The 115343-nt window shown below is 56.0% G+C and carries 94 protein-coding genes, 4 tRNA genes, 1 other RNA gene, 3 pseudogenes and 1 CRISPR repeat array (1 of these 103 running past the window's edge); of the genes and pseudogenes, 42 read left to right on the forward strand and 60 right to left on the reverse strand.

Translation table 11 applies throughout. From position 1 onward, the window contains the following. Positions 1–160 precede the first annotated feature (160 nt). On the reverse strand, positions 161–2761 hold the full coding sequence (gene clpB / locus AL01_RS06505) for an ATP-dependent chaperone ClpB (protein ID WP_077396678.1): 2601 nt from the start codon (positions 2759–2761) through the stop codon (positions 161–163). Between the two features lie 234 nt (positions 2762–2995). Next, positions 2996–3604, reverse strand: coding sequence for a YqgE/AlgH family protein (locus tag AL01_RS06510; RefSeq protein ID WP_077396679.1), 609 nt, complete (start codon positions 3602–3604; stop codon positions 2996–2998). An 83-nt stretch (positions 3605–3687) separates the two neighbouring features. Between AL01_RS06510 and AL01_RS06515 the strand changes: the two genes are divergently transcribed. Continuing rightward, positions 3688–4449: an SDR family NAD(P)-dependent oxidoreductase gene (locus tag AL01_RS06515; protein ID WP_077396680.1), complete on the forward strand. Its 762-nt coding sequence runs from the start codon at positions 3688–3690 to the stop codon at positions 4447–4449. A gap of 18 nt (positions 4450–4467) precedes the next feature. On the opposite strand, the gene AL01_RS06520 is transcribed toward AL01_RS06515, so the two are convergent. Together AL01_RS06520 and AL01_RS06525 are read right to left on the reverse strand one after the other, a co-directional pair. Then, positions 4468–6270, reverse strand: coding sequence for a DEAD/DEAH box helicase (locus AL01_RS06520; protein ID WP_077396681.1), 1803 nt, complete (start codon positions 6268–6270; stop codon positions 4468–4470). A gap of 132 nt (positions 6271–6402) precedes the next feature. Beyond that, the gene (locus AL01_RS06525) at positions 6403–7038 is read right to left on the reverse strand and encodes a class I SAM-dependent methyltransferase (protein ID WP_241502747.1); all 636 of its coding nucleotides are present in this window, start codon (positions 7036–7038) and stop codon (positions 6403–6405) included. A 174-nt stretch (positions 7039–7212) separates the two neighbouring features. Between AL01_RS06525 and dapF the strand changes: the two genes are divergently transcribed. The 3 genes from dapF to ftsY are packed head-to-tail and all read left to right on the forward strand — an operon-like array spanning position 7213 to position 10195. Continuing rightward, the gene (gene dapF, locus AL01_RS06530; protein ID WP_077396683.1) at positions 7213–8025 is read left to right on the forward strand and encodes a diaminopimelate epimerase; all 813 of its coding nucleotides are present in this window, start codon (positions 7213–7215) and stop codon (positions 8023–8025) included. Continuing rightward, positions 8022–9236 carry a MiaB/RimO family radical SAM methylthiotransferase gene (locus tag AL01_RS06535; RefSeq protein WP_077396684.1) on the forward strand — a complete coding sequence of 405 codons (1215 nt, stop codon included), beginning with the start codon at positions 8022–8024 and terminating at the stop codon, positions 9234–9236. Before dapF ends, AL01_RS06535 begins: the two co-directional genes overlap by 4 nt. Positions 9237–9280: 44 nt before the next feature. Further along, positions 9281–10195 carry a signal recognition particle-docking protein FtsY gene (ftsY, locus tag AL01_RS06540; RefSeq protein WP_077396685.1) on the forward strand — a complete coding sequence of 305 codons (915 nt, stop codon included), beginning with the start codon at positions 9281–9283 and terminating at the stop codon, positions 10193–10195. 262 nt (positions 10196–10457) lie between these two features. Here ftsY and bamE read toward each other — a convergent pair whose 3' ends face one another. From bamE to AL01_RS06585, 9 genes are all read right to left on the reverse strand, one after another. Further along, on the reverse strand, positions 10458–10847 hold the full coding sequence (bamE, locus tag AL01_RS06545) for an outer membrane protein assembly factor BamE domain-containing protein (RefSeq protein WP_077396686.1): 390 nt from the start codon (positions 10845–10847) through the stop codon (positions 10458–10460). 136 nt (positions 10848–10983) lie between these two features. Beyond that, on the reverse strand, positions 10984–12273 hold the full coding sequence (locus tag AL01_RS06550) for an adenylosuccinate synthase (RefSeq protein ID WP_077396687.1): 1290 nt from the start codon (positions 12271–12273) through the stop codon (positions 10984–10986). Positions 12274–12321: 48 nt separating this feature from the next. Then, positions 12322–13467: an ATP phosphoribosyltransferase regulatory subunit gene (locus AL01_RS06555; RefSeq protein ID WP_077396688.1), complete on the reverse strand. Its 1146-nt coding sequence runs from the start codon at positions 13465–13467 to the stop codon at positions 12322–12324. Further along, positions 13464–14630, reverse strand: a complete 1167-nt coding sequence (locus AL01_RS06560) for a phosphoserine transaminase (protein WP_077396957.1) — start codon at positions 14628–14630, stop codon at positions 13464–13466. The genes AL01_RS06555 and AL01_RS06560 overlap by 4 nt, the downstream gene beginning before the upstream one ends. A 216-nt stretch (positions 14631–14846) precedes the next feature. Next, positions 14847–14931 (reverse strand) — tRNA-Leu (locus AL01_RS06565). 104 nt (positions 14932–15035) lie between these two features. Next, positions 15036–15947, reverse strand: a complete 912-nt coding sequence (argC, locus tag AL01_RS06570) for an N-acetyl-gamma-glutamyl-phosphate reductase (protein WP_077396958.1) — start codon at positions 15945–15947, stop codon at positions 15036–15038. Between the two features lie 47 nt (positions 15948–15994). Then, a complete protein-coding gene (locus AL01_RS06575) occupies positions 15995–16504 on the reverse strand; it encodes a GNAT family N-acetyltransferase (protein ID WP_077396689.1) in 510 nt (169 codons plus the stop codon). 21 nt (positions 16505–16525) lie between these two features. Further along, positions 16526–18205, reverse strand: a complete 1680-nt coding sequence (ettA, locus tag AL01_RS06580; RefSeq protein WP_077396690.1) for an energy-dependent translational throttle protein EttA — start codon at positions 18203–18205, stop codon at positions 16526–16528. Between the two features lie 115 nt (positions 18206–18320). Continuing rightward, a tRNA-Ile gene (locus tag AL01_RS06585) sits at positions 18321–18394 on the reverse strand. 218 nt (positions 18395–18612) lie between these two features. Here AL01_RS06585 and ppa point away from each other — a divergent pair. Next, positions 18613–19137: an inorganic diphosphatase gene (ppa, locus tag AL01_RS06590; protein WP_077396959.1), complete on the forward strand. Its 525-nt coding sequence runs from the start codon at positions 18613–18615 to the stop codon at positions 19135–19137. 134 nt (positions 19138–19271) lie between these two features. On the opposite strand, the gene AL01_RS06595 is transcribed toward ppa, so the two are convergent. Both AL01_RS06595 and AL01_RS06600 read right to left on the reverse strand, forming a co-directional pair. Further along, positions 19272–19346: transfer RNA gene (locus AL01_RS06595), tRNA-Gly, on the reverse strand. A 38-nt stretch (positions 19347–19384) separates the two neighbouring features. Beyond that, positions 19385–19459: transfer RNA gene (locus AL01_RS06600), tRNA-Gly, on the reverse strand. A gap of 204 nt (positions 19460–19663) precedes the next feature. On the opposite strand from AL01_RS06600, the gene AL01_RS06605 reads away from it, so the two are divergent. The 3 genes from AL01_RS06605 to AL01_RS06615 all read left to right on the forward strand — a co-directional run bounded on the left by AL01_RS06605 (position 19664) and on the right by AL01_RS06615 (position 21646). Beyond that, entirely contained in the window at positions 19664–20587 is a 924-nt protein-coding gene (locus AL01_RS06605; RefSeq protein ID WP_077396691.1) for a tetratricopeptide repeat protein, read from the forward strand. A gap of 86 nt (positions 20588–20673) precedes the next feature. After that, on the forward strand, positions 20674–21351 hold the full coding sequence (locus AL01_RS06610; RefSeq protein ID WP_077396692.1) for an LON peptidase substrate-binding domain-containing protein: 678 nt from the start codon (positions 20674–20676) through the stop codon (positions 21349–21351). A gap of 112 nt (positions 21352–21463) precedes the next feature. After that, entirely contained in the window at positions 21464–21646 is a 183-nt protein-coding gene (locus AL01_RS06615; RefSeq protein WP_077396693.1) for a Trm112 family protein, read from the forward strand. Positions 21647–21689: 43 nt separating this feature from the next. On the opposite strand, the gene AL01_RS06620 is transcribed toward AL01_RS06615, so the two are convergent. Beyond that, complete coding sequence (locus AL01_RS06620) at positions 21690–22067, reverse strand: hypothetical protein (RefSeq protein ID WP_077396694.1); 378 nt, start codon at positions 22065–22067, stop codon at positions 21690–21692. A gap of 63 nt (positions 22068–22130) precedes the next feature. Here AL01_RS06620 and AL01_RS06625 point away from each other — a divergent pair, with 63 nt between their 5' ends. Next, a complete protein-coding gene (locus tag AL01_RS06625; RefSeq protein WP_077396695.1) occupies positions 22131–22793 on the forward strand; it encodes a fused DSP-PTPase phosphatase/NAD kinase-like protein in 663 nt (220 codons plus the stop codon). 21 nt (positions 22794–22814) lie between these two features. Here the strand turns inward: AL01_RS06625 and AL01_RS06630 are convergent, their stop codons facing one another. The 9 genes from AL01_RS06630 to AL01_RS06670 form a co-directional block, all read right to left on the reverse strand. Next, positions 22815–23282 (reverse strand): helix-turn-helix domain-containing protein, encoded by a 468-nt coding sequence (locus AL01_RS06630; protein ID WP_077396696.1) that lies wholly within the window; start codon positions 23280–23282, stop codon positions 22815–22817. 98 nt (positions 23283–23380) lie between these two features. Beyond that, on the reverse strand, positions 23381–24904 hold the full coding sequence (lnt, locus tag AL01_RS06635; protein ID WP_143280735.1) for an apolipoprotein N-acyltransferase: 1524 nt from the start codon (positions 24902–24904) through the stop codon (positions 23381–23383). A 17-nt stretch (positions 24905–24921) separates the two neighbouring features. After that, a complete protein-coding gene (locus tag AL01_RS06640) occupies positions 24922–25752 on the reverse strand; it encodes a GNAT family N-acetyltransferase (RefSeq protein WP_077396960.1) in 831 nt (276 codons plus the stop codon). Positions 25753–25880: 128 nt separating this feature from the next. Then, positions 25881–26417, reverse strand: coding sequence for a Fur family transcriptional regulator (locus AL01_RS06645; RefSeq protein WP_077396698.1), 537 nt, complete (start codon positions 26415–26417; stop codon positions 25881–25883). A gap of 117 nt (positions 26418–26534) precedes the next feature. Next, positions 26535–26954: a MucR family transcriptional regulator gene (locus tag AL01_RS06650; RefSeq protein WP_077396699.1), complete on the reverse strand. Its 420-nt coding sequence runs from the start codon at positions 26952–26954 to the stop codon at positions 26535–26537. Between the two features lie 464 nt (positions 26955–27418). Continuing rightward, on the reverse strand, positions 27419–27919 hold the full coding sequence (gene rimI / locus AL01_RS06655) for a ribosomal protein S18-alanine N-acetyltransferase (RefSeq protein ID WP_158075948.1): 501 nt from the start codon (positions 27917–27919) through the stop codon (positions 27419–27421). Between the two features lie 35 nt (positions 27920–27954). Then, positions 27955–28650 (reverse strand): tRNA (adenosine(37)-N6)-threonylcarbamoyltransferase complex dimerization subunit type 1 TsaB, encoded by a 696-nt coding sequence (tsaB, locus tag AL01_RS06660; RefSeq protein ID WP_241502748.1) that lies wholly within the window; start codon positions 28648–28650, stop codon positions 27955–27957. Then, a complete protein-coding gene (locus AL01_RS06665; RefSeq protein WP_241502770.1) occupies positions 28641–29189 on the reverse strand; it encodes a malonic semialdehyde reductase in 549 nt (182 codons plus the stop codon). Before AL01_RS06665 ends, tsaB begins: the two co-directional genes overlap by 10 nt. Positions 29190–29285: 96 nt before the next feature. Next, positions 29286–29849, reverse strand: a complete 564-nt coding sequence (locus AL01_RS06670; protein WP_077396962.1) for a NifU family protein — start codon at positions 29847–29849, stop codon at positions 29286–29288. Between the two features lie 193 nt (positions 29850–30042). Here AL01_RS06670 and fbaA point away from each other — a divergent pair, with 193 nt between their 5' ends. After that, positions 30043–31158 (forward strand): class II fructose-bisphosphate aldolase, encoded by a 1116-nt coding sequence (gene fbaA / locus AL01_RS06675; RefSeq protein ID WP_077396702.1) that lies wholly within the window; start codon positions 30043–30045, stop codon positions 31156–31158. A gap of 28 nt (positions 31159–31186) precedes the next feature. Here fbaA and AL01_RS06680 read toward each other — a convergent pair whose 3' ends face one another. Next, positions 31187–31498, reverse strand: coding sequence for a hypothetical protein (locus AL01_RS06680; RefSeq protein WP_077396703.1), 312 nt, complete (start codon positions 31496–31498; stop codon positions 31187–31189). Positions 31499–31501: 3 nt separating this feature from the next. Next, positions 31502–32407, reverse strand: a complete 906-nt coding sequence (gene thyX, locus AL01_RS06685) for an FAD-dependent thymidylate synthase (protein ID WP_077396704.1) — start codon at positions 32405–32407, stop codon at positions 31502–31504. 142 nt (positions 32408–32549) lie between these two features. On the opposite strand from thyX, the gene ssrA reads away from it, so the two are divergent. From ssrA to AL01_RS06700, 3 genes are all read left to right on the forward strand, one after another. After that, positions 32550–32871: a transfer-messenger RNA gene (ssrA, locus tag AL01_RS06690) on the forward strand. A gap of 136 nt (positions 32872–33007) precedes the next feature. Further along, positions 33008–33646, forward strand: coding sequence for an SspB family protein (locus tag AL01_RS06695; RefSeq protein WP_077396705.1), 639 nt, complete (start codon positions 33008–33010; stop codon positions 33644–33646). Positions 33647–33661: 15 nt separating this feature from the next. Further along, positions 33662–34777, forward strand: coding sequence for an AbrB family transcriptional regulator (locus tag AL01_RS06700; protein WP_143280726.1), 1116 nt, complete (start codon positions 33662–33664; stop codon positions 34775–34777). Positions 34778–34854: 77 nt separating this feature from the next. Here the strand turns inward: AL01_RS06700 and AL01_RS06705 are convergent, their stop codons facing one another. Beyond that, on the reverse strand, positions 34855–35721 hold the full coding sequence (locus AL01_RS06705; protein ID WP_077396707.1) for a glycosyltransferase family protein: 867 nt from the start codon (positions 35719–35721) through the stop codon (positions 34855–34857). Between the two features lie 81 nt (positions 35722–35802). Further along, a complete protein-coding gene (locus AL01_RS06710) occupies positions 35803–36021 on the reverse strand; it encodes a hypothetical protein (RefSeq protein WP_077396708.1) in 219 nt (72 codons plus the stop codon). Positions 36022–36310: 289 nt separating this feature from the next. Between AL01_RS06710 and AL01_RS06715 the strand changes: the two genes are divergently transcribed. Together AL01_RS06715 and AL01_RS06720 are read left to right on the forward strand one after the other, a co-directional pair. Continuing rightward, positions 36311–37480: a transglycosylase SLT domain-containing protein gene (locus tag AL01_RS06715; protein WP_077396963.1), complete on the forward strand. Its 1170-nt coding sequence runs from the start codon at positions 36311–36313 to the stop codon at positions 37478–37480. Between the two features lie 19 nt (positions 37481–37499). Continuing rightward, the gene (locus tag AL01_RS06720) at positions 37500–38057 is read left to right on the forward strand and encodes a DUF1643 domain-containing protein (protein ID WP_077396709.1); all 558 of its coding nucleotides are present in this window, start codon (positions 37500–37502) and stop codon (positions 38055–38057) included. Positions 38058–38115: 58 nt separating this feature from the next. Here AL01_RS06720 and dld read toward each other — a convergent pair whose 3' ends face one another. The 9 genes from dld to AL01_RS06765 form a co-directional block, all read right to left on the reverse strand. Then, on the reverse strand, positions 38116–39831 hold the full coding sequence (gene dld, locus AL01_RS06725) for a D-lactate dehydrogenase (RefSeq protein WP_077396710.1): 1716 nt from the start codon (positions 39829–39831) through the stop codon (positions 38116–38118). A gap of 173 nt (positions 39832–40004) precedes the next feature. After that, the gene (gene mutL, locus AL01_RS06730) at positions 40005–41924 is read right to left on the reverse strand and encodes a DNA mismatch repair endonuclease MutL (protein WP_077396711.1); all 1920 of its coding nucleotides are present in this window, start codon (positions 41922–41924) and stop codon (positions 40005–40007) included. 60 nt (positions 41925–41984) lie between these two features. Beyond that, positions 41985–42521, reverse strand: a complete 537-nt coding sequence (locus AL01_RS06735; RefSeq protein ID WP_077396964.1) for a DUF3035 domain-containing protein — start codon at positions 42519–42521, stop codon at positions 41985–41987. 79 nt (positions 42522–42600) lie between these two features. Beyond that, a complete protein-coding gene (gene lspA / locus AL01_RS06740) occupies positions 42601–43137 on the reverse strand; it encodes a signal peptidase II (RefSeq protein WP_077396712.1) in 537 nt (178 codons plus the stop codon). Next, positions 43134–46103, reverse strand: a complete 2970-nt coding sequence (ileS, locus tag AL01_RS06745) for an isoleucine--tRNA ligase (protein WP_077396713.1) — start codon at positions 46101–46103, stop codon at positions 43134–43136. Before ileS ends, lspA begins: the two co-directional genes overlap by 4 nt. 70 nt (positions 46104–46173) lie before the next feature. Next, positions 46174–47106: a bifunctional riboflavin kinase/FAD synthetase gene (locus tag AL01_RS06750; protein WP_077396714.1), complete on the reverse strand. Its 933-nt coding sequence runs from the start codon at positions 47104–47106 to the stop codon at positions 46174–46176. Positions 47107–47154: 48 nt separating this feature from the next. After that, on the reverse strand, positions 47155–47439 hold the full coding sequence (locus tag AL01_RS09510) for a twin-arginine translocase TatA/TatE family subunit (protein WP_077396715.1): 285 nt from the start codon (positions 47437–47439) through the stop codon (positions 47155–47157). A gap of 101 nt (positions 47440–47540) precedes the next feature. Next, positions 47541–48035 (reverse strand): CHAP domain-containing protein, encoded by a 495-nt coding sequence (locus tag AL01_RS06760; protein WP_241502750.1) that lies wholly within the window; start codon positions 48033–48035, stop codon positions 47541–47543. Positions 48036–48124: 89 nt separating this feature from the next. After that, positions 48125–48730, reverse strand: coding sequence for a regulatory protein RecX (locus tag AL01_RS06765; protein ID WP_077396716.1), 606 nt, complete (start codon positions 48728–48730; stop codon positions 48125–48127). A gap of 93 nt (positions 48731–48823) precedes the next feature. On the opposite strand from AL01_RS06765, the gene AL01_RS06770 reads away from it, so the two are divergent. From AL01_RS06770 to AL01_RS06835, 14 genes are all read left to right on the forward strand, one after another. Continuing rightward, complete coding sequence (locus AL01_RS06770; protein ID WP_077396717.1) at positions 48824–50467, forward strand: D-aminopeptidase; 1644 nt, start codon at positions 48824–48826, stop codon at positions 50465–50467. A 223-nt stretch (positions 50468–50690) separates the two neighbouring features. Beyond that, positions 50691–51866, forward strand: coding sequence for an aspartate aminotransferase family protein (locus tag AL01_RS06775; RefSeq protein WP_077396718.1), 1176 nt, complete (start codon positions 50691–50693; stop codon positions 51864–51866). A gap of 12 nt (positions 51867–51878) precedes the next feature. Beyond that, the gene (argF, locus tag AL01_RS06780; RefSeq protein WP_077396719.1) at positions 51879–52847 is read left to right on the forward strand and encodes an ornithine carbamoyltransferase; all 969 of its coding nucleotides are present in this window, start codon (positions 51879–51881) and stop codon (positions 52845–52847) included. Positions 52848–52907: 60 nt separating this feature from the next. Continuing rightward, positions 52908–53888 carry an Hsp33 family molecular chaperone HslO gene (gene hslO / locus AL01_RS06785; protein ID WP_077396720.1) on the forward strand — a complete coding sequence of 327 codons (981 nt, stop codon included), beginning with the start codon at positions 52908–52910 and terminating at the stop codon, positions 53886–53888. After that, entirely contained in the window at positions 53885–54943 is a 1059-nt protein-coding gene (locus AL01_RS06790; RefSeq protein ID WP_077396721.1) for a hypothetical protein, read from the forward strand. The genes hslO and AL01_RS06790 overlap by 4 nt, the downstream gene beginning before the upstream one ends. Before the next feature lie 19 nt (positions 54944–54962). Then, positions 54963–55787: a hypothetical protein gene (locus tag AL01_RS06795; RefSeq protein ID WP_077396722.1), complete on the forward strand. Its 825-nt coding sequence runs from the start codon at positions 54963–54965 to the stop codon at positions 55785–55787. A 142-nt stretch (positions 55788–55929) separates the two neighbouring features. After that, positions 55930–56712 (forward strand): gluconate 2-dehydrogenase subunit 3 family protein, encoded by a 783-nt coding sequence (locus tag AL01_RS06800; protein WP_241502751.1) that lies wholly within the window; start codon positions 55930–55932, stop codon positions 56710–56712. Between the two features lie 4 nt (positions 56713–56716). Beyond that, positions 56717–58510 carry a GMC family oxidoreductase gene (locus AL01_RS06805; RefSeq protein ID WP_077396723.1) on the forward strand — a complete coding sequence of 598 codons (1794 nt, stop codon included), beginning with the start codon at positions 56717–56719 and terminating at the stop codon, positions 58508–58510. A 59-nt stretch (positions 58511–58569) separates the two neighbouring features. Then, the gene (locus tag AL01_RS06810; RefSeq protein WP_077396967.1) at positions 58570–59886 is read left to right on the forward strand and encodes a cytochrome c; all 1317 of its coding nucleotides are present in this window, start codon (positions 58570–58572) and stop codon (positions 59884–59886) included. 290 nt (positions 59887–60176) lie between these two features. After that, positions 60177–63446, forward strand: a complete 3270-nt coding sequence (locus AL01_RS06815) for an efflux RND transporter permease subunit (RefSeq protein ID WP_077396724.1) — start codon at positions 60177–60179, stop codon at positions 63444–63446. Next, positions 63446–64645, forward strand: a complete 1200-nt coding sequence (locus AL01_RS06820; protein ID WP_077396725.1) for an efflux RND transporter periplasmic adaptor subunit — start codon at positions 63446–63448, stop codon at positions 64643–64645. The genes AL01_RS06815 and AL01_RS06820 overlap by 1 nt, the downstream gene beginning before the upstream one ends. Before the next feature lie 8 nt (positions 64646–64653). Beyond that, on the forward strand, positions 64654–66312 hold the full coding sequence (locus tag AL01_RS06825) for an efflux transporter outer membrane subunit (protein WP_077396968.1): 1659 nt from the start codon (positions 64654–64656) through the stop codon (positions 66310–66312). A 136-nt stretch (positions 66313–66448) separates the two neighbouring features. After that, positions 66449–67543, forward strand: a complete 1095-nt coding sequence (locus AL01_RS06830; RefSeq protein WP_077396726.1) for a catalase family peroxidase — start codon at positions 66449–66451, stop codon at positions 67541–67543. A gap of 3 nt (positions 67544–67546) precedes the next feature. Then, positions 67547–68101 carry a cytochrome b gene (locus AL01_RS06835; protein WP_077396727.1) on the forward strand — a complete coding sequence of 185 codons (555 nt, stop codon included), beginning with the start codon at positions 67547–67549 and terminating at the stop codon, positions 68099–68101. A 72-nt stretch (positions 68102–68173) separates the two neighbouring features. Here AL01_RS06835 and AL01_RS09550 read toward each other — a convergent pair. From AL01_RS09550 to AL01_RS06855, 4 genes and pseudogenes are all read right to left on the reverse strand, one after another. Next, positions 68174–68524: pseudogene (locus AL01_RS09550) on the reverse strand (CatB-related O-acetyltransferase); the annotation flags it as partial. A 547-nt stretch (positions 68525–69071) separates the two neighbouring features. Then, entirely contained in the window at positions 69072–70463 is a 1392-nt protein-coding gene (locus tag AL01_RS06845) for an NAD-dependent succinate-semialdehyde dehydrogenase (protein WP_077396729.1), read from the reverse strand. A gap of 138 nt (positions 70464–70601) precedes the next feature. Continuing rightward, positions 70602–71762 (reverse strand): iron-containing alcohol dehydrogenase, encoded by a 1161-nt coding sequence (locus AL01_RS06850; protein WP_077396730.1) that lies wholly within the window; start codon positions 71760–71762, stop codon positions 70602–70604. Between the two features lie 214 nt (positions 71763–71976). Further along, positions 71977–72570: a TetR/AcrR family transcriptional regulator gene (locus tag AL01_RS06855; RefSeq protein ID WP_077396731.1), complete on the reverse strand. Its 594-nt coding sequence runs from the start codon at positions 72568–72570 to the stop codon at positions 71977–71979. 228 nt (positions 72571–72798) lie between these two features. On the opposite strand from AL01_RS06855, the gene AL01_RS06860 reads away from it, so the two are divergent. The 3 genes from AL01_RS06860 (at position 72799) to AL01_RS06870 (ending at position 75878) form a co-directional block, all read left to right on the forward strand. Continuing rightward, on the forward strand, positions 72799–73413 hold the full coding sequence (locus AL01_RS06860; RefSeq protein ID WP_158075950.1) for an AraC family transcriptional regulator: 615 nt from the start codon (positions 72799–72801) through the stop codon (positions 73411–73413). 101 nt (positions 73414–73514) lie between these two features. Next, entirely contained in the window at positions 73515–74417 is a 903-nt protein-coding gene (locus tag AL01_RS06865) for a dihydrodipicolinate synthase family protein (RefSeq protein WP_077396733.1), read from the forward strand. Between the two features lie 126 nt (positions 74418–74543). Beyond that, positions 74544–75878 carry an alpha/beta hydrolase gene (locus tag AL01_RS06870; protein ID WP_077396734.1) on the forward strand — a complete coding sequence of 445 codons (1335 nt, stop codon included), beginning with the start codon at positions 74544–74546 and terminating at the stop codon, positions 75876–75878. A 48-nt stretch (positions 75879–75926) separates the two neighbouring features. Then, positions 75927–77663: a CRISPR direct-repeat array (repeat unit 29 nt; unit sequence CGGTTCATCCCCGCGTGGGCGGGGAACAG). A 249-nt stretch (positions 77664–77912) separates the two neighbouring features. Here the strand turns inward: AL01_RS06870 and AL01_RS06875 are convergent. Together AL01_RS06875 and AL01_RS06880 are read right to left on the reverse strand one after the other, a co-directional pair. After that, positions 77913–79376 (reverse strand): mannitol dehydrogenase family protein, encoded by a 1464-nt coding sequence (locus tag AL01_RS06875; protein ID WP_077396735.1) that lies wholly within the window; start codon positions 79374–79376, stop codon positions 77913–77915. A gap of 96 nt (positions 79377–79472) precedes the next feature. Then, positions 79473–80147, reverse strand: coding sequence for an HAD family hydrolase (locus AL01_RS06880; protein WP_077396969.1), 675 nt, complete (start codon positions 80145–80147; stop codon positions 79473–79475). Positions 80148–80435: 288 nt separating this feature from the next. Between AL01_RS06880 and AL01_RS06885 the strand changes: the two genes are divergently transcribed. Next, entirely contained in the window at positions 80436–81218 is a 783-nt protein-coding gene (locus AL01_RS06885; RefSeq protein WP_077396736.1) for a DUF421 domain-containing protein, read from the forward strand. Here AL01_RS06885 and AL01_RS06890 read toward each other — a convergent pair whose 3' ends face one another. Together AL01_RS06890 and ssb are read right to left on the reverse strand one after the other, a co-directional pair. Then, complete coding sequence (locus tag AL01_RS06890) at positions 81219–81872, reverse strand: transglycosylase SLT domain-containing protein (RefSeq protein ID WP_077396737.1); 654 nt, start codon at positions 81870–81872, stop codon at positions 81219–81221. Between the two features lie 84 nt (positions 81873–81956). Continuing rightward, complete coding sequence (gene ssb / locus AL01_RS06895; RefSeq protein WP_077396738.1) at positions 81957–82526, reverse strand: single-stranded DNA-binding protein; 570 nt, start codon at positions 82524–82526, stop codon at positions 81957–81959. Between the two features lie 139 nt (positions 82527–82665). On the opposite strand from ssb, the gene uvrA reads away from it, so the two are divergent. The 4 genes from uvrA (at position 82666) to AL01_RS06915 (ending at position 88846) form a co-directional block, all read left to right on the forward strand. Continuing rightward, positions 82666–85602, forward strand: coding sequence for an excinuclease ABC subunit UvrA (gene uvrA, locus AL01_RS06900; protein WP_077396739.1), 2937 nt, complete (start codon positions 82666–82668; stop codon positions 85600–85602). A gap of 14 nt (positions 85603–85616) precedes the next feature. Then, positions 85617–85955 (forward strand): DMT family transporter, encoded by a 339-nt coding sequence (locus AL01_RS06905; protein ID WP_077396740.1) that lies wholly within the window; start codon positions 85617–85619, stop codon positions 85953–85955. A 3-nt stretch (positions 85956–85958) separates the two neighbouring features. Continuing rightward, on the forward strand, positions 85959–86489 hold the full coding sequence (locus tag AL01_RS06910; RefSeq protein ID WP_077396741.1) for a DUF2946 family protein: 531 nt from the start codon (positions 85959–85961) through the stop codon (positions 86487–86489). A 101-nt stretch (positions 86490–86590) separates the two neighbouring features. After that, a complete protein-coding gene (locus AL01_RS06915) occupies positions 86591–88846 on the forward strand; it encodes a TonB-dependent receptor (protein ID WP_077396742.1) in 2256 nt (751 codons plus the stop codon). 70 nt (positions 88847–88916) lie between these two features. On the opposite strand, the gene trhO is transcribed toward AL01_RS06915, so the two are convergent. The 8 genes from trhO to AL01_RS06955 form a co-directional block, all read right to left on the reverse strand. Further along, on the reverse strand, positions 88917–89861 hold the full coding sequence (gene trhO / locus AL01_RS06920) for an oxygen-dependent tRNA uridine(34) hydroxylase TrhO (protein WP_077396743.1): 945 nt from the start codon (positions 89859–89861) through the stop codon (positions 88917–88919). Between the two features lie 112 nt (positions 89862–89973). After that, positions 89974–91494 (reverse strand): autotransporter strand-loop-strand O-heptosyltransferase, encoded by a 1521-nt coding sequence (locus AL01_RS06925; RefSeq protein ID WP_077396744.1) that lies wholly within the window; start codon positions 91492–91494, stop codon positions 89974–89976. Further along, on the reverse strand, positions 91487–92662 hold the full coding sequence (locus tag AL01_RS06930; protein ID WP_241502753.1) for an autotransporter strand-loop-strand O-heptosyltransferase: 1176 nt from the start codon (positions 92660–92662) through the stop codon (positions 91487–91489). Before AL01_RS06930 ends, AL01_RS06925 begins: the two co-directional genes overlap by 8 nt. A 72-nt stretch (positions 92663–92734) precedes the next feature. Beyond that, complete coding sequence (locus AL01_RS06935) at positions 92735–94561, reverse strand: AMP-binding protein (protein ID WP_077396746.1); 1827 nt, start codon at positions 94559–94561, stop codon at positions 92735–92737. Further along, positions 94558–101064, reverse strand: coding sequence for a type I polyketide synthase (locus AL01_RS06940; RefSeq protein WP_077396747.1), 6507 nt, complete (start codon positions 101062–101064; stop codon positions 94558–94560). Before AL01_RS06940 ends, AL01_RS06935 begins: the two co-directional genes overlap by 4 nt. Before the next feature lie 56 nt (positions 101065–101120). Then, positions 101121–102638: a class I adenylate-forming enzyme family protein gene (locus AL01_RS06945; RefSeq protein ID WP_077396748.1), complete on the reverse strand. Its 1518-nt coding sequence runs from the start codon at positions 102636–102638 to the stop codon at positions 101121–101123. Positions 102639–102787: 149 nt separating this feature from the next. After that, positions 102788–103768, reverse strand: a complete 981-nt coding sequence (locus AL01_RS06950; RefSeq protein ID WP_077396749.1) for a glycosyltransferase — start codon at positions 103766–103768, stop codon at positions 102788–102790. Positions 103769–103879: 111 nt separating this feature from the next. Then, on the reverse strand, positions 103880–106198 hold the full coding sequence (locus tag AL01_RS06955; RefSeq protein ID WP_338024789.1) for a protein-disulfide reductase DsbD family protein: 2319 nt from the start codon (positions 106196–106198) through the stop codon (positions 103880–103882). Between the two features lie 50 nt (positions 106199–106248). Between AL01_RS06955 and AL01_RS06960 the strand changes: the two genes are divergently transcribed. Continuing rightward, positions 106249–106896 (forward strand): RDD family protein, encoded by a 648-nt coding sequence (locus AL01_RS06960; RefSeq protein WP_143280727.1) that lies wholly within the window; start codon positions 106249–106251, stop codon positions 106894–106896. Positions 106897–107009: 113 nt separating this feature from the next. Here AL01_RS06960 and AL01_RS09555 read toward each other — a convergent pair. Next, positions 107010–107162 (reverse strand): annotated as a pseudogene (locus tag AL01_RS09555) (phage baseplate plug family protein); the annotation flags it as partial. 35 nt (positions 107163–107197) lie between these two features. Between AL01_RS09555 and AL01_RS06965 the strand changes: the two are divergent. Next, complete coding sequence (locus AL01_RS06965; RefSeq protein ID WP_077396751.1) at positions 107198–108010, forward strand: hypothetical protein; 813 nt, start codon at positions 107198–107200, stop codon at positions 108008–108010. Here AL01_RS06965 and AL01_RS06970 read toward each other — a convergent pair whose 3' ends face one another. Together AL01_RS06970 and AL01_RS06980 are read right to left on the reverse strand one after the other, a co-directional pair. Further along, a complete protein-coding gene (locus tag AL01_RS06970) occupies positions 108011–108307 on the reverse strand; it encodes a hypothetical protein (protein ID WP_143280728.1) in 297 nt (98 codons plus the stop codon). Positions 108308–108891: 584 nt separating this feature from the next. Further along, entirely contained in the window at positions 108892–109785 is an 894-nt protein-coding gene (locus tag AL01_RS06980; protein WP_077396971.1) for a LysR family transcriptional regulator, read from the reverse strand. 183 nt (positions 109786–109968) lie between these two features. On the opposite strand from AL01_RS06980, the gene AL01_RS06985 reads away from it, so the two are divergent. Continuing rightward, entirely contained in the window at positions 109969–110958 is a 990-nt protein-coding gene (locus AL01_RS06985) for a zinc-dependent alcohol dehydrogenase family protein (protein ID WP_077396754.1), read from the forward strand. 66 nt (positions 110959–111024) lie between these two features. Next, a pseudogene (locus tag AL01_RS06990) lies at positions 111025–111639 on the forward strand (transposase); the annotation flags it as partial. A 265-nt stretch (positions 111640–111904) separates the two neighbouring features. On the opposite strand, the gene AL01_RS06995 reads toward AL01_RS06990, so the two are convergent. After that, positions 111905–113185: a YVTN family beta-propeller repeat protein gene (locus tag AL01_RS06995; protein ID WP_241502755.1), complete on the reverse strand. Its 1281-nt coding sequence runs from the start codon at positions 113183–113185 to the stop codon at positions 111905–111907. Beyond that, the gene (locus AL01_RS07000) at positions 113182–114069 is read right to left on the reverse strand and encodes a creatininase family protein (RefSeq protein ID WP_241502756.1); all 888 of its coding nucleotides are present in this window, start codon (positions 114067–114069) and stop codon (positions 113182–113184) included. The genes AL01_RS06995 and AL01_RS07000 overlap by 4 nt, the downstream gene beginning before the upstream one ends. 130 nt (positions 114070–114199) lie before the next feature. On the opposite strand from AL01_RS07000, the gene AL01_RS07005 reads away from it, so the two are divergent. Continuing rightward, positions 114200–114754, forward strand: a complete 555-nt coding sequence (locus tag AL01_RS07005) for a DUF2721 domain-containing protein (RefSeq protein WP_241502757.1) — start codon at positions 114200–114202, stop codon at positions 114752–114754. Here the strand turns inward: AL01_RS07005 and pstS are convergent. Beyond that, positions 114705–115343: the 3' portion of a phosphate ABC transporter substrate-binding protein PstS gene (gene pstS / locus AL01_RS07010; RefSeq protein WP_077396757.1), read on the reverse strand. The gene runs 366 nt beyond the window's last position; the window shows 639 of its 1005 coding nt (coding positions 367–1005); the start codon falls outside the window, past its right edge; its stop codon occupies positions 114705–114707. The genes AL01_RS07005 and pstS overlap by 50 nt on opposite strands.

A 115343-nucleotide genomic window follows, 5' to 3' on the forward strand; every position in this document is an offset into this window, starting at 1 on the left:
CTTCATAAAAACTTCAAAAACCACAGAAAACAGCCATTTATTAAAAAACTAAACACTCAAACGAATCACATAAAGCGATTCCCAAAAATAAGAATCGGGCCAATCCTAGACATAAAAAAACCGGCCCCCTTTTCAGAGGGCCGGCTCCTTACCGATTCACTCAGTTCTCAACAGTGGACTGTCCATTTATGAGCAGCCCCTGATCGTTAGCAGAGACCGTGATCTCGTCCCCATCATGAATGGTACCCTCCAACAAGAGACCAGCCAGCGGGTTCTGTAATGCACGCTGGATCACCCTCTTAAGAGGACGGGCACCATAAACCGGATCATACCCAGCATCGGCCATCCATTCCCGTGCCTTTTCATCCAAAGACAAGGTGATCTTACGATCCGCCAGCAAATGCCGCAGACGACCCAGCTGGATCTCCACAATCTGTCCCATATCTGCCCGCTGGAGACGGGAGAAGAGAATGATCTCATCCAGACGATTCAAGAACTCCGGCCGGAAATGCGCCCGGACAACTTCCATCACATCATCCCGCACGGAGTCGGTTGATTCACCATCCTTCTGATGTGCCAGAATCTCAGAACCAAGATTGCTGGTCAGCACAATGATCGTATTGCGGAAGTCCACCACACGACCCTGCCCATCGGTTAGACGGCCATCATCCAGCACCTGAAGCAGAATGTTGAAGACATCCTCATGTGCCTTCTCCACCTCATCAAAAAGGATGACCTGATAAGGGCGACGCCGCACGGCTTCGGTCAACACACCGCCTTCGTCATAACCGACATAACCAGGAGGTGCGCCGATCAGACGAGAAACAGAATGTTTCTCCATGAATTCGCTCATGTCGATCCGCAGCAAGGCGCGTTCATCATCAAAGAGGAACTGCGCCAGCGTCTTGGCAAGCTCCGTCTTACCCACACCGGTCGGACCAAGGAACAGGAAAGAACCAATCGGGCGATTAGGGTCCTGCAACCCAGCACGAGCACGGCGCACAGCATTGGAGACAGCCACCAAAGCCGCTTCCTGCCCCACGACACGCTCCCGCAGGACAGACTCCATCCGCATCAGCTTGGAACGCTCACCCTCTAACATCCGGTCCACCGGCACACCGGTCCAACGAGACACAACGGCAGCGATTCCCTGATCCGTCACAGTATCAGCAAACAACGAATTGCCGTCAGACTGGGCCTCTTCCTGCTGAGCCTGCTCAATCTGGCGTTCCAGCTCCGGAATACGACTATACATCAGCTCGGATGCCCGCTGGAGATTCCCCTGACGCTGCGCTACCTCAACCTCAGACCGAGCCTGGTCCAGCTCCTCCTTGTATTTCTGCACGGCATTCATGCGGTCTTTCTCCGCATGCCACGCCGCACTCATGGCGTCAGACTTCTCCTGAAGATCAGCCAATTCAGCCTCCAGAGCCTCCAAACGCTCACGGGAAGCCGTGTCATCTTCCTTACGGATAGCTTCACGCTCAATTTTCAGCTGAATGATACGGCGATCCAGCTCGTCCAGAGCCTCTGGCTTACTGTCGATCTGCATACGCAGGCGGCTGGCTGCCTCATCAATCAGGTCGATGGCCTTGTCCGGCAGGAAACGGTCCGTAATGTACCGGTTAGACAGAGTTGCCGCAGAAACCAGTGCATTATCGGTGATCCGCACCCCATGATGCAGCTCATACTTCTCCTTAATCCCACGCAGGATAGAAATCGTATCCGCAACAGAAGGCTCACCCACGAAGACCGGCTGGAAACGACGGGCCAGAGCGGCATCTTTCTCAATATATTTGCGGTACTCATCCAAAGTCGTGGCACCAAGGCAGTGCAGCACACCACGGGCCAGTTCCGGCTTGATGAGGTTGGACGCATCCATCGCCCCGCTAGAACGACCCGCCCCAACGAGCGTATGCATCTCATCAATAAAGAGAATGATCTGCCCCTCGGCACTCTCAATCTCCTTAAGAACGGCCTTCAGACGTTCCTCAAACTCACCCTGATATTTCGCACCGGCGATCAATGCGCCCATGTCGAGAGAAAGCAGCTTCTTGTTACGCAAAGCCTCTGGCACATCACCATTGACGATACGCAGAGCCAGACCTTCCACAATGGCAGTCTTACCGACACCAGGCTCACCAATCAAAACCGGATTATTCTTGCTGCGGCGTGCCAGAACCTGAATGGCCCGGCGGATTTCTTCATCACGCCCAATGACCGGGTCCAGCTTACCTTCCTGCGCTTGAGCCGTCACGTCACGGGCATATTTCTTCAGCGCATCGAAATTGTTCTCTGCCGAGGCCGAATCTACAGTCCGCCCCTTGCGGACGATCGCAATCGCCTTCTCAAGAGCCTGAGCAGAAGCCCCACCTTGGCGCAAAGCCTCACCGGCAGGAGTCTTGCTAGCGGCAATCCCTGCCAATAGACGATCCTGCGCGACAAAACTGTCACCAGCAGCTTTGGCAGCGGCCTCCGCACCGTCCAGCACCCGTACGAAATCCGGTGTCGGCTGCGGCTGGGAAGCCCCACTCCCCTGCACGGCTGGCAGTTTAGCCAATGCTGCATCATTAGCTTGCCGAACATTTTTCGGGTCGCCCCCTGCAGCACGAATCAGCCCCGTGGCCGCTCCCTGCTCATCATCCAACAGGGCCTTAAGCAGATGCTCCGGCGTCAACTGCTGATGATAGTCACGTAATGCGATGGTCTGGGCAGCCTGAATAAAGCCCTGACTACGCTCTGTGAATTTCTGAATATCCATGATGTTCGTCTCTCCTTCTCGCCCCAACTCTGGCAGCGATGAATATTCAGCCTGCCCCGATATAGCGACAGACCGTGCCTAAAATTTAGGCACGATCACACCGGTTTCAAGAGGGTGTTTCTGAAAACATACGCAAAAACACCAGTCTGCAAGGAGATTTCAGAACCTTTCAGACAAATGAAGTCTGAGACGAAACAAGAAGACAGGCAATAGAAGAGCAGCCCCGCAGAAAGATTATGCCTCACCTACTGCAGCTGTAAGAGAAGAAGGCTCTAGCCCTACACTCTCCAAAGCACGCTGCCATTTTGTAGAAGGGTCTCCCCCGAAGACAATACCCTCATCCGCCGGGACGACATACCACGCATTACCATGCAGTATTTCTTCTTCGAGCTGCCCCGCAGCCCATGAGGCATGGCCAAGCAGCAGCATAGCCTGCCGTGGTCCCCGCCCTGCGGCCAGCTCCTTAATCATATCAATACTGGCACTAACCTCCGCCACGGGCGGCTCCCCGGGCAGGACAGTCAGACGGTTACCAACCCGGCCACGCCCAAGACCTCCCTCCTCTGGCGAGTGAAGAACAAACCCCCGGCCTGGCTCCACTGGCCCACCAACACCCACACCAAAAAGACGCTTCGGCGGATTAGGGGATACATCCAAATGACGCAGAAGCTCGCTCACATCTGGGTGCGTCAGCCGACGATTAACAATCACCCCCATCGCTCCATCCTCTGCAGAATAAGAGCAGAGATAGATGACCGTCTGGGCGAATTCCGTCCCCGTGAGGACAGGGGTTGCGACCAGCAGACGACCCGTCAATGTCTCGATTGGCTCAAGAATCGGCATGAACACCTCTTACAAACAGAACTCAGGTTCAGCATAACAGAAGACAGTTCTGTTTTTCATTCCTCATACACGGAGTTGCCACAATGACGCAGCCGCAAACCATCCTTGTTACAGGGGCTACATCCGGCTTTGGTAGAAGCATCGCCGTCCGGCTGGTCCGAGAGGGGCACCGTGTCATCGCCACAGGCCGCCGGAGTGAACGACTGGCCAACCTCCATAAGGAGCTTGGCGACCGCCTCCTTCCCCTTACGTTAGATATGAACGACCGTGCCGCTTTGCGAGCTTTACCCCAAAGCCTGCCGGAAGACTGGCGTCATATTGATGTGCTCATCAACAATGCTGGGTTAGCATTAGGGGTAACCCCTGCTCAGGATTCCAGTGTGGATGACTGGGAGACTATGATCGACACCAACATTTCCGGCCTCGTGGAAATTACCCATGCCCTACTCCCCGGCATGATTGAGCGGAACCGTGGTTATGTCCTCTCCATTGGCAGCACAGCGGGTCATTACGCTTATCGGGGTGGGAACGTCTATGGGGCCACAAAAGCCTTTGTCGCCCAATTCATGAAAAATCTGCGGACGGACCTACTCGGCACCCCCCTGCGTGTCACAACCATTGAACCCGGCCTCGTGGGCGGTAGTGAATTCAGCAACGTGCGGTTGCGTGATGATGCCAAGGCGCAGGCTGTCTATGAAAACACCACACCGCTCATGCCGGCTGATATTTCAGAAACGGTCTCGTGGCTGATCGGCCTGCCTGCCCATATGAACGTGAATCATCTGGAAATCATGCCTGTCTGTCAGGCATCAGGCGGGTTAGCTGTTACAAAAAAGGAGGGGTAAACCCCCTCCTTCTCTGGTTCAACGGCGGCGAGTGGATTTCTCGCCGCTACGGGCCGGACCGGAACGACGTTTAAAGGATGATGGGCCACGCCCACCCTCTCGGCCATCACGACCTTCCCGGCGTCCACCGCCACCGGGGCCACCAAAACGCCCTTTCGGCGCACCGAAGCGTCGTCCACCCGGCGGGCCACCACGACCACGACGGGGGCCACCACCACCAGCGGGTGCCTCGGCTGGCTCAATAGTCACTTCATCCTGCTCCGCCCCAGCACGGCAGGAATTAAAGCGGGCCAGCTTTTCATCAGAAATCTGGAAGAGCGTATCATCCTGCTGGATGCAAATATTACCGATGTCACGCTTCTGCACCCCACCAAGACGGCAGATGAGCGGAATTAGCCATTTGGGATCAGCCTTCTCGCTGCGTCCCACCCCAAGGCGGAACCATGAGCCAGACATCTCATACCCACGCCCCCCTTCGCGAGCGGCACCACGGGCGGGCGGCTCAACAGATACAGGGCGGATATCTTCCACACGAGGCAAATGCGCTTTATGGAACCCAACCAGCGCACAGGCCAACTGCGTAGCATCAAAACGCTCTGTCAGCTTGGCCACAATCTCTTCTGGCACAGCAACAGAGGTTTCACCGGTCAGAATCGGATCTTCTAGAAGACGCTGTGCATCCTGCTCAGCAATAGCTTCAGCGGTCGGTACTGGCTCCCACTCGGCCTTCACACGGGCCTGTGCCAGAACACGTTCCGCCTTGCGCCGCTGGTTAAACGGCACCATCAGCACGCTCACCCCCTTGCGCCCTGCACGGCCCGTACGGCCAGAGCGATGCAAGAACGTATCAGAGGAAGACGGCACACTGGCATGAACAACCAAGCCAAGAGCCGGAACATCAATACCACGAGCAGCCACATCTGTTGCCACGCAGACACGGGCCGCACCGGAGCGCAGGCTCTCGATAGCACGGGAACGCTCATTCTGGCCCATCTCGCCGGAAATGGCGACAGAGGCGAAGCCTCGCTCCAGCAAAGCGGCCTGAACCTGATTCACCAACAGGCGGGTGTTACAGAACACCATCGCCGTCTGGCTCTCATAATAACGCAGTACGTTAACGAGGGACCGTTCCACTTCCTGTGGGGCTGTTACCACGCAGCGATGGGTAATATCGGCGTGCTGCTTCTGGCCGGAGACCGTATCAATCCGCTTGGCATCTTTCTGATAACGCCGTGCCAGAGAAGCAATTTCCCGAGCAATAGTAGCGGAAAACAGCAGGGTGCGGCGTTCCTTCGGGGAGGCATCCAGCAGCTGTTCCAGCTCCTCACGGAAGCCCATATCCAGCATCTCATCGGCTTCATCCAGCACAACGGCACGCAGGTCTGTTAGGTCCAGCTTACCACGGGAGAGATGATCACACAGGCGGCCCGGCGTACCCACGACAATATGGGCACCACGCTCCAGGGAGCGGGCCTCACGGCGGGCATCGGTCCCACCAATACAGCTGGCAATACGAGCACCAGTCTCGGCATAGAGCCACGAAAGCTCTGTCTGAACCTGCATGGCAAGTTCACGGGTCGGGGCAATCACCAGTGCCAGAGGAGCACGGGTCGGGGCCATCTTGTCCCCTTCACCCAGAAGGTCTGACGCAAAAGCGAGACCAAAAGCAACAGTCTTACCGGAGCCCGTCTGTGCGGAGACGAGCAGATCACGTCCTTCCAACCCCGGCTCCAACACCGCCTCCTGCACGGGAGTCGGCTGTTCATAGCCACGTGCTGCTAGAGCACGAGTTAGGGCGGGATGGGTATCGGGAAAAGGCATCGTCAACGAACACTCGGTCATACACATGCTGCCACGAACCAGATTGTGGCAGCCAGAAAAGCGGTGAATACCCCTTTATGCCCTCCAAGGCCAGAGACGATCCACCACCAGATTAAAAAGCTGGGTTGTCTCTCAGACTGCCACAGGACGGCGGCCAATGACAGCCCGAACCGTATCCTGCCATGCGGTAAGATCCTCCGGCGGGACAACCTCACCGGTATCTAGCTCCGTAAAACCGGCCCGTTGCATGAGGGCACTGGTAAACCGGACCCGGTCTTCCGGCTCCAGAGCCTGCCAGATAGCCACGGCCTTGGCCGGTACGAATCTGTCGGAAAAACTGATGATCAACGGCGCACCGGGCCGCAAAACACGGAACAAGTCCTCAATAACCTGCTGCGGCTTTGTCAAATAGGCCAACCCATCGCACAGAAGAGCCCCATCGAAGCTCGCCTCATCAAACGGCAAGAGAGGCGTTTTATTGAGGTCCTGCTCCACAGCACGGCTCAGAGCCTTATTAGCCTTAAGGGCCGCCTTATTAATATCCAGCCCAATAAATTCCTGAAAAGTAGCATCCTCTGGCAGATGGCTCATCGCCCCGCACATCAGGTCCAACGTACACCCACCTACGGGCAGAGCAGTACGATAAAGGGCAGTAATGGCTGTACGCCCCCCCATATCCATCAGGGAATCCAGCTCCTGCTGGGCCCAGAAAGCCTCATCCGGCTCTGAAGATGCCTGTGTGAATGCTTTTTCGTGTAGGCCCTGCACGCCTTCCCCTTTCCGGCTTATTCCTTACTATCGGCCCTTAATATAGGGCAGCGAGAATCCTGAACAATGCCTGACATACAGGGAAAAACATCCCGGCAACAGGAAGGCTTCATTTTACCCCGGCAACGCAACATTATAGAAGGAGGCGATTTCATCACGTCTTAGAGGGGCATCATGGGCGTTTCCTTTACAAAAATGCATGGTCTGGGGAATGATTTCATCATTCTGGATGGCAGGACAACACCGCTCTCCCTCTCCTCCGCCACGCTAATCAGCCGCCTCTGCGACCGCCGTACAGGCATCGGCTGCGACCAACTCGTGACACTTTCCACACCAACACGGGATGGCGCAGACGTACTGGTCCGCTTTTTTAACCCAGATGGGTCGGAAGCTGGGGCTTGTGGCAATGCCTCTCGCTGCGTTGCAGCCCTCCTAGGTGGCAACCCAACCCTCCAGACACAGAACGGCCTACTCCCTACCTCTCAAGAAAACGGGCTGGTCTCCGTACTTATGGGGAAGCCCCATTTAGATTGGCAGGCCATCCCTCTCGCCCATAACTGCGATACAGCCCATCTCCCCCTACACGATGGAGCTGCCTGCTCCATGGGCAATCCACATCTAACGCTGTTCCGCTCTATTGAGGATGCCGCCCTACTAGGGCCTGAACTAGAAACCGATCCCCTCTTCCCAGAACGGGCCAATATCGGCTTTGCAGAAATTCTGTCCCCTACCCACATCCGCCTGCGGGTCTGGGAACGGGGAGCAGGGCTGACACTCGCCTGCGGTTCCGGTGCCTGTGCGGCAGTCGTCAATGCGGCACGGCGGGGCCTCGTGGAGCGGACATGCCGTGTCACAATGGAGTGTGGCTCCCTCACCATCACATGGAAAGATGATGGTTCCGTCCTGATGACAGGCCCGACCCAAACTGTCTTCACCGGTACGCTGGATGAAAGCTGGCTGGCGCAGGAGCAGACTGCCACACCATGAGCGTCACCCTCCTCACCTTCGGCTGCCGCCTGAATGCTCATGAGAGCGATGCGATGGAACATCTGGCCCGTCAGGGCCAAACGCAGGACGGAGACACTATCATCGTCAATACCTGCACGGTCACGGCAGAGGCCGAGCGGCAGGCACGTCAGACGATTCGCCGTGCGCATCGGGAAAACCCAACAGCCCGCATCATCGTGACAGGCTGCGCCTCCGAACGAGCAGCAGAAGCATGGGCCGCCCTGCCGGGTGTCAGCCGGGTGATCCCTAATACGGAGAAGACACGCCCTTCCACATGGGGACTGCCCGAGAAGGCAGGCCGTACACCGCCTCCCTCCCGCTATATCCGGGCTCTGCTTCAGGTTCAGCAGGGCTGTGATAATGACTGCACGTTCTGCGTCATTCCAGCAGGGCGGGGGCAGTCCACCTCCATGTCTCCAAAGGAAATTATTCCAAAAGCCCGTGCCCTAACGGAAGCAGGCCATTGCGAGATCGTACTCACAGGCGTTGATATTGCCTCATGGCAGCAAGAGGATATGGGGCTGGGACAACTCTGCCGCCATCTGCTGAATGAAGTGCCGGAGATTGCCCGCCTGCGCCTCTCCTCCATCGACCCCATGATCCTAACACCCGATACGGGTGACAAAGCCCTATGGGATCTAATTGCTGATGAACCCCGCTTCATGCCGCATCTGCACCTCTCCCTTCAGGCAGGGTCAGACCTCATCCTCAAACGCATGAAACGCCGCCACAGCACGACAGATGTTGCCGGGTTGATTGCACAAGTCCGCCGCCTGCGGCCTGATACCGGCTTCGGTGCCGATGTGATTGCCGGTTTCCCCACCGAGACGGATGCACTCTTTCAGGAAACGCATGATTTTCTGGAAGAACAGGCCATCCCGTTCCTCCATGTCTTTCCCTACAGCGAACGGCCCGGAACACCGGCGGCCCGGATGCCCGCCATGCCAAAAGCCATAAGGCAGGAGCGTGCTGCCAGATTGCGAGCCCTCGGCCAGACCATGCGGGACCACTTCCTGCACCGCTTTATCGGGCAGGAAAAGACCGTCCTCATGGAAAGCCCAACAACCGGCCACACCCCGGAGTTTGCTGCCTTCACCCTTCAGCAAGCCCAACCATCCCACCGGGGACGGCTGGAGCGCATCCGCATCACCGGGCTAAAAGACGGCATGCTTATGGCAGAAATCCCCTGAACAGGGCTTGACGGCTCCCCCCTTCTCGCACCAATTCGACAATCATGGCTGGATTTTTTTCTCGACTCAAAAAGGGTCTGTCCCGTTCAAGCGCACGCCTTAATGCGGTGTTTGTCAAACGGCAACTTGATGATGAAACGCTGGAAGAACTCGAAGACGAGCTGATCGCTGCTGATCTCGGCCCCGCTGTGGCCGGACGGATCATCGAACAGTTCCGAGAGAAAAGCTTCGGGGAGAACATCACTCCAGAGGAAATCCGCCAAACACTGGCCACAGAAATTTCCCGTGTTCTAGAACCTGTAGCCCAGCCTTTCGAGCTGGATAGCAGCAAAAAACCCCATGTCGTGCTTGTGGTAGGTGTCAATGGTGTCGGTAAGACCACAACCATCGGGAAGATCGCCCATCAATACCACCAGCAGGGCAAGTCCGTGATGATGGTGGCAGGTGATACCTTCCGTGCGGCGGCGGTCGAACAGCTCCAAATCTGGGGCGAGCGCACCGGCTCCCCCGTCATTGCCGGCAAGCCGGGCGGAGATGCCGCCGGACTGGCCTATGATGGGCTGAAACGAGCCACAGAAGAAAAAGCCGATCTTCTCCTCGTGGATACGGCGGGCCGTCTGCATAACCGGCAAGCTCTGATGGACGAGCTGGCCAAAATCATCCGTGTGATGCAGAAATTTGACCCTTCGGCCCCGCATAGCGTCTTACTGGTGCTGGATGCCACAACCGGGCAAAATGCCATTGAGCAGGTGCGGGTCTTCCGTGACCTCGTGAATGTCAGTGGGCTAGTCGTAACCAAGCTGGATGGCTCTGCCCGTGGCGGAATCGTGGTGGCTCTGGCCGAACAGTTCAAGCTCCCTGTCCATCTTGTCGGCGTTGGCGAACAGGCTGAAGATTTGCGGCCTTTCTCTGCCGAAGATTATGCCCGTGGGCTGGTCGGCGATACCAAAGCAGAGTAGCCTGTCCCCGCCCACGGAAATCAAGTGGACACCCGCCTAGAAGGAGGCTTTCTTCATGTTCAGAGTGCTTTTGAGATTCGCTGTCGAGACCGTTATGACAGTCGTCGTCGGAAAGGTTTTGAAGAAACTGCTGGACAGGCTATTCCCTGACAACAGGGCCTGAACAGCAGGTCAGGCTGTCCTCAATAGGGCATCAGACAAAAAAGGGAGTGTCCAGAAACTGGACACTCCCTTTTTTACATGAGCTGCAAACTGATAACTCTCAGTTCGAGACCCCGCTATGAGCGGACATATCAGAAGCCGTGAAGGAATGGTGCCACACACGCCCATGATCATCATAGATTATGAGCAATGTTTTTGCCTGACCATGTGTCCCACTGGAAAATGCCGAATAATAGGGGATGAAGTTTGTGCCATTGGCACGAGACTTCGAGAAAAGATATTTCCAGACCTCATGGCCACTATCCGTGAAATTAATTGATAACGGATCGCCATACATCGTTCTGACCTGATCCTTGGTCGTAATCCCGTCCTGAATCTTCTGGTCAACCGTGGTTGATGTCTCATTCTTGATGGACGTGTTCCCCGAAGAGGTGCAGCCAGCCAGCACGAAAACAGAAGCTACAGCCCCTGCAAACAGTATTTTTCTCACAGAAATGACCCTTATCCTTTAAAAAACGAACTGAGAGAGAACAATTACTCAAATCGGGAGGATATTAAAATGGTCAATATCAAAAAAAAGGCCAGCCTATACGGCTGACCTTTAAGTAATAATTAATAAATACTGATCAACCCTCGAAAGGATCCGTCACGAGGATAGTATCCTCACGCTCCGGGCTGGTAGAAAGCAGCGTCACAGGTGTACCGATCAGTTCCTCAATCCGGCGAACATATTTAATGGCCTGAGCTGGTAGCTCTGCCCAAGAACGAGCCCCACCAGTGGTCTCATTCCAACCCGGCATAGTCTCCAGAATCGGCTTCACACGGGCCTGTGCCCCCGGTGCGGACGGGAAGTTATCAATCTTCTGTCCATCCAGCTCGTAACCAACACAGATGGACACTTCCTTCATGCCATCCAAAATATCCAGCTTCGTCAGAGCCACACCGCTGACACCACCGACCCGCACAGCCCGGCGGACCATAGCAGCATCGAACCAACCACAGCGGCGGGGACGACCCGTTACGGTACCGAACTCACGCCCACGCTCGGCCATACCCTGCCCAACGTCATCAAACAATTCGGAGGGGAACGGACCTTCACCAACACGAGTCGTATAGGCTTTAGCAATGCCCAGCACGAATCCAACCGATTTCGGGCTCATGCCACTACCAGATGCCGCAATAGCCGCTACCGTGTTGGAGCTGGTCACGAACGGATAAGTCCCGTGGTCTACATCCAGCATGACAGCCTGCGCGCCTTCAAAAAGGATGCGCTTGCCTGCACGATCAGCTTCGGCCAGACGGTCCCATGCACAGCAGGCATAGGGCAGAAGGCGGGGTGTGATTTCCTTCAAGAAGGCCAGAATCTCTTCCTTGGTGAAGGTCTCTGCTCCCAAACCAGCCAGAAGCGTGTTGTGATGAAGCAGCAGCTCGTCAATCTTCCAGTCCAGCGTTTCAGGCTCGGAAAGATCGCAGATTCGGATAGCACGGCGGGCCACCTTATCCTCATAAGCCGGACCAATGCCACGGCCTGTCGTGCCGATCTTGTGGTTACCACGGGCAAGCTCCCGTGCACGATCCAGCGCACCATGCACCGGCAGGATAAGCGGGGCTGTCTCGGCGATCCAGAGCGTTTCCGGTGTGACGACAAGCCCCTGCTCGGTCACACGATCAATCTCGCTCATCAGGGCCTTGGGGTCTACCACCACACCATTGCCGATGACACCTATTTTCCCACCGACCAGACCGGAGGGAAGCAGAGAAAGTTTATAGACCTGGTCATTCACGACCAGCGTATGGCCGGCATTATGCCCCCCTTGAAAGCGGACAACGATATCGGCCCGGCTGGCGAGCCAGTCCACAATCTTGCCTTTACCCTCATCGCCCCACTGGGTTCCGATTACGGTAACATTGGCCATAAGAATGTCTTCCCCTAACGTCTCACAATGGCGGGCCCTGCCAGCACCTCAACGTGCCAGCGCAACGGGCTTTCCATCTTTCCAGATATGGCTACACCGTAAATGATGCGCCTCCTGCTCCATTTCGCCTGATAGCCCAAGCGATGCGATCGTGGCATAGCCTGCCTCATGCAGACTGGACAAGTCTTTCTGCACCATCACAGATGGAACGAGGCACCGTTTCCGCCGTTTTGGCTTCGCAGCGACCCGCAGAAACGCCTGCGGATTAAGCGTCAACCCGCAGGCAGGCTCGTCACCTGCTAGATAGCGGCCACCTCTCCCCAGCTCCTCCCGGGAGTGCATGGCAAAGACTGTCACGCATACGCCTGTATGATACCGCCACCCCCGGAAATCCACCGGGTCCACCGTCAGGCGAGCACCCGGCAGGCGGGCCAAAATAGCGGCCACATCAGCCCTCAAACGGGCCACATGTGGCTTGAGCATGGCAGGAAAATCTAGCTTCTCCAGTTTTTCCAAAGCACTAGCAGCCGGACCAACCGCTTCCATCATGCCCAACAGCAGCTCCGCCCATGCGCCACCATATTCCCGCACGGCGGCGGCATCACGCCGGTCTAGCGCATGAATGATGCTCTCCCGCTCAATACCGGAGAAACTACCGTCAATCAGGCTCCAAACCATCACCGGCATGGAGAGGTCAAAAGACACATTGGCAATGCCCAAGCGGGCAAGAGCCTCTGCCCCCAGAGCGATCACCTCTGCATCCGCCTCGGCCTTATCCGGGCCGATAAGCTCGATACCAGCCTGCGCTATCTGCCTCTGCCCCTCACGACCGGGCGTACCAATCACCACGCAATCCCCCGCATAGGAGAGACGCAACGGGCGGGGACAGTCCTGCATCCGCACAGCAGCAATACGGGCAATCTGGGTCGTCATATCCGGCCGCAGAGCCATCATACGGTGAGAGGCAGGGTCTAAAAGGCGGAAACTCTGGTCTGCTAGAGCCTCACCGGCACCGCTCAGCAGAGAGCCTTCAAACTCCAACAGAGGAGGCCGAACACGCTCATATCCATGACATGAGAAGACCTCCATCACCTCGGCAAGGCCTCGGGCCTCGGCCTCGGCCTCAGCCGGGAGCAGGTCTACAAATCCCATGGGCAGCAGGGCGGGGCTGGATGTCTCGGGGCCGTTAATCATGGCGTCGCAAACTTTTCTTCAGTACGGGCAAAGGCCCAATCCAGCCAAGGCAGCAGAGCCTCGATATCTTCGGCCTCCACCGTGGCACCACCCCAGATACGCAAACCTGCTGGAGCATCACGATACCCCGCAAGATCATACCCGGCCTTTTCTTCCTCCAGCAGGCCCGTCATGGCCTTGATAACCTTGGACCGTGCGGCATCATCCAACGCCTCGAACCACGGTGCTGTAATTTTCAAACAAATGGAAGTGCAGGACCGTGTCTCTTTCGCCTCACTGAGAAAAGCCACCCAGTCACGTTTGGCGACCCAATTTTCCACGATGGATAGATTCCGGCGGGAGCGTGCTTTAAGGGCTTCCAGCCCCCCAACAGACTCGGCCCAGCGCAGACTATCCAGCGCATCCTCCACACACAGCATGGAGGGTGTGTTGATGGTATCACCCCGGAAGATGGCTTCGTTCAGGCCCTTCTTATTTGTCAGCCGGAAAATCTTCGGGAGAGGACGCTGGCTTCCCTCCTCCAAGCGTTTCACAGCCTTCGGGCTGAGGGCCACCATGCCGTGCGCTGCCTCCCCACCCAGAGCCTTCTGCCATGACCATGTAACAACATCCAACCGGTCCCAAGGCAGGTCCATTGCAAAAGCAGCAGATGTGGCATCGCAGATCACGAGACCATCATGCTGCGCTGGCACACTCTCCACGGAGGGGATGCAAACACCCGAAGTTGTGCCATTCCATGTCAGCACCACATCACGGGACCAATCAATCTGCGCCATATCGGGCAGCTCACCATAGGGAGCCTCCAGTACCCGCAAGTCTTCCAACTTCAGGATATCTTTCAGATCCTGCGCCCATGTACCGGAAAAACTCTCAAAAGAGAGGACATCCATACCCCGTTGGCCTGCCAATGCCCAGAGAATCATCTCCACGGCCCCTGTATCGGAGGCGGGAACGATACCGACTTGCCAATCTTCTGGCACACCTAGCAGAGCGATAGACCGGGTAATGACTTCATTAAGCCGTGCCCGCCCTTCTGCAGCACGATGGGACCGCCCTAGGAAGGCCCCTTTCAGCACCTCCGGTGTCCAGCCCGGGCGTTTGACACAAGGCCCGGATGAAAAATAGGGTCGCTGAGGACGATGCGAAGGCTTGGCTGCGGTCATGATTGGCAGGTCATCCATAATTCAAAAACCGCAGACGCCACATGGTCACGACCCGACCATACAAAGGGTAGCCGGTGCATGGAAAACCCATGCAGCGCCTTACGGTAAAACACTTAACTTTTTTCTTAGGTGTCACAGGCATCAGGAGGGGTCAAGCCAGCCGGCCATCGGCCGAACCACTACCCCTGATATCCACAAGGCCTGCTGAAAAGAAAATGGTGCGAAAGAGGGGACTCGAACCCCTATGCCTTGCGGCGGTCGATTTTGAGCCGACTGCGTCTACCAGTTCCGCCACTCTCGCCCATTGTGTCTGCACCTTCAAAATGCAGAAAGCGCTCTGCTTATAAAATATCTGAGAACAAAGAGCCAGAGAGAGGCCAGAAAAAAATTAGCCTCTCTCACATATCATGCAATATCCTGCCCGCTCATCAACAGAATGTTACGCATGGCCGCCCCAGATGCCCCCTTGCCGAGGTTATCCAGACAAGCTGTCAAAAGGGCCTGCCCGCTATGGCCACTGACACGCAGCTCCATATCATCACGGCCAGCCATAGTCTCAGCGACAAGTTTCGGCTCAGACTCCATGACACGAATGGTCTTAGCATCCTTGTAAAAGGCTTTGAGTACCGCCGTAACATCCTCAATCATCGGCACACCGGGCAATGAAACCAGATGCAGCGGAATGGACACAATCATCCCCTGCGGGAAATGACCAACAGACGGCACAAACAGCGGATTGCGTGTTAGACCGCTATATTGCGTCATCTCCGGCAGATGCTTGTGCTGAAGGTTCAGCCCATAGAGGAAAAAGGCAGGGCCTCCTGCTTGTTCCTGCTGTTCAATCATCGTACGGCCGCCGCCGCTATAGCCAGATACGGCATTGATGGCCACATGCGCATCCACCGGCAACAACCCTGCCTGAACGAGAGGACGCAGCAAGGCAATCGCACCCGTTGCATAACAACCGGGATTACTGACGAATCGGGCCTTCCTAATCCGTTCCGGCTGGGTAGCGTCCAATTCTGGTAGGCCATAGACCCAGTCCGGATTAACCCGATGGGCCGTGCTAGCATCAAGAAACCGTGTCCCCGTATCCTGCCCCAGAGCTACTGCCTCACGAGCGGCATCATCTGGCAGGCACAACACGGTGATATCCGCCTGAGCCATGAGGTCTCGGCGAGCCTGCGGGTCTTTCCGCTGACTCGGATCGATGCTCAACAAGCGGAGATCATGACGGTCTGCCACAGCCTCGATACGGCGGCGAATCCCCAGCCCCGTTGTTCCTGCTTCACCATCAATGAATATATGCGTTGCCATCGTCCCGGCTTCCCTGTTGCCTGCCCCCTTGAGCGGGGCGGGGCCGCTCACCATTGGAACAGCGCCCGTCTCTTTTCATACAAGAGCATGATGTGCCCGTCCCGTTCGAACTGGTCAAGCAGGCTCATGCCGATACTACCCAGCACAATACGGGAGGGACAATTATCCTGACGGGCCACAGCCACGACACGCTCCACCCCAGCATCTAACACAAAATTGAGGGCCGTACTGGCAGCCTCACGGGCAATGCCTCGTCCCGCTGCCCACGGAAACAGAGCAAAACGCAAGCCGATGCCTCGGCCATCAGGGCGATCATGCACGCCGGTCATGCCGACAAAACGCCCCTGCTCGAGAATGGAAAAAATACCGATGCCACGCTCGGCCCAAAAAGCCACATCTTCGGCCATTTCGGCCTCGGCCTTTGCACGGGTGCGCACACCACCCAGCATGACCCCGAACGCTCCAACATCCGCTTTCAGCCTTGCCATATCCTCCATATCCGGCCAGTTGACCGGACGGAGGACAAGGCGGGCTGTCCGCAGCTCATTGCCTAGCACAACATGCCGCCCGAAAGGCGATTAGCGAGCGATGGGACGATAACGAATCCGGCTCGGCTCTGTCGAGTCAGGCCCCAGACGGCGGCGTTTATCTTCCTCATACTGCTGGAAGTTACCCTCAAACCATTCCACATGGCTATCCCCTTCAAAGGCGAGGATATGCGTGGCCAGACGGTCAAGGAACCAACGGTCATGGCTGATGACCACGGCGCAGCCTGCGAAAGATTCCAGAGCATCCTCCAGCGCACGAAGCGTATCGACATCCAGATCGTTTGTCGGTTCGTCAAGCAGCAGGACGTTATTGTCTTCCTTAAGCATCTTGGCCAGATGCACGCGGTTACGTTCACCACCGGAAAGAACGCCCAGACGCTTCTGCTGATCCGGCCCCTTGAAGTTGAAAGCCCCGACATAGGCACGGGACGGCACCGACCGCTTACCCAGATGGATGACATCCGTTCCGCCGGAGATTTCCTCCCAAACGGTCTTGCTGTCATCCAAATCGTTACGGGACTGGTCGACATAGCCCAGCTTGACCGTATCACCAATCTTCAGAGAGCCAGAATCCGGCTGCTCCTGCCCAGTGATCATTTTGAAGAGCGTGGACTTACCGGCACCATTCGGCCCGATAACCCCTACGATACCACCCGGCGGCAGCTTGAAGTTGAGATTATCAATCAGCTGACGGTCACCAAAGCCTTTGCAGAGATTCTCAGCCTCGATGACTGTCTGGCCCAGACGGGGGCCGGGTGTGATAACGATTTCTGCCGTGCCTCCGGCAGCTTCCTGCCCGGCAGCCAGCATTTCCTCATAGCGCGTGATACGGGCCTTGCTCTTCGCCTGACGGGCCTTAGGAGAGCTGGCAATCCACTGCTGTTCAGCGGCCAAGGCACGCTGGCGGGAGCTTTCTTCTTTCTCCTCCTGTTCCAGACGCTTGCGCTTCTGCTCCAGCCAAGAAGAGTAATTGCCCTCGAACGGATAGCCACGGCCACGCTCGATCTCAAGAATCCAGTTGGTGACATTGTCGAGGAAGTAACGGTCATGGGTAATGACCATCACGGTGCCCTTGTACTCACGCAGGGTCTTTTCGAGCCAAGCTACGCTCTCGGCATCCAGATGGTTGGTCGGCTCATCGAGCAGCAGAATGTCGGGCTTCTCCAGAAGCAGGCGGCACAGGGCCACACGACGCTTCTCACCACCGGAGAGCTTGTCTACCGGGCTATCTGCCGGCGGGCAGCGCAGCGCATCCAAAGCGATCTCCAGATGACGGTCAAGCTCCCAGCCATCTTCCGCATCAATCTTTTCCTGAAGCTCGGCCTGCTCGGCAAGGAGATCGTTCATCTCCTCATCGGACATGGGTTCTGCGAACTTCATGGAGATTTCATTAAAACGCTCTACGGCTTTCTTCAGCGCACCAAAGCCTAGGGCAGCGTTTTCGCCAACCGTTAGGTTCGGGTCCAACTGCGGTTCCTGCTCCAGGTAACCGATGCGGATGCCTTCGGCAGCCCAAGCTTCACCACCGAATTCTTTCTCGATCCCGGCCATGATCTTCAGCAGGGTGGATTTACCCGCACCGTTCACGCCGAGGATACCGATCTTCACCCCCGGCAGGAAGGAAAGCGTAATCCCCTTGAACACCTCACGGCCGCCCGGATAGGACTTAGTGACGTCCTTCATGACATAGACATACTGATAGGCGGCCATGGAACGGTCTCCCTCTAAAACACACGAACGAAAAGGCAGGAAGCAGGGCTATGCCCCCTCTCGCCCGGGGCGTTTCCCAAAAAAACAGGCTGCTCCACACTGTGGAGGCGTCACCTGCGCCCGGCAGGACTCGAACCCGCAACCTAGCCGTTATGAGCGGCCAGCTCTAACCAATTGAGCTACAGGCGCACAGACATTCCGCCACATCGCTCATACGCAATTTTTTTTCAAGCCCTATAGAGCAAAAACTACGATGTCTCGGGCAAATATTATCTCTTTCTTTATGGCACCCCCAGCTAATGGCCCGCCCAGCGGGGCGGGCAGTAAAGCGATACACATATACAAAACAGGGTCTATCCATTATGAATACGCCCATCACATCATCATAGACACGGATGGAACAGACGATGGATGTTACCAAGATTTCTTCCGGCAAGGACGTGCCGAATGACATCAATGTCGTAATTGAGATTCCGCAGGGTTCTCAGGTCAAGTACGAAGTGGACAAAGACAGCGGTGCCGTTTTTGTGGACCGTTTCCTCTTCACACCTATGGCCTATCCGGCTGCTTATGGCTTCATCCCCAACACGCTGGCCGCCGATGGTGACCCGGTGGATGCTCTGGTACTAACACCGGCTGATGTCCTCCCCGGCAGTGTCATCCGTTCCCGCCCGATTGGCGTGCTGAAGATGGAAGACGAGAGCGGACAGGATGAAAAGCTGATCTGCGTGCCGCACGACAAGATTCATCCACAGTTCAGCAAAATCGACTCTCTCAACCAGCTGCCTGAAATCACACTGAAGGCCATTGCTCACTTCTTCGAGCGTTACAAGGACCTCGAACCCAACAAGTGGGTGAAAGTCTCCGGTTGGGGCGATAAGGCCGAGGCTGGCAAGGTTATCGAAGCCGCTATTGCCGCAGCAAAGAAATAAGTCTCCATAACGAGACAGCGGGCAGTTCCTCACAGGGGGACTGCCCGTTTTTTGTATCCATTCCACGGAATAGAAAACAGCAGATACAAAAAAACCACTCCGTCTTAACTGACAAAGTGGCTCTTCCGTTAATCTGGAGCGGGCGAAGGGATTCGAACCCTCGACCCCAACCTTGGCAAGGTTGTGCTCTACCCCTGAGCTACGCCCGCATCACATTTTTACCAGCAGCTCTCCAGAGTTTGAAATCTGGAGCGGGCGAAGGGATTCGAACCCTCGACCCCAACCTTGGCAAGGTTGTGCTCTACCCCTGAGCTACGCCCGCACGCTGTCGGTGGGAGGCTTATGCCCCAAAGTGGACCTTGATGCAATCCCCCTTCTGCATTTTATTTTCCTTTTTTGAAGGTTCTACAGCTCTTTCCATCCGCCCCCTTGCCACTGCCCGATAACGAAACAATCTTGACTAGAGGAGCGGTAATACAACACCGCACAGCCCTCTCACTCTCCAGCCGCTAGAGGTTCTCCAACAATGACAGACACTCTTTTCTCCCCCGACAGGACATCACCTGCGCAGGAGGTGGATCAGTCCAGCTTCATGAAGCTCGTTGTCGAGGCCAGCAAGACAGTGCCAGTACTGGTGGAGTTCTGGTCCCCCTCTTCAGCTACATGCCAACAGCTAACCCCTATTCTGGAGAAAACCGTCCGCGCTACAGAGGGGCGGGTGAAGCTGACACGGCTGGATGTAACGGCCAACCGGACACTGATAGCGCAGCTTCTTCAGATGGGATTACCTCTACAAGCAACCCCCACAGTGGTCGCCTTCTGGCAGGGGCAGGTGCGTGACCTCTTCCAGGGTGTGCAGCCGGAAAATAAGATCAGATCCTTTATTGAGCAGCTTCTAAAAGACAGCGGGCAAGCCATGCCCGTTGCAGAGCAGCTCAAGAATGCCGATTCTGCATTGCATGCTGGAGAACTGGCCGAGGCAATCAACCTCTATGCTGGGGTGTTGGAAAGCGAGCCAGAAAATGCTGCCGGTTGGGCCGGGCTGATCCGCTGCATGATCGCTATGGATGACATAGAAGGCGCAGAAGAAGCTGCTTCCCAGATTCCGGAAGGCATCAACAACGATCCTCTCATTGTCAGTGCCCTAAGTAGCCTGAAACTCTATCAGGAGGGCCGGGAGCATGCGGAAAAGATTGATGATATCCGCCAGAAACTGGATCAATCCCCGCATGATGCAGAACTGAAAACAGAGCTGGCCAAAGCCCTAAACGGCACAGGACAGCGGGAAGATGCCGCCGAACTACTGCTAGGCATCATCGCCGAGGATAAGGACAGCACCACCGGGCAAACTGCGAAAGCCGAGCTCCTAAAATTCTTTGAAGCTTGGGGCATGACAGACCCCGCCACATTGGCGGCCCGACGCAAACTGTCCTCCTTACTTTTCTCATAACCAATCAGCCGTAAAAAACGACCATATGCAGGGAAATGGTTCATCCATGATGCGGTCCCTGCCCGCCCTACTGGAGGACATATCCCATGCCTGATACACACAACGCCACCCGTGGTGCGCCCTCTGACACCAGACGCCGCATCCCGGCCTTAACAGACATGACACTGGCGGACCTTCCGCCCCGTATTGGGCTGCTACCACTGGCAGGGACGATCCTTCTACCACAGGGGCAACTGCCCCTGACCATCTTCGAGCCCCGCTATCTGACCCTTCTGGAAGACTGCCTCACCCAACATCGCCTCATCGGCATCATCCAGCCCTCCGAGGCCGCCTGCTACGGCGACATGAATCCCCCGCTGGAATCAGTCGGAACCCTTGGGCGTGTTACCTCCTTCATGGAGCAAGAAAGCGGGCAGTTTTTCATCACTCTTACAGGAGTTTGCCGGTTCCGCTTGTTACAAGACCAACTGACAGATCGAGGCTGGCGGGAAGGACGCATCAACACGATGCCATTCTCTCACGATCTTCTGGAGAGCCCGTCCCTTAATCTCGACCGCAAGGACTTTGCCACGGTTCTCCAATATTACAACGAACGCCACGCTATTCCCATTAACTGGGACAACCTGAAAAAACTGGATGATGACACATTGCTTTCAATGCTGACCATGCTCCTGCCATTCCCAGCCGATGTGAAACAGAAACTTCTAGAATGCCCAGACCTGACGGAACGGGCCAGCCTGCTCTTGGATGAACTATCCCGCTAGGCTAGCTGGCAAGCCCCATAGAGGATGAAAGGGCCTTCACATAAGGCTGGCCCCTCACCTTCGAGCGTTTTATGCTTGCTCCCACCACATCAGCCCGCATGAAAAGGCCATCATGACCAACACAGCCCCTTCTCCCGAACTTCTGGCCCGCCTTGTCTGCCCCATCACAAAAGGGCCTGTCCGCTATGACCCGGCCAGCAACAGCATCATCAGCCCCCAGGCCGGACTAGCCTTCCCTGTGCATGATGGTATTCCCGTCATGCTGCCAGAGCAGGCCGCAACACTGGAAGACTAAAACCTTTTCCCGTTGCTCGCCTCCTACCAAATAGCTCTTCCCTTTATTTCTGCTGGGTCGGAGGCGCACCGTAGGAGGCTTCGGTATGTGTCTGTGCCGGGAAATGAGGCAGATCATCCCCTCCACCGTTGCTTCCCTCCCGCGTATGAACGGTACGGCCTGAAATTTCATCTGGTGTTGGCTGAATGGACTGCACCATCGGTACCATTCCTCCTGAATAAGGTGGCATGGGGTGATGAAGCTCTCGGAACGGTTTTTTAGGGTAGGCCTCTCTCATGTCCGCTTTGGGCAAATGATGCACGGGGGCATCCTCGTCCTCTTCCGCCGCACAACCTGCCAGAAGGACACAGCCCAACACACAGGCCGACATAGCCCGGAAGACCGGACGAACAAACAGGACAGGGGGAAAAGACAGCCTCATGACCTCCACCCTATAGCACTTCTGTACGATTGACGAAGACCCGTAGCCGTGAAAAGAACGGGCATGTTCAAAGGCACCCTTTCCTCCCCCATACAGAGGCTTCGTGCGTGGTATGATGGCCTCTTTGTCGATCATGCCATCTTCCGGCTGGTCTGGACGAATCTGTCCCCTGTCGTGCCAAAACGTGTCTGGCGCAGCAATCACCCCACACCGGGCCGTCTGCGCCGCTGGCGTCGGACTCTGGGGCTAGTCATGGTCATCAATCTCCGTGGGCACCGACAATGTGGGGCCGATGCCCTAGGACGTGAGGCCTGCCAGAAACTGGGTCTCCCCTATCTCGACATGGCTTTCGAAAGCCGCAATGCACCCCATAAAGACCGCATTCTCCGCTTTCATCAGCTGTATACTGAAGCCCGCTTTCCCCTGTTGTTGCATTGCAAATCCGGGGCGGATAGAGCCGGTCTAGCCAGTGGGCTCGTCATTCTATTCGAAGGCGGCACAGCCGAAGAAGCCCTCAACCACCTGCACTGGCGTTTTCTGCACTTCCGGCGGTCCCGCACAGGGATTCTGGATGCTTTTTTCCAGCTTTACCAAAAAACGGCAGAGGGGCGTCTTCCATTCCTCGACTGGGTAAAACAGGAATATGACGAAGAGGCACTCCGCAATGCTTACAGAGCCGGACGCTTCAGCTCATTTCTAAATGATGCAGTCTTACGGCGGGAGTAAACACCTCCCCGGCACTCTGGATCAAGAAGAGCGTTCTGCTACATCCCGAATAAAGTTCATCAACTGCTGACGAATCTTCTCATCACTGATGCTGTAATAGGCACGTGCCAGCTCCAGAGTTTCTGGCAGCATCAAGAGTTCGATCCCGCCATCTTTTTTATCTGGCGTTTCGCTGGACGTCTTTTCACTGCTGCCCTTACTCTTCTGGAAAGGGGCCTGCCTTTCATGCAGTCTTCCCATCCTGACATCTGAACTACCAAAGCCTTCCAGCTCATCAAAAAAGAAACCAACAGGTACTTCCAAAATCTGGGCCAACTCATACAGACGCCCAGCACCAACACGATTTACCCCACGCTCATATTTCTGCACTTGCTGGAAAGTGATCCCAAGTGCCTTGGCCAATTTCTCCTGCGAATATTTCCGTAACCCCCGAAGGAGTCGAATCCGTCTGCCTACATGTGCATCGACAAACGACGCCAGCTCTGTCATCAATCCCACACCTTCAAATAGAAACAAGTCGAAAAGTTCTACTATTCATCCATAGTGGTTAACAATAAATTATCTTTTTCCATGACATAAGACCGTCCTTATGTATCTGCCTTGGCTCTCCGCCATCTCGTGAGGGCTCCCCCCACCAACAAAATGGACATCAGGCACGGTATCCAACGCCCTATCATGGCGAATGGAGTCGCTGCCTCAGGCCCGGGCAGCGGGCGAATAAGCACTTGCGCTCTGCCCCATTCTGTCCGCCCCATTTCCTTGCCCCGGGCATCATAAATAGCAGACACACCACGGTTATTAGCAAAGACAACAGGCAGTCCTTCTTCTACTGCCCGCAAACGCCCCGTAGCCAAATGCTGCCGTGGCCCAGCACTATTGCCATACCAAGCATCATTAGAGATCGTCAGCAACCAATCGGGCCGTACACCCGGAGCAACGACACTGCCAGAAAAAACGATCTCATAACAAACCATGGGGCCGACACGGCCAATCTGCGGCAAGTTCCACGTTTGAAGGCCCGGCCCCGGTACCACTTCGGCTGGAAGCAGATGAAATGGTATGATCCACGGGTCATATTCTCCGAATGGAACCAGACGGCTTTTATCATAAATAGCCTCTATCTGGCCGTCCGGGGCAAGCGCCATCAAGCTATTATACCAGCGACCTACCCCATCAGCCCGCCTATCCGACCCAAGCAGCACCGGGGCACCAGCTGCTGCATCAGCAATCATCTGACGTGCCACTCCCTCCTCATCCAGAAGGCCGGGGAAAGCCGACTCCGGCCAGATGACGACAACAGGACGGCCCGGCAACAGATGCTGCGCCTGCTTTACACCCTGCGCTGTTAGCTCAAGGTAAGACCGAAACTGGGACACGGCACTGTCCCGCTCCAGCACTTCATTCTCTGTGACATTTCCTTGAACAATCACAGCAACCGGATTGATATGCCCCGGCAGGACAGCCTCATGCTCGGCACGCCATGCCCCCCATCCACACCAAAGAGCCGCACAGACGCCAACAGCCAACACAGCCCGCCGCCCCTGCCAAAGAGCCAGCGAAGCCAAAACCAGCATCAATGTCAGACCATCCACGCCGATCAGGGATGCTGGCTGAATGAGCCAATCCCCCAACCAACCCGGTACCTCCAGCGCACTGCCCAGAGGATTCCACGGAAAACCAGAAAAATAAAAAACCCGGGCCATATCAGCCAGAGTCCAGCTTCCAGCAAACATCAACACCCGTGGCCAACCTGCGGGAACAAGACGACACAATACAGCCGGAACCATTATGAGGGGGGCAATCAGCAGTGCAACACCGGGGGAGGCAAAAGGCACCACCCACCAAAACTCATGCACGCGGGTTAGGATCGCATTTGTCAGCCAATATAGGCCCGCTGTGTAATACCCCATCCCGAAAAGAAAGCCCCTTAGGGCAGCGGATCGGTGATTAGGGGCTACACAGACAGCCTGATAGAAGATACCCAGCACCAGAGGCAGGACTGGTACAAGACAAAGGGGCGGTAGAGCCAGCGCAGCTAGCCCACCTAGTATCAGCATGAAGACGGTACTGCGCCACCCTCCTTGCCGCAGAAGGAAGCACAACGCCTTCATCTCCATGACCAGACCTTCTAATCTAGCGCATCCTTTAGGCGGCGCTCATAGTGACGATAGTATTTATCCGCCAGAAGCTCGCTTTTAACGAGTACGGCCACATCGGTAGTGTTGAACTGCTCATCCACTACAGCACCATCCCCTACATAACCACCAAGGCGCAGATACCCCTTGATAAGCGGTGGCAACTTATTGATGCAGGTGCGGCGATCCAACGTGGCGGGATCAACCCGACACATATCAACATAACGCTCCGGCAATGCACGAACACGCAAAGCAGGCGGCGCCAGATGGTTATGATAGAGCCATGTCAGCTCATCACTCATGGTATCTGGAGATGTGCCATGCAAGCTGGCACAACCAAAGAGCACGTCTATCCTATGCAGGAAGATATAGGACGCAATCCCCCGCCAAAGGAGCTGCATAGCGGCACGGCCACGATAATCCCGCGCCACGCAGGACCGGCCAACTTCAAGCAAGCGCCCTGAGAAATCAGTCAGGCAAGAAATGTCATATTCATCTGCCGTATAAAAACGACCACCTTCACCCAGCGAATCGGAACGTAACAGACGATACGTCCCCACCACACTGGCACCACCACTGCCAAGAGCGTGATCTACGACCAGAAGATGATCTGCGATCTCATCGAACTTGTCTGAGTCCAGACGGGTCCGCAAAGCCTCCTCGCTAGGATGAGCACCCATCTCATCAAAGAACACACGATAACGCAGAGCCTGCGCCGCACGGATCTCTTCCTCCGTTGTGGCAAGGCGCACACCCAAACTACCGCCACGCAGCTCCTGAAAACCGCCTTCACGATTCAAGGCAAGGGTTGCCAAGGTGTCCATTTGCCGCTGCGTTTTCTCGCTGCTGACAAAATCCCCCTTTTCCACCTCTTCTACGTTGCAGGAGGTGATGCATGCATCCCCAGTGATATCTGACGGCCTCTTCCCGGTCATACGAAATCAATTACTCCCTATGCCCGGCCTGATGGGTTGGACTTGCTCCCATCATCAGTCTTCCCTGATGTGGTGTCTTTCTTCCTGTCCGATGCCGTGCGACGCCCAAAAAGCTCTGCACGGTGGGACATGAGGTCAAACCCCAGCTCGGCTGCAATCTTTGCCAGCAGGCCGACCAGCTCATCATTCTCAAATTCAATAACATTACCGCTATCAATATCAATCAAATGATAATGATGTCCATTCTCGCTGGCTTCATAGCGGGCACGGCCCCCGCCAAAATCCCGACGCTCCAGAATCCCTTTTTCTTCCAGCAGACGGACCGTCCGGTAAACGGTAGCAACGGAAATGCGGCTGTCCAACTCCGAGGCCCTGCGATACAGCTCCTCCACGTCCGGGTGATCTTCCGCCTCGGAAAGAACACGGGCAATAACCCGCCGCTGCCCGGTCATTTTCAGACCATGCTTAACGCAGAGACGTGCGATAGGAGAATCACCTACCGCCTCCCCAGACGCAGCACTATCGCGCCCCATTTTTTTTGTGCTCATCACCATATTGATGATCTATCCGATTATGATGTGGTTTGTCCAATCCACATCATAATACGAAACGCACCCTCCCCTATTTACAAATGTAGTCATCCCTGCCCCTAGGGGCAGTATCTGACAATTTTAGGATGGTTCGCTAGTCTCACGGCGGCGGCCTAGCCCGATGCGCCGTGCAAGAGAAGACCGATGATTAGCATAATTGGGTGCAACCATTGGGTATTCCGGCGGCAGGCCCCAGCGTTCACGATATTCCTGCGGGGTCATGTTATAAGCTGTTTTAAGATGACGGCGCAGAAGCTTCAGTTTTTTACCATCTTCCAAGCAGATGATGTAGTCGGGGAAGACCGACTTGCGAGGGGGCACCGCCGGTACCGGCTTCTCTGGCTCAGCCTCAGCGGCGACACCAGCATCAGCAAGAGCCCCATGCACTGAGCGGACCAAATCGGGCAGAGCTTCTGCAGCGACATCGTGACTGCTCACATATGCTGTGACGATCTGTGCTGTCAGTTGGCGCAGAGCCTGTGTTTCTGTCTCAGACGACATAAAAAACCTATCTCCCAAGAAATTTAGTTCGACCTATAACGGATTGTAGAGAAAGACAACAAGAAAAACAGTTTCTGTAATAGTAAACACTTATTGATAAGATAAGAAATTCCCTCACACAAACAGAAATCTTTCCAGCATAATGATACTACATGGAGGAATTGCCTCCATTATCAATAGGTTAAATAACAACATATTCCATTCAAAAATGAATTTCCGCCTCATATATCATACTGTTTTATATGAAATATTCTCCATTCAAAGAATTTCCACCACAATACAGTCCATTGCATGATTATTTAAATATAAGATGTTACAGAAACATAAAAATATATAATATCTTTTATGATACCACATACCATTACAGTCTAGCTATGCAGAAAGACCATGCACTTATCAAGAAGCCATTCCATAATTACACAACATATTCCCGGCATCACAAGACACAGAGACAATAGTCTCCCTCATCCGGGAGACCACCGCAGAAGCCGGGCATCCTCACCATCCTCGTAATAACGGCGGCGGACTGCTACTTGCTGGAAGCCAAATTGGCCATATAGACCGAAGGCCGCTTCATTACTAAACCGCACTTCCAAAAATAAAGTGGCCTTATTCTGCTGGGCTCTCTTGACGACATGGGCCAGAAGACTGCGTGCAATCCCCCGCCGCTGCCAGTCTGGATGAACACCCAAAGACAATATCTCGCCTTCATCCATGACATAACGGCTAATGATAAACCCTACGGGCACCATTCCTTGCTCGCTCGAACTACCCTGTACACAGGCCAGCCAAGCTTCCACACCCTGCAGTGCTAGAATCTGCCCGATGGCGGTCTCATCCCAAGGCTCTCGCCCTAGAAAAGCAGCATGATGCAGCACCGACAGAAGACGAGCCGCCTCCAACCCTACGGCAGATAGCTCAATACCTGATGTTCCCGACCGCCCAGTCCCTGCACTCTGTGCCATGTGAGCCGTCTTACGCTGACAATCCATACCGAGCCTCAGCGTGGAGTCGGTCTTAGACCACCTGCTGGAGGTTTTGCCTCTGGAGGGTCCACATAAAGAGGCTCAAGCGCATAAGCTCGAACCGAACCACTCTCACTACTTCGGCAAGCGGCCCGAAAAATACCCTCAGCCGTTGGGGCGGCATAGGGCAAACGCACCACCTCACGGCCCAGCACATCACCCCCTGCCGACTCGCTCAACTCTGGCAGGGCATCATCGCCATAAACAGCATCACCCGCTACGGCTGCCCAACTCCCCGGCTGAATCTGCTTCACGGGCAGGGCATAGGCATCATAGACGGGCGGATCCACAAAAATGCGCCCCCGACGGGCCAGACACAGAATGGTTGCTTCTTCTTGCTGCATGGTGGCCCGCAAGGCATCTCCAAGTCGTACCCCAACACCTCGACAGCCCCAGCCCCGAACAAGCCCAGCAGCAAGAGAAAGAGACGCCCGTAACCCCGTGAACGAGCCGGGCCCTACCACAGCGGCAACCAGCTCTGGTGGGGCATCCCACCCCGCCCGTGTCAACATCGCCTGCACAGTAGGGGCAAAACGCTCCGAAGCTCCCCGACCAGAGAGCACCTGCTCATCCACAACAAGACCACGCTCCAGCAGAGCGATCAGATTACTCTGCCCTCGCCCTGCTCCAGCCCCGTTCATGACAAGGCACCGCTCCGGCTTTACAGCCACAGGCAGGCCTCCTCATGCGGTAGGCGGGGTGCACGGGGTGAGGACACATCCCCCTCCGGATACCCCAACGCCACGAGGAAATTAGCCCGCCAACCTTGCTTGCGGAGATATTCTTCTTCCACCATCACAGCATCAAAACCCGACATGGGCCGCACAGCCAGCCCCAACGCCCGAGCCGCCATGATGAGATAAGCCCCCTGCAATGTTCCGTTACGGAAGGCTGTCTCATCACTCAGCCCCACATCAGCGGCAAACCAATCCCGCAGACCGGGCATGGGATTGAGTGTTTCGAACTTTTCGAAAAATAGCGGGTCGTAACAAACAATCACCAGCACCGGCGCAGACATGGCCAGCTCGACATTCCCTAAAGACAAAGCCGGACGGATTTTCTGACGGGCTTCTTCTGTTTTTAGGAAAGCAAAACGGGCAGGGGAACAGTTGCCCGATGTTGGCCCCATCCTGAGCATGTCATACAGACGGTACAACACATCCTCACCCACGGGACGGTCGGAAAAACTTTCCGCCGTGCGGCAGCGCATAAAAAGCTCCTCGGCCAAAACAGGGCTAGTGGCCTCTTCCTCCACCCGCTTGTCGACCTGCTGCCCTTCCGGGGCTGGTGATGCTGTCATCGGCTCTTACTCCTCTACAGGTTCAACTGCCGTCACCTCCGGGATGTAGTGACGGAGCATGTTCTCCACACCGTGACGCAATGTCGCTCTGGAAGAAGGACAGCCAGAACAGGCCCCCTGCATGCTAAGATAGACGACACCTTCCCGATAACCACGGAAAACAATATCCCCACCATCACTAGCCACAGCTGGGCGCACCCGTGTATCCAGCAGTTCCTTCACCCGGGCTACGACTTCGCTGTCCTCGGGGAAAATATCAGCCTCTGGTGCGGCGATATTCTCTGCCAGAACGGGCTTTCCACTTTTGAAGAAATCCGTCAGGGCTACCAGTATCTGAGGGCGCAGAGCATCCCAATCGGCTCCATCATCCTTTGTGACAGAGACGAAGTCACTCCCCAGAAAAACGCGCTTTACGTCAGTCATGCTGAAAAGGGCATCCGCCAGAGCAGAACGCCCCGCCACAACACCTGCCTCCGCAAAATCGACAGGCGGACGCCCCCCCGTCACATCACGGCCCGGCAAAAATTTCAGTGTTGCCGGGTTGGGAGTATCTTCAGTTTCTATCATCATGAGATCACTCTGTGTCATAAACGCCTCTCTTATCAGATACCCAATAAAATGAGCACCCTTTAACGCAACTCACTTACTTTTGGACCTTTATAGTCCTATTTTCAGACGATATGTATATCAGACTAGCAGAACAGGCTATCTCTGCTACGGTCAGTCCCCTTCTACCATACCCCACATCCTGAGAAGCTCCATGATGTCCTCTACACCCGCCCCTTCTGTCGTCCGTGCGCCAGCCATTCCACCGGGTGTTGTGAGTGGGGATACCTACCGGGCCCTGCTTCAGGCCTGCCGTAAAGGGGGCTATGCCCTGCCGGCTGTCAATGTCAGCTCCTCCTCCACTGCCAATGCTGCCCTCGCAGCGGCACGAGAGAACAAGGCTGATATTGTCATCCAGATTTCCGCCGGCGGCGCTCGCTTCTATGCGGGGCAGGCCCTGCCTGACGAACAGCAAGCCCGCATTCTAGGGGCCACGGCTCTGGCGCAGCATGTCCATCTTCTGGCCCGCCATTATGGTGTGGCAGTTATTCTGCATACAGACCATGCTAACCGCCCCTTACTGGGCTGGATTGACGGCCTTGTGGAGGAAAGCCGCCGCCACTATGCGCAAACAGGCCGCCCTCTATTTTCCTCCCACATGCTCGACCTATCGACCGAGCCACTCGCCGATAACATTGCCGCAGCCTCTACTCTGATGGGCAAGCTATCCCCTCTGGGGATTGGCCTCGAAATTGAACTCGGAATGACAGGTGGGGAGGAAGATGGCATCGGGCAGGAACTGCATGACGGAAACCCAAGCTGCAACCCTTCCCTCTACACCAACCCGGAAGATGTCCTGACCGCTTGGAAAACCCTGTCCCCTCTGGGAATGCTCTCCATCGCCGCCTCCTTCGGGAATATTCATGGAGTCTATGCGCCCGGTAATGTCTGCCTCCGTCCGGAAATCCTACGTGCGTCTCAAGCACTCGTAGCAGAGCGACTCCATACAGGCCCTAACCCCATCCCGCTGGTTTTTCATGGAGGGTCAGGGTCGGAAGAAACGGCCATCAGACAAGCCATCAACTTTGGTGTCTTCAAGTTCAACATTGATACGGATACGCAGTTTGCCTACGCACAGGGCATTGCCCACTATATCCGAAACCATGAAGAAGCCTTCACCCATCAGGTGTCCCCACTCACGGGGCGTCCACTCAAAAAATCCTACGATATTCGCTGTTGGATGAAGGCCGGAGAGGATCGTTTCACCCAACGCCTGACAGACTGTTTCCACATTCTGGGGGCCCGAGGACGCAGCATCGCTCGCCCCTCATGAGGCAGGGGGCAGTCCTGCCCCCTCTCCACTATCGTGCGGGTGTTATCGTATTCTGTTCTGGCACGTTCTGGCAGGAAACTGTCCCAGTTGACACCTGCTTACAGGCGGGCAACGGGCCATGACTCCCCGGTAAAGGCCAAAAAAGCTCTATCCCTAAAGATACAAGCATAAGCACAACCGCCAACAGAACCCACGGTAGAAAACGGGGCTTATGCCCCAGAAGAGACGGAATACCCGTCTCTACCTGAAAGCGTCGCCCCTCTTCCAACAATGCGGCTGAATCCCGGACAGGACCAGCGGGCCGGTCTTCCTCATCCAGAAAATGATTGGAGCCTGACACGATTCAGCCTTCCAGAACGGCCTGCATCTCTGTCCATTCCCGCTTTGTCAGGCCGGATGTCTCCTGCGTGACACTCTCTCCAGCAAGGCGGCGGCGAAGCACTTTCAACATCCCAGCGGAGAAACTGTAAGCCCCGAGGCGATACTCCTCAAAAGCCTGCGCTGTATGCGGCACCCATGCCTTGAGAATCTCGATCATTTTCTGGGCGTAAACACGGATTTCATACTGGGCATGAGGGTCAGACCGCAGTGCCAGAAAATGCATCAGATTATGCAGGTCAATCTTCCAGTACCACTGCGTATAGGCATTGAGTGTCAGATTGATGCGGGCCAGTTCACGGGCCACACCCAGACCTTCCGGGTCGAGCATCCGTTCGTAATCACCATAACATTGCAGAGCATCACGCTGGAGGATGGACAATACCTCTGCAGCCGTTTCTGGGCTCAGCGTCTCACCCCGCCCCTGATTGTTGACTTTGCTCTGTGCAGCAATCTGCGTGGCATCAGGCAGATAGAATTCCTTATCCAGAACAGAATAACGGGCAGAATATTCATTCACACTTGCCATGCGATGGCGAATCCACTGCCGAGCAACAAAAAGTGGCAGTTTCACGTGAAACTTGATCTCGCACATCTCGAATGGTGTGGAGTGACGATGCCGCATCAAATAGCGGATCAACCCGGCATCCTCTGATGTCTTCTTGGTACCCTTGCCGTAGGAAACGCGGGCAGCCTGCACAACAGCCGAATCGCCCCCCATATAATCCACAACACGGATGAATCCATGATCCAACAGAGGGAATGGCTCGAAGAGAAGTGCCTCCATAGCCGGGACCGTTGGCCGCACTGTCTGATGAGGGGCGGCACGCACGGCCTCTATCTCGGAACGCTGCTCGTCTGTCAGGGCCATGACTGTCTCTCCCGCTCGTTTGGCTATGCCGGACTATCCATAAGAAGCGGCCGGTACAACTCTCCGCTTCCCTTGGCCACTGATGTAGCCAATGTGACCACATCTGTCACCAATGACATAAGGGGACATAAGAGGATGCCATTCCCTTGCCATCTCAAGCAAAGCTGCCTATATCTCTCGGTGCCGGAGGTTTCGACCTTGGCTATGGCGATAAACGGTAGATGAAATAAGTGTTGTGGACCCGGGGGCAGTGCCCGGCGTCTCCACCATCAGCCTTACGGGCTGACGCTATGGGGACGAAACAGGCTCGACACGCATGGTAAAGATCTACTTTTTGCCCGGTATTGTTCCGCCGTCATCGGGCTGACTTTACAAGTGCCAACGATAACTCTGAGGTGCTCGCTGTTGCTGCATAAGCGATAAGCGCGGTTCGGGGGGTGCACCGGGCAACAGAAGCCCCCCCACCTGTTTCTTTTCTGAAACACTTTTCCCCAATAAAATACCAACTTTGAAAATATGCATGCGGCCCCTTGCGATTTCACGCAGCCTGTCGCACATCTGAGGGGATTTTCCAGATGTAACAGGTGATGGTGCTGCTCCATGAGTGACGATACCAACGGTTCCGACGGTTTTGATCCTTCCATGCCAACCAGTCTCCTCCCTTACGATCGCTGGATGGAAGAAGCCCAGCGTGCCGTCATGCTCAAGGCACTGGACCATGTCAGCGAACATGGCCTCCCCGGGGATCACCACTTCTACATGACATTTCGCACCAACGTTCCGGGGGTGGATATCCCCTCCCGCCTGAAGGAACGCTACCCGGAAGAAATGACCATCGTTCTGCAACATCAGTTCCAGAATCTCACAATAGACCACACAGCCCGCACCTTCTCTGTCGGGCTATCTTTTGGGGGGATTCCCAGCACGTTGCATATCCCCCTCAAGGCTATCACGGCTTTTGCAGACCCACATGTCCACCTTGTCATGCATTTTACCGCCCGTCCCGATGTGGCAGACAACAGTGCATACGAAGAAGAGAACGATGCCACTGTGGCAGAAGTCCACACACTTCGCCCGCTGACCGAGGAACCCAAAACAGAAGCCACAACACAGGGGCCTGAGGGGACGGCAAGCCACAGCCAGAGCCACGAAGGGGCAGAGGTTGTCAGTCTGGCGGCTTTCCGCAAAAAGCCTTCAGACAGTGAACCCTCCGGAGCCCCTGATGACAGGAACAGCTAAGCAGGGGCGGGGCGTGTGACCCTCTCGTCACCTTCTTGGCGGTCCTACGGGGTACGCTGGTTAGGGCTGCTCTTTTTTTCTGCTCTGATTTCAGGCCTCTTCCTAATGCTGCACCTAACGGCAGGCATGATGTTGGGGCCGATGGCGGCAGGCATTATCATGTCTGTCAAAAATCGGGGCGTTACCATAAAGCCCGTTTTCTTCACCATGGCGCAGGCCATTCTGGCCTGTGTGGTCGTCAATAGCCTGACATTTTCTGTTCTCCATCACATCATGTCTCACTGGATACTGGTTCTTTTCAGTGTCCTGTCCGTCATTTTTGTTAGTTTTACCACAGGGGCCTGTCTGGCCTGGTTTGGGGTCATGCCCGGGACGACAGCCCTTTGGGGGACGTCACCGGGAGCAGCCTCCACCATGGTTATGCTCTGCGGGGCGTTTGGGGCCGATACAAGGCTGACAGCCTTCATGCTCTATTTCAGGGTCATCATGGTCGCTGTTGCCACGTCCCTGGTCTCCTGGATCGTCATACGCACAAGCCACCCCTCCCATATGCCTATGCCGGTCCGGGGAGACCTTCTACCTACACTGATTCTGATCGCCGTTAGCACGCTAGTAGGGTTAAAGCTGCGCTCACCTGCTGCTACGCTGTTACTCACCATACTAACTGGTGCTGTTGCCCAATTGAGCGGCTTATTCCAGATCAGCGCACCATTCTGGATCCGCATCCCAGCCTATTTGACCATAGGCTGGTCCATTGGTCTGCGCTTTACAGCCCCCATCCTACGCTATGCATTGCGATCCATCCCAGCCGTTGCTCTATCCTCGGCAACGCTCATCGCCAGCTGTGCCTTACTGGCCCTTCCCGTAGCCCATTTCGCCCATATTGATCTCCTTAGTGCCTACCTAGCCACAAGTCCGGGCGGACTAGATACTATCATCGTCATCAGTGCCAATATTCCTATTGCACTGCCCTTTATTATCGCTATGCAAACAGCCCGCATGTTGGCCGTCATCACACTAGGCCCGGCTATAGCCCGCCCCCTTGGCCGCTGGCTGGAACGCCATATACGCACACCCGCTTCGACTGAGCATACCGAAAAGCTGGCACAGCCATCCTCAACAAGCGACTAATGAGTCTAACTGACCTCTTATAAAAAAACCCTCCACAAGGGAGGGTTTTCCTACATCTCACACCACGTTGGAGAAGATCACTCCTCAATGCGCAATGCGTCAAATTCGCTAACCACGCCGGGTTGATAAGACTGGCGGGCTTTTTCGAGATATTTCTCCCACTGCGGGACATAATAACCATAGCCAGCTGGGTTCTGGAAGAACCAGTGACGCCACGCATGGAAGACATGGTCATGCTCACGATAAGCAGGATCATCCAGCAGATGACGTGCTGCCGGAGGCTTAGCTGCATGGAAGTGCACGATAGTGGCACGGTCATCCACGCCCCAATATGGCTTCCAATTAAAGCGAGCAGAAAGCGGGCTCCACTGAGCATTATAGAAAATACGCAGCAGCTCCTGATCATACCCAGCAACATAGTCCAGGTTATCGCACAGGAAGTCCACCATTGCCGGCAGGTCACGACGCATACGCTCGAGGTTCATCACCATGACACCCGAGTTCATATCCACGTAGTAATCCTGCTTACCGAACTGCCCACAGGCAGCAAAGATTTCCGGCTTGCAGAACTCGACCTGCGGGTCCTTCAGGAACATCACGTCACAATCGGTATACAGGACGTACTGATCCTCCTGCTCCAGCAGGGGCAGCTCCAACCGCATGAAGGCACCAGCAGCAGTGAAGATATAATTAGGCCATTCCGGCTTGAGACGACGCTGCGCCTCCAGCAGGCGGTCATAAAAATGCAAGCGGTGGAAAATGACATTCACCCCCGCAGCACGCATCTCCCGTGTGAAGTCACATTCATTGCCATCAAACACCATGTGCGGAATCAGCGTTGTATTCTCACGAGCCGACTGCACAGCAGCCCGAATACAGTCGATAAAACCATGGTCAGGGTCGTTGGACAGCGTTTGCTCTGTAATCGCAAAAAACCACTTCATTCCTTAAAACTCCCCAATGCCCAGTCTCTTAAAATACTATGATTGTTCATTCACTACGCCTCGATTCCAGCCAATACTTCATCACCAATTTCTGGAGATCAGCCAGAACTCCTCAGAAGTCAGAGTCACCGTCCCCTGCCCTGCTGTTTCTGCCGCAGCTTTAGCAAGAGCATGAATACGCTCGATTAGAATCGTTTTACGCTGGTGCGCTTCAGACACTTCCTTCTCCCCGGCCAACGTCTGCAAGGCCAACTCGGCAGCCCGGGCGACCCGGGATGCATCCAGCGCAGCATAAGACATGCTCTCGTACCTCAATTCCCATCATGCAACCAACGACCAGTTACAATAGGCAGCAACACCAAACACCACCTCTACCGCAACATAATCAGCGCCACAGTAAGCCGGTTGCCCCTCCTTTTTCAATCCCCCGCCCCGCTATTAAGCCTCTTTTATAACGTGATCTTTACTTATAAAAACCAGACATCTCTCTGCCTCCCTCTACTCCCGTGATAGAAAAACAAGCTTTGTGCATGTTCCCGTTCAGGAAGCCCTCATGATACGCACTGCCCCGTGTTCCTCTTCCCTGCGTATGGTCCGCCTCTGTTTTGCCATGCTGCTACCTGTCTTACTGGCAGCCTGCGCCACACGCACCGGCAGCAATGGTCCGACTATGCCCGTACTAGAAGAACAGGCAGACTATCAGGCCCATGCTCGATCTCACTATACGCCGCCCGGCCCACCCGAAGACCCTTGGGGCCCCTATATTGATGAAGCATCAAGCCGTTTCGATGTTCCAACGGAATGGATCAGGGCCGTTATCCACCAGGAATCTGGGGGGCATTTGTACGACCGTTACGGCAATTTCATTACCTCTACCCCCGGTGCCATGGGGCTAATGCAGATCATGCCACCCGCTTATGATGACCTGCGCACCCAGTACAATCTTGGCCCAGACCCCTACGACCCGCACGACAACATCCTCGCCGGAACAGCCTATATCCGCCAAATGTATGAAATATACGGCTCCCCCGGCTTTCTAGCCGCCTATAATTACGGCCCGGGCAGTCTGGACCATTACCTCCGCCAGAACAGGGCCCTCCCACGGGAGACACGCAATTATGTGGCCGCCATTGCCCCAAAGATCATGGGGATATGGCCACGTCAGCGTTCCCGCAATGACCTCATCGTGGCCCGCCACGACAGGACAGCACGGACCTCCCGCCGGATAGACACAGCCTCCCCGCTGGACGAGGATAACGACACCGCACCCGAATCGGTCGTGCAGACAGCCGAAACACAGGACATCCGGGCAGCATGGGCAGCACGGGGATATTCCGGCCCTCAGTCACGGTCTGCTGCGCCTACCACCCGGCCCCGCCCCCAGCCCTCTGCCCCACCACGGCCTTCCCCGCCCGAGGAGCAGAGAAACACGCTGCGCATCCAATCCATTCCTCTGGCTGACGCCCCGGCTAGTCGGAGAGGAGCCACCGATATGCTGGCCGAATCAACCCATGATTGGGCCATCCAACTAGGAAGTTATGGCGGCGAGAAACAAGCTCTCATGGTCGCGACACAACTGCGCCCCCGCATCACCCCTATTGCGGGTAGTGCGTCTGTGCAGGTCATGCCTGTCCATACAGTCAGAGGCACACTCTACCGGGCCCGTCTAATCAACCTGACACATAGCCAAGCCACCGGAGCATGCAGACGCCTGCACAATACGATCGACTGCATCACCATCCCTCCCAACGCCCCCTGATACATAAAGGATAGAGGCAATGCCGCACGCACCACACCATGTTGGCACGGCCAAGCCGCTGCGTTTGGCCGATGACGTCACCAGCACGGCCCTCTATGCCGGACCCGGTGACTGCTACCGCTATACGCTCAGACGCTCATGGGATGAGGCAAAGCCCTTCATCATGTGGATCATGATGAATCCCTCTGTCGCCACGGAATATGGCGATGATCGTTCTGTAGCCAAATGCCAGCGTTACAGCCGACAATGGGGCTATGGAGGGATGTTTATTGGCAATAGCTTTGCCTATCGCTGCACAGACCAAAAACGCCTGCTGGAGGTAACCGATCCTGTAGGCCCAGAGACGGACCATTATTTACTCGAAATGGCCAGACAGGCTGATCTCATCGTGCTGGCTTATGGCACTCCGCAAGCAAAAGAGCTGCGCTACCGTGGGCCGGAGATCGCTAAACTTCTGCTCAGAGCTGGCCACAAAGTCACAGCCCTGCGGCTGAGCCGCAAGGGCCATCGCCCTGAACATCCCCTCTATCTACCTGCACATCTGACACCCATCCCACTGACGGAAGACGACTTCTAACCCCGCCCCCACCACGCAGGCAGGCAGGACCTCCCCTATAAGGAGGCCCTATCTAACTTCAGACGCTTTCGGCGGCCCAGTTCTTCTTTTTTGTCTGGCGGCCAATGCCGGGGTTCAGACAGTTACAGGGGTCGAGTGACCGGTAATGGTCGGCCATACTCTGTGGTGCATGATAGAGATGGCCCACATTATGCTCGGCCGGGTAACGGGCACCCCGCTTATCCAAGATCGGCCACATAAACCGCTGTTCGACATCCATAGGGTCTACACCGGGCTTGACGACATAATCCTGATGCATGACATGGCAAAGAAAATGCCCGTAATAGAGCTTCAGTACCAGCTGATCATCCACTTCTGGCGGCAAACGCTCCAGCCATTCCCAATCATTCCGGCGCAGCGCAACATCTAGTGCCATCATACCACCAGTACTCTTGCCATGAACGGCAACATACCTGTTGGCAGCCCCTGCCGCTGCGAACCGATGCAGAAAGGCCAATGTACCTTCCTGTGTCGTACATTCAAAAAATGCCCCTTCCGCACCCTGATCATCCGCAAAGAAGCTCTTCAACCACGGGCGAACCTGCTGAGCCAAAGTACCCGAAACACGCAGCATGAGATGATGATCATATTTCCTATGATAATCCATCATGCGCGCCGGAACTTGCGAAGGCAGAAAGCGACTACCAAACTGCATAAGCAGGTCGCTCAGACCATCCGGCAGCCATGAAATACGTCGCGCAAAGGAATCCACCCATGCCTTCATACGGAACATAAGCGGCAGATATTTCGTCCCCAGAAAGCGGATCAACGCTACCGTATCCCGGCCATATTTATCGGCAATGGCAAAAGCATCACGGTGCATATATTCGCCAGCAATCGGCAGCTCTTCAAACGCTGTCAGCAGGTGGCGACGGACCTTCTCCAGCGTATCCGTCTTGTTACTGCCGATATAGAAGACAGCCGTATCCTGTGCTGCAGGGAAGGTATCCAACCGCACAGCGAAGACAATCAGCTTACCTGCATTGCCAGAGGCCTCGAATAGACGGCCTGGATCGGCATTGTACCGCCCCGGCGAAGCCTCATCGACCTGACGGATACGGTTAACATAATCATCATCATGGGCCTTCTGTTCACCCGACCAGTCCACATCATCCGGGCTGTAACGGCCGTGCTCCAGCGCATCCAGCACTGATTCAGCGACCTCCTCATTTTGGAAACGAATACCCAGATGATTGACCAGATGCAGCCTACCCTCACCATCCACCTGCCCATAAAGGGCCATTTCCGTATAGGCTGGGCCACGCTGTACCAACGCACCACCGGAATTATTACTTACCCCACCAAGGACAGACGCCCCGATACAAGATGAGCCAATGACAGAATGAGGCTCCCTCCCCAGCGGAGCCAGCATTTGCTCCAGCTCGTACAAATCCGCCCCCGGCAGGCAGACGACCTGTTTACCCTCACCCAGAAGCTGAATCCCTTTCAGCCTGCGTGTGCTGATGAGAATAATCGGCCTGTCATAATCGTTACCATCGGGTGTGGAACCACCCGTTAACCCTGTGTTGGAAGCCTGCATGAGGATGATACGCCCAGCTTCCACCGCCAACTTTGCTATGCGCCACAGCTCCACCAAAGAGCTAGGAATGACAACGGCTTCCACCTTGCCATCGCCAAAACGGAACCCTTTACGGTACCCATAAGTCGCACTCTCTGACGTCAGGACATTTCCGGTTCCAACAACAGACTTCAGCTCATCAACAATATCGGCCATTCCATCCTCTTTCCGACCGCTTCTTCCCGATCAGCTCTGCAAAGAAAAGGTCATATCCACGAAATAAGAGGAGATACTACCTCTTCCAATACCCGGAAAACCATAGAGAGATGCTGCAGGACAGCCCATTTCCTTGTCAAAGAAATGTGAAAAAGCCTTCCAGAACCAGACCGTTACTTGGTTCTTCCAAAGAGCTTTTCCAGCCCGTCCTTATCCAGCTTTAACCATGTAGGGCGACCATGAGGGCATGTATTAGCCCGGGGGTGCTGCTCCATCCCCCGTAATAGGGCCTCCATTTCTTCCTGCTTGAGGATACGCCCAGCCCGGATGCTGCCATGACAGGCCATGCGGGCCATGATGGCCTCAAACCGCCCGTCCAAACTATCTGTCTGCCGGGCTGGCAAATCAGGCATTTGGACAAGCTCTTCCGCTACATCACGCAGAAGACCAGCCACATCACTGCCACTCAAAGGCGCAGGCAGGCTACGAACCAGAATACTGCCAGTGCCAAATGGTTCGATCTCCAGACCAAAACGGGCCAGCTCCTCCGCACACTGCGCCAGAGCCTCCGCTGACCCATGTGGTAGGTCCACTACTTCCGGCATCAGCAGGGCCTGCGCCCGCACGGTTCCCTCGGCAAAACGGGCCCGTAGACGCTCATGTGTCAGACGCTCATGCGCCGCATGTTGGTCCGTCAGGATCAGATCCCCATCCGGGGCGATGGACAAAATATAAGTGGCGTGAATCTGACCGATTGGCACACCAAGAGGTTGCGCCGTCTGGCTCTCCTCAACTGGAGATGGTAGCACCTCCCCACACTCACCCGTTGTACTGTCCCAACCCGCAGAGGCAGCATAGTGGCGTTGCCCTTCTTCCAAACCAGACACGGGCGTCTGATCCCGCATGGAAGGAAGCGGCTCCCCTACAGGTGAGGGAGATGAGGACGGAAACCGCCTGACAGATGTCCCAAACCCAAAATCCACCGGCGGTGTCTGAGTGGCTCCCGTATGATCGTAAGAATAGGAGGAACCGGGCACCCTCTGCCCGATTGCGGAGGCTCGGCGGCCAATAATGCCAAGGTCTGCTTGAATGCCACCGCCTTCACCAGCACTACGAGCCAGTGCACGCCCCACCGCCCCAATAACAAAGGCCCGCACCTCGGCTTCATCCGCAAAACGCAATTCTGTCTTAGCTGGATGGACATTTACATCTACCCGATCCAACGGAAGCTGAAGATGCAGCAGTAAAACAGGGAAACGCCCTTTCTCAATCACAGGGCGGTAGGCCACTCGTATAGCGGTTCTCAAAATAGGGTCCATCACGGGGCGATGATTCACCAGCATGAATTGCCCGTTCCCCGTCCGGCGCGTTTCACCCGGCCCGCAGATATAACCGGACAACCGCATGGCCCCTCGCTGCTCATCCACTGCGAGCAGGCCATCCTCCGGCACGTTAAGAACGCTAGCAACCCGGCGGCGGATATCCTGCGGAGGAAGGCTGAAAATCTCCCGCCCGTCCATGATAAAGGTAATGGCACAATCCGGAGCGCTCAATGCCACACGCCGCATGACGGTCTCGGCATGGTTACCCTCCACTCGTGCCGTTTTTAAAAATTTACGGCGGGCTGGTGTAGCAAAGAACAGGTCCCGTACCACAACACGAGTACCCACCGCCCCAGCAGACGGTACCGGCCCCTCGACAATACCGCCCTGCACGGAAAGTTCCCACGCTGTATCGGCTGTCTCTGTCCGTGATGTCAGGAAAAGGCGAGCACTGGCCCCAATGGAAGGCAACGCCTCCCCCCGGAATCCCAGCGTCTTGATGGCGGTCAGGTCATCATCTGGTAGTTTAGAGGTGCAATGCCGTTCCACGGCTAAAGGCAGCTCTTCGGCCTCCATGCCCCGGCCATTATCGCTGACCTCAATCAGCTCGCAGCCGCCACCTCGCAAAATGACTTCAAGCCGGGTTGCCCCAGCATCCAAAGCATTTTCCACCAGCTCCTTGAGGGCAGCAGCGGGACGCTCCACGACCTCACCGGCTGCAATAAGGTCCACAACATGGTTGGAAAGACGACGGATGACAGGCCGTACCACGGTTCCTCCTCAGACAAGGCAACGCAGAACCGACCGGAAGACAGGGACGCAAGCCGTCCCTTACTTGCTGCCACCCTTCCGCAAGGTCGGCGTAGCCCCTTCGGTGAAATTCTGCCCAAGAGCTTCATTCTTCTGGATGCGGCGGTTCTCCGCCTCACCATCCACAACGTTACCAGCCCGGCCACCCCGCCAGAAGAGCAGGCTATCCACAAAACCGGCATCAGCATCGCCAAGCTCAGCATTATTCGGGCTGCGGGCCGCAGATGTAGCACTTTGCACAAGTGCCTTCTGACCGTTACTGTCCGTCCCCTCATTGGGGTGCAGAGCCACATCCGGGTCCAGCGTTTCCAACGCCTGCATACGGGGGCTTTCATCCGGGCGGTTAGCATTAGCAGCACCGGGGAGAGCCAGCTTCTCGGATGGCGGCATAGAAAGAGGTGCACGGGTCGTCACGGTATATTCATCCGGCAGGCTACGCTGAAGGCCAAAACCCCGCGCCACGTCGCTGCCGGAGCACCCAGCCAACGCCAGCCCAAACGTGGCCAGAGCACCTAACCGGACTCCATGACGTATAACTGAAGGAGCAAAAAGCCGCATGACTGGTTCCCGCACTGCACAGACAAAAGGATGCCCAATCCTATAGAGCCTACCCACAATGAGCAAGCTGCTTGTCGCTTTATCCATGTTGGCTACGCCGCTCTACCAAAAAGGAGTCCAACAGCCACAGCCCAACACCACAGACAATAGCAGAATCCGCAATATTGAAGACGTACCAAGACCAACCCCCGACATGAAAATGCAGGAAGTCCACCACCGCTTTATACTGGAGGCGGTCAATCACATTGCCGATGGCACCCCCAATAATTCCCCCACAGGCCAGACTGACTAGCCGACGGCGGGACCGCAGCAGAACAACCAACAGCCCCAGCACCGCCAGTGTGGAAATGATGATGAACAGCCAACGCCCATGCCCGCCGAACATGCCAAACGTCACGGCATGGTTCCACACCATCGTGAAGTTGAGGAAGGGCATCACAGCTACGCTGCCCCGTACTGGCAGCTCCAGCCAATAGAGAATCCACGCCTTGCTCGCCTGATCTACTACCAGAACGACCAGAGCCGTTATCAACCCGATCAGCCGCCACCGTGGCGAAGACGGTACAGAGGGGGAGGATGCACCGCCCCCTGTACCTCCGGTCTCAGTCGACTTCATGCACTTACCGCATCAAAGCAACGCAAGCAGAGATGGCTATGATCCTCATTCTGCCCAACATCCGGCAGGACACGCCAGCAACGAGCACATTTCTGCCCATCCGCACGGCTGACCTTCACCTCATCCTCGGCCTGCCCTTCCCGAACATGAACCTCAGATGCAAGGCTAAGCTCTGCCCAGTCCACACCTTCGGACACCACCTGCTCTTCTGCTGTCAGAGGTAGTTTTACCTGTGCTTCCAACGAAGAACCGATCATCCCCTCACGGCGTGCCCCTTCCAGAGCCGTGGTGACACGGCGGCGGATCTGGCGCAGACTCTCCCAGCGTTCAGCCAGTTCAGGGTCATACCAACCATCTTCCGGCACGAAGAAACGCTCTAGGTGCACACTGCCTTCCTGACCAAAACGGGCCTGCCATGATTCTTCTGCCGTAAAGACCAGAGCCGGAGCCAACCATGTCGTCAAGGCACGGTGCAGCACATCCAACACTGTCCGAGCCGCACGGCGTGTATGGGAGTCCGCCGGGTCGCAGTAGATGACATCCTTGCGGATATCGAAATAGAAGGCCGACAGTTCGTTATTACAGAAATTATGCAGCAGCGGATAAACGCCATTCCACTGATGGGTTTGCACAGCCTCCTGCACACGTTGATACAGCTCGTACAGACGATGCAGGATATACTGCTCCAGCAGCGGCAGAGCCTTACGGGCCTTCAGCGTTGCTTTATGGCGCAGGGCACGAGCGGCCTCATCTGGGACCAGCTTGTCCAGCACGACATCCACCGGAGCGGAGACATCATCCCAGCCCAGCGGCAGAGCCTCAGCCTCCGTAAAGCCCTCCAACGCCCCGAGCAGCCAGCGCAGCGTATTCCGCACACGGCGATAGAGTTCGCCCTGCTGCTTGAGGATCTCCTTGCTGATCCGCAGATCTTCATTAGTATCAGAGTTCAGAACCCACAGGCGCAGCACATCCGCACCCAGTGTCTTCGTCACGTCATCAGGCACGATGGTGTTGCCGAGGGACTTGGACATCTTGCGCCCCTGCCCATCTAGCACAAAACCATTCGTCACGACCGCCTTGTAAGACGCCGCACCTTCTGCCCCCACGCTCTCCAACAGGGAAGACTGGAACCACCCACGATGCTGGTCGGACCCTTCCAGATACAAATCAGCCGGGTAGTTCACGCCATCCTGATGCAGGACAAAGCGATGGCTACATCCACTCTCGAACCACACATCGACAATATCGAAGACCTGATCATAATCTTCCGGGTTGCGACCTTCACCGAGATAGACAGCGGGGTCCGTATCGTACCACGCATCCGCCCCACGCTCCCTGAAGCTCTGTACAATACGAGCCATGACGTCCGCATCCCGCAGGACCTCACCGGTGCGTTTCTCCACGAACACGGCAATCGGCACGCCCCACGACCGCTGACGGGAGATGCACCAATCTGGCCGCTGCTCGATCATGCTTGTCAAGCGGCGGCGGGAGCTGGCGGGAACAAAGCTAATATCATCAAGAGCCTTCAAGGCCCGCTCACGCAGGCCGGGTCCGCCTTCATCCCCTTCACGGGGTTCCATCGCGATGAACCATTGTGGCGTAGCCCGGAAAATCACCGGCTTCTTGGAACGCCATGAATGTGGGTAAGAATGGACAATCTCAGCACGGGCCATCAGACCACGGGCCGGAGTCTTTTCCTGCTGTGCCTGTTCCCGTGCCTGCGTCAGCAGGTCACAGACGGGCTGCGTAGCCTTGAAGACATGGATGCCCCCTAGTTCCGGCATCCACTCAACATAGGTTCCGTTATCGCAGACCTCTTCTGTCACTTCCACACCGTGGGCACGACACAGCATAAAGTCGTCATGCCCATGCGCAGGGGCCATATGCACCAACCCGGTACCAGCATCAGTCGTAACGAACTCACCAAGCAGCAGCGGCACGTCATAATCAAACCCACGCCCTCGCAACGGATGGGCGAACACGGCCCCTTCCAATGCGCTGCCGGGGAGAGTGTGCAGAACCTCATGCCCGCTGATGCCAGCCCCAGTCAGGAAGTCCGCCAGACGGTCCTCGGCAATAATGAGCTTTGCATCAACCGGTACGAGGCTATCCTCGTTTACAGCCGTAACACGGATGACATTGTAGGTGATGTCCGGCCCAGCGGCGAGCGCACGGTTGACGGGGATCGTCCACGGGGTCGTGGTCCAGATCACTGCCGATGCACCAGAAAGGAGCTGCCCCTCTGTCGGGTCTTTCACATTAGGGAAGGCCACGAACAGGGTTGTTGATGTGATGTCGTGATATTCGACTTCGGCCTCGGCCAGAGCGGTCTTTTCAACCGGACTCCACATGACAGGCCGCAGCCCACGATAAAGGCGACCATTCAGCAAGAATTTGCCGATTTCCTCGGCAATCTGTGCCTCGGAGGAGAAATCCATCGTCACATAACGATTATCCCACTCCGCCTGAATCCCCAGACGCTTGAAGTCCTCCCGCTGAGCTTCCACCCATTTTGCGGCATAGTCCCGACATTCTGCACGGAACTGAAGAACCGGCACGGCATCCTTGTCCTTGCCCTTCTTGCGGTATTCTTCCTCGACTTTCCACTCGATTGGCAAACCGTGGCAGTCCCAGCCCGGCATGTAGCGCACTTCTGCCCCGTTCATGCGCTGGGCACGGTTGATGACGTCCTTCATCACCTTATTGAGCGCATGGCCGATATGGATATGCCCGTTGGCATAGGGGGGGCCATCATGCAGTGTAAAGACGGAATCCGCTTTGCGTCCAGCTTCTGCTATCCGGCTATCCAGCCCTATTTCCGCCCAGTGGGCCAGCATGTCCGGCTCCCGCTTAGGCAGGTTGCCCCGCATGGGGAAAGACGTTTTGGGCAGGAAGACCGTCTCCCGGTAACGCTCCTGCTGCTCACGGAAAACGGTATCGGTCTTTTCTACAGGCTCAGACATGGGATAGGTGCGCCAGCTCTCAGTACGGAATAAAAATACCTGTACTTATGGAGAGAGGGTACCGTCCCGGTCAACCCCCTGTCTTGCCAAGCACCTGCTTCGCCTGTGCCGCATCAACGGCGATCTGGGTCTTCAGCTCTTCAAGGGAGGCAAAGCGTTTTTCGTCCCGCAGCAGAGCAACCAGCTCTACACCCAGTATCTGGCCGTACAGGTCTTCATCCAGATCGAACAGATGTGCCTCCAGCCGACTTTCCCGCCCATCATTAATGGTTGGGCGGCGGCCAAGATTGGCCACACCGGGAATCAGCCTGCCATCCGGCATCTGTACCCGCACGGCGTAAACGCCTCTGGCTGGCTCCAGATGTTCACCCAGAGCAATATTTGCCGTGGGGAAGCCCAGAAGCCGCCCTCGCTGATCCCCTTTGACGACCTCTCCCGTAATAGCCCAGTTACGCCCCAGAAGCTCCGCTGCTTTTTCTGGATACCCTTCCTGAAGGAGACGACGTATCCGACTGGAGGAAACGGGCCCGGCGACATCCGCCAGCTGCGGAACAATACTGACACCAACGCCATGCTCGACCAAAAGCTGCTCTAGAAAAGCAACATCACCTTCCCGCCGATGCCCAAAAGCAAAGTCCGCCCCACAGGCCACATGCGCCACATGCAGCCCCTCTATCAGCACATCCCGTACGAACGCCTCAGCCCCAAGATGGGAGAAAGCATCATCAAAATCTGCCTGCACGATACAGCTTACGCCCTGCTCCTTCAAAGCAGCGGCACGCACCTCCGGCCGCATGAGGCGGAAGGGCGGGTCCTGCGGCCGAAAGAAAGAACGGGGGTGAGGCTCGAAGGTCAACACGCCCAACCGGCAGCCGGGACGGGCCATCTTCAAGCTCTGGAGTAAATGGGCATGGCCACGATGCACACCATCAAAATTTCCCAGAGCGACAGCCGCCCCCCAATAGGAGCGGGGCACGGCCCGCCAGTCTGTGCAGAAAGTCATAGCGGCATTATCGGATCGTCATGTACAGCAAAGGCCATCCTATGCGGGTCAGTGAGTATGGCGACTCTCATCGTCAGCCATGCGAACATCCTGCTGCTGATGCGCTGTCGTACCCGGCTGCTGGCTGGTCTGCTGCTCTGACGGAGGAGAAAGACGCTCATCTGCCGGCTTCGGAGCGGCACCATCCCGGTCATCTTCAGCCATACCCTTCTTGAAGGATTTGATCCCCTTGGCAAAATCACCCATCAAGCTGCTGATCTTGCCGCCACCACCGAACAGCACCAGCACAATAACGGCAAGAATTATCCAGTGAATCGGACTCATGCTGCCCATAGGACCATACTCCCTGATAAGGTTGAGGCGTTCTTCATGTGGCAGGGGCGTGTAGATTGTGCAACCCCTCAGGCCATGCCCCTTTTCATCTCGGAGGCATCCTAACGCATTGGCAAAATAAAACCATAGGTCAGATACGCACGCCTGCCCATACTTCCGGCAGGAGCCCACCAGACCCGGACAGATGACCAATCCCCCCGTGGAGAGATATCCTCTACTGGCACGCCATGTTCAACCCGCCCACCAACCCAGTTGGCTTGGTCCACTTCAATTTGCCGCCTTGTACGGATGCGCCGTACGACCGAGACATGCCCGTCTGGGATACGGGAGCTCGACCGGAAAACCAGCACACTCCCCGGCTGCGGCCTATGGCTGCGCTGATAATGGCCTCTTGCCTCCCACCACCAGCTAGCAGCCCGCCCCCGCAAATTGATTCCACTGACCTGTCGTGCATAAGGCGCACACTGCACCGGCCCATGATACGACCCAACGGAGCTGCACGCACCAAGAGTGAGGCAGAATACAAAGCATACAACCTGCCACCATCTGAAATGGCCTGCCGTTACCTCTTTCGCTACATGCCTAGCTGCAATCACAACGGCCTTGCTCTTTCTGCCTCGTCCACTGTGCTAAGCTATACCATAGCTAAATGCATCAATGGTAAATCTCGGCCACCCCTCCTGCCTTACAGAGACCGAAACTCAATAATCAGATCCTCTGCGTCTTCCCGTTCCATCTCAAGGGCTTTCATCGCAATATCCTGAGAGAAACCATTACGAGCGAAGATGGCCAGCACTTTCATGCGCTCTTTCTCCGGCCTATCAGGCCTATGAAAAGGCCCAACTGCTCTTTTGCGGGCTAGAATAACAGCAGCGGCCAACTCAGCCTGACGGGCTTGCTCCTCCCCAACTTCTCCCAGACTCTCATCCATGGCTTGCCGGACTGTCTCGCCATCAACCCCCTTCCCTTGAAGATGAGCCTGCACAGCCCGGCGGGACCGCCCAGAACGGGCCAGATTACGGGACCTAGACCGGGAGAAAGCCGCATCATCCACAGCACCGAGACGCTCCATCTCTTCGGCAATCTGCTCAATCAAAGGCTGGCAGGCTTCCTCATATGTAGCGACCTCCTCGGCAAACATACCTGCCCTGACAGCCCGGACACCCCAGCGGCGAACACGCCGCTGCAACATCTGCCGCAAGCTCTGCCGAGTAGTGGCAAACCGGGCTAGATGAGCCAGAGCTGCTTCTTTCAAACTCTGATAATCCGGTGAAGGTGGGATAGCATCCATGCAATTCAGTCCATAACTTACTCTTGCCCTGCCCGTGCAAAATCTTCATCACTGGTAACAGGTTCCCGTCATCTTACCCGCCAGTGAGTTCCCATGCACGCACAACGCTCCAGCCGGCCCAGAAGCGGGCACATACAGGCCGAAATATACGCCGTAGCAGATCGTTATCCCGGTCCCGGCGGGGGTGTGGCAGTCCTGCACGAGGGGAAGGTAATCGCCCAACATTGCTGGGGCTATGCCTCTCTGGAACACCGCCTGCCTTTTACATCCTCCAGCCTGTTCCGCATCTGCTCCATTACCAAGCAGTTTACCTGCGCCACCATGCTGGACCGCTACACAGACCCCGAAACCCTCGCTCCTTACATTCAAAAACGCCTGCCTCATCTACGCTCCGACCCACCGACCGTCACGCAACTGGCACATAACCAGTCCGGCCTACGAGATTACTGGGCCGTTGCCATGCTGCACGGGGCTGCCATTGAAGGCACATTCAGTCCGGCGGATTCCGAACGCGTCATTGCTGGAACACACTCTCTACAGTTTATCCCCGGCACGTCCTATTCCTACGTTAATCAGAACTTCCGCCTCATTTCCGAAGCAATGGAAGATGAAAGCGGACTGAGCTTTGCTGAACTTCTCCAGCAACATGTTTTCGATAAAGTCGGCATGAAGCGAGCCATCCTTGCTGCGGAGACCAGTGCCCTACCCGACGGCACGACTGGCTACGAAGGCACGCAGGAAGGAGGCTACTGGCCCGCTCGTAATCATATCTACTGGACAGGCGATGCCGGAATGGCCGCTTCACTCGATGATATGATCTCTTGGGAGAAATTCATCGACCAGCAGCGTGATAATCCCGATGGCCTCTACAACCGCATGAGCCGCCCCGTGCAGTTCGATAACGGACACAAAGCTCCCTATGGCTTTGGGCTACAGCATGGGAAGATCGCTGGACATGAGATCACCGCTCATGGTGGGGCTTTAAGGGGCTGGCGGTCCCATAGGCTACATTGCGCTGCGTTGCGCCTTTCGGTCATCGTCCTCTTCAACCACATGTCGCCAGCCCAACAAGCAGCGGCAAGCCTGTTCCGGGCCTTTCTGGGGGAAGAAGAAAAACCAGCCAACAGGCCGCAGCCTCAATCCACCAACCAGCCTCATGCACTGGAAGGCCTCTGGCTGGATGAGGAAACCGGCCTCTCCGCCCGTATCACAGCAGCGGGGGGCGACAAGCTCCAGCTCCGCTACCTCATGCTGCCCGAAACGCTGGACATCATCACCCCCCAGCTTGCCGAGGCCGGAAGTGTTCGTATTCGTCACATTCAGGGTGAACACATGCAGGCCAATGCACATGGCCCCTCCGGCCCGCATATCATCATGGGGCGACCGGGAGAGAACCGCCATGTCCTGCTCCGCCCCTACCCTACCACTCCCCAACCCGACCCGGTAGAACTTGTAGGAATCTATGAGTGTGATGAGCTGGACCAATCCCGCTTCGTCATCACCAATCAGGGCGGATTACTGCACGGAGGGTTCTCCGGCTTTCTAGGCACAGGGCGGATGGAACGGCTAACCTCCCTAGGGCCGGACCTATGGACCTTCCCCTGCCCCCGTGCCCTCGACCACACACCACCCGGTGACTGGACATTACTCTTTGAGCGGCGGAACAAGCGCATCCATCAGGTACGCATCAGCTGCTGGCTAGCACGAAACCTCGTCTATCACCGTCTAGCGGACTGATCCCCACCAAGCGAACTACAAGCCATGCCATGAAGGCTCCCTCATTGCTTCCCTATAAAAACAGGGTTTGACGATTTTACTTTCTGCAAGCAGTATAGTCTGGCAGTTTCCCCCTGATCTGAAAGTCCAGACAGGGGTGTTTTCCGTTGAAAGCATGGGGAAACACCATGAAACGGAACGCAGGCTGCATATCGTCAGTTTTTAGATCAGGAACGCGTCCACAATGATCGCCTCCATCATGCCGAACTATAAACGCTTTGACCTCGCCTTTGAGCATGGCGAAGGACTCTGGCTTACCGGCACGGATGGGCGACGTTATCTGGATTTCGGGGCTGGTATTGCCGTTTCTTCCCTTGGGCACAGCCACCCAGCCCTTGTAAAGGCCATCACCGAACAGGCGAAGAAGGTCATCCACGTCTCCAATCTCTATCAGGTACCGCAGGCTAAGGCCCTGGCGGATATTCTGGTCGCCAACAGCTTTGCGGATTCCGTCCTCTTCTGCAATTCAGGTGCGGAAGCCAATGAAGGACTCATCAAGCTGATCCGGCGGGCACAATATAAGAACGGCCATCCCGAACGCACACGGATCATCTGCTTCAACAACGCCTTTCATGGCCGGACATTGGCCACCATCTCCGCCACAGGCAACCCGGCTTACCTGGAAGGCTTCGGCACACCGGTGGACGGGTTCGACCATGTGCCTTTCAACGATATTGAAGCCGTCCGGGCTGCTGTGACAGATCAGACAGCCGGTATCCTGCTTGAACCTGTACAGGGAGAAAGTGGCATCCGGGTCGCAGACCCTGCCTTCCTGCGTGATCTGCGTGCTCTGTGCGATAAAAAAGGACTCTACCTAGGCATTGATGAGGTCCAAAGTGGCATGGGCCGTACCGGTACGCTCTTTGCTTTCGAACAGGCAGGGATTACGCCGGATGTCGTATCCTCCGCCAAGGGCATTGGGGGCGGCTTCCCTCTTGGGGCTGTACTCGCCCGGGAGACGCTGGCTAAGCACCTTACACCCGGAACACATGGTACTACCTATGGCGGCAATCCACTGGCCTGCTCCGCCGGGCTGGCCGTGCTGAAAGAAATTCTGGCCCCCGGTTTTCTGGACCATGTCCGCAAAACCGGTGAGGCTTTCGGGGCCATGCTCCAGACATGCGTGACGAACTACCCAACCATCTTTGAAGAAGCCCGTGGGATCGGGCTGATGCGGGGGCTGCGCTGCCGCATCCCTGTCGGGGAGGTGCTAGAAGCTGTCATGGCCGAGGGTCTTCTGGCCATCGGCGCAGGGGACAATGTGCTGCGTCTGGTTCCCCCCCTCATCGCAACCGAGGCTGACTGTCAGGAAGCCTCCACCCGCATCGGGCGTGCTGCTCACGCCCTTGCCAACAAGTAAGGAGACACCTGCGTGAGCACCACCAAGGCCTCATCGCCCCGTCACTTTCTGGACATCAAAGATCACTCCACAGAGACCTTACGGCACATCCTCGCACTCGCCGCACGGGTTAAGACGCTCCAACAGGGCCGTAAGCACCCACTCTGCCCCGGTCTGCCGCTAGCAGGTCGTGCATTGGGGCTGATGATGTCCCGTCCTTCCACCCGCACCCGTGTCTCTTTCGAAGTCGGAATGAAGCAGCTGGGCGGGACCGTTAATGTCCTGTCCCCCTCCGAAATGCAGCTGGGCCGTGGAGAAACTGTTGCCGATACAGCCCGCGTCCTTTCTCGCTTTCTGGATGTTATCACGCTGCGTACCGGTACAGATGCCAACCTACGGGAACTGGCCCGCTGGAGCAGCGTGCCCGTCATCAATGGGCTAACGCCCGTCTCCCACCCCGTGCAAATTCTGGCTGATATCCTCACCTTTGAGGAACATCGTGGCCCGATTACCGGCAAAAAACTCGCATGGATCGGCGACGGTAACAATGTTGCCACCTCCATGATCGAAGCAGCAGCTCGTTTGGGCTTCTCCCTGCATCTGGCCACACCAGAAGGCGAGTTCACTCCCTCCGAAACCGCCGTGAACTGGGCTCGGGAGAATGGCGGTGACATCCGGCTGACACACGACCCCAAAGAAGCCGCAGAAGGCGCGGATGCTGTCATCACGGATACATGGGTTAGCATGGGGGACAAGGATGCGGAGAAACGCCTCAAAATTTTCCGCCCCTACCATGTGGATGAAGCCCTCATGGCTCTGGCATCTCCGCAGGCCCTGTTCATGCACTGCCTGCCTGCCCATATAGGGGAGGAAGTTAGCGAAGCCGTGTTCGAAAGCCCGGCTTCCGTTGTGTTTGATGAAGCAGAAAACCGCCTGCACGCCCAGAAGGGGCTCCTGCTCTGGTGCATGGAAAAGGATGACCTTTCAGCCTATCAGGGTTAACCCTTCCTCCTGATGCCTCCTCCAGCAGGATGAGGCATCAGGGCAGGCCCGACAGAGAGGATGATCACCCCGGTGACAGAGACCACCACCTCCCATCGCCCGCATGATGTACCCGACCTCACGGTCGCTCATGCCATCACACCGTTCCATCTCGGCCATGTGCCGGTGCGGGGACGACTCATCACACTTGGCCCGCTTGCTGGTGCCATTCTCTCCCGCCATGATGAGCTGCCGGAGCCAGTGCGCCTTCTTGGTGGGCAGGCTCTTGCCCTCGTAGCGGCCATGTCAACGGCACTCAAATTCAAGGGCTCCTTCTCCCTTCAGGTCAAGGGAGACGGGCCTGTCTCCCTGTTTCTGGCCGACTGCACAGATACAGGCGAGCTGCGCTTTACAGCGCGCATGGCTGAAGACTACACGCTTCCCCTACCCAATGACGCCTCTGGATTGCTGGGTAAGGGGTATATGGCCTTCACGGTCGATCAAGGGCCGGATACGGACCGCTATCAGGGCATTGTCGGGCTAGAAGGCCCTAATCTGGCCAGCATGGCCGAGCATTACTTCCAAACTAGCGAGCAACACGACTGCGCCATCCACCTCTTCTCCCGCCATACAGAAGCAGGCTGGCAGGCTGGTGCTCTGGTGCTGGAACGTCTGCCAGACAGTACCCCCATTGCGGGCAATGATGACCATAAACCCTTAGACGCCACCATTCAGGACCTGTGGGAAACAGCTTGCACCTTTGGGCAGACCCTCAAGGCGGACGAGCTATTTGACCCGAGCCTTGCGCCCGCTACGCTCATTAACCGTTTATTCGGCACTCTGGGGGTAGAACTAGCCCCGGCCAGACCGCTTTCCTTCGGCTGCCGATGCAGTCGGGCACGGCTTCAGGGTGTGTTGGAGCGCTTCAGCAAGGATGATCTCGACCATATGGCGCAGGATGGTGTGATCTCTATGGAATGTCACTTCTGCAACACCGCCTTCACCTTCAACAGGGACACTCTGCCCGATAGTGCAGAAAAAGGTAACGCTGGCGCATCATGACAGCAGAGTTGCCAGCATCTCTCCGGCGGGATGGAAAGCCTCTCCGGCAACTCTATCCCGGCTGGCATGTCATCGGGCGACACTGGGCACCTGCGGGGCTGGACGTTCTCATTCTCCGCCATAGACAGACAGGGCAGGATGTCTGCTGGTGGCTCTCCCCGGATGATAACCTTCTCGCCTGCCACGCTCTGGCACTGGATGCCCATTGGGGCGGCCGGGTCATGGAGGCCGTCACTCCGGGCCTCCAGCAGCTCAGCACGACCTTGCTGGGTAAGGTCACCCCCCTACCAGAAGAGGCCCACTTCCCGCATGACGCTCTGGCTCCGCTGGCCCGCCTGCCTCATGCGGCCTGCCTCCAACTAATCGGCCTCTGGTTCCGCACTGTCTGTACGGAGCTGCGCCTCCTGCCTCCTTCCGTTCTACTCGAACAAGACGACACGCCGCCGGAGGATGAGGAGGCCGAAGACAACTCACCCCCCTTTTCCCCCAAACTTATTAAAGCTCTGCTAGAGACCCGCCCTGCTGGTCCCCATACGCTGACTTGTTCACCCTTCAGTGGCCGTATCGTACGGGCCGAACTGACTATGCCAACAGAGAAAGGTGTAGCCTGCCGCTTCAGCGATGAAAGAAATGGACAGACTTTCTATCTCTTCTGGCCTACCCCGGCAGAAAAAAGCGAATCTCAGGCAACGCCTGCCCCGCTCTTTTATCACCCGCAAGGGCAGCTCCTGATAGGGGATGGACCCTTAACGCCGCTCGTGCCCATCTTCCTTCTCGCATGGTTCATTAATCATCCTCATTGCATTGAAGAGCTGAAACATGCCCGCCCCTTCCGATTGGAAGATTATGGTGTAGGGCGGGCCTCCGCTTTGTGGGAAGAACATGAAGAGGCTGGACAAAGCCAGACATCTTTTCCATTTTCTTCTAAACTCTGGGTGCAGTCCTCTATCCTAGAGGCAGGCCGGATAGCAGGCCTGCCGGACCGGGAACAGCTCACCCCGCAGAATCACGAAAAGAAACCAGGCGCCGGACATGAAAACCATGACAAACCATAGTGCCAGAAGACCTCATCTGATGAGCCGCATGAAGCTGCGTCCCTCTTTCTCCACTCTGGGGCTGTTCTGCGGGCTGGCCCTCCTCGCTGGCTGTGCCTCCAGCAATCCCAGCGAAGAGACCTTCCCCACGCCGGATTACAGCTATCTGCCCCCTCTTAACCTGAATGTTAGTCAGGTTAATGTTGGCACTCAAACCCAGCCGGACAGTGATGATATTTCCTCCAAAAGTCCGACAAACCCTGCCGATACACTTACCCTGATGGCTCATCAGCGTCTGCACGCCATGGGGTCATCTGGTACGGCTAACCTCACCATCACCAAGGCAGAAATGACCAAAGCCCCGCACCATGCGCTCAGCGGAAGCTACACGGTCAAGCTGAACCTTAATGATACAGCCCATAATCATCATGGCTTCATCACGGCCCATGTTCAGCGCACGATTGATGCCCCCAGCGATCTCGGGCTGGAACATAACCTCCATACGCTCAATAGCCAGCTAATGGACGATATGAATGTCGAGCTGGAGTATCAGGTGCGTAGTCATCTTGCCTCTTGGCTGACCGATGCGACAGGCACACCTTTGGATGCCGCAACCATTCAGAGCCAAGACCTGAGCAGCACGGACCTCTCTGCCCCCAACTCAACGGCGACTCAGTCCTCGGCCGGTACTGCTGTGAGCGGGGCCACTGCAACAGCTGGACGGGCTACCAGCAATGCTACCAATTCCGCAAACGCCGCCATCAAAGGCTGGCAACAACCTGCTACAGCGGAAATCGGGCAGGCAGCACCCTCAACAGGTCGGCTTCACTCCCCACCGCCGGGTGTTCTCACACTGCCCCAATAAGGGGAACAGCAAGCGGGACGCAGAAAAAAGACATTCAGTAGCGGGGATGACAGCGGCGTAACTTGTTTTCTGCTGTCTTTTTTCCCATTCTGCCCCTCTGCTGGATGTTTTTTTACTTTCTTAAACCGGGCTGCGCTGTGCGATGACATCATCTTCTCCTCTTCCCCCCCACGGTGTTTCTGCCCCGCTGTCCCGGCGTGGCTTCATGGGGGGGGCCGCTTCCCTTTCCAGCGTTTCCCTGCTCAGCCATGCGGCCAAAGCGGACGAAAAGAACACAGGGCAGCAACCCAACGCACCAGACGATAACCCGGCTCATTACAAGCCTGTCTTCTTCAATCCAGAAGAATATCTCTTTCTCTGCCATGCTTGCGAGCGCATCCTTCCACAGGATGAAAACGGGCCGGGGGCACAAGCTCTTGGCGTGCCCCGCTTCATCGACCGGCAGATGACCACCCCCTACGGTCATGGCGACCTCTGGTATATGAAGGCCCCTTTCGTAAATGGCCCGCCCGAGCTGGGCTATCAGCTGCCTTACAGCCCGCAGGACCTGTATCGTGGGGCCATCACACCCATCAACACCTATTGCCTCATGACCTATCACGCCATCTTTGCCGCTCTCGCTCCGGAATGGCAGGATGATGTCCTGCACACACTGGAAGACAATAAACTCTCTTTCAATGAGATTCCCGGTTCTACCTTCTTCGAGCAGCTACGTACCAACACGTTGGAAGGTGCCTTCTCCGACCCCGCTTATGGTGGCAACTACGCTATGGGCGGCTGGAAGATGATGGGCTTTCCCGGTGCCCGGGCGGACTTCATGGACTGGATCAATCAAGAAGGGGCTCCCTACCCTCTAGGGCCGGTTGGCATGCCTCCCAAACCCGACCCTTATAGCCCCTCTTTCCAGAATGATGAGGAGGGCTGACCCCATGACGGACCAGACATTTCCTCCCACAAAACCGGATGTTGTTGTCATTGGTGCGGGCTGGGCAGGCAGCATCATGGCCAAGGAACTGACAGAAGCAGGGCTGAACGTCACTATGCTGGAGCGTGGGCACGATCACAGCACAGCTGTTGAGGGGACCTATCCCGGGTCCATCGATGAGCTACGAGGGGCTGTGCGCAAACGCCTCTTCCAAAAACTAGCCCATACCTCCCTGACCATCCGCAACAAACCAAACGAGACTGCCCTACCCTACCGCCAACTGGCAGCGTTCCTGCCCGGCGAGGGAGTCGGCGGGGCCGGGCTGCATTGGTCGGGGTGCCACTTCCGGGTTACGGAAGATGACCTCCGTCTGCGTAGTGCCACCATCGAACGCTACGGGCAAAAATTCATCCCCAAGGACATGCATCTTCAGGACTACGGCATCAGCTACAAAGAGCTAGAGCCGTTCTTCGACAAAGCAGAAAAGGTCTTTGGCACCTCTGGAGAAGCCTCTTCCGTTCAAGGAAAAAAAACCGGGCAAGGTAACATCTTTGCCCCAGACCGGTCCGACCATTTCCCCTTGCCAGCCATGGCAGACACCTTCTCGGCTAGTGTCTTCCGCAAGGCGGCCAGCGAAGCAGGCTTCCACCCCTATAGTATGCCTGCTGCCAATGCATCCCAGCCCTACACCAACCCTTATGGCTGCCAGATGGGACCCTGCAATTTCTGCGGCTATTGCAGTGGGTATGCCTGCTACCTCTACTCCAAAGCCTCACCCAACGTGAACATCCTACCCGCCCTGCGGCAGGATAAACGCTTCAACCTCATCACACAGGCGCAAGTGCTGGAGATCATGCTGGATGATACCCGCAAGAGAGCCACCGGCGTGCGGTATATCGACCTCAAAACTGAATCCGAGCAAATTATTGAGGCTGATCTTGTCATTCTCAGCGCATTCCAGCTGAATAATGTTCACCTCATGCTAACATCTGGTATTGGCAAGCCTTACGATCCAGTCAGCCAGACTGGGACCATTGGCCGCAACTTCACCTACCAGACTATTACTTCATCCCGTGTCTGGCTGCCTGAAAATCGCTTTACCAACCAGTTTGTCGGTGCTGGCGGTGGTGGTGTAGCCATTGATGACTTCAACCATTCCGGGCTTGATCGTGGCAAAGCTGGTTTCATTGGCGGCTCCCCCATCTGGGTGAATCAGGCTGGCCTAAAGCCCATTACAGCAGCCCAGAACAGCGGTGGAAAAGGCGCACCCCGCTGGGGTAGTGCCTACAAAGCCGCCATGATCGACCAGTACAAACATTCCCTCGCCATTGATGCTCACGGTAGCAACATGGCCTACCGGGATGTCTATCTCGACCTAGACCCCACATGGCGCAATGCTTACGGCCAACCTATGCTACGGATGACCTTCACCTGGAAGGATAACGACATCCGCATGAACCAGTTTGTCGTCAACCATATTGGCGACATTGCCCAGGCCATGGGAGCCACAAAAACCAGCCTGAACAGCCTCCACCCCGGCCAACCTTTCGATAGCCGTGTCTATCAGACGACCCATCTCAATGGTGGGGTTATTCTAGGGAACAATCCAAAAACAAGTGCTCTGAACCGGTATCTTCAAAGCTGGGATGTCTCAAATCTGTTCGTTATCGGCTCCAGCGCTTTTCCGCAGGGAATGGGCTACAATCCAACCGGGCTGGTGGCGGCACTGGCCTATTGGTCTGCCTACCATATCCGCCAGACCTACCTCCGCAATCCCGGCCCGATGGTACATGCCTGATGTCCTTGCTTCTCCCTTCTACCGGCACGAAACACACACTCTCCCTCCGCCCCCTGTTGATGGTGGGATTAGGTCTGCTGGGCATCATGGCGACCACCCTGCCAACCCGGGCCGCACAGGCTGACGATGCTGCCCCGCTGCCTGCAGGGCTGATTGAAGAAGGCCATTATCAAGCCATTCTAGGGGACTGCGCTGCCTGCCATACCCAGCCGGGCCGCCCTGCCTATAGCGGTGGGATGCCCTTCAAACTGCCCATGGGGACCATCTACTCCACCAACATCTCGCCGGACCCTATTCACGGTATCGGTCATTATTCCGAGGCAGAATTCGCCCGGGCCGTTCAGCTCGGCATCCGCAAGGATGGCAGTGCGCTCTACCCGGCCATGCCTTATCCGTCTTACGCACGACTAAGCAAGGCAGACATCCACGCCCTCTATGTCTATTTCCAGCGGGGCGTTACGCCGCAACCGGTTGACCCACCCGCCAACGGAATCATCTGGCCACTCTCCATGCGCTGGCCGTTGCATATCTGGCGGTGGCTGTTCTCTCCCTCCATCCAGTCCGCCCAGCTACGCACCAACAACCAGTTTTCCGATCCTGTGCTTGCCCGTGGGGCCTATCTGGTAGAAGGCCCCGGCCATTGCGGTGCCTGCCACAGTCCTCGCAGCATTACTCTCAATGAGAAAGCCCAGACCGCCAAGGATGGGCCACTCTTTCTCTCCGGTGGTGGCGTAGTGGAACAATGGGTTGTTCCCTCCATCCGGCAAGAAAATCGCACAGGACTGGGCCGCTGGAGCGAAGAGGACATTGTGGAGTTTCTCCGCACAGGCCGGGCACGAACAGGTGCTAGCTTTGGGGGCATGACACCCGTCATCGTCCATAGTGCCCATGCCTTTAAGGATGCAGACCTGCACGCTATCGCCCGTTACCTCATGCTGTTAACCCCAACCCAGAAAGAAATGCCGTGGGTCTACGATCCCTCAACAGCGGCTATGCTGCGCCGTGCCGACATGTCCCAGCCAGGTGCACAAATTTACATGGACCGCTGCGCCGCCTGCCATCGCACCGATGGAGCGGGTTACGGAACGGTCTTCCCACCGCTGGCCGGCAATCCAGTCGTAATGACGGCAGATGCCACCTCGCTCATTCATATCGTCCTAGCAGGTGACAACACACACGCCCTACATACGTCACCCTCTGCCTTCACCATGCCGGGTTTCGCAGACACGCTTTCCGACAAAGATGTGGCCGACGTTGTCAGCTTCATACGAAAGAGCTGGGGCAATAACAGCAAGAGCGTAAAGGACAGTGCCGTGCGGCGCATCCGCCGTTCCATGCCACAGCCGGCTACTCCGGAGCAGCGTCCCAAGAACTAACGCCCGAACAAACAAAACAAAAACTACGATCAGCCTCCCGCCTCCATGGTTGGGGGCTGATTTATTTTTGTGACCTTTCTGTAATCTGAAATACGCATCAGAGACTGACTCACAAGAGCCTCTACCAGCAAGAAAAAGCCGCCTTGCAAGAGCTACAGCTACTCATGGACTTCCTTACAGGGATGTCATAAAGCAGACTAAAACAGTATTTAATTCGCCTTATCGCCCTTTTTGCCTAAATTGTTCCAACTTCCTTCTGCCTCTGGAATAAAACTGGAACAGTCAAACCCATGAATGCCATTGTCATCACCGCCCTGAAGCGGCCTCTGACCTTTGTGGTACTGTCCATCCTGATCGTGATGTTCGGGGTGATGTCAGTCTTCAAAACACCGACTGACGTCTTTCCGAATATCAAGATCCCGGTGGTCTCTGCCGTCTGGACCTATGGCGGGATGCTGCCTGAGGAATTCGCAGGCCGTATCATCTACAACTACGAGCTGATGGTGACCTCCACCGTGGAGGGCATCGAACATATGGAGTCCAACTCCTATTATGGGCGTGGGATTGTAACAATCTTCTTCCAACCCGGGTCTGAGATTGGCGAAGCAGAGGCGGAAGTGACCGCCATTTCCCAGACCGTCATCAAGCAGCTACCCGTGAACATCCCTGCCCCGATGATCATGCGGCTAGATGCATCTTCTGTTCCGGTTATCTCTCTGCAGATCACCTCAGACAAACAAACGCCCTCCGACCTCTACAAACTGGCGATGATCCGTGTTCGCCCGCTTCTAGTCACTGTTGAGGGGGCCGTGGTGCCACACCCCTATGGTGGGATGGATAGCTTCGTGATGGTCACGCTGAATCAGGACCAGCTCCGGGCGCACCATCTCTCGGCCATGGATGTGCAAAACGCCATGCATGACCAGAACATCGTCCTCCCTGCTGGTGACCAGAAGATTGACGCTGTGGACTGGATGGTACAGACCAACGCCACCCCCAAGAGCATGAAGGCCATCGGCAACATTCCGGTCAAGCGCGTGGGCAATGCCGTGATCTATGTGCATGACGTGGCGGATGTTTACCGAGGCGGCCATCCACAAACCAACCTTGTTCTCGTCAAAGGGCGTCAGGGTGTTGAGGTTGTCGTCATGAAGAGTGGTGAAGCCTCCACGCTGGATGTCGTGGATGGCGTGAAGAAAGCCCTCCCCCGCCTGCGGGCCGTCTTACCGGATGACGTGAAGGTCAGCATCCTGACCGATGCCTCCATCTTCGTGAAGGATGCCATCAAGGACGTGGTGCGGGAGATGGTCACCGCCGCCTTCCTGACCGGTATCGTGGTACTACTTTTCCTCGGGTCGTGGCGTTCTACTGTCATCATTGCGACCTCTATCCCGCTGGCCATTCTCTGCTCAGTCATCGGGCTGGGCTGGGCTGGTGAATCCATCAATGTCATGACGCTCGGCGGGCTTGCTCTGGCCGTTGGTATCCTCGTGGATGACGCCACGGTGATGATCGAGAACATCGACACGCATCTGGAGATGGGCAAAGCACTTGAGCCTGCCATCATTGATGCGGCCAACCAGATCGTGACGGCGACCTTTGTCTCCACCACCTGCATCTGCATTGTCTGGCTGCCCCTCTTTGAACTGGATGGCGTAGCTGGTTACCTATTCCGCCCTATGGCAGAAGCCATCATCTTCGCCATGATCGCCTCGTTTATCCTCTCCCGGACACTCGTCCCGACAATGGCAAAGTATCTGCTGGCCAATCACAGCCACGGCCAGAACATCCCCGACAAAGAACAACACATTGCTGATGCCAACAATGCAGCGGCAGCAGCAGGGCACCCTATCCAGCGTGGGGATGGCACGGACAGCCACAACCGCCCTACCCCCCTGCCGACACGCAGCGGTGTCATGGGCTTTTTCATCCGCTTTCAGCAAGGGTTTGAAAAACGGTTCAACAACTTCCGGGATAGCTACTACGCCTTGCTGGTTCGCTGTGTGGAACAGCGCAAGATATTTGTCGGCGTCTTCCTTGGCCTCTCAATCCTTTCACTGGGGTTGTATTTCACGGCGGGAAGAGACTTCTTCCCAGAGACGAAGTCTAATGCGCTCCAAATGCATATGCGTGCCCCGCTAGGTACCCGTATTGAGGTTGCCGGACGCATTGCCGCTCTGGTCTCCGACCGCATCGAGCATGATCTACCCGGGCAGGTCGAAGAGATCGTCAGCAACTGTGGCCTGCCAGAAGGGGCGCATAACCAGGCCTTCATCCCCACCCCGACCATCGGAACACAGGATTGCGACCTGACAATAGCCCTGAAGGATGAAGCCTCCCCTGTTTGGGATTATCGTGCCCTACTGCGGAAGGACCTGTCCGCCCGCTTCCCCGGCACGGTCTTCACCTTCCAGCCAGCAGACCTGACAGCCAAAATCCTCAACTTCGGCTCTCCCGCACCGATCGACATTCAGATCAACGGGCCAGATATTGCGGATAATTATGACTATGCCCGCAAGATCATAGCCCGCCTGCGTCATATTCCGGGTGCTGCCGATGTCGTCATCCAGCAGACGATGAAAACACCAACCCTGATGATCCGTGGCAACCGGACCTTCAGCCAGGCCACCGGCCTGACCGAAGCCGACCTCGCCAACAACCAGCTCATGACGCTTTCTGGCTCCAGCACGGTGGACCCACAGTTCTGGCTCGACCCCAGCAACGATGTCACCTTCCCGCTGAACACCTACGTCTCGCAGGACCAGCTAACGCATCTGAGCGACCTGCTGACCATTCCGGTGGATAAGGGCGATGGTAACCCGACCGGGACGGGCGACCAGCTTCTGGGAAGCATCAGCACTGTCGTGCCGACTGGCACGCCGGGTGAGGTCTCTCACTTCAACTCCATGCCGGAGGTGGACATCTATGTCTCCACCGAAGGGCGAGACCTTGGTGCTGTCCTAACGGACGTCAAGAAGGTCATCAACGACACGAAACCCCTGCTGCCCAAAACGGCTGCAACGGAGATTCACGGGGCCGCCGTGACCATGTATGGGGCCTACAGCCAGCTTGTTATCGGGCTGATGGTTTCTGTCGTGCTGATCTATCTGCTGATTGTCGTCAACTTCCAATCCTGGATGGATCCATTCATCATCATCACGGCTCTGCCCGGCGCACTGGCAGGGATCGCTTGGGCCCTGTTCCTCACCGGAACACGTCTATCCGTCCCGGCCCTGACGGGTGCCATCATGTGCATGGGGACCGCCACGGCGAACTCCATTCTTGTGGTGTCCTTCGCCAGAGAGCGGATCGAAATGCATGGCGATGCCCTCCGGGCGGCAACAGAAGCCGGACGGGAACGTATCCGCCCCGTGCTGATGACCGCCCTTGCCATGGTGGTGGGGATGATCCCCATGGCGACCTCCAACTCTACCAATGCCCCACTGGGCCGAGCCGTGATTGGCGGGCTGATTGTCGCCACGCTTTCCACGCTGCTCTTTGTTCCCTGTGTCTATGCAATCCTCCACAACCGTAATGCGCGTCATAAGGAGACCGTCTGATGGCCAGCATGTCCCGTAAACATAAATTACTGCTTGGCCTGATCGCCCTAGTGCTTGGCCTGTACGTCATCGTGCTTCTGCTTGGCCGCATCACCCATAATGCCCATCTGCATGATGTCGCCGAGGAAAGTGCCGTGCCTAACGTGGCCGTCATCCTCCCCCACAAGGCGGACAGCAAAGTGAGCCTCACCCTCCCAGGCACAGTTGACGCCTGGTATCAGGCCCCGATCTATGCGCAGGTCTCCGGCTATGTGAAAATGTGGTACAAAGATTACGGTGCCGTCGTCCATCAAGGTGACGTGCTGGCCGAAATCAACGCCCCGGCACTGGATGCCCAGTATGCTCAGGCTCTGGCTGATCTAGACGCCCAAAAGGCCAAGTATAATCTGGCCTCCGTAACAGCCAATCGCTGGCGGGCAATGGGCCACTCCCAGGCTGTGTCTGGTCAGTCCGTCTCCGTTGCCACAGCAGATGAACAGGCCGCCTATGCCAAGATGGAGGCTGCCCAGCGCAATGTGGACCACTTCGCCGCACTGGAGAAGTTCAAGCAGATCGTCGCTCCGTTCGATGGTGTCGTGACAGCCCGTTCCATCAATGTGGGTGACTATGTCAACAGTGGGGGTGGGCAGCTCAACGCTGCTGGTGGGGCCTCCGAGCTCTTTACCGTTGCCGATACACACCGCCTGCGGCTCTTCATCTCCGTGCCGGAAATCTTCTCCTATATGCTGACAGATGGGCTGACGGCAGAAATCCACGTGCCGCAATATCCCGACCGCACCTTTACAGCCAAGTTCCTGACGGCCTCCCTCGGCTACGACCCCAACACGAGAACAGCCGTCTCCGAATTCACGCTAGACAATGCCGACCACGCCCTCTGGCCGGGGACCTTCGCCTCCGTCTCGCTGAAGGCCAACAACAATGCCGCCCATCTGCTGAAGATTCCCACGGGGTCCCTCGTCTTCCAGGAGAAAGGAATGCAGGTTGCCACCGTGGACCAGAAAAACACCGTCCATTTCAAGAACATCCGTGTCGGCAAGATGGCGGATAGCTCCACTGAAGTTCAGGCAGGTATCACGGCGGATGACCGCATCATCAACAACCCGCCTGCCGACCTGCTGGAAGGCGACCCCGTCCATATCGTGACACCTGCCCGGGGCTACAATCAGAGTGGCTGGGAAGAATCCGGAGATGATGACTAATGACCACCATGATCTCTGAACATTTCTCCTCCATAAAGAAGGCTCGCCACAAACTGAGCCGTCTGTCCCGTCGGGCTGCTTTAGGTGGCGGCCTGCTGGCCCTGACGAGCCTTGGTGCCTGCGACCTTGCCCCACGCTACGAACCGCCGCATTTTGTCGTACCGGATAGCTGGGAAGGGCAGGCTCCCTTCGCCGTTGCCAAACCGGCTGATACAGCCCTACCCAGCGACTGGTGGACCCTCTTCCGTGACCCACTACTGAACGAGCTGGAAGACCGAGCCATTGCGGAGAATGGCGACCTTCAGGCAGCGGCGGAACGGTTCCTTCAGGCCCGGTCTCTCGTCGCCAAAGCACGGGCAGACCTGCTCCCCCATCTCAGCCTTGATGCAGGCGGGTCGGATAACAAACAGTCGGCAGATAGGCTTTTCCGTAACGGGGCCACCCTAACCCAGACGCAGGAAGAATATGCCGGTCTAGCCTCGTGGGAGCCAGACATCTGGTCCTCCATCCGCAACCGTGTCCGCATGAACCGGCAGGCTGCCCAGCAGGAGGCCGCCCGCTTTGCCATGGCAAGGCTGAGCCTGGAGGCCGAACTGGCGACCGACTATATCCAGCTGCGTGGCTATGATGCACAAATCGCCATCTACCAGCAGTCCATCGCCTATTATAACCGAGCACTGGATGTCACCCGCACCCAGCTGAAATACAAGGCAGCCCCACGGCTGGACCTCGCCCGTGCGGAGGCCCAGCTCTACACCACGCAGGCGGCCCTGTACGATATTCAAGCTGCCCGTGAGGTTACAGAACACGCCATTGCCGTTCTAACCAACAGTGCGCCCTCCAGCTTCCATATCGACCCGGTCAAAGCACTGGACTTCCACCAGCCTGCCATCCCTACGGGTGTACCCTCCGGCCTGCTCCAGCGGCGGCCTGACATTGCCAGTGCAGAGCGTGAAATGGCACAGGCAAACCGGGCCATCGGCATTGCCCGTGCCGCCTTCTACCCGCATTTCTCCCTCAATGCGGATGCCGGGTTCGAGGCCAATGGCTTCAAGCTGGCTAATCTGGCCAACTCGCTCTGGACCTACGGTGCCCGCATGAACATTCCGCTCTTTGATGGCGGCGTACATCGGGCGGAACTCCAGCGGTCATGGTCCGCCTACCGGGAGACACGGGACCAGTACCGCACGACCGTCCTCTCTGCCTTCCGAGAAGTGGAGGATGGTCTCTCCCGCACCAACCGCCTAAATCTGGAAAACCAAGCTCTGGAAAAGGCAGTCAATGCCAATCTAGAAACCCAGAACATGACCATGACACTCTACCAAGGCGGTGTCGGAACCTATCTGGATGCCATTTTCAGCCAAGAAAACACCCTTCACAGCCGCATCACGCAGGTGGAGGTGGCCACGAGGCTGTATCAGGCTGATGTCTCGCTAATTCGCAGCCTTGGCGGCGGGTGGGACTCTAAGAACCTTCCCACAATGGCCGAGACGCTATCGGTCGGTGCCTTCCAATATGAGGGGCTGCACCACCCCAAGCAGGTTGGCGACGTCAATGCCTCCGAACATCCTGAAGCGCATGAGGACCTAACCCATGATGCCCCGGATGCCGTAGGCCGTGGCACTAATGCCCACCTCAAGCCGCTACCTATCGGGGCGATGCCCTGAAGCAGAAAACAGCTCCACCTGCCACATCCGGCGGGTGGAGTCTTCTGATGCGACCATCCACTTTTCTTCCCGTCATTGGTGACATCTGATACAGCCTGAGGGCAAAGTTCCATCACCTGTTAGGAAGATCATCCCAATGGCACATTCCCCCCGCAAGGGCAGCCCAGCCCGCTGGGCTGCGGTCGTGCTGCCGCCACTTTGTCTGGGTGGCCTGATGGCCTGGACGGCTGGCGTTTTCAGTCCGGCCGCCATATCTCCTTCCCACTTCATGCAGCGTTTCCAGAAAGCCGGCGCACTGGACAAAGGCTTCCGCCGTGCCCACGCCAAAGGCATGTGTGCCACAGGCTGGTTCGACCCCACACCGGAGGGCCGTGCCCTGTCCCGCTCCGGTATCTTCAAGGGGGAGCACCTACCTGTCATGGGGCGTTTCTCGCTCGCTCCGCCGCTGCCCTACCTGCCGGACAACCCAGCCGCAGCCCGCAGCCTAGCCATGCAAATACGCTCCTCAACTGGAGATGATTGGCGGATGGCCCTTGTGGATGCGCCTCTCCAAGTCATGCGGGACATTGCTGATGCCTTTGCTTTCTTCAAGACGGCACGGTTGGACCCTGCAACCAACAAGCCGGACCCGGCCGCCATCCGGGCCTATGCAGCCCAACGCCCCTGGCTAAAAACAGCCTTTGAGCAGGCTAAATCTCACAAGCAGGCATCCGACCTGACCAACGACACCTACAACAGCCTCGACAGCTTCATTCTAACGGACGAAGCGGGAAAAAAGACGCCTGTCCGCTGGGCGGCCGTAGCACAAGAACCTTTCAGCCCAGCTGAAGGCAGCAGTGCCAATGATAAAAACTATCTCTTTAAACGGCTTGTGCAGACGTTAGACCAACGGCCTCTCCGCTGGGACATTGTCGCCACGATCGCCCGTGAGGGGGACCCCATTAACGACCCCAGCCAACCTTGGGATGAAGCCGACCAAAAAGTGACAGTCGGCACGGTGACGTTCACGAAGGCCTACAGCGAGGATGCAAGCCCCTGTGGCCCCATGGTGTTCGACCCCACCATCCTGCCAGATGGAATCAACGTCTCTGATGACCCGCTGCTGGCCCTGCGCTCGTCAGTCTACATGAAGTCCTATGCGACCCGGTCTGCCGAGCACAAGACGCCCAGCATGGTTACACCGGACGAGATCGCCAACCCTACCCTCACCCCGGACGAAAAAGGCCAGTAATCCATGTCATTTCCACAGAATACAGGCCATGCTGCTCCCTTCCCCCGCCTCTCTATCCTGCTACATTGGGTGATGGCGGCTCTCATCCTTGTCATGCTCTTTGTCGGGCTGTTCATGGCGCATAACTCCACCATCCACTATGCCAGTCTCTTCACACTGCATCGCACGGTGGGTTTTCTGCTCCTGCTGTTAGTAATCGTCCGGCTCATCAACCGGTTTACCAACCGCACGCCACCACTACCCGATGATCTGCCCACCCCCATGAAGCTAGCTGCTCATCTGTCCCATCTCCTGCTTTATGGCTTCATGATCGCCCTACCATTGGTCGGCTGGGCCATGCTCTCGGCTGGCGGATACCCGATCACCCTATGGGGTGGCTGCCACATCCCGCCGCTCATGGGCTTTCATCCCCATCTCTGGGGTGAACTACGCTGCCTACACAGCCTGCTAGCCTATGGACTGATCCTGCTCATCCTCACCCATATCGGAGCCGCCCTACTGCATGGCATCATCCGGCGTGATGGTGTTCTGGCATCTATGTTAAAGTATAATAAATAAAAAAAGGGGAGATTGTATCTCCCCCTACATGACCAGATATATTTTACTATTTACCGAATTCAATCATGGCGCCTATTTCGACAACTCAATCAGTTCTCTTACAAAAAATCTCTTTGCCTTAAACTCATGTAAGCCATGCTGTATTTCATAAAATTTATGAATAAAATCTTCAATATTTGTCCAATTCAATTCATTCAAATCCCAGAAAGGAAATCTCCACCATCTTATTTCCATCAATTTTTCGACAATATCTTCTCTAAATCTCAGCCTGATTATTTTTGCAGGATTACCTCCTACTATAGCATAGGGGGGGACATCCTTTGTAACAATCGATCCTGCTGCTACTATGGCACCATCACCAATTTTACATCCACCTTTAATTATTACATCATCCCCAATCCAAACATCATTTCCAATCACGACCTTCCCATAGTCTTTATTGATTAACGTATTTTTCCAAACTTTCCCAAAACCCTGAGCAAGATATACCCAATCCTGATCTGTTACGACAGGATGAGTTGTAACGAAACTAGGCTCGTGCCTGTTCCCCATGAGTTTTATTCCACCACCCATTGAACAATAACGTCCTACGGAAATGCTCTTTCCAAAAGTAGAGAATGAATAAGAAAAGGCGCCACTCGTGTACAACATATTGAATTTAAAATCTGAAAACTGTTCGATAGAATCATTTTCATCAGCAAATGAAATAGTTTCACCAATGTTTGAATTTCCAATAGCAATCCTATTTTCATTAAAGAAGTCATGTAATTTTTTGTTAATTTTTATACGCATAACGCCCCCAAATAAATAAAACTCCAATAAACTACATTGTGATTTTTTCATTTGAAAATAAAATTATTGTTCAAAGTATTTACAATCTGTTTCAATAAATAAAATGTTTACAATAAAAAAGGCGACCCCATAGTGGAGCCGCCCTTTTCATGGCCAGAGATATAGACCTGCCCAGTTCTTAGAACGGAGCGTCAATATCCACGACATTGATGAGCTTGTGGTTCACAAACTCCTTGATGCCAAGGGCCATCAGCTCCCGGCCAAAACCGGAACGGGCGATACCACCGAAAGGCAGTTCAGCCTTGGTACCCGTTGGATGGTTGATGAACACCATGCCGGTACGAAGCCTAGACGCCACACGAAGCGCATGGGCCTCATCCTTGGAGAAGATGGAACCACCCAGCCCGTAAGGGGAATCATTGGCGATGCGGACGGCATCATCCTCATCCTTCGCACGGTAAAGCTGCGTGACAGGACCAAAGAACTCCCAGTGACGGGCCTCGTTGTTCTCATCAAGTCCGGTCAGGATGACGGGCTGGAAGAAAGCCCCCTGATTAGGCACAGGTACAGGGATCGTCTCGGCCTTCGCACCCTGCTTGACGGCCTTCTGGACCAACTCCCGCAGATCATCCGCAGCCTTCTGAGAGGACAGAGGAGCAAAGGTAGTGTTCGGGTCCATCGGATCACCGGCCTTCAGCGCGGCGATGCCCTTCTTGTACAGTTCCACGAAACGATCATAGAGGCTGTCCACCACGATGATGCGTTTTGCAGACACACAGACCTGACCAGCGTTCCAGTGACGGCCAAACACAGCCCATTTGACGGTCTTCTCAAGGTCGGCATCATCCAGAACAATGAAGGCATCGCTGCCCCCCAGCTCCATCGTTGCCTTCTTGAGGGCCTTGCCAGCCGTACCAGCCACGATAGACCCGGCTCGCTCGGAGCCTGTCAGCGCAACGCCGCAGGTGCGGGGGTCTTCCAGTACCATGTCCGTAAATTTGTGCGGCATGTAAATGTTCTGGAACAGACCCTTCGGTGCGCCGGCTTCCTCAACCAGTTCTTGGCAGGCGGCTGCACACTGGGGCAGGTTACCGGCGTGTTTCAAAAGAACCGCATTACCGGCAGAAAGCTGCGGGGCAACGATGCGCAGCACCTGATAGTAAGGGAAGTTCCAAGGTTCAATGGCAAGCACGATGCCCTGCGGCTCGTACACCATGGTCGCACGGCCCACCTTCGGGTCGGAGACCTTAAGCTCTTCCGGCTTCAATAGTTCGGCAAGATTCTCTGCGTAATATTCGCAGATCTCCGCAGAGAGAATCACCTCTGCCTTACCTTCGGTCAGTACCTTGCCCATCTCCAGTGCAGCTAGACGGGCCAGCTTATCAGCATCCCGCCGCAGCAGAGCACCGATATTCTTCATCAGCTTGGCACGCTCTTCGAAACTGGTTGCCCGCCATGCCTCGTAGGCCTTATGGCCTTTATCCAGAGCGGCCTTTACGTCCTGCTCGGTTGCCTCTGGGAATTCTTTAAGAAGTTCGTTCGTATAAGGGTTAATAGTGGCGAATGCCATGATACACCTCGCTCCTCTCAGGACGCCAGCGGCGGAGCCTTATGTTATCTACGGGTAATTAAGGAATATTTACCTGTAGTTAGGCAGGGGGAATGAGATGAATACATGAATCATCCCCCCTGTATATATATTGGTACCTTACAGACTTCTTTCCAGAACTTTGCGGCTAATTTCTGGTGTAATGTCTGCACCCTCCCCAAGGGCGGTCATGCCATGCTCTTTCAGCTGGGCAATAATGGGGTCTATGCCGGTCTGATCAATCTCATAGGCGGACAAGCGGACGGGAATATCCAGCCCCTCAAAGAAGGCCTCAACACGGGCGATGGCAGCATCAATACGCTCATCCTCCGTGCCTTCCGTTAGTCCCAGCACTCGGGTCGCATATTGCAGCAGCTTGGCCCGCTTCTGCTCCCGGCGTTCCTTCAGCATAGCCGGGAAGACAATGGCCAATGTACGGGCATGGTCAATCCCATATTTCGCTGTCAGTTCATGACCGATAGCGTGGGTCGCCCAATCCTGCTTCACTCCGGCACCGATCAGGCCATTCAGGGCCTGTGTTGCCACCCACATCAGATTAGCCCGCAGGTCATAATCATCGCTCGGGGCCTTGGTGATGCGCTCTGCAATATCATGCAGGCTAAGCAGAAGCCCTTCTGCGTAGCGGTCCTGCACCATCGCATCCTGCGGCAGGGTCATATACGCTTCCATCACATGCACGAAGGAATCCGCCACACCATTGGCCACCTGGCGAGCCGGAAGGCTGAATGTGCGTGTCGGGTCCAAGACGGAGAAAACCGGGAAAACATGCGGGCTTGAGAAAGCCAGCTTATCACCTGTCTCTTTACGAGAGATCACGGCAATATTGTTCATCTCCGACCCAGTAGCTGGCAGCGTCACGACCGTGCCGAGCGGCAGGGCCTCTTTCACCGTTTCACCCTGCTTCAGCAGGATTTCCCACGGTTCGCCCTGATAAGGCACGGCAGCAGCGACAAATTTTGTACCGTCCATGACGGAGCCACCACCCACGGCCAGCAGGAAGTCCACCTTCTCCTTACGGACAACGTCAACGGCCTTCATAAGGGTTTCGTAAGTCGGGTTGGCTTCAATACCGCCAAACTCGCAGAAGCTACGGTTCCCAAGGGCTTTACGCACCTCAGCAAGCGTGCCGCTCTTCTCTGCACTGGAGCCACCATAGAGGATGAGAACCCGTGCCTGCTTACCTAGCTGTTCATCCAGCTTGGCAATCATGCCTTTGCCAAAAAGAATCTTTGTCGGGTTATAGAATTCAAAATTATCCATAACGTCCTCTCTTTCACTCTACGGGTCGCACCATGTAATAGACTGGTCATCTCTAAACTGGCGTTACCACTAAACTCTCTATCCCTCATGGGCGGGACACCTTACGGAGTCGGCCACCTGTCTTCATCGGGATCAATTAAAAATAGACCGGTCATCTCTAAAATGAAAGGCCATTCTGCAAAAATACACAAACCTTTTAAAAAAGGGCGGAAAATCAGGCTGCTACGAGCCTTCTCGTCACCGCAAACGCTTCCTCAAACGGCACTGGCTGATGCGTTACCTTCACAAGCAGGGTAGCTCCCAACCATGTCTGATACACCACAGAAGCCATCTGTCGAGCCGGCAGCTCCTTTGTGATGGAACCATCTTTCTGGCCTTCCTCAATGATGCGAGCCAGACGATCCACAATGCCGGTCGTTCCTTCCTCAAGAATCAAACGCATCCTTTCGGAAAGGTCGGACACCTCAGCTGCTAATTTGACGACAAGGCACTTCCCGCTCAAGCGTCCATTATGTTGAGCATCTATCCAACACTGACAATAGATAGACAGCTTCTCGAACCCTGTTTTGCCCTTCTGAGCAATAAGGGCATCAAGACTCTCCATATACTGCTCGTTATAAAGCTCCAGTAAGGCAGCCCCGAAATGCTCCTTCGACTCAAAATAATGATAGAATGAGCCTTTGGGGATATTGGCTGCCTCCAGAATCTGGCTAAGACCCACGGCAGAAAACCCCCTCATCCCGATGAGAGGACGGGCGGATTCTAGAATGCGCCGACGGGCCTGCACATGTTTCTCTGCAACTGTCATGCTGCTTCTATAGCAGAGAGGTTCTAACCTGTCTATAGAAATAGACCGGTCATTCTATTTTTGTGACACTCAATGGACGGCATCACGCTAAACGGATTATCCTAACCGCATTCAGGACCAGACATGCCTTGAAAAAACGTCATGCTTCTTTCTTCCTCTTCTCTGCTTTCGTCCGGGCCGCCGTGGCATTACTGGCGGGCCGGCCACCCCGACATAAAAGAGATGAGCATGGCACAAGGCACCACGCTCGCCTTGCCTTTACATTTTCATCAGGAAGATCAGCTCGCTTTCCTGCTTTCGGGCTGCCGTCATTTTCTCATTGCGGGTCAGTCAATCCGTCTCACGGCGGGGCAGGCTTTACTCATCCCCGCCAACACGCCCCACATCTCCCGTGATGGCGACCCCATACAGGCCGAGCAAACTTTCTGCCTGAATCTCTATCTCACACCCGGCCTCTACACGGATCAAGCCGACTGTGCCGAATTGATCCACCATCATCTTGGGGAGCAGCCTTCACGCATCCATCTGGCACCACCTCTGCCCCTTCCGCTGCCTATGGAGGATACCCCTCTGATAGGTTCGATCCAAACCCTTGCCCGGCGTGCCAAAATGAGCCGAGAGGCCTACTCCCGCCGCTTTCAACGTCATTATGGGTTAGCACCGCAGACCTTCCGGCTGCTTCAGCAACTCAACATGACCAAAGCTCAGCTTCGTTCCGGTAGCAGTACCTTACAGACCGCCATAGATGCTGGCTTTGCCGACCAAAGCCATATGGGCCGCCTCTTTCGGCGGACATTCGGCACAACACCGGGCCGTTACCGGGCTGGCCCTGCACCGCTCTAACCATCGCTAAACCCAAGAGCCTGAAAGATCACATTCCTTCTATACGGTCCGGCCTTTTTCCCGCCATCATGCCCAGACCGTAACGGCAAGGACAGATTTCCATGACATTTTCCTTCACAGGGCTAAGTGCCTTCCCCATCACCCCTATGCATCAGGCAGCCCCTGATGAAGCACGCTTCGCCACACTGATTACCCGGTTGGTAGACGCCAAGGTGGACTCTATCGGGGCTCTTGGCTCCACCGGCAGCTATGCCTTCCTGACACGTAACGAACGTGAAAAAATCGCTCGACTGGCTGTACAGCACGCAGGCACAACGCCGGTTCTCGTCAGCATCGGAGCCATTAATTTGCGGGATACCCTCCTCTTGGCTGAAGACGCCCAAAAAGCCGGTGTCAAAGCTCTACTACTGCCTCCTATGAGCTACTTTCCTCTACGGGACGAAGAAGTTTTCACCCTGTACGAGACCGTCAATAAGCACATTTCCATCCCGCTGGTGGTGTATGATACCCCCGGCACAACACAGTTCCATTTCTCCGATGCGCTGATGCAACGCATCTGTGAACTACCGCATGTCCGCTCCATCAAGCTCCCTAGCGGCTCCCCCACGGCAGAAGAAGCCACCGCCCGGATGCAACGCCTGCTGCCAACCCTGCCTAAAAGCATCTCTCCCGGCATTAGTGGTGACCCAACAGCAGCCAGTGCCCTGATGCAGGGTGCCCGCATCTGGTACTCCGAATGGGGCGGCCTGTTCCCCCACCTCGCCCGCCAGCTAACAGATGCCGCTCTGGCCGGACAAAAAGACGAAGTGGCCCGCATCAACGCCATCTTCACCCCCTTCTGGGAGATGAGTGCCCGTTATGGTGGCTCCTTGCGTGTCATCGCCTCGGCGGCAGAGATTATGGGCCTAGCAGGTGCCGATGCGCTCCCCAGTCCTCTGCAAAAGATTTCCCAAAACGACATGGAAAAACTCGCCTCGCTCATCAAAACGCATCAACCGAGTTAATCCCAACTACAACAGGCCCCACATTATCGGGGCCTGTTTCTTTTCAAGCCACATGGCTTTCCCATAGGCTGAACTATGATAGCGTTAGGGGGAGTTCTTCATTCCTTTTCATCCCATGACGGCCCCATGTTATTTCATCCATCATACCATCGCCAGACATCCCGTCTCTGGGCGCATAGCCTACGTGCTGGTGCCCTAACACTTATCCTGGGTAGCCTCTCCCTCTGTCAGGCGCAGGCTAACCCGGCTGAGTGCACACCGCTAGAAGCACTCCAGCCCCCACAGGCCAACACGACAGACCCACACAAACCATTCTTTATTGATACATCCGGACTTCAGAACGGTAGCGGCGCCATGCCTGTGCACGACCCGCACAACCCACTCTACCCACAGGCGATTGATCTACCAGATGAAACCCTGCCGCCAGCGAACAAAACAGGCAATTACATTCTTGGCCCGACTCATACCCTGCCCGCCCTATGGCAGGACATACAACCTGCCCGGGGGCGGCTCATCAGCTTTACGCTGACCTCGTCCTCCACCAGTGGCTATAATCCCGGCACCATACGGGACGAACCGGTGCCCTGCGCCACTGGAATGAAAAATGTATCCACCAGCCAGCCGGGTGATCCCTCCATCCTGAACGTACCCGGAGCCCATCCAGCGCCGTGGACCCGCACGGTGGATGTTTATGTTCCTCCCAATATCCCTGCTGATCGTCCTTTACCGTTCCTGATCTTCGGTGATGGCGGCAATGATGGCATTTACCCGGGCCGAGACCTGTTCGCCTTGGTCGATAGACTCATAGAAAAACACCGGATTCCTCCCATGATCATTATTGGCGTAGGGTCTGGCGGTGGTGATGCCCAAGGCAGTGAGCGCGGCCGGGAATATGACACCATGTCCGGTGCTTATGCAGATTGGGTGGAAGCGCATGTTCTACCTCTCGTGGAACAAAAGGCCAGCGTCACCCTCTCCCACAACCCGGAGGAACGGGCCACCATGGGGTTTAGCTCCAGCGGGGCAGCGGCCTTTGCCATGGCATGGTTTCGACCGAATCTCTATCACCGGGTGTTGGCCTATTCGCCATCTCTGGTCAATCAGCAATGGCCGCATGACCCAGCCCTGCCTGGTGGCGGTTGGCAGCTTCATTCCCCGTGGGCAGGCACACCGCACGCTGTGCCACCCCAGCCCGGTGCTGCCCTCATACCCGCCGCACAACGGGCCCCGCTACATATCTGGTACGAAATGGGAGATCAGGACCTCTTTTACCCTGTCCGCCCCATGCCAGATGGGATGCATGATTGGGTATTAGCTGGCGAAAATCTGGCCCGTGTGCTGGGAAACAAGGGCTATGACTATCAGTTCGTTTTCTCCCGCAATGCCCAACATGTAGACGCCCCCACTATTGAGCAGACTTTGCCTGAGGCTCTGGAATGGCTATGGCGACAGCACAACTAGCAAGTTTTCCCCTCTGAAGGGCAAGCAACTGCATGCTGTGAATAACACGGCCTTATCCCCGCATGGGCGGGGAACAGTTGCCCTGCACAATGTAGAGTGGAAGGGCCCCCGGTTCATCCCCGCGTGGGCGGGGAACAGTTTAGTTTCCCGGTACCAGAGGCGATATTCGCCGGTTCATCCCCGCGTGGGCGGGGAACAGTCCACAGCTCCCTCTCATCCAACATTCCGGCCCGGTTCATCCCCGCGTGGGCGGGGAACAGACAATCCAGCATGAGGGGCGCACACTGCACCGCGGTTCATCCCCGCGTGGGCGGGGAACAGAGGATGCAATACAAAAATCAAAAATAATTCTGCGGTTCATCCCCGCGTGGGCGGGGAACAGGGGCCGCCCTCGTACTGTCACGATCATGGGAACGGTTCATCCCCGCGTGGGCGGGGAACAGCTGACCTCCACTTCCTACACGCAGGGAGGCTGCGGTTCATCCCCGCGTGGGCGGGGAACAGTGCAGGGATATGGCGGGCACGCTCCACCATCTCGGTTCATCCCCGCGTGGGCGGGGAACAGTTTTCGTCAACTCGATGAAGGGCGTATTCTTCCGGTTCATCCCCGCGTGGGCGGGGAACAGGTTCGACCAAAATGGCTGTGGTGGCGGGCTGGCGGTTCATCCCCGCGTGGGCGGGGAACAGTCATTAGGCTCAATCTCCTCCCGATCCTCTTCCGGTTCATCCCCGCGTGGGCGGGGAACAGGTTCCTCCCTGCACCTTTTTAAATCTGTTGAGCGGTTCATCCCCGCGTGGGCGGGGAACAGGAAATAGTATTGACTATATAAATCTTCGATTCCGGTTCATCCCCGCGTGGGCGGGGAACAGAGTAAAGACAGCGTTAATTAGCTGATAACGCCCGGTTCATCCCCGCGTGGGCGGGGAACAGGCCAGAACGCACTGGGGTTTGGCACCAGGGTCTGGTTCATCCCCGCGTGGGCGGGGAACAGGATGTCAGCTGTCGTTACGTTGTTCATTTTGGCGGTTCATCCCCGCGTGGGCGGGGAACAGTTGATTCGAAGGGTATCGGTAATACCGACACCCGGTTCATCCCCGCGTGGGCGGGGAACAGATAGACCCTAATCAAGTATTCGTAGGGTGTTACGGTTCATCCCCGCGTGGGCGGGGAACAGTCAGTTGCAAACCAATTTTAACAATTTGTCTGCGGTTCATCCCCGCGTGGGCGGGGAACAGGTATTCGTAATATTTTTGGAAAAACTCCAACTCGGTTCATCCCCGCGTGGGCGGGGAACAGGATTAGTCATAGCCATTGATTAAGAGCCCTTACGGTTCATCCCCGCGTGGGCGGGGAACAGTCCGCACCGGAAGGCAGGCTGGCAATGTCCGGCGGTTCATCCCCGCGTGGGCGGGGAACAGGTTTTGCTGTGAGGTTTGGAATCGGGCACGATAGGTTCATCCCCGCGTGGGCGGGGAACAGTTGATGAGTTTATTAGTGAAGACAACCGCTACCGGTTCATCCCCGCGTGGGCGGGGAACAGATATAGGCAGCAATTTGATAGCCAGAGGACTGCGGTTCATCCCCGCGTGGGCGGGGAACAGCTGCACGTAGTCGCGCATTTGGGGCCCGAAAACGGTTCATCCCCGCGTGGGCGGGGAACAGAAAACGCTCCCTCCCTGTTTCAGGAAATGTGCCGGTTCATCCCCGCGTGGGCGGGGAACAGGGTGATGTTGCAGATTTGCTCCAAAGCCTGAGCGGTTCATCCCCGCGTGGGCGGGGAACAGACTTCCTGTAACCATATGTAATATAAGTCTTTTTTTATTGTCAAAGAACCCACCAACTTAAATATAATTTTAATCCTTTCCCCAACACAAGCCTTCCTCTCTGATTATGAGATAAAAAACCCTCTCACATCATAAGTCTGGCAAGGCAAAAAATAATTTTATCCACAGAGAACTCATGAACATAAAAAAGGGAGGATTAAACCTCCCTTTTTTTATCTCATACTCAGACACCGGTCATGCAAAGTAGCATCACACAGGCAGGCTAGACAGCACACCGTCCTTACGGATCAGCTCCCGATTATGGGCAATTTCTTTCTTAATCTCGGATGTTAAAAGATCACGCCAGCTATCAAAAGCCGGAAGATTGATCGACTCTAAGAAATCATCAGAGGCAGCAATCTTCAACTGATCCTCGCTCAAGAAAGGCTCTTGAAGCGCAATTTTCTCACCCTTTTCGTTCTTACCACGCAGCAGCTCCAGCAGGAGAGCCATGCAGTATACGATCCGGGTACGGTCTCGGCCTCCCTCCAGCACAGCACGCACTGTTTCCGTCCAGAACACCTGTGCCTTGGACGTTGCATCAGATGCAATACGCGCTACCTGATCCGCCATAGCCGCATTGGAGAAACGGGTCAGCAGGGTGCTTTTGTATTTATGCAGGTCTACACCCGGCGGTGCCTTAAGGGTGGGGATCACGTCTTTTTCCAGAACAGAATCCACAAACTTATGCACACGTGGCTCGCCCAGAACCTCATCAACCAACTTGAGATTCAGCAACATACCCGCTGCGCTAAGAATAAGATGGCTGGAATTAAGCATCCGGATCTTGGCATGCTCATAGGCACTAACCTGATCCGTAAACTCGACACCAACCTTCTCAAAAGCAGGGCGGCCCGCTGCAAACTTGTCCTCAATCACCCACTGAATGAAATCTTCAGAGAGAAGAGGCTGAAGGTCTTTTAACCCGCTGCGTTCATTCAGCTTGGCTTTGTCTTCATCCGAGACGGACGGAGTAATACGATCTACCATCGCATTGGGGAACGTCACGTTCTGGTCGATCCAGTCGGCCAGATCAGCATCTACAGCACGGGCATATCCGACAAAAGCCTTGCGGGAAACATCCCCATTATGGCGCAGATTATCGCAAGACATGATGGTCAGACCACCATGCCCCGCCTCCCGGCGGCGGCGCAGCCCCTCCACCACAAAACCGAAGACAGTTCCGGGTTTCTGCGGGTTAGCAAGGTCCTCCTGCACGGCTGGCAGAGACGTGCGGAACTCCCCTGTTGTTTCATCAATATTATAACCACCTTCCGTGATGGTCATGGAGATAATCTTGGTGGCCTTGTCCGCCAGAAGGGCAAGCACCTTTTCCGGCTCATCCGGGGCCTGGAGATAATCTTTCAGACACCCCATAACACGGATCTCAGCCTTGCCGTTAGCGGCGATCTCCGTCAGAGAGTACAGCCCTTCCTGCGCCCGGAATTCTTCGGCCTTCCTATCGGAATTCCCACCAGAGCGTAGACCAACCCCGGTGATGCCCCAATGATGCTGGTCTGGCAGAGCCAAGGCACGATCCACATAATAGCCCAGATGGGCCCGGAAGAAATTACCCACACCAAAATGCACAATACCTGACGTCACCTTGCGTACATCGTACGAAGGACCAGCCACAGTCTCCGGCAAGGATTTCAGATCATCATATGTCAGCATAACATGTCTCCAGAAGGCTCATGAATAAAACGGGCACCATGACCGGTCCGCCCCGACACATGCAGAGCGGATGCCACCCCCCAAGGACAGCCTCTCTCAGCCCTTTTTGTGATGCTCTTTCTGTGCAGCGATGATCGTCTTCAGCAGCGGCACAAACTCATCAAGGTGAGCAATGCGCAGCAGGCCCGGCCATGAGGGGGCGGGCTTGTCGAGATCACGCAGCAGTACGCAGGCCATACCTGCCCGACGGGCTGCCTCGATACCAGCATCGGAATCCTCCAGCACCAGACAATGGGCCGGATCAATACCTTCCTGCTTCGCCCCATACAGATAAATATCCGGGCGGGGTTTGGGCATGTTCAGGTCCCGGCCGGAATGGATGCGCTCTTCCTTCAGGATCTTATCAAGACCCGTGCTCGAGAACTTAGCTTCCATTTCCGCTTCTGAAGAGTTGGAACCAACACGGATTGGCAGGCGAATTTCATTGACGACATCCCGCAGCATTTTCGTAGCACCGGGCACTTCCTTCGCCTTTTTCCGCATCATTTCCACAATGCGGTCCTGCATGATCATGTCCCAATTATCGGGCAGCTTGTCGCCAGTTTTCTCGGCGATCATCTCGCCAATCTTGGCCAGCTCGCCACCGCCGAACAGCTTGTTGCCTTCTTCATCGCTGATATTCCAGCCGTGGCTACGGGCATCCTCGGACATCAGGGCGGTGGAGAGATGCTCTCCTCCCACCAGCACGCCGTCACAGTCAAAAAGGATCATATCAAGGCGCCCTGTGGGCAGCACGGCAGCAGGGGCCTGATCGGGGATCGGGAAATTCGTATGCTTGCTCATGAATACTCCTTCCTTGCCTGACCGGATTCGGTCTCTGAAAATTTCGGTGCCTGTTTTCTTCTCTCAAGAGTAACAGGCAAGAAAAAGATCGCAACATCTTGAAAAGCTGTTAACGAGCCTTATAGCCTTGCACGTAAGGGATTTTCCCTCCTACACGAGGGCGGTGCGTCCTCTTTGAAGACCGCTCTCCTTATTCTTCCTCGCAAGGTCCCCTTAATGCTTCACCAACTCTTCCCGAATCTCGCTCTTAACATCTGGATGTTCCTGAAGCTGGTAACCGGCTTCGCCATCATCATTGCTTATCTCAACATCTCTGGCCGCAGCCAGGTCTCCCAGATGAACGCCATCGACCTTGTCGGCAACTTCATTCTTGGTGGGCTCGTTGGCGGGGTCCTTTACACGACTAACATATCTTTTCACGAATATGTCATCGCCCTGCTCATCGGGGTCGGTATTCTGCTAACCCTGACACGTTTCTGCAGAAAAATCAACATGTTCAGAAATGTAACCATCGGCAGACAGATACCGATCATCAAAGATGGTCGTTTTCTGATGGAAAATATCCGCGATAAAAACAACAAAATCGATATGCTCAATATTGCTTCACAGCTCAACATTCAGGGCATTTACTCGTTTGATGATGTTTACTTCGCACAAATCGAGCCAAGCGGGGCCATTACTGCCATTACGGATAAAAAGAAACTCCCTGCACTTATCATCTATTACGATGGTGTCGTCCGTGCAGATGACCTTGAAGATGTCGGCCTCTCTGAAGAGGACCTCCTGGAGGATATGAAAAAACGGAACATCGAAAAACTGGAAGATATCTTCCTCGCTGAGATCAAGGACGGCCAGTTCCGCTATGTCCTCATGGATGGGAATGTCATCCCGCACACACGACACGATAATCGGGACGGCGCCCCCACAAAGGCCCCGCACAGTCCCGGCGCAGCAGCAGCCCTCGCTAACGGCCTGACAAGCCCGAAGAAGGGCGGCTAATCAGAACAGCCAGTCCAGGAAGTTTTCCCACCAGCCGCCTTTTAGCCTGTCTTTGCAGGCATCATACTGCTGCTGGTACTGCTGAGCACGGTGGCCCACCTTACGGGCCACCGTTACCAGCCAACCTTTTGAGGCATAGGTACGGCGGCGATAGCCGGTCCATCCCTCATGGTAAGCAAGATATTGCCTCGTAGCATCCGTCACGGGGATGCCATCTACCTTCCGAGTATTGGTAATGTACCAATTCATGAAATTGAGAGCATCGGCATAATCTGTCCGGCTGCCACCGGCACCAGTCTGACGCTGATAGTCATGCCAGATTTCATTTTTAGCCTGAGCGTAACCGTAAGCCGTGCTGATGTGCCCCCACGGGATGATCCAGAGAATATAGGTCCGCCTGGTCCGTGCATTAGCCCGGAAGCTGGATTCCTGATTCATAATAGCCATAGGGACGGAGGCAGGAATGTGCCATTTTGCCTCCTGTCGCATGGCCGTATGGTACCAGCCACGCTTTTCCTGAAAAATATCGCAGAGGTTATTAGGATTGCGTGGAGGCGAAGTAGCACAGCCTGCCAGCATGCTCCCGACCAATACCAATAACGCACTGGCCTGCACACGCCCTCTTACAGCCTGCCTATTCGCTGCTCCGCTCATCCCCAATTTTCCCACTCTCTGGCCGTATCTTCCTTATGGCCCGATGATATGCCCCACCGGGCCCTTTGTTACGACACTACCGGCTCAGAAAGGAATTTCGTCATCCAGCTCCTGGCCACCATGGTTCGGTGAGCTATCCCAACCAACGTTGGAACCGCCACCCATGCCACCGCCCTGCTGCGGTCCACGGCTGCCGCCACGACCAGAAGACATACCGTTACCGCCGCCCCAGTTGCTACCGCCACCATTAGAGCCGCCGTCATAACCATCATCGCCAAAACCGCCACCATCGCCACCGCTACGCTGGCCATCCAGCAGCACCAGATTGCCACGAAAACGGTCGATCACCACTTCAGTCGTATATTTCTCTACACCCTGCTGGTCCGTCCATTTACGGGTGCGCAGTTCGCCCTCAATATAGACCTTGCGACCTTTACGCAGGTAGCGTTCGGCAACATCACCGACACGCTCATTGAAGATGACGACACGGTGCCATTCTGTACGGTCCCGCCGCTCACCCGTGTTGCGGTCATTCCATGTGTCACTTGTGGCAATGGTCAGATTGACGATCTTGCTACCGGACTGAGTATTGCGGACCTCCGGGTCACGACCCAGATTACCTACCAGAATGACCTTATTCACACTGCCTGCCATGCGTCTTCTTCCACTTCTCTCAAGAACTTTTCATTGCCACGGTTCGATTCTGGCCCCGTGTGCCCATATTGCCTATATTGCACAGATGGACCGCCCATGCATCCACCACAGCCCGCAAGGCCGTCATTGAGGACATAGCGTGACAGATACAGCCCCTCCCGCCAGCACAAGCCACATCATCGTCCGTGGCGCTCGTACGCATAATCTACGGAACGTCAATGTCACTATCCCCCGGGATAGGCTGACCGTGCTGACGGGCCTTTCCGGCTCTGGCAAGTCCTCCCTCGCTTTCGACACCATTTATGCCGAAGGGCAGCGCCGCTATGTAGAGAGTCTCTCTGCCTACGCTCGCCAGTTTCTGGAGCTTATGGGCAAGCCGGATGTGGATTCCATTGAGGGCCTCTCTCCAGCCATTTCCATCGAGCAGAAAACAACCTCTCGCAATCCACGCTCCACGGTCGGCACGATCACCGAGATTCACGACTACATGCGCCTGCTCTGGGCACGGGCTGGCGTTCCCTACTCCCCGGCCACCGGCCTACCCATCGAGGCCCAGAGCATCAGCCAGATGGTGGACCGTGTCATGACTATGCCTACCGGCACACGGCTCATGCTGCTGGCCCCGGTCGTGCGAGACCGAAAAGGCGACTGTGCAAAAGAACTAGCCGAGCTGACCCGCCGTGGCTTCGCCCGTGTGCGGATTGACGGCACACTCTACGAAATCAGCGAAGCCCCGAAACTGAACCGCAAGACACGCCACAATGTGGATGTCGTAGTGGACCGTGTGGTGCTGAAAGAAGGTGTGGAAACCCGGTTAGCCGACAGTTTCGAAACCGCTCTAGAACTCTCGGACGGATTGGCCTCCGTTGAAGAGGTCCTTCGCAGCGGGGAAGACGGTGAGCCGTTGAAAGCCTCTTTCTCCTCCCGCTATTCCTGCCCAGAATCCGGCTTCATGCTGGAGAGTGTGGAACCTCGCCTCTTCTCCTTCAATGCCCCAATGGGGGCTTGCCCAACCTGTGACGGGCTGGGAACAGAAACGCATTTCGACCCCAACCTCATCATCCCCGATGACAGCCTGACCCTGCGTGAAGGGGCCATTGCCCCGTGGCGGAATGAGCAAGACCCACTCTTCGACCAGACCCTCGCCGCCATTGCCCGCCATTGCGGGGAAACGCTGGACACACCATGGAACAAGCTGAAGGACAGCTCCCGCAATTTCCTCCTACATGGTGCTCCTGAGGCTGTCAGCATCCCCTATCAAGATGACAAGGGGAAGACCTACACCATCAACCGGCCCTTTGAGGGCATCATCAACCATCTGCAACGCCGTCTGGCGCAAAGCAGCAGCATCCATGTGCGAGAAGCTCTAGGCCGGTATCAATCCGCCATGCCCTGCCCCGCCTGTCATGGTGCCCGCCTGCGGCCGGAAGCCCTCTGCGTGAAGGTTAATGATAGCAACATTGCTGAAGCTTCAGAACTAACCATCAGCGAGGCTCTTGCATGGTTCAACACCGTGGAAGCCAGCCTGACACCCCAGCGGGCCGAGATCGCCCGGCGCATCCTCAAGGAAATCACCGAACGGCTACATTTCCTCGACCGTGTGGGCCTGGACTATCTCACCCTCTCACGCAGTTCCGGCACGCTCTCCGGCGGGGAGAGCCAGCGCATCCGGCTGGCCTCGCAGATTGGCTCCGGCCTGACAGGCGTCCTCTATGTGCTGGATGAACCCTCCATCGGGCTACACCAGCGGGACAATGCCCGCCTGCTCACCATGCTGGAGAGACTGCGAAATCTCGGCAATACCGTCCTTGTCGTGGAACATGATGAAGATGCCATCCGGCAGGCGGACTATCTCATCGACATGGGGCCAGGAGCTGGAACGCAAGGCGGGCATGTCATCGCCTATGGCACACCGGAAGAAGTTGCCCAGAATCCCGACAGCCTAACCGGCGCATGGCTAGCGGGCCGCCGGGGCATCCCCGTCCCCGCCACACGCCGCACAAGCAAACGCTGGGTAAGTATTCATGGGGCCAAGGGGAATAACCTCAAGAATGTCAGTGTGAAATTCCCGCTCGGCACCTTCATTGCCGTTACGGGTGTTTCCGGTAGCGGAAAATCGACACTGATTACCGATACCTTCTATAAAGCCCTGGCCCGGCAGATCATGAAATCCGCTGCTGTTCCCCTCCCTTATGGGCGGCTAGAAGGCACCGAGCAGCTCGACAAAATCATCGAGATTGACCAATCCCCCATCGGGCGAACGCCTCGCTCCAACCCCGCCACCTATACGGACCTCTTCGCCCCTATCCGGGACTGGTTTGCTGAATTACCGGAAGCCAAAGCACGGGGCTATAAGCCGGGTCGTTTCTCCTTTAACGTCAAAGGAGGACGCTGCGAGGCCTGCCAAGGTGACGGTGTGTTGAAGATTGAGATGCACTTCCTGCCGGATGTGTTCGTCACCTGCGATACATGCAAAGGGGCCCGCTATAACCGGGAAACACTGGAGATCAAGTTCAAGGGAAAGTCCATTGCGGACGTTCTGGCCATGACGGTGGACGAGGCCGTGCCGTTCTTCAGTGCGGTGCCCCGCATTGCGGACCGCCTCTCTATTCTTCAGCAGGTAGGGCTAGGCTATGTGGCCCTCGGCCAACAAGCCACGACCCTCTCCGGTGGTGAAGCCCAGCGTGTGAAGCTCGCAAAGGAACTCGCCCGCCGTGCCACAGGTCGGACCCTCTATGTGCTGGACGAACCCACTACCGGACTCCATACCGAAGATGTTCACAAGCTACTAAATGTCCTTCACGCTCTGGTAGAACAGGGCAATACAGTGCTGGTCATTGAGCATAATCTTGATCTCATCAAGACGGCAGACTGGGTGATCGACATCGGGCCGGAAGGCGGCGCAGGCGGTGGGCAGGTTGTCGCCACTGGCACGCCAGAGGACATTGCCGCCTGCAAGGAGAGCCATACCGGGCAGTTCCTCGCTCCCATGCTGGCCGCCGGAAAGACAGGGCCAGCGCCAGCCACACCACAGCAAGGCAACGGCAAGAAAGGTGGCAGAAAAAAGAAATCCTGATATAGGACGGTGCCATGACGCCTTTTCTTGCTTGGCTCTTCCTATTCGGGGCTATCCTTCTGGAGGTTCTGGCGACCAGCCTGCTGAACATCTCCAACGGGTTCCGTAAGCCCCTGCCCACCATCGGCTCGCTCCTGCTCTACGGGGCGGCCTTTTTCTGTCTGGCACAGGCTCTGAAATGCGTTCCCCTCGGCATTGCCTATGCTGTCTGGTGCGGAGTGGGAATTGTCTGCATCGCCGTCATCGGCGTGACCATCTTCCGTCAGCCGCTCAACCTGACGGCTTATCTGGGGATCGGACTAATTCTGCTCGGAACGCTGCTAGCCTGCCTCTCTGGTGGGGTTCGGCACTAACCAATGAAGGCTTTCCCCACCCACGGCCTGATGACCTCTACCTTGCTGCGCTGGCATCCGCTACGCTGCCTCATGGTGCTGGTCATGCTGCTGGGCTTTGGGGCACAAACCCTTCTCACAGCGTCTAGCCTGCCGGATGAAAGCCCCCGGGCCGCCATCCTACGGCTGACGGGCATTGATATTGCTCCTACCGCCTTTACACAAGCTGCACCCTCCATGCCCGACATGGACCATACCAGTATGGGACAGGGAGAACGGCAGACCCATTGCCCACCGAAGCCTTCCACTCCCCACATGAAGAGCCATCCTCATTCTGGCGGGCATCATCATCACGGGTTGGACTGCCCGCTCTGCCCCCTGTTGGACCACGTTCTTCTAGCTCTAACAGTCCTTACCGTGCTGCTCAGCTGCATTCGGCTAGCTCGGCAGATTTGGCAAGAAACACCCCCTACACACGCCCCGCCGAAGCAAACCCGGCAACGCCCCCCCAGTCGTGGGCCACCCTCACTCATCCTGAATCACGCACTCACCTGACCGATCCAGCCTGAAGAAGGCTGCGTATCGGCCTTTCCGCATGTTTTCTTCAGAATGGATGAGTTTTGTCTATTTTCCACTCTTATGAAGGCGGGCGCAGCATGCGTCCGGCCTACGTTTTTCGTCATCTACTATCTTTCTCGGCTCTGACCACCCTGCTACTGGGCAGCCTAATCCTGCCAACCAAAAAGGCAGAAGCCCAGACTACACCGAAAAGCCAGATAACCCCCTCCGACCAGCCACAACTCTCCCCCATCCAGCCACTCCCTACCCGATCACTCAGTACACACCCTATTGAGCAAATCAGCGTCATCGCTACACGACGCCCCTTCACGCAGGCAGCCGACACAGCCGCCTTATTCCGGGACGTTCCCGGGTTCAGCAGTTACAAAACGGGGGGCATTGCCAACCTGCCAGTCCTCAACGGCATGGCGGATGATCGGGTCGCCACCTTCGTGGATGGAATGCCCCTAATGGCGGACTGTCCCAACCACATGAATCCTGCCCTCTCACAGATCAACCTTGATGAAGTATCCCACAGCGTGGCCATTGCCGGAATCACGCCTGTTAGCCTCGGCGGGGACAGCACGGGCGGCACCATCTCCGTAGAACGGAAAGACCCACAGTTCGCCAAAGCAGGCAACATCCTCGTAACAGGCGATGGACGAGAAGACTGGCGCAGTAATGGGGGAGGATCCGGTGCTGGTGGTTCCATAACAGTGGCCAACGACATGCTCAGCCTGCGCTATAGCGGCTCCTACACCCATGCCAGCGACTACACCGCTGGAGGGCGTGGGGGGCGGGTTCTCTCTAGTAACTATCTCAGCTTTAATCACGATGTGACGGCCGGCCTGAAGCTAAAGAACCATCTCTTCAGCCTAACATTCGGCCAGCAGGACACACCTTATGAAGGCTTTCCCAACCAGTACATGGATGAGACCAACAACCGCTCCACCTTCGTGAATGGCAAATATGTCGGGACCTTCAACTGGGGTACGCTAGAGGCCCGGGGCTACTGGCAACGTGTAACCCACGCCATGAACATGCTGGCCGACAAAGGCGGCCATAGTGCCACCACCGGCATGCCCATGAATAGCGATGGCCGTACGGCAGGCTACAGTCTAGTCGCCACCATACCACTCGGGCAACGCCACCAGCTCAAGGTCGGCAGTGCCTTCAGCCATGATGGCCTCAATGACTGGTGGCCTCCCCTCATGGGGAGCATGATGATGGGGCCGGGTACGTTCCACAGCCTGAACAATGCCCACCGGGACCATCTCGGCCATTTCATCCAATGGAATGCCCAATGGACACCCCGCCTCTCCACCGAACTCGGCATGCGCAGCGATGTCATCATGATGAATACCGGCCCCGTTTCCCCTTATCAGGGCCTGTCTCCCATGAGTGGAATGGGGGCAATGTCCATGATGAATATGGGCAGCATGTCCGGTATGGGAATGGGTAGCATGAGTATGGGCAGCACCAATCAGGCAGCCGCCCGCGCTTTCAACAGTGCCCGCCGAGGCCGGACGGATGACAATTTCGATGTCACAGCCCTACTGCGTTACAAAGCCAGTGCCTACCTAAACATTGAGGGTGGCTATGCCCGCAAGACACGCTCTCCCAACCTGTATGAACGCTATGGCTGGAGCCGAGAGAGCATGACCGCCCGAATGATAAACTGGTTTGGTGATGGCAATGGCTATGTCGGCAACCTGAACCTGAAACCTGAAGTCGCCAACACCGCAAGCGTAACGTTCCGCTTCCATGATGCGGATGATCACCAGTGGGAGGCCATGATCCAGCCCTTCTACACCTACACGCACAATTACATAAATGTCGTGCGCATCGGTGCCCTGTCACGAGGTTTCAACTTGCTCCAGTTCGTCAACCACAATGCCCAGAGCTACGGCATCAACGCCTCGGGGCGGGCAACCCTGTGGGACAATACGCACTGGGGCACGGGGGAACTCTCCGCCAACCTGAATTGGGTGCGGGGGCAGGACTTTAAGACCCACTCCGGCCTGTACCAACAAATGCCACTCAACGGGACGATCCGCCTGCATGAGCATTTCGGCCCATGGCACGGCATGGCGGAGGTCGTGCTTGTCAAAGCAAAACATACGGTAGACTGGGTCCGCAACGAACCCCGGACACCCGGCTATGCACTGTTCAATCTTGGGGCTGGCTATCACTGGTCCCGCTATCTTCAACTGGATGTAAGCCTCGAGAACCTACTGAACCAACGGTACGCCCTGCCGCTAGGAGGGCGGGCCGTCAGCACGGCGGGCAACCCACCCGGCCCGGTTTTAGGCATGGGGCGATCGGTCAATCTGACCCTGCGAGAGCATTTCTAAACATAATAAAAGGCGTCCCCCATTACGGGAGACGCCTTTTCCGCAACAAATCCAGACCTAAGAAAGCCGGTCAGCCCTGCGCCTCATCACCCAGATGGGTGCGCCCCTGCTGTTCGGCGAGCTGGGCCTGACGCTGACGTTCACGATAACGCTGTCGCTGAGCGTCCGTTCTCTGTCCGTAACAGTGCGGGCAGCTCACGCCCTCCTCATACTGGGGCGACTCTTTGTCTTCCGCACTAATGGGTGCACGGCAGGCATGGCAGAGGTCATACTTACCCAGCTTCAGCCCGTGCCCGACTGACACACGCTGGTCGAACACAAAACATTCTCCATCCCACAGGCTTTCTTCCTCTGGAATCTCTTCCAGATATTTCAAAATGCCACCCTTGAGATGGTACACATCGTCCACTCCTTCCTGCCGGGCAAAGGCAGTGGATTTTTCGCAGCGTATACCCCCCGTGCAGAACATGGCGATCTTCGGTGTACGGCCCTGTGCCTCCACCTCCTTCCGCCAATTGCGGAACCATTCAGGGAAAGCACGGAATGTTTTCAGGTTCGGGTCCACAGCCCCACGAAATGTCCCGATAGCGACCTCATAATCATTACGGGTATCCATCACGACCGTATCAGGGTCGGAAATCAGGGCATTCCAGTCCTTCGGTTCGACATAACGGCCAACACAGACATGGGGGTCAATATTCGGCTGCCCCATCGTGACGATCTCTTTCTTCAACCGCACTTTCATACGCAAAAAGGGCATCGTCTTCGCACGGGACTTCTTGTAATCGAACCCAGCGCAGCCCGGCAGGCTGTCGATATAGGCCAATACGGCATCAATGCCCGCATCTGGCCCAGCGATGGTACCGTTAATGCCCTCACGGGCCAGCAGCAGGCTGCCCTTAACACCTTCCTTCTGGCACATCTCCAGAAGCGGTTCACGCAGGGCTTTGTGATCCTCAAACGCCGTAAAATGATAAAGAGCGGCCACGCAGACCGGCAAAGATGTTGTCGTCATTCAGTCAACCATTCTCGCAAAGAAGGAACCTAACTGCCCTTCTAGCAGGCTGCCCCATAAATGACACCCTGCCGGGCATGATGGGAGGGTGGGGTGCCACCCTCATCAGTGGTCAAAGTTTCCAGTAAATTTCATGCCGATGCTCATACCCCTGCCGTCCTGCCACTTCTGCGACCTCTTTCACCCGCTCTACATCGTCAGGCCACGGCTCACCAGCCGCCACGGCGGGCGGGACAAGGTCATGATCCCGACAAAGCTTCTTGATGACAGACAACACATAAGACGTGCTGATATTCCGCGTACATTCAAAGGCACGCTCTGTCCCTTTGTGACGGGGGCAGAACAGATAGTCATTATGCTGGAAAGGCGTCCGCAAATCGTGCCAACAGCTATTACAGCCATGGTTACTGAACACACGATACGGCGTCTGGAACTCGTTGATCGGGTCCGTAAAGCCGCTGATCATAACAACAGGCGTTCCAACGGCCCAGGCCAGCCATGAAAGGCCAGAAGACAAGCCAACAAAAAAATCAGCATGTTTTATCCAGCGGGCCCGTTCTGCCAGCGGACGCTCCCCAGTTTCATCCTCCACACCGTTGGGCATGTGGTTCCATGTGATGTTATGCCCGACCACGGGTTCCTTATCGATACAGATGACACGATAGCCCATTTTCTTCAGATACTGGACCGTATCCAACCATCCTAGCGGGTTCTGCCACATCTTGCAGGCACAGGATGCCTGCACAGCCACGACCACATAAGGCTCCTCTATCGGGCGGGTATCGGCTTTCTCGATGGCAACCCGAGGGCGGATCTCTGTCGGGTCCACACCCATAATCCATCCGGCTGTCCGGTGCAGGCCAACAGCACGGAAATCCCGTGGCTGCCATGCCTGTTCCTCATCATGGAAAAACAATCCGATATAATAGCTAGCGTAAAACTCGCTTCTCACCCCGACAAACTCCGCTTCCTTCAGGAAGCGAATATGCGGATAGGCCGGCCCCATGAGGTCGACAATCACCTCGCTTGTCACGACTGTCATGTCGCAATCATGCTTCTGTCCGAACCGATCGATATACGGTACCCACCCCAGCGGGTCCCCTAACGTCCCGGTTGGCATGATGATGGCAACTTTCTTCCGCCGTGCATCATATTCATGCGTCCAGACAAGTTCATTGCCGTCAAACAGCTCGATCAGCACCTGTAGAAAGTATTTCTTACGGGAAGTGACATATTCTCCCCCAGATTTACCGTCATACAGGCAGGTATCTGTTTCCATATCCCAGAAGCGTACACGCCACTGCTTACCTTCCGGCATCTTGACCCGAATACCGAGGTTGAAGTCATAGCGCAGGCCGTAAGGCCCCTCCTGTGTGGGCTCCACCTCCGGTGCTGGGAATGGGAAGTTAGGCAGCCGCTCTATGCCGTCATCTTTTTTCTTATTCAGCGGCTCCTTGCCACTTGCCCCAAGAGAAGCAGACGGCAGTTCAGCCGCAGAGAAGACCATGCGGTCCTCTTGCCCCTCCGCACCGGAATCTACTGTTTCTTCCGTAAAGGGCAGTATAGAGGCAGAAGAGGGTGGCTTCAGGGCGACGATATCCTGCAAGACACGTTCCGTTTTCTTCTCAGTCATTCTGTGACAGCTCCCCAAACCCCGGAATCTGTTCAATAGTTGTTTTCACCTGTGTGAAAGAAATCCCTCGGGAACATTCAAACATCTTTTCTGTCCCCTTATGGCGAGGACAGAAGAAAGGATCATTCGGTTTCAACTCGATATTCACATCATTGGCACAGCCATTGCAGACATTCCTATTAATGATGCGATACGGCGTATAGAACTCATTATATGGCTCAGTATAGCCGCTGATCATGACCACCTTGGTACCCGCAGCCCAAGCCAGCCACGCCAGACCAGAAGAGGTTCCCACAAAGAATTCAGCATGCTGCAACCAGCGGACACGCTCTGGCAATGGGCGGTTCCCGGTCTCGTCCTGCGCCCCATGAGGGATGGTCCGTATGGCTGTGATAGGCCCAGATACACGGTCCTTATCAATACAGACAACCTTGTAGCCTTTCTCCTTCAGGAAGCGGATCAGATCATACCAACCACGGGGATTATTCCAGTATTTACTAAGCCCTGATGCCTGTGCCCCGATACAAACGTAAGGCTCTTCCATCGGGCGCTCGCCCGGCTCAACAACGACACGGGGCTTCCTCTCCTGCGGCGACAACCCCAATATATAGGCCCCCATATGGGAGAGACCGGTCTGCCGGTAATCATTAGGCTGGCACGTAAACTCCGTATCCCCAAAAAAGACCAGCACCTTATAATGAGCGTAATATTGCCGGTCGCTCTGGTCATCCTCATCAATAAACCGAATATGGGGGTAGGCATCCTCAAAAAGAGGAATCATAGCCTTGTTTACGAAGAAACTCGCACGACAGCCGTGCTTCTCCACAAAGGTAGCGGCCTGCCCAATCCAAGCGATATGGTCACCCAGCCCGCCTAGATGCATCGTTATGAGGACTTCTCGATCCTTCAAGTCGCAAACATGCGTGAAGAACTCTTCCCCATCCTTCCAAATGGTGATCTCGAAGCGGACATAATACCGCTTCAGGCTCTGCACCATGCCAGCCCCGTTGATCTCCTGAAAAAACAAGACCGTATCTGTATCCAGGTCCCGCAACCTTACCGCCCAGAGGGCTCCCTCCGGCACACCGACACGACAGCCATCATTGAAGTCATAGCGGATCCCTCCAGGACCAGCCTGCGTCAAAACAATCTTGTCATTGTCACTCACGGCCACACTCCTGCACACATGCCTCTTCTTCTCTCTCCCGGGCGAGCATGCACCCTTCACCGCAATTTCCGCTCATAGCGGCGTTTCTCCCCATGCCAGAATCTCGACCCTCTCCAATTCATCCAAGCCGAAGCACTGCTCCTGCACGATGGGAAGACGCCCCGCCACAAAAGCCTCGGACGTTGCTGAAAGGCGAATCTTACCACTCGGCGTACGATGCACGCCGCCCTGCCGCACCAGAACACAACGTAATTTCCGAACTGGGCAGACTTGCCGTATGGCACGGGCCATCCCAGCCAGAAGCTTCTCATGACCGGTTTCCTGCCTCACTTGCGCTAGAGACAGCTCACCCATCACACACAGCTCACCCTCGTGCCGAAACACCGTTACGCCCCGACTGCTGAAGACAGGACAAGCCTGCCGCACGGCCTGTGCCAGATCATCCGGGTCATAACGCTGCTCACCAATAAGGAGACTATTCTCCATACGGCCCGTCACGAAGAGATGTCCCTTCACGAGGAAGCCTGAATCCCGGCTGCGGAACCACTTGCGGCCCTCTGCATCGGTGCTGAAACGCTCCCGATTTTCCTGCTCCCGGTTCAGATAGCCCGGTGTCACACAGGGGCCGCTCAACCACAACTCACCAACCTGACCATCCGGTAGGCTATCACCGGTCTCGGGGTCCACAACAAGGATGGCATGTTCTTCTATCACGCAGCCACAATCGGCCAGAACACGCCTGTCATGCTCATCATGCGGTGGTTCAGCACGTCCCTCTGCCAGCCCCGCTCGGGAAAATGTTGCGAAGGACACAGCCTCCTCACTATCCCGGCTACCGCTAGTAATCATCAACGTTGTCTCGGCCATGCCATAGCCCGGCCGAAGAACGGAGGGATCCAACCCAAGAGGGGCATACCGTTCCAGAAACCGGTTTACTGTCCCCCGTTCGATCATCTCGGCCCCGATGACGGACCATTTCCAGCAGGATAAGTCCAGCCCCTTCAAAGCAGAGTCCGGCACATTACGGGCTAGAAGCTCGTAAGCGAAATTGGGACCAATGGAGAAATTAACCCGATACCGGTCTATCGCCTGCACCCAACGTTCCGGGCGAGCAATAAAATGCTCCGGTTTCATCAACCATGTAGGCCCGCCCGTTGCTATCCCGAACATGAGGCTCACCAATCCCATATCATGAGACAAAGGCAGCCATATCAGCCCCAGCCTACCGAGCCAAATATCGCTACGGATCACCAAAAGGTGCAGGTTGGTCCCCAGATTGCGATGTGTGATCTTCACCCCACGGGGCCGCCCGATAGAACCGGACGTATATTGCACAAGGGCCACATCATCCAGCTCCGCCACACAACGGCGGTGGAGAGGCTCGGCACTTTCGGCCCCCTCAATGGGAATCCATTTCACCTTGCGAGCCCGGCCTGCGGCCTGGCGCCGAAACCCCATCAGGACCTCCCGCGGCCCCAGCACAGCCACAGCCTCGGAGTCCTCCAGAATATCGAACAGCCGGTCCACACTGCCAACCATGCTGGGACAGACACCCGATACCGGCACGGTGTTGGCATAGACACAACCAAAGAAACCAGCCACGGCCGCCGTGTCATTCTCAAAACAGAGCAGAACCCGCTCCCGTTCCGACACGAAGCGATCCAAAAGCCCCGCCACCCGGCAGGCCCAATCATGGGCCTGCTGAAAGGTCAGGGTGTCGGCCACTTCCAGTGTCTCATCCAGCACGACACACTGTAGCTGCTCCGGCCTTTCCATGGCTCGGAAACTCAGCATCTCATCCAGCCGATGCTTGTGCCGGTCCAATATGGTGAAGCCCTGCTCGTATTGCTCAATCACATAACCGGACTGCTGGACGATGCGACATGTCCGAGCGGTCATGCCTCCCCTCCAGTGGCCTGCACCCCTTCCAAAGCAACAGTACCACCCTGCTGAGCCATCACCACCGCCTGCCGCAGCAAGCTGCGAGCCATCTCGATGATAGTCTCATTCCGGGCCAACAGAACGAGGGAGACATCCACACCAAATTCCGAACGGATGGCTGTCTGGAGTTCCACACCGGCAAGGGAATCAATCCCCAGCTCGGAGAGGCGTGCACCGTCCTCAATCGTCTCCGGCTCCACCTGAAGGACGGACCCAAGCTGCTGCTTGAGACGAAGAAGAACGTAATCCAGCCGCTCATTCTCGGGCATGTTCATCAGCAATTGGACAGAGTCCGATATGCCGCCTTTATGGCTTTCCTGCTGCAAAAGTGCGAAGCGTGCAGAGTTTTTCAGCCACGCCAGTGCCCCAAAGACCTGCACCCAGTTAAGGTCCACTAGAGACACATCGCTGCGGTCCACACCATAAAGCACCGGCAAATAAGCCAGAGAGTCCGCCGCCGTCATGGTTTTAATCCCGGCGACATCAAACATACGGCCGGCAGCATCACTTTCGGTCAGCATCCCCACGTCGCCGATGGCACCCCACCCCACGGCCAAAGCAGGCAGCCCCTGCTGACGCCGATTTTCTGCCAGAGCATTCAAGTAGCTATTAGCCGCCATGTAGCTGCTCTGCCCGAGGTTACCAATCTCCGCCGTAAAGGAGGAGTAAAGCACGAAGTGGTCTAGCTCCAGCCCACGGGTCGCCTCATCTAGTGCCTGTGCGCCCAGCACCTTAGGTGCCATAACGGTGGTAATATTCGCTGCTCCCACCTTGCTAATGAGCTGGTCATCCACCACACCGGCAGCATGGAAGACACCCCGCAGTGGCACGTCATCCCGAGCCAGCTTTTTGACCAGATCGTGAACAGCCTTCCGATCTGTTACATCCAGACGGTGGGTCACAACCTTGCCGCCGGCACTTTCAGCCAGCTTCTTCAGGGTAGCAATGGCATGTTTCCGTTCCGGGTCCTTCGGCAAGGACCGGCCTACCAGATGCAGCACCCCTGCCCCCCGAGACAGAAGATATTCTGCTGTCTTGAGGCCAAAACCACCCATGCCACCTGTAATGAGGTAAGAACCCTGACGGCTGAAACCCGGCTGAACCCGTGGCAACGGGCGGGCCTTAATGCCACTCATATCCTCATAAGAGAGCATGATCTTGCCAATATGGCGTGAGGACATGAGATAGCGGAAGGCCTCGGAAGCCTCGGAAGCTGGGAAGATGCGTGTCTGCGGGAAGGTGAACTTCCCCTGACGGGCCAGAAGCAGAATCTCGTCCATGACGCCATAAAGCTTCTTATGCGGCATCATCCGGTCCATATCGAAGGAGAAATAGGCCAGATTTTCATTAAACGGCATCAGTTCCAATGCCCGATGCTCTACAATATCCCGCTTACCGATCTCCAGAAAACGGCCCATCGGTGCCACAAGCCGCAAGCTGTGGATCATCGCCTCACCGGGCAAAGAGTTCAGCACCACATCAACGCCTCGGCCATTCGTGGCCTCACGGATGCCATCCACAAACTCCAGCGTCCGGGAATCCCAGACACCAGCACAACCCTGCTTACGCAGATAGTCCCGTTTCTCTGGATTACCAGCTGTACTGTAGATTACTGCCTTTTTCAGCTGGGCGATCTGGATGGCAGCCTGCCCCACACCACCAGCCCCGGCATGGATGAGAACACTCTCCCCTTCCTGAAGCTGCGCCAGATGAATCAGCGTGTAATAGGCTGTCACGAACACCAGCGGCAGACCGGCGATCTGCTCCAGTGAGAAAGGCAACTCCTCGCCCGACAAAGGCAGGGCACAATAGGCCAGCTCGCTCGCCTTCACGATGCGGCGGGACGTGAAACTATCCGGGTAGACAAGTGCCAGCAGATCGCCGGGCTTCATGTCCTCAACCCCTTCACCGACCGCCTCGACCTCTACGACACATTCCAGCCCAAGGGCATCGCCACTAAAGGTCCCTTCTGTCACGCTCTCCGGCAGGAGAGACATGGCCTTCAGCACATCCTTAAAATTGAGACTGGCCATGCGTGTGCGCACCTTGACCTCACCCGGTCCCGGCTCCGACACGGCAAAAGCCTGCCATGTGACCCCCTCCAACGTACCGGAGCGGCTGCCTTCAAGACGGACACCGATAGTGCCATCATCAGCACCACCCATGATCTCTTCCAGCGGGACAGGCTGAGGCTCAGGCTCCAACGGCGGCGATACCAGCCGCTGGACCATACGCTCTACCCCTTCCCCTGCTGCATCCTCTTCTGCTCCCTTGATGGCCGGACGCAGCCAGACTGTATCTTCTGACGTATCCTCCAGCACAAGCTCGGCAGCAATATCGTCTAGCAGGGCCTCTGCCCCCTCAGCCGGCACATCGACATAGCGAATAGCGAGGTCCAAAACACGCTCGGCTGCGGCACCACGGAACAGACCCTGAAACGCCCGCTGAAGTGCCTGTGCGTCCCCGTCCCTGCCATAGGCTCCACGGGTAACAATAATGACCGGCAAACGCCGTTTACGGTTTCGTGTTGGTACACGCTGAAGCAACGCCACGCAGGCGGCCATGTCATCAAGACACTGCTGATAATCATCACCAGCCTGCGGGAAAAGGACCAACGCCCGCTGTTTGGACAAGAATGGTTCGTGATCCAGAACATCCGCAAGCTCGGCACCATCCAGCTGGGAGCTAACGGTCAGCTCTGCGCCATTATCCTTCAGCACCTCAGCCAACTGGGCAGCCAGACCGCTCCCTTCACCCAACAGGGTAATGGCCTGCGGCTCGCTCAACAGGATCTGACGCTCTGCGCTCATCCAGTTCGGCGCATAGATCAGCCTAGCCGCAGAGGAAGCCTCATGCCCGCTACGCGCCACACGGCGGCAGCACAGGCCCAATACCTCACACAGCAGTTCCCCTTCCGGTGTGAACAAACGCATATCGGCCATAATCTTGCGCTGCGTCCGCAAGGTGGGGGTCACCTTTACATAGGCCCGTGATACTTTCTGACCCATATAGCTGACACGGTCGATGGAGGCCGGAACGTACACGTCCTTCTGCTCCTCAAAGGGGAAGGCCCCAATGAGCGCATGCATAGCACCATCCAGCAATGCCGGATGCAGGTGATAATCCTCCAGCGTGGCGACCTGTTCATCCTTGAGGGCAATCTCCGCTACAGAATAGCCATCCCCCCGGTACAGATACTGCATAGTTTGAAAGGCTGGACCATAATTCAGCCCCATAGCGGCGAGGGCCTCGTAAACTTCGGCCCCTTCAAAGCGGGTTGCTCCCTTACACAAGGCCTCGAAATCGAACGTTTTATTTTCCGTCGATATCGTGCACCAAGGGGCAGCCTGAAGAACGGTCGCCTGACCATGTGTCTGCCAGTCGCCATTCCACGCCACTGTTTCACTATCGAAAACAAGACGGCGGGTCGCCATGTCGAACCGCCACATGACAACCGGCGCCTGTCCCTCCTGTACCATCAATGGCGTGCTGATCGTGATGTCCTCCACCACGGCAGGGGCCTTAGCCTCCAACTGAAAGTGCGCCGCAAGAGTTGCCTCGACATAAGCAGCGGCTGGGAAGAGGGCCATACCGTGGACCTTATGGTCCATCAGCCATTCCATCAGAACTACGCCAATGTCAGCCCGCCATGCCCGGCTTTCCAGCAGGCTCGGCGTACCCAGAACAGGATGAACCTGTTCATCCAGACGGTCACGGCGGGAGGCCTCAGTCTCCAGCCACATCTTGCCACCTTCTTCCCAACGGTAATAAGGCCGCTCAATCCGTTCCGGTTTCAGAACATAACGCCAGTCCAGTTCAGCACCAGCAAGGGCCAGACGGATCAAGGCACGCAGAAGCCCATCTGCATCGTCCTGCTTGCGGCGCAGAGACGGTATGACGGCAACCTCATAGCGGCCCTCCTCCGCACAGCCCGTTACAGACGTACCCAGCACTGGATGAGCTGCAAGCTCAAGAAAAATAGCGTGACCATCACTCAGCATGGCCCGCATGGCATCATGGAAAAGGACGGGCTCCCGAGCATTAGCATACCAATAGGCAGCGTCATGCCGTTCATCTTCACCCCACAGCTTACCCGTAACCGTAGAGTAGAGCGGAACTTCCGGTGGTTTCGGGCTGATATGAGCCAGAGAGGACAGCATATCCTTCTCAATCGCTGCCATTTCCGGACTGTGATACGGCACTTCCACTTTCAGAAGCCGGACAAACACACCTTCCTTTGCGCAGTCTGCCTCCAGCACCTTCAAGTCCTTCAGAGGACCCGCCACTGTGCAGGAATCGCCACTATTGATAGCCGCAATGGCAAGTCTGCCCTTAAAGCCTTCCAGCCGCTCTTCCAGCAAGCTACGACCCATCCCAACGGCCAACATGGTACCACGGCCTGCCAATGTGGCCTGAAGGCGGCTACGATGATAGATGACCGTCACGGCATCTTCTAACGTCAGCGCACCGCTGACATAGGCAGCCGCCACCTCGCCCACGCTATGGCCGACAATAGCACCGGGCATTACGCCATGATGGGTAAAGAACTCCGTCAGACAAATCTGCACGAGGAAGATGGCAGGTTGAGCGACCGCCGTCTCCTGTATGCGGGACTTGGACTCCGGCTTCAGCAACTCTTCTCGTAGGGACCAGCCTGCCAGTTTTGTGAACAATTCATCACAACGCTGCGCCAGATTACGAACCCCTACTGGCCCCTTACGCAGGAGGTAACGGCCCATTCCCCACCACTGAGGCCCCATACCGGAGAAAAGGAAAACCGGCTTTGCAGCATCATCCACAACGGCCTTGCCAGTAAACAAGGCCGGGTGAACCCTGCCTTCGGCCAGAGCCTGCAGGGCATCACGGGCCTGTACGATTTCTTCTTCACCCTGTGGCGGCAGAATCACCGCCCGATGGCGGAACCACGTCCCATAGCGTGCCGTAGAGAAGCACAGTGCCTCCCACAAGCTACGTTCAGCGGGGCCAGCCTCCAGCCGTTCCGCATAGGCTTTGGCCATAAAGCCAAGAGACGCTTCCGAGAATGTGCTGAGCAGCAAAGGCACCCGCCGCATAAAGCCGGCAGGCCGCACTCCCTTCAACTTATTATCACGCACCGTTCGGCGCTGCGCTGCGGTCCGCTCTTTTTCGGTCGGTCGGCGCAGCAGGGCAACAGCATTTGTTCCGCCATAACCAAAGGAGTTGACGATAGCATAAAGCCTGTCTCGCTCCGGCAATGCGACAGCGTCTCCCTGTGCAACCTGCACACGGTATTCATCAAACGGAATAACCGGATTCAACTCTTTCAAATTGGCCTGTCCGGGTACCTTGCCATGTTCAAGACATAGCATGGTCTTTAGGACAGCCGCCGCGCCAGCAGCAGCTTCCATATGGCCCAGATTAGCCTTTACGGAACCAATGAGAACCTTTTGACCCTCTGGCTGATACTGCCCAATGGCCTTTGCAATGGCTTTAACTTCGATCGGGTCGCCAACAGGTGTTCCCGTCCCATGCGCTTCTACATAGACCACATCCTGCGCTGAGACATCGGCCCGATGTAGTACATCACGGATCAATGTTTCCTGCGCATCGGCGTCCGGCATGGTCAGCACAGGTGTGCGGCCATCCTGATTCACACCAGAGCTGCAAACAACACCTTTAATATCATCACCATCCCGCATGGCATCTTTCAGCCGTTTGAGCATGAGAATGACACAACCTTCCCCACGCCCGTAGCCGTCCGCATCTGCAGCGAAAGACTTGGAACGGCCATCCTTGGCAAGGAAGTGCCCCTTCGTCATGAGCATAGCTGTCTGCGGGGAGGCCATGAAGTTCACGCCACCGGCCAGAGCCACGTCACACTCACCAAGACGCAAGCTATTACAGGCCTGATGCAGGGCCACCAGAGATGAGGAGCAAGCCGTGTCCATAGCGATGGCCGGCCCTTTTAGCCCGAAGACGTGGGCGATACGGGCCGCATACATGGTCATCCCAGCAGAGACTGCGGCAAACTGATCCCGGATCTGCGGCTGCATGAAGGGGCTACCGCACTGGACAAGCTGGTCCTGCGTGAAGCTACCTACGAAAACGCCCGTTCTGGTCCCCTCGAGCGTGCGGGCAACCACATTTGCGTTTTCTATAGCGCGCCAAGCCACACCCAGAAGGAGACGCTGCTGGATGTCCATCACCATCCCCTCACGGGGAGAAATACCATAGAACAGCGGCTCGAACTGATGGTCCTCCTGCTTCATGAAGTGACCATATTCCATGGTTGTCTTACCCGGGGTCTGATCGACCGGGTCGTAAAACCGTTTACGCCCCCACCGATATTCCGGAATAGCCACACAGCCGTCCCGGCGCTCCAACAGGAACCGCCAGAGGGAGTCGCTATCCGCCAGTCCAGCCGGCAGAATACAGCCAACGCCAATGATGGCAATTTCATCGGGATTATATGTTTGACTCATTCCTGTCCTATTTCCTGTGTCCGAGCGTCTCGGCACTTATCCTGCACTATAAAAAATCAGCTCTTTCGGGCGCCAAGCTCGTTCCGGATATAATCTTTCAGCGCCATTCTCAGCCGGTCCCTATCCACATGCCCTTCTGATGTCCGCGGTATTGTGGGCACCCATATCATGATAACGGGCGGCAAGGCGGCATAACGCTTCCGTAACTGAGCCGACAACGCCTGTCCGTCAAACGTCTCATGCGAGACAATGGCGGCATAGAAACGCTCCTGCCCCTGCTCATCCTTCATCACAAAAACGCCAGCATCACGGATCCGCTCTTCGGTGCGCAGGAGGTCCTCCAACACGCCTAGATCAAATTTGGCACCCCCCATGTTGACCAGCTCATCCGTTCGCCCGCACAGATAAAGCACACCTTTATCGGACAGGTATCCCCTATCCCCCGGGTAGAACCAGCCGTCCCTGAAACGCTGTGCCGCATCGGTGTTTCCATCGACATAGCCATGCACGACGCCACCACCCCGGATGCGAATATCACCGACCTTTCCAGCCGGAAGCTTGCTCCCTTCAGCATCCACGATATCAACATCCACCCACGGAAGGGGCGCACCAACCTCATCCTCGGTCTGGCGCAGCTCGGCTGGCATCGCAGCAACAAGCCCGCTTTCGTCTGTGCCATAGACGACCTGCACTTGTAGCGTGAAACGTTCCCTCGTTTCCTTCAGAACCGCATCAGAAAGCTTGCCACCCACAACGCTGAGATAAATGTGGTTCATGGCTCGCCCCTGCGGGGGCAGAGACCGCAGAAGATGCTCCAGATGAACCGGGGTCATGACAATCATAAGGGCAGAAGCCTGCATAACCTCTGCCCCAATACTCTGGGCATCGCTACTACGCAGGGTCGTGCCACCAGCAAGGGCAGCCCCAGTCATAAGAAATCCGCTCAGGGACTGAGGGCCGACCGTACAAAGCAACTGCGGCTTACCCACCATCCGGCCGCGGCCTCTAGTATTGCGGAAGAAATACTCCACCATATCATGATAAATGATCCGGTGTAGCTGCCCTTCCACCTCACCAAAGCTGAGCTCCAACAGGTGCATATCCCGTCCCGTCCCGCTAGCCAATGCCGCACGACAGGGCGCAGACCGCTCCACCGGAACAGGAGGGTAATAGCAGGAGGCATCATCTTCTTCTACGTTGGCGAGAGCACGGCTGAACCACTCTTCACCCAGCACAAGCCGCCCTTCACCAGGTGCCAGCCCGCTCTCCCCATGAAGAATGATAAGGTCTGGCTGCAATATGGCCAGCTCTTCATCCGATACTTCCCCGTTGGACAAAGACGCCGAGGCAAGCCCCAACCGGCCTAGAGCCAGAGTCAGGCACCAGTGCCGCCATATATCAGGACATTGCACCGCAACACGGCGGAGGCCCAGCGTTCGCAATCCCTCCAACGCATGAGCCAGACGGCTAACTGTTGCCTCCAGCAAGGCATAAGACCGCTTACGGGAGAGGCTGCCAAAAGCCACCTCATCACCCATAGTCCGGGCATTATAGGCCACAAACCGATCCAGCATCGTTATCCCCCCACACAGCCCTGCTAGGAGCCCACCAGCACACGTCCCCGACTGGTAACCAGCAGGCCCATATATTAACAGATAACTATTATATCGTTGATGCGCAGCGAACGCATCCCTACATCACAGCTTTTTGCCCACCCAGCGAATTAACCCCAAAGCTGGCCATACACCTGCTGCAACCGCATACTGACCTTATCTGGGGCATAAGGCTGCGCTGCTGCCTGTCCCTGCGCTACCATCTTCCTGATAACACCACTACCGGAGGCACAGCCCTCCAACGCCATAGCCAAGGAATCCACCATACCTTCCACATCTTCGGGAGAATGCCAGAAGCCATTCTGCGAAGTGGCATAGTCGCTTCCCCCGCCACCGTGGCACCCTACAACGAGACATCCCGCCGCCATGGCCTCCAGTGCTGTGATGCCAAGGGCTTCTAGCCGGCCCAGCGATAGACAAACAGCCGATTCACCCATGAGAGCTGCTACTTCCTCTTCCTTTCTCTCCTGAAGTGGCACCCATGGAACAGAAGAAAACTGCGGATATTTAAGCTTCAACATATCTTGGATCAGAACAGCATGACGCGGTAACCCGCCCTGCTGCGGCCACTTCCATTCAGCACAAACAACCTGAAGCTTCTTCTGCCGTGGCCTGAACAGGTTGCCATCCACCACAGGAGGGGTCACCTGAACATTCTCCAGCCCTAGCACACGCTGCAACATATGCGCCGCCCCTATCCCCGGGGCTAAAACCTGCGTCACACCCCATTCCGCCAATTTCTGGGCTGATGGACCATATGTGAAGAAATAATAGGGATTCTGACAGAAAATGACCTTCTGCCCAATCATGGGCGTGCTGATCATATCCGCATACCATTCCCTCAACACCTCGGGGAAAACGAATATATCTTGCCTCGTAAGGTTAGTGACTGTCTCGCACATCAGAGGGTGCATCTCTTTACCCAGCCATGAAGGCACACCCTCTGCCTGAAGAACCTGCACATGAAACCCCGCCTGACGAAGCAACAAAGCATGACGATACATTGTCTTGATGCCACCTGAGACAAGGTCCCGCGGAAAGCAGTTCAGAAAAATAATGCGCCCCACCAGCCGATAACCCCCATTTTCCATTACGCTATACCACTCAAGGCGATCACCGAGACGAATGGCATGCGCAAAATTGGCAAAATACTAATAGCAAGTAAACGTAACGACCTATAAAATCGTTCCGCTGCTTTAATATTAGTCTGCTTCACTTCCCCGGTTAGGGAACAAAATTTTCAGCACAAGGCTAGGTGTTAGAATCTGCGGCAATATCTGCTCTTTCTCATGGGGAGGATAATACAGATAGAGGGGCACCCCATCACGGCCATGATCTCGCAGAAATGCAGTAATCCGCTCATCACGACGGGTCCAGTCTCCTCGCAAAATAGTCACCCCATGCTGCCGAAAAGCCTGCCGGACAGAAGGAACATCCAACGCTACATGTTCATTAACCATGCAGGTCACGCACCAAGAGGCAGTCATATCCACAAATACAGCCCGCCCCTCTGCCCGCAAGGCAGCTAAACGCTCTGCTGAAAAAGGCTCAATGGTCGGACCATCCGAAGCCTGCAATCCGGTTCCACCCTTTTCTGTAGTCATGGAGGGCACGTTAGACGCTCCCTCTCCCGCCATGACACTCTGCCCCAAGCCTGCAAGACAGACCAACAGGCACAATAGAGCCAACACACGACAGACCAACACAGACCGGAACGCCTGACCAAGAATAGCCCACTGCTGGGCGAGCCCGTACAACCAGCCCCCTAGCCCCAGAAGTACAGCCCCTCCGGCCATCAGCACTACGGCATCGCCTCCACGCTGGAGCACGGCAACCCAGAGCAGCCACACACAGCTTGCCAGCAGAGGAAATGCCAGAAGCTGCTTCAGCCGTTCCATCCATGCCCCCGGGCGAGGAAGGCACCGGGCCAACCCCGGTACGAGTGCCAGCACACAATAAGGTGCCGCTAGCCCCAACCCCATAGCCAAGAAGATCAACAGCCCTGCCCAGACAGGCCCGCCCAAGGCGGCGGCAATCGCTACGCCCATAAAGGGTGCTGTGCAGGGGGTCGCCACGATAACAGCCAGAAGACCTGCCAAAAGATCACTAGCTGGACCATGCCCAGCGGCCATCTCCCCTGCACGCCCAGCCAAACGCCCTCCTGTGATCTGAAACACCCCCAGCAGGTTGAGTGCCATGACAAATAACAACCACCCAACCCCGACTACAAAAGCCGATGACTGGAACTGGAACCCCCACCCTACAGAGGCTCCCCCATAACGCAGGGCGATCATCAACGCACCGAGGGCCGCAAAGCAGCCCATGATTCCCCCGCTATAAAAGGCCGCACTCCGCCAGCGTGTCCGCCAACTGGCGCCCCCCATATGTGCGAAGGACAGAATCTTCATAGCCAGTACGGGAAATACGCAAGGCATGAGATTAAGAATGATACCCCCCAAAAACGCCGAAAGCAGACTGCCCCATATAGCCCGTTCTGTTTTACCCCTACCGGGTATGGCAGGCTGCTCCACCTGTGCACTCCCAGAAACAGGTACAACCCCTACCTGAAGGGCTGACCGGTTGCCCGCACCATCCACAAGCACAACAACGCCAGCCATTGGCTTTTGCCAAAGAGGCGGATGAGCGGCATAGGAATCTGGCTTCAACTGCAAGGCTAACTGCCCAGCCTGAACAGATAGAGTTTGCGGTACGTTCTGGGCGATCACACCACCTTCCTGCGGCATAAACCACGCCTGCCGCACCGTATCAGGGGAAAGACCAGCACCATGTAAGGTCAGCACACCATCAGGATTGATCTGCGCTGTGAAAGGGGATGGTTGAGGCATGGCCGCATCTGCCCGGCGGAATAGCTCTGCCTCGGCAACCTGCGACACAGGGCCGGAAGAGCGAGCAGGCAGTGTGAGCGAAAACTCACCTTTTTCCGGCACGCAAACATCGGCACAGACAAGCCAATCTGCTTTGGCTGTAATCTGCACATCGCCCGTATCCCGCCCTTGCACGGGTACCCTCACCGGCAACACGACATCCCCTTGGTAGGCATAGGCCATTAGCCCACCTTCCGAGACACGCTCTGGCACGGGCCATTCCACATCATCCGCTGTCCCGGTCCGGCTACCGCTCACCGTAACATGAATATGCGGAGCCTCACCGGCATCACCGGGATTCTGCCAATATGTATGCCAACCAGACTTTAGCTGGAGCCTTAGGGCAACACGCAGGCTGCCTTTCCCGGCATCATCACCTGTCGGCGTTCCGACTGCATCCACCTCGCTAATGAGCGTTGCTTTAGTATGGCTGGTCTCAACCGGCGTACTTTCTGCCGCCAAAGCCGGAGCCGATAATGATATCACCCCGCCCATCAGGGCCAGAACAGCCCCCATTGCCATACCACTATACCGCTTCATCCACTCGTCCTTCTGCTTATCCATGCTGGACAGGCCCGCAAACCACAGCTGTGTCCAACGGGCCATAACACCGCCCCCCGCCCGTCTTAAAGACATAATTGCCTCCTACCATCGCCCGCTTCTTTTCTCACAACTTACGCCTAACCATGACCACTCATCCCCCGCTCTCTTACCCCAAAGCCGGCATATGGGCCCGTTTGATAGCCCGTATCATTGATCTTGCCGTCTATGCGTTTTTTCTCTCACTGCCCGTTTATGGCCTTATTCATGGTCTGGAGACATTCTTCCCCAGCCTGAAGATCATCGGCACACTGACACCGGGCTTCACGCTGCCCATCATGAATGCTGCCATTGCCGACCTGTTGTTCATCCTTCCCCTCTCCATGGTGTTGGATGCCCTAATAGGGGCCTATTATGGTAATACATTGGGTAAGTATTTTCTCGGCATCAGGCCCCTGCGCGCTAATGGTCGGAAACTCGACCTCTCTACCTGCTTGAAACGCAATTACCTCATTTATGTCACTTGCTATACGGGAGGCATCTACTTCCTGACGCCCCTAGCAGAAATCATCCACTACATACGGTACAGACGCACCGGTACAACGTTCTGGGATCAGGAAGTGGGCACGATGGTTCTAGCTCCTAAGGGGAGCCCGCCCCGCACGGTCATCGTAGCTATTATATGGTTTTTCGCCTCAATCCCTCTCTCCATGTTGGAGGACAGGCTCTTCCAACATTTCCTAGCCGATACCAGCGCACCCCCGGCCGTTATCAAAGGAACAGCCCCCAAGTAGCGGTTACACCCCACCCTAATGCAGAAATGACTTTCTCTCTTCCACCGTAAAACAGACATAAAAAAAGGGGGCCGAATCCCCCTTTCCCTACAAAACACCACCAGACAGATGCGTCCGGCACAAATCGGATTGTCCCCTGCATCCAGAGACAGGAACAAACCGTATCCGTCTTTCCATTCAAGATTTACCGTGCATGACTGGCCGGAAAGGGTAACTCCGAATGTCTGGCGTGCCGATGGCGTGACAGGGATAGCATATTGGGTCATGATTGCTCCGATATAAGAAGCGTAGGGGGAGGAACATGTCCAAGAAAAGAAATAGAAAGATCGCCATTGCGGCTATCCTTCTGGCCACCTCTGTTCAATCTGCCCATGCAAGACCCCCAATGACAGACGATGAATGGACCGCTTACGAGGAATCGCACGCACAGTTCATATTTCAGCAATTTGGAGCTGATCCAGAAACGGCACGCTGGGCAGTATGGGCGATGAAACACCAGCCATCATCACGATGCGCTACGTCTGCACGCCCAGTCTTTCACTCCATTGAAGGCGGCATGACGCTCTATCCCGGCGCAGGGGAGGGCATGGTCGTTGACCATATCTGCGAGCCAGAAGCGTTGAAACATGATGCTCTCACGATCCCGCCATTTTCCCCGAATGAGGCAGAAAACGAACGCCTGCAATGGGGTGTGACCAGCGATGCAAGGAACAAGGCGATAGCCGCCATATTGGAGAGGCAGAAGCAGCAGCAGAAGCAGGACGCCAGAGAATACCGCAAAAACCTGCGACCTCCCACATATCTCACTTCACCTGATAGCAAGTATTTTGTGAATCCATGTCAATCTGTTGAGGTTCAGTTCCCCGAAACTGCGCAAGACGAAAACAGGGAAGGGCATGTTGATGCGACATGCCATTTCCAGAAAGGTGATGACAATTACTGGAGGGCTGACTCATGTCATTTCTCAGTACCGGAAGGCACCGGAAAGGACTTTATCCAATCAGCAAGAGAATTTTTAGGTGCGAAATGCTGGCCACAGGATTCCTTTGACATAAAGGTGAATCAATCTGGAGTTGGCACTGTAGGGATTGGATTCAGGTTCAATTATCAATAATTACCCACTTACCTTCTGGGGAATTTTCTCACCCATATTGTCAGCTTCAACAGGTGTCCCATTTTTCATTACCACCCGTTTTTTCGCCCCGAAACGCACTTCCTGCAAAGTCATTCGGACGACCAGAAGATCGCACCCTGATTGAGATGTGCGGTCGAACTCATAGCCGGAAAGGGTAACTGCGCTGGATTTATAACCCGGCATCCTTAATATGAGGCTATTAGCCTCTCTACGTTGCTGTTCCAGCTTTTTGAGTACTTTTCTCTGGTCCCCAGCCGTTCCGAGGGAATCTTTCATAAAAACTGCCGTTACCCCCCATTTCTGGGGAGCAATGATCTTATTATAGGGCATGAACCCACCGTCCTCTAGCGGGGCTTGTGCCACTAACTCCACTGGCAGAAATCATCCACTACATACGGTACAGACGCACCGGTACAACGTTCTAGGATCAGGAAGTGGGCACGATGGTTCTAGCTCCTAAGGGGAGCCCGCCCCGCACGGTCATCGTAGCTATTATATGGTTTTTCGCCTCAATCCCTCTCTCCATGTTGGAGGACAGGCTCTTCCAACATTTCCTGGCCGATACCAACACACCCCCCCCGGCCATTAGCAAAGAAATAACGGGTATCCGGAACAATTGGTTGATATCTCCCATTTGCGGCACTGGCCCCGCCACGTTCTGGGTTAACTAGTTGTCAGGATCTTTTTGTATCGCTATTAGAAGATTGACTGGCTCAGTCCTTACAAGGGAAGCTGGCAATAAAGTCCTACTTTTTTCCTGGCCTGGATACAGCGCCTTTAAAGGCTGCTGCCGACCAGATCGGGATTCTGAAAGTTGGATTAACGCCGGCCAGCCCAAGGAAAATTAATGCAGATCAGTATCATTTACTTCTATTTCCAAATGTCGCTACAGAGAAATCTAGGAAACTGCGTAGTTTAGGAGTCATCCGGCGGTCTGGAGTATATAAAATATGCAAAGGTGACGCAGGTACAGCATATTGACTAAGTAGTCTCACAAGAGACCCATTTCGCAGTGCATCCCCGACCAATTCTAGTGGCTGCAGAATTACACCTAGCCCAGCTATGGCGGCCGCGAGTAACGGGTAACCCTGATTAATCGTCAATCTGCTTTTAATTGGTACATCTATTCGTCCTTCAGGACCGTCAAAACTCCAGCTCGAGCGACCATCGGAATAGCCAAAGCCGAGGCATTCATGTTGCTGGAGGTCCCATGGTGTTTTGATGGGGAGCCTCCGCTCCAGATAAAACGGAGCGGCACACAAAACCAGCTGATAGGGCATGAGCGGAATTGCCTTGAGGCCGCTGTCTTGCAGCACACCGATCCGAAAAACGGCATCGTAACCGTCATCAACCACATCGACCAGTTCGTTCGATAGTGTCAGGTCCAGTGACACCTGGGGGTACTTGACCATGTACTCAAGAAGACGTGGGGACAGGGCATGCATGCCAAAGGTGACGGGGGCGTTGATGCGCAAGCGACCGCTGGGTACGCCACGGGCCTCAGCAGCTAAGCTCTCTACAGCGTACATGTCTGCCAGGATCATCTTCGCGCGTTGGTAAAATGTCCGGCCGAAATCAGTGAGGCTCTGCCGACGTGTCGTTCGATTCAGCAGAGAGACTCCCAGATGCTGCTCAAGCATTTTTACCTGTTTGCCAACCAGTTGGGGAGACATGTTGAGGTCGTCAGCAGCGGCACTAAACGAGCCCAGCTCCACTGCTTTGACGAACGTAGCCATCTGAGACAAACGATCCATTATAAACTTCATGTTTCTAATCTTGAGCCGACATAGGCCTTTATCCATTAGCTAGCAACACCTAAATTGTCGATCACGCCTTGAGAGCATAACGGATCAGCGACGAAGAAATGAGAAGTATTCCCATTAATTTGTCCAGTATGCCCTAAGTACCTGACCCTAACGACGAAAGAGGTAACCACTATGGCACGAATTGTAAGAATCCATGAATACGGTGACGCTAGCGTCCTCAAGTTGGAGGAATTGGACGTACATGCACCGGCAGCAGACGAGATACAAATTGGCGTTAAAGCCATTGGCTTGAACCGCGCCGAAGTGATGTTTCGTAATCATGCTTACCTGCAAGAGGCCGACTTTCCCAGTCGCCTTGGCTACGAGGCCGCAGGCCTTGTAACGGCTGTTGGTAGCGAGGTAACGGATATCAAGGAGGGAGATTCCGTCGCCTTGATTCCCCCACTGGATATTGCCCGTTGGGGTACATACGGAGAATTGGCCAATGTGCCGGCTCACCTTGTGGTCAAGAACCCAGCGAACCTGTCCTTCGAAGAGGCCGCTGCATCTTGGATGCAGTACGTTACGGCCTGGGGCGCCCTTATTGAGCAGGCTAAACTGCAGGAAGGCGACTTTGTTCTAGTCACTGCCGCTTCCAGTAGTGTCGGCTTGGCTGCCTTCCAGATAGCTCGCATGGTCGGCGCTACACCAATAGCGATTACGCGTACCCGTGCAAAGAAGCAAGCACTTCTGGATGCTGGAGCCGCTCACGTCATCGTTAGCGATGAAGAAGATATCGTCGAGCGAGTCATGGCGTTGACTAACGGTCAAGGTGCCCGCGTAGTGTTCGATCCTGTTGGAGGCCCATCTTTCGAGCCGCTCACACAGAGCATGGCCCGAGGCGGTATTCTTCTGCAGTATGGCGCACTAAGCACAGAGCCAACCCCGTTCCCACTGTTTACCGTTCTGGGGAAGAGCCTGACTCTCAAGGGCTACCTTTACGCAGAAATCGTTTCTGACCTTGCAGCTCTCGCGCGAGCCAAATCATTTATTCTAGAGGGTTTGGAATCTGGAGGTCTCCGCCCACTCATAGCAAAAACCTTTGCGCTAGACGACATTCAGGAAGCCCATAAGTTTCTGGAAGCTAATCAGCAGATCGGAAAGATTGTAGTTACGGTCTGATCATTAAAAAAGTGAGGCTGGCATCAGCTCCTCGCGAATAAATTCAGCTTTATAGGCGAGGGCTGCGTGACCAGCCTACCCAACAACATCCTTCACCTACCGGAGTACCACCTCCTGGACTCCAAGGAAGAGGAGCACGACTTCCACTTCCAGCTAGAAGCTCCCACCCCCGTCGCCTGCGAGGAGTGCGGAGTTGAGGGTGAGTTCGTCCGGTTCGGCAAGAAGCAAAGCACCTACCGCGACCTGCCGATGTACGGTAAGCGGGTCACCCTGTGGATGATCCGCCGCCGCTATATCTGCCGTGCCTGCGACAAGACCTTCCGGCCTCGCCTGCCCGAGATCGTGGACGGTTACCGCATGCCTCGCCGGCTTCACACTCATGTCGAGAAGGCGCTGGCCCAATGGATTAACGACATCCCGCGGGGGCAGAAGGAGGTCTGGAAGGATCTCGTCAAGGCTGTCAGCAACTGGCGAGAGGAGATACTGACCTACTTCGAGACCGAAATCCCGATCACCAACGCCCTCACGGAGTCGATCAACCGACTGGCCAAGGACAAGAACCGCGATGGCCGGGGCTATTCGTTCGAGGTGATACGCGCTCGGATGCTCTACACAACCAAGCAAAAAAAGAAGCCGCCGCAGACCAAGGAATCCCCATTTCTGGGCAGGGCCACCATGACCTAAAGCAAGACCCTACCCCCGGTCGAGAAGAACTACGGCGTCGATCTATCAACCTTCTGGGAAGAATAAGGTTTTGGTGGATCAGAAGAGAACGTCAACCACTTAATCCGGATACCCGAAATAACCCCAAGTAACGGTTACATCCCACCCTAATGCGGAGGTAAATTTTTCTCTACTACCGTAAAACAGACATAAAAAAAGGGGGCCAAAGCCCCCTTTTCCTACAAAACACCATGAGACAGATGCGATCTCCTAACCAGAGAATTTAGCGCATAATGCCCGTATGGCCGATGCTGTACCGGCCCGGCTGAGGCCAGACGGTCAGGCCATGAGGCTCAGCACCAACGGGGATAATCTTCATAGCCCCGGTCTGGGTATCAATGGCATAAACGACATCATCAAACCGGCCAGAGAGCCAGAGCATTTTGCCGTCTGCACTGACATTCCCCATGTCCGGACTGCCACCACCGGGAATGGGCCATGTCTTCAGCACCTTGTCCGTTGCCACATCCACAACGGAAACACTGCCCTTGCTGTGGCGAGGACCATGCACCATGTGGGACCCACGGTTAGCCACATAAATCAGCTTGGCATCACGGCTCGGATACAGGCCATGTGTCCCCAGCCCTGTGGGAATGAAGCCCGTCTCCTTGAAGCTATCACCATCAATGATGAACACGCCATCGGCATGCATGTCAGCTACATAGAATTTGTGGCCGTCTGGTGCTGCTAGAACGTCCTGCGGCATCCCCCCTTTAGAGAGTTTCAACATCCCCAGCAGCGTGCGGTTGACCGTATCCACCTTGGCCAGATACCGTCCGAACTCGCATGTAAAGATCGCATAGCGTCCATCCGCAGAGAAGGCAGCGTGGTTGATTCCCTCGCACAGGGGTGCCTCAACAGAGCCTTTCAACGCCATACTATGCGGGTCCCGGAAGTCCAGACGACGATGAGCTTCCGCCACAACGATCGCATTCTGCCCATCTGGCGTGAAGTACATGTTGTACGGGTCATCCACGGCAACAGCCTTACCGGGTTTGCCCGTCAGCGGGTCGATCGGTGTTAGGGAGCCATCCGTGTGACCCTCACTGTTATTCGTCACCCACAGTGTCCGTAAATCCCATGAGGGCACAACATGCTGAGGAGACCGCCCCACCGGGAACATATCCACAACCTTGTAGGTTTTAGGGTCGATCACGGATACACTGTTGCCACGCAGATTAGGCACATAGACACGCTCCAGATCATGCGCCACAACGGGAGAGAGCTTATCTGGGCCACTTGCCTCGCTATAGATATTATGAATATCCGGCACGGGCGGCATACCCGGAATAGTCTGCACAACCAGTGCCTGCTCCGTCACTGTGCCAGAAGCAGATGACGAGACCTTGCCATCTGCGGCGGGGTCACCATCTGGGAACGGCTTTGGGGAATCAGCAACGATCGGTTCATCCTGCGGGTCAGGATGGTTGGCTGTCTGCTGGGCCTGAGCTGCCCCCGCAGCTAGTAACGCCCCCATCGCCAAAAAAGAAACTTTAAGCCTCATGGGTGTCTCCTGTTGAAAGACGAAATGGCCTCAGCAGCGGCCTGCACTTGCATGGCTGTGCCGGCCCGGCCAAGTTCAGCCGTTGCCTGCCGCGGGTCACCACCATAGACACCATCGGCAGAATCCGGTTTGTCAGCCTGCCTCAGAAGCCCCTCCAACACAAGGGACGGGTCCACAGCGAGCATGAGTGACGTATCGCTTATGTCAGCATGTTTCCCTAAAGCCACACCATAGCCCCGCTGCCGCAAATAATCCCCATACTTCCCAGCCACGACCTCATAATACGCCCCGACATACAAGGCTCTCGCTGCCCCCTCCGCAGCCCACCGTTTGTTCAGCTTTTTGGCCAGAGCAGCCAACTGGGTCTGATACCCCCCATGATCCCCCAGCAACACGATGGTCGTGAATCCTTGCGCCTTCAGGCTTTCTGCGGCCCCTTCCACCAATCCGGCGAACACTGCGGGAGGGATGGAAAGCGTCCCTGCAAAACGCATATGCCCCGTACGGGGATGAGTTGAGCCTTCCGGCACATAAGCCAATACGGGGGCTACCAGCGTCCGCCCCACCTTACGGGCGATCTCATCCGCTAAAACATAGGCCCGGACATTGTGTTTCCCCACCGCCATGTAAGGGCCACTCTGCTCCGTACCGCCAACGGGTAGAATGACCGTTCTGGTGCCTGCCTTCATAGCAGCATCTATCTCCGTCCAGCTCTGGCAGGCCAGTTCCACCTGCCGGGCAGAGGGTGGACAAGCTGGAGCTAGATTCTCTGGCTCTTCCGCTCTGGCAGGGGCAGACAGGCCACACAGACCGACCAACAGCAGCCCGCAAAGCCGAGACCAGCCCAACAAGAAACCATCCCCCCTCATAGTTCTGTTGCCCATCCAGCTCCCCTTGTGCATTATCGCCTTTCTATGAGGTCTCGATATTCCGGTGATGGTTCCGCTCATGCCCGTGGCTTGAGCAAACCTTATCCGGCATACTGCCCCAGCGTACAACCCACCCAAAACCATCATGACCGTGCCCCTGCTGAACACCCTGCCCTTCCTGAGCCAGATGAACAATATCGACGACGCTGCCCACATCATCCAGATGGCCTTAACCCCCGTCTTCATGCTCTCGGGTATCGGTACGCTGATCAATATCTTCAATACAAGGTTGGCCCGTGTCTCGGACCATCTAGACAATGTCAACCGCCTACTGGCTGCTCCACCTTCCGAGCAAGACCACCAGTACAGCTATGATACACCACAAAGGCTGAAGACCCGTCAGAAACGTCTGACTCGCCGCATTGTCGTGCTGGACCTTGCCATCATCCTCAACGGGCTAGGCGGGGCTATGACCTGCGGTGCCGCCATAGCCCTCTTTGTCGGCTCGCTCGGAGACGCCACAACGTCACTCTGGTTGCTCGCCCTCTTCGGCACTGCACTGGGCTGCACAGTAGCCGCCCTACTAGCCTTTCTGGCAGATACGCTCCTCAGCTGGCATGGCCTACGGCATGAAGGGCAAGTCTCCCTGCTTACTGCCCTGCTGCGCTCGAAGGCCAGCCACGCAAAACGGCCTCACTAACGGACGCAGGCAGCCCCACATAGCCAAGCCGGGCATTAATCTCCGCCCCGTGAGTAAACCCCCAGCTAAAGAACCGCTTCACACCCTGCCCCTCAGGCCGGTTGACGGCATCTTCAGGCACCAGAGCGTAAGTAGCAGACACAATAGGCCAACTCGTTGCACCGGGCTGGTCCAACAGACTAACAGCGAAGTGGTCTTCTGCCTTCCACTCCGCCGCTGAAGCTGCTGCAATAAAGCCCTTCAGAGATGGCAGTACGAATTGCCCATCGTGATTCTTCATTTGGACAATGCCCAAGTGATTCTGGGCGGCATAGGCATATTCTACATAGCCGATGCTCCCTTCCGTCTGCCGGACAAGAGCGGCAATGCCGTCATTCCCTCGGGCACCAGCACCACCGGCCCACTCCACAAGCGTACCTGCACCAATCTTAGCGTCCCACTCCGGGGATGTTCGGGTGAGGTAGGAAGTAAATACATAGGTCGTCCCGGCACCATCCGCCCGATGCACGGCCACGACCCCCATATCGGGTAGCTTCACCCCGGGATTGAGGGCCTGAATACGAGGATCATCCCAATCCGTGATACGCCC

Origin of the sequence: Bombella intestini (genome assembly GCF_002003665.1) — a bacterium.
Taxonomy (GTDB): Bacteria; Pseudomonadota; Alphaproteobacteria; order Acetobacterales; family Acetobacteraceae; genus Bombella; species Bombella intestini.

Coding starts and splice junctions, on each gene's coding strand:
- clpB (WP_077396678.1), bottom strand. CDS start 2,761: ATGGATATTCAGAAATTCACAGAGCGTAGTCAGGGCTTTATTCAGGCT.
- AL01_RS06510 (WP_077396679.1), bottom strand. CDS start 3,604: ATGCCGATTCTTGAGCCAATCGAGACATTGACGGGTCGTCTGCTGGTC.
- AL01_RS06515 (WP_077396680.1), top strand. CDS start 3,688: ATGACGCAGCCGCAAACCATCCTTGTTACAGGGGCTACATCCGGCTTT.
- AL01_RS06520 (WP_077396681.1), bottom strand. CDS start 6,270: ATGCCTTTTCCCGATACCCATCCCGCCCTAACTCGTGCTCTAGCAGCA.
- dapF (WP_077396683.1), top strand. CDS start 7,213: ATGGGCGTTTCCTTTACAAAAATGCATGGTCTGGGGAATGATTTCATC.
- AL01_RS06535 (WP_077396684.1), top strand. CDS start 8,022: ATGAGCGTCACCCTCCTCACCTTCGGCTGCCGCCTGAATGCTCATGAG.
- ftsY (WP_077396685.1), top strand. CDS start 9,281: ATGGCTGGATTTTTTTCTCGACTCAAAAAGGGTCTGTCCCGTTCAAGC.
- AL01_RS06550 (WP_077396687.1), bottom strand. CDS start 12,273: ATGGCCAATGTTACCGTAATCGGAACCCAGTGGGGCGATGAGGGTAAA.
- AL01_RS06555 (WP_077396688.1), bottom strand. CDS start 13,467: ATGATTAACGGCCCCGAGACATCCAGCCCCGCCCTGCTGCCCATGGGA.
- AL01_RS06560 (WP_077396957.1), bottom strand. CDS start 14,630: ATGACCGCAGCCAAGCCTTCGCATCGTCCTCAGCGACCCTATTTTTCA.
- argC (WP_077396958.1), bottom strand. CDS start 15,947: ATGGCAACGCATATATTCATTGATGGTGAAGCAGGAACAACGGGGCTG.
- ettA (WP_077396690.1), bottom strand. CDS start 18,205: ATGGCCGCCTATCAGTATGTCTATGTCATGAAGGACGTCACTAAGTCC.
- ppa (WP_077396959.1), top strand. CDS start 18,613: ATGGATGTTACCAAGATTTCTTCCGGCAAGGACGTGCCGAATGACATC.
- AL01_RS06605 (WP_077396691.1), top strand. CDS start 19,664: ATGACAGACACTCTTTTCTCCCCCGACAGGACATCACCTGCGCAGGAG.
- AL01_RS06610 (WP_077396692.1), top strand. CDS start 20,674: ATGCCTGATACACACAACGCCACCCGTGGTGCGCCCTCTGACACCAGA.
- AL01_RS06615 (WP_077396693.1), top strand. CDS start 21,464: ATGACCAACACAGCCCCTTCTCCCGAACTTCTGGCCCGCCTTGTCTGC.
- AL01_RS06620 (WP_077396694.1), bottom strand. CDS start 22,067: ATGAGGCTGTCTTTTCCCCCTGTCCTGTTTGTTCGTCCGGTCTTCCGG.
- AL01_RS06625 (WP_077396695.1), top strand. CDS start 22,131: ATGTTCAAAGGCACCCTTTCCTCCCCCATACAGAGGCTTCGTGCGTGG.
- AL01_RS06630 (WP_077396696.1), bottom strand. CDS start 23,282: ATGACAGAGCTGGCGTCGTTTGTCGATGCACATGTAGGCAGACGGATT.
- lnt (WP_143280735.1), bottom strand. CDS start 24,904: ATGAAGGCGTTGTGCTTCCTTCTGCGGCAAGGAGGGTGGCGCAGTACC.
- AL01_RS06640 (WP_077396960.1), bottom strand. CDS start 25,752: ATGGACACCTTGGCAACCCTTGCCTTGAATCGTGAAGGCGGTTTTCAG.
- AL01_RS06645 (WP_077396698.1), bottom strand. CDS start 26,417: ATGGTGATGAGCACAAAAAAAATGGGGCGCGATAGTGCTGCGTCTGGG.
- AL01_RS06650 (WP_077396699.1), bottom strand. CDS start 26,954: ATGTCGTCTGAGACAGAAACACAGGCTCTGCGCCAACTGACAGCACAG.
- rimI (WP_158075948.1), bottom strand. CDS start 27,919: ATGGCACAGAGTGCAGGGACTGGGCGGTCGGGAACATCAGGTATTGAG.
- AL01_RS06665 (WP_241502770.1), bottom strand. CDS start 29,189: ATGCGCTGCCGCACGGCGGAAAGTTTTTCCGACCGTCCCGTGGGTGAG.
- AL01_RS06670 (WP_077396962.1), bottom strand. CDS start 29,849: ATGATGATAGAAACTGAAGATACTCCCAACCCGGCAACACTGAAATTT.
- fbaA (WP_077396702.1), top strand. CDS start 30,043: ATGTCCTCTACACCCGCCCCTTCTGTCGTCCGTGCGCCAGCCATTCCA.
- thyX (WP_077396704.1), bottom strand. CDS start 32,407: ATGGCCCTGACAGACGAGCAGCGTTCCGAGATAGAGGCCGTGCGTGCC.
- AL01_RS06695 (WP_077396705.1), top strand. CDS start 33,008: ATGAGTGACGATACCAACGGTTCCGACGGTTTTGATCCTTCCATGCCA.
- AL01_RS06705 (WP_077396707.1), bottom strand. CDS start 35,721: ATGAAGTGGTTTTTTGCGATTACAGAGCAAACGCTGTCCAACGACCCT.
- AL01_RS06710 (WP_077396708.1), bottom strand. CDS start 36,021: ATGTCTTATGCTGCGCTGGATGCATCCCGGGTCGCCCGGGCTGCCGAG.
- AL01_RS06715 (WP_077396963.1), top strand. CDS start 36,311: ATGGTCCGCCTCTGTTTTGCCATGCTGCTACCTGTCTTACTGGCAGCC.
- AL01_RS06720 (WP_077396709.1), top strand. CDS start 37,500: ATGCCGCACGCACCACACCATGTTGGCACGGCCAAGCCGCTGCGTTTG.
- dld (WP_077396710.1), bottom strand. CDS start 39,831: ATGGCCGATATTGTTGATGAGCTGAAGTCTGTTGTTGGAACCGGAAAT.
- AL01_RS06735 (WP_077396964.1), bottom strand. CDS start 42,521: ATGCGGCTTTTTGCTCCTTCAGTTATACGTCATGGAGTCCGGTTAGGT.
- lspA (WP_077396712.1), bottom strand. CDS start 43,137: ATGAAGTCGACTGAGACCGGAGGTACAGGGGGCGGTGCATCCTCCCCC.
- ileS (WP_077396713.1), bottom strand. CDS start 46,103: ATGTCTGAGCCTGTAGAAAAGACCGATACCGTTTTCCGTGAGCAGCAG.
- AL01_RS06750 (WP_077396714.1), bottom strand. CDS start 47,106: ATGACTTTCTGCACAGACTGGCGGGCCGTGCCCCGCTCCTATTGGGGG.
- AL01_RS09510 (WP_077396715.1), bottom strand. CDS start 47,439: ATGGGCAGCATGAGTCCGATTCACTGGATAATTCTTGCCGTTATTGTG.
- AL01_RS06765 (WP_077396716.1), bottom strand. CDS start 48,730: ATGGATGCTATCCCACCTTCACCGGATTATCAGAGTTTGAAAGAAGCA.
- AL01_RS06770 (WP_077396717.1), top strand. CDS start 48,824: ATGCACGCACAACGCTCCAGCCGGCCCAGAAGCGGGCACATACAGGCC.
- AL01_RS06775 (WP_077396718.1), top strand. CDS start 50,691: ATGATCGCCTCCATCATGCCGAACTATAAACGCTTTGACCTCGCCTTT.
- hslO (WP_077396720.1), top strand. CDS start 52,908: ATGATCACCCCGGTGACAGAGACCACCACCTCCCATCGCCCGCATGAT.
- AL01_RS06790 (WP_077396721.1), top strand. CDS start 53,885: ATGACAGCAGAGTTGCCAGCATCTCTCCGGCGGGATGGAAAGCCTCTC.
- AL01_RS06795 (WP_077396722.1), top strand. CDS start 54,963: ATGAGCCGCATGAAGCTGCGTCCCTCTTTCTCCACTCTGGGGCTGTTC.
- AL01_RS06800 (WP_241502751.1), top strand. CDS start 55,930: ATGACATCATCTTCTCCTCTTCCCCCCCACGGTGTTTCTGCCCCGCTG.
- AL01_RS06805 (WP_077396723.1), top strand. CDS start 56,717: ATGACGGACCAGACATTTCCTCCCACAAAACCGGATGTTGTTGTCATT.
- AL01_RS06810 (WP_077396967.1), top strand. CDS start 58,570: ATGGTGGGATTAGGTCTGCTGGGCATCATGGCGACCACCCTGCCAACC.
- AL01_RS06815 (WP_077396724.1), top strand. CDS start 60,177: ATGAATGCCATTGTCATCACCGCCCTGAAGCGGCCTCTGACCTTTGTG.
- AL01_RS06820 (WP_077396725.1), top strand. CDS start 63,446: ATGGCCAGCATGTCCCGTAAACATAAATTACTGCTTGGCCTGATCGCC.
- AL01_RS06825 (WP_077396968.1), top strand. CDS start 64,654: ATGATCTCTGAACATTTCTCCTCCATAAAGAAGGCTCGCCACAAACTG.
- AL01_RS06830 (WP_077396726.1), top strand. CDS start 66,449: ATGGCACATTCCCCCCGCAAGGGCAGCCCAGCCCGCTGGGCTGCGGTC.
- AL01_RS06835 (WP_077396727.1), top strand. CDS start 67,547: ATGTCATTTCCACAGAATACAGGCCATGCTGCTCCCTTCCCCCGCCTC.
- AL01_RS06845 (WP_077396729.1), bottom strand. CDS start 70,463: ATGGCATTCGCCACTATTAACCCTTATACGAACGAACTTCTTAAAGAA.
- AL01_RS06850 (WP_077396730.1), bottom strand. CDS start 71,762: ATGGATAATTTTGAATTCTATAACCCGACAAAGATTCTTTTTGGCAAA.
- AL01_RS06855 (WP_077396731.1), bottom strand. CDS start 72,570: ATGACAGTTGCAGAGAAACATGTGCAGGCCCGTCGGCGCATTCTAGAA.
- AL01_RS06860 (WP_158075950.1), top strand. CDS start 72,799: ATGGCACAAGGCACCACGCTCGCCTTGCCTTTACATTTTCATCAGGAA.
- AL01_RS06865 (WP_077396733.1), top strand. CDS start 73,515: ATGACATTTTCCTTCACAGGGCTAAGTGCCTTCCCCATCACCCCTATG.
- AL01_RS06870 (WP_077396734.1), top strand. CDS start 74,544: ATGTTATTTCATCCATCATACCATCGCCAGACATCCCGTCTCTGGGCG.
- AL01_RS06875 (WP_077396735.1), bottom strand. CDS start 79,376: ATGCTGACATATGATGATCTGAAATCCTTGCCGGAGACTGTGGCTGGT.
- AL01_RS06880 (WP_077396969.1), bottom strand. CDS start 80,147: ATGATCCTTTTTGACTGTGACGGCGTGCTGGTGGGAGGAGAGCATCTC.
- AL01_RS06885 (WP_077396736.1), top strand. CDS start 80,436: ATGCTTCACCAACTCTTCCCGAATCTCGCTCTTAACATCTGGATGTTC.
- AL01_RS06890 (WP_077396737.1), bottom strand. CDS start 81,872: ATGAGCGGAGCAGCGAATAGGCAGGCTGTAAGAGGGCGTGTGCAGGCC.
- ssb (WP_077396738.1), bottom strand. CDS start 82,526: ATGGCAGGCAGTGTGAATAAGGTCATTCTGGTAGGTAATCTGGGTCGT.
- AL01_RS06905 (WP_077396740.1), top strand. CDS start 85,617: ATGACGCCTTTTCTTGCTTGGCTCTTCCTATTCGGGGCTATCCTTCTG.
- AL01_RS06910 (WP_077396741.1), top strand. CDS start 85,959: ATGAAGGCTTTCCCCACCCACGGCCTGATGACCTCTACCTTGCTGCGC.
- AL01_RS06915 (WP_077396742.1), top strand. CDS start 86,591: ATGCGTCCGGCCTACGTTTTTCGTCATCTACTATCTTTCTCGGCTCTG.
- trhO (WP_077396743.1), bottom strand. CDS start 89,861: ATGACGACAACATCTTTGCCGGTCTGCGTGGCCGCTCTTTATCATTTT.
- AL01_RS06925 (WP_077396744.1), bottom strand. CDS start 91,494: ATGACTGAGAAGAAAACGGAACGTGTCTTGCAGGATATCGTCGCCCTG.
- AL01_RS06935 (WP_077396746.1), bottom strand. CDS start 94,561: ATGACCGCTCGGACATGTCGCATCGTCCAGCAGTCCGGTTATGTGATT.
- AL01_RS06940 (WP_077396747.1), bottom strand. CDS start 101,064: ATGAGTCAAACATATAATCCCGATGAAATTGCCATCATTGGCGTTGGC.
- AL01_RS06945 (WP_077396748.1), bottom strand. CDS start 102,638: ATGCTGGATCGGTTTGTGGCCTATAATGCCCGGACTATGGGTGATGAG.
- AL01_RS06950 (WP_077396749.1), bottom strand. CDS start 103,768: ATGGAAAATGGGGGTTATCGGCTGGTGGGGCGCATTATTTTTCTGAAC.
- AL01_RS06955 (WP_338024789.1), bottom strand. CDS start 106,198: ATGTCTTTAAGACGGGCGGGGGGCGGTGTTATGGCCCGTTGGACACAG.
- AL01_RS06960 (WP_143280727.1), top strand. CDS start 106,249: ATGACCACTCATCCCCCGCTCTCTTACCCCAAAGCCGGCATATGGGCC.
- AL01_RS06965 (WP_077396751.1), top strand. CDS start 107,198: ATGTCCAAGAAAAGAAATAGAAAGATCGCCATTGCGGCTATCCTTCTG.
- AL01_RS06970 (WP_143280728.1), bottom strand. CDS start 108,307: ATGAAAGATTCCCTCGGAACGGCTGGGGACCAGAGAAAAGTACTCAAA.
- AL01_RS06980 (WP_077396971.1), bottom strand. CDS start 109,785: ATGGATCGTTTGTCTCAGATGGCTACGTTCGTCAAAGCAGTGGAGCTG.
- AL01_RS06985 (WP_077396754.1), top strand. CDS start 109,969: ATGGCACGAATTGTAAGAATCCATGAATACGGTGACGCTAGCGTCCTC.
- AL01_RS06995 (WP_241502755.1), bottom strand. CDS start 113,185: ATGAGGCTTAAAGTTTCTTTTTTGGCGATGGGGGCGTTACTAGCTGCG.
- AL01_RS07000 (WP_241502756.1), bottom strand. CDS start 114,069: ATGGGCAACAGAACTATGAGGGGGGATGGTTTCTTGTTGGGCTGGTCT.
- AL01_RS07005 (WP_241502757.1), top strand. CDS start 114,200: ATGACCGTGCCCCTGCTGAACACCCTGCCCTTCCTGAGCCAGATGAAC.